The sequence below is a fragment of the Mycobacterium sp. NGS40 genome (assembly GCF_059812735.1).
The window spans coordinates 111592-224147 of the sequence record NZ_JCALDG010000011.1; the positions used below are offsets into that span (position 1 = coordinate 111592).

The 112556-nt window shown below is 67.4% G+C and carries 111 protein-coding genes, 1 tRNA gene and 2 pseudogenes (2 of these 114 only partly in view); 51 read left to right on the plus strand and 63 right to left on the minus strand.

What is annotated here, in order from left to right; genetic code table 11:
• On the plus strand, positions 1-274 hold the 3' end of the coding sequence (ipdC, locus tag AC5Y5O_RS18165; protein ID WP_096290300.1) for a (3aS,4S,5R,7aS)-5-hydroxy-7a-methyl-1-oxo-octahydro-1H-indene-4-carboxyl-CoA dehydrogenase. The gene continues 797 nt to the left of window position 1, outside the view; 274 of the gene's 1071 nt are visible here — the last part of the coding sequence; the start codon falls outside the window, past its left edge; it ends in the stop codon at positions 272-274.
• Positions 275-296: 22 nt separating this feature from the next.
• On the opposite strand, the gene AC5Y5O_RS18170 is transcribed toward ipdC, so the two are convergent.
• From AC5Y5O_RS18170 to ipdE1, 5 genes are all read right to left on the minus strand, one after another.
• Positions 297-1214 (minus strand): type IV toxin-antitoxin system AbiEi family antitoxin, encoded by a 918-nt coding sequence (locus AC5Y5O_RS18170; protein WP_500026384.1) that lies wholly within the window; start codon positions 1212-1214, stop codon positions 297-299.
• Between the two features lie 113 nt (positions 1215-1327).
• On the minus strand, positions 1328-2488 hold the full coding sequence (gene fadA6 / locus AC5Y5O_RS18175; protein ID WP_500026386.1) for a steroid 3-ketoacyl-CoA thiolase FadA6: 1161 nt from the start codon (positions 2486-2488) through the stop codon (positions 1328-1330).
• Between the two features lie 51 nt (positions 2489-2539).
• Entirely contained in the window at positions 2540-3142 is a 603-nt protein-coding gene (gene kstR2 / locus AC5Y5O_RS18180; protein WP_096290302.1) for a TetR family transcriptional regulator KstR2, read from the minus strand.
• Positions 3143-3184: 42 nt separating this feature from the next.
• Entirely contained in the window at positions 3185-3973 is a 789-nt protein-coding gene (ipdF, locus tag AC5Y5O_RS18185) for a (5R,7aS)-5-hydroxy-7a-methyl-1-oxo-2,3,5,6,7,7a-hexahydro-1H-indene-carboxyl-CoA reductase (protein WP_096290303.1), read from the minus strand.
• A gap of 28 nt (positions 3974-4001) precedes the next feature.
• A complete protein-coding gene (ipdE1, locus tag AC5Y5O_RS18190; protein WP_096290304.1) occupies positions 4002-5159 on the minus strand; it encodes an acyl-CoA dehydrogenase IpdE1 in 1158 nt (385 codons plus the stop codon).
• Positions 5160-5207: 48 nt separating this feature from the next.
• On the opposite strand from ipdE1, the gene fadD3 reads away from it, so the two are divergent.
• Genes fadD3 through AC5Y5O_RS18215 form a run of 5 tightly spaced genes read left to right on the plus strand, consistent with a single transcriptional unit; the run spans position 5208 to position 10998 of the window.
• Complete coding sequence (gene fadD3, locus AC5Y5O_RS18195) at positions 5208-6743, plus strand: 3-((3aS,4S,7aS)-7a-methyl-1,5-dioxo-octahydro-1H-inden-4-yl)propanoate--CoA ligase FadD3 (RefSeq protein ID WP_096290305.1); 1536 nt, start codon at positions 5208-5210, stop codon at positions 6741-6743.
• 12 nt (positions 6744-6755) lie between these two features.
• A complete protein-coding gene (locus tag AC5Y5O_RS18200) occupies positions 6756-7901 on the plus strand; it encodes an acyl-CoA dehydrogenase family protein (RefSeq protein ID WP_096290306.1) in 1146 nt (381 codons plus the stop codon).
• Positions 7898-8833 (plus strand): acyl-CoA dehydrogenase family protein, encoded by a 936-nt coding sequence (locus AC5Y5O_RS18205; protein ID WP_096290307.1) that lies wholly within the window; start codon positions 7898-7900, stop codon positions 8831-8833. The genes AC5Y5O_RS18200 and AC5Y5O_RS18205 overlap by 4 nt, the downstream gene beginning before the upstream one ends.
• 48 nt (positions 8834-8881) lie before the next feature.
• Positions 8882-9832, plus strand: a complete 951-nt coding sequence (gene ipdE2 / locus AC5Y5O_RS18210) for an acyl-CoA dehydrogenase IpdE2 (protein ID WP_500026391.1) — start codon at positions 8882-8884, stop codon at positions 9830-9832.
• A 44-nt stretch (positions 9833-9876) separates the two neighbouring features.
• Positions 9877-10998 carry a pyridoxal phosphate-dependent aminotransferase gene (locus AC5Y5O_RS18215; protein WP_423790955.1) on the plus strand — a complete coding sequence of 374 codons (1122 nt, stop codon included), beginning with the start codon at positions 9877-9879 and terminating at the stop codon, positions 10996-10998.
• On the opposite strand, the gene AC5Y5O_RS18220 is transcribed toward AC5Y5O_RS18215, so the two are convergent.
• Both AC5Y5O_RS18220 and AC5Y5O_RS18225 read right to left on the minus strand, forming a co-directional pair.
• Positions 10988-12811: a fatty acyl-AMP ligase gene (locus AC5Y5O_RS18220; RefSeq protein WP_243394192.1), complete on the minus strand. Its 1824-nt coding sequence runs from the start codon at positions 12809-12811 to the stop codon at positions 10988-10990. The two genes, AC5Y5O_RS18215 and AC5Y5O_RS18220, sit on opposite strands and share 11 nt — an antisense overlap.
• A gap of 260 nt (positions 12812-13071) precedes the next feature.
• A complete protein-coding gene (locus AC5Y5O_RS18225; protein WP_096290311.1) occupies positions 13072-13902 on the minus strand; it encodes an arylamine N-acetyltransferase family protein in 831 nt (276 codons plus the stop codon).
• A gap of 163 nt (positions 13903-14065) precedes the next feature.
• Between AC5Y5O_RS18225 and AC5Y5O_RS18230 the strand changes: the two genes are divergently transcribed.
• The 3 genes from AC5Y5O_RS18230 to AC5Y5O_RS18240 all read left to right on the plus strand — a co-directional run bounded on the left by AC5Y5O_RS18230 (position 14066) and on the right by AC5Y5O_RS18240 (position 21320).
• Entirely contained in the window at positions 14066-17173 is a 3108-nt protein-coding gene (locus AC5Y5O_RS18230; protein ID WP_243394193.1) for a Kelch repeat-containing protein, read from the plus strand.
• Between the two features lie 175 nt (positions 17174-17348).
• A complete protein-coding gene (locus AC5Y5O_RS18235) occupies positions 17349-20534 on the plus strand; it encodes a Kelch repeat-containing protein (RefSeq protein ID WP_500026613.1) in 3186 nt (1061 codons plus the stop codon).
• A 306-nt stretch (positions 20535-20840) separates the two neighbouring features.
• Complete coding sequence (locus tag AC5Y5O_RS18240) at positions 20841-21320, plus strand: hypothetical protein (RefSeq protein WP_207768609.1); 480 nt, start codon at positions 20841-20843, stop codon at positions 21318-21320.
• 11 nt (positions 21321-21331) lie between these two features.
• Here AC5Y5O_RS18240 and hsaB read toward each other — a convergent pair whose 3' ends face one another.
• Genes hsaB through hsaA form a run of 4 tightly spaced genes read right to left on the minus strand, consistent with a single transcriptional unit; the run spans position 21332 to position 24862 of the window.
• Positions 21332-21895 (minus strand): 3-hydroxy-9,10-secoandrosta-1,3,5(10)-triene-9,17-dione monooxygenase reductase subunit, encoded by a 564-nt coding sequence (gene hsaB / locus AC5Y5O_RS18245; RefSeq protein WP_096290313.1) that lies wholly within the window; start codon positions 21893-21895, stop codon positions 21332-21334.
• Positions 21896-21897: 2 nt separating this feature from the next.
• Entirely contained in the window at positions 21898-22800 is a 903-nt protein-coding gene (gene hsaC, locus AC5Y5O_RS18250; RefSeq protein ID WP_096290314.1) for an iron-dependent extradiol dioxygenase HsaC, read from the minus strand.
• A complete protein-coding gene (gene hsaD, locus AC5Y5O_RS18255) occupies positions 22800-23675 on the minus strand; it encodes a 4,5:9,10-diseco-3-hydroxy-5,9,17-trioxoandrosta-1(10),2-diene-4-oate hydrolase (RefSeq protein WP_096290315.1) in 876 nt (291 codons plus the stop codon). Before hsaD ends, hsaC begins: the two co-directional genes overlap by 1 nt.
• 2 nt (positions 23676-23677) lie before the next feature.
• Positions 23678-24862, minus strand: coding sequence for a 3-hydroxy-9,10-secoandrosta-1,3,5(10)-triene-9,17-dione monooxygenase oxygenase subunit (hsaA, locus tag AC5Y5O_RS18260; protein WP_096290316.1), 1185 nt, complete (start codon positions 24860-24862; stop codon positions 23678-23680).
• A 156-nt stretch (positions 24863-25018) separates the two neighbouring features.
• Here hsaA and AC5Y5O_RS18265 point away from each other — a divergent pair, with 156 nt between their 5' ends.
• Positions 25019-26101, plus strand: a complete 1083-nt coding sequence (locus tag AC5Y5O_RS18265; RefSeq protein ID WP_096290317.1) for a ferredoxin--NADP reductase — start codon at positions 25019-25021, stop codon at positions 26099-26101.
• A 35-nt stretch (positions 26102-26136) separates the two neighbouring features.
• Complete coding sequence (locus AC5Y5O_RS18270; RefSeq protein ID WP_243394194.1) at positions 26137-26670, plus strand: hypothetical protein; 534 nt, start codon at positions 26137-26139, stop codon at positions 26668-26670.
• 26 nt (positions 26671-26696) lie between these two features.
• Here AC5Y5O_RS18270 and AC5Y5O_RS18275 read toward each other — a convergent pair whose 3' ends face one another.
• A complete protein-coding gene (locus tag AC5Y5O_RS18275; RefSeq protein WP_500026406.1) occupies positions 26697-28838 on the minus strand; it encodes an acyl-CoA dehydrogenase family protein in 2142 nt (713 codons plus the stop codon).
• Positions 28839-29060: 222 nt separating this feature from the next.
• On the opposite strand from AC5Y5O_RS18275, the gene AC5Y5O_RS18280 reads away from it, so the two are divergent.
• Positions 29061-30047, plus strand: coding sequence for a hypothetical protein (locus AC5Y5O_RS18280; protein ID WP_500026408.1), 987 nt, complete (start codon positions 29061-29063; stop codon positions 30045-30047).
• A gap of 310 nt (positions 30048-30357) precedes the next feature.
• Positions 30358-30960, plus strand: a complete 603-nt coding sequence (gene kstR / locus AC5Y5O_RS18285) for a cholesterol catabolism transcriptional regulator KstR (protein ID WP_165796489.1) — start codon at positions 30358-30360, stop codon at positions 30958-30960.
• On the opposite strand, the gene AC5Y5O_RS18290 is transcribed toward kstR, so the two are convergent.
• Positions 30957-32036, minus strand: coding sequence for an Rv3575c family transcriptional regulator (locus tag AC5Y5O_RS18290; protein WP_500026410.1), 1080 nt, complete (start codon positions 32034-32036; stop codon positions 30957-30959). The two genes, kstR and AC5Y5O_RS18290, sit on opposite strands and share 4 nt — an antisense overlap.
• A 149-nt stretch (positions 32037-32185) precedes the next feature.
• Between AC5Y5O_RS18290 and AC5Y5O_RS18295 the strand changes: the two genes are divergently transcribed.
• From AC5Y5O_RS18295 to AC5Y5O_RS18325, 7 genes are read left to right on the plus strand one after another with little or no spacing between them, the layout of a single operon-like run.
• Positions 32186-33115, plus strand: a complete 930-nt coding sequence (locus tag AC5Y5O_RS18295; protein ID WP_500026412.1) for a metal ABC transporter solute-binding protein, Zn/Mn family — start codon at positions 32186-32188, stop codon at positions 33113-33115.
• Positions 33102-33929, plus strand: a complete 828-nt coding sequence (locus tag AC5Y5O_RS18300) for a metal ABC transporter ATP-binding protein (RefSeq protein ID WP_500026415.1) — start codon at positions 33102-33104, stop codon at positions 33927-33929. The genes AC5Y5O_RS18295 and AC5Y5O_RS18300 overlap by 14 nt, the downstream gene beginning before the upstream one ends.
• Positions 33926-34786 (plus strand): metal ABC transporter permease, encoded by an 861-nt coding sequence (locus AC5Y5O_RS18305; RefSeq protein ID WP_500026419.1) that lies wholly within the window; start codon positions 33926-33928, stop codon positions 34784-34786. The genes AC5Y5O_RS18300 and AC5Y5O_RS18305 overlap by 4 nt, the downstream gene beginning before the upstream one ends.
• 47 nt (positions 34787-34833) lie before the next feature.
• Positions 34834-35559, plus strand: a complete 726-nt coding sequence (locus tag AC5Y5O_RS18310; protein WP_500026423.1) for a sensor domain-containing protein — start codon at positions 34834-34836, stop codon at positions 35557-35559.
• A gap of 9 nt (positions 35560-35568) precedes the next feature.
• Positions 35569-36327 (plus strand): LamB/YcsF family protein, encoded by a 759-nt coding sequence (locus tag AC5Y5O_RS18315; RefSeq protein ID WP_500026426.1) that lies wholly within the window; start codon positions 35569-35571, stop codon positions 36325-36327.
• The gene (locus tag AC5Y5O_RS18320; RefSeq protein WP_500026428.1) at positions 36327-37247 is read left to right on the plus strand and encodes an MBL fold metallo-hydrolase; all 921 of its coding nucleotides are present in this window, start codon (positions 36327-36329) and stop codon (positions 37245-37247) included. Before AC5Y5O_RS18315 ends, AC5Y5O_RS18320 begins: the two co-directional genes overlap by 1 nt.
• 3 nt (positions 37248-37250) lie before the next feature.
• Positions 37251-38492 carry an SLC13 family permease gene (locus tag AC5Y5O_RS18325; RefSeq protein WP_500026430.1) on the plus strand — a complete coding sequence of 414 codons (1242 nt, stop codon included), beginning with the start codon at positions 37251-37253 and terminating at the stop codon, positions 38490-38492.
• A 20-nt stretch (positions 38493-38512) separates the two neighbouring features.
• On the opposite strand, the gene AC5Y5O_RS18330 is transcribed toward AC5Y5O_RS18325, so the two are convergent.
• Positions 38513-41134 carry a LuxR C-terminal-related transcriptional regulator gene (locus AC5Y5O_RS18330; protein ID WP_500026434.1) on the minus strand — a complete coding sequence of 874 codons (2622 nt, stop codon included), beginning with the start codon at positions 41132-41134 and terminating at the stop codon, positions 38513-38515.
• 170 nt (positions 41135-41304) lie between these two features.
• On the opposite strand from AC5Y5O_RS18330, the gene AC5Y5O_RS18335 reads away from it, so the two are divergent.
• Positions 41305-42726, plus strand: a complete 1422-nt coding sequence (locus AC5Y5O_RS18335) for an FAD-dependent oxidoreductase (RefSeq protein WP_500026436.1) — start codon at positions 41305-41307, stop codon at positions 42724-42726.
• On the opposite strand, the gene AC5Y5O_RS18340 is transcribed toward AC5Y5O_RS18335, so the two are convergent.
• From AC5Y5O_RS18340 to carD, 6 genes are read right to left on the minus strand one after another with little or no spacing between them, the layout of a single operon-like run.
• Positions 42654-43604, minus strand: coding sequence for a glycerophosphodiester phosphodiesterase (locus AC5Y5O_RS18340; RefSeq protein WP_500026618.1), 951 nt, complete (start codon positions 43602-43604; stop codon positions 42654-42656). The genes AC5Y5O_RS18335 and AC5Y5O_RS18340 overlap by 73 nt on opposite strands.
• A gap of 35 nt (positions 43605-43639) precedes the next feature.
• On the minus strand, positions 43640-44572 hold the full coding sequence (gene rlmB / locus AC5Y5O_RS18345; protein ID WP_096290329.1) for a 23S rRNA (guanosine(2251)-2'-O)-methyltransferase RlmB: 933 nt from the start codon (positions 44570-44572) through the stop codon (positions 43640-43642).
• 11 nt (positions 44573-44583) lie between these two features.
• Positions 44584-45993: a cysteine--tRNA ligase gene (gene cysS, locus AC5Y5O_RS18350; RefSeq protein WP_096290330.1), complete on the minus strand. Its 1410-nt coding sequence runs from the start codon at positions 45991-45993 to the stop codon at positions 44584-44586.
• Positions 45994-46044: 51 nt separating this feature from the next.
• Positions 46045-46524 (minus strand): 2-C-methyl-D-erythritol 2,4-cyclodiphosphate synthase, encoded by a 480-nt coding sequence (gene ispF, locus AC5Y5O_RS18355; RefSeq protein WP_096290331.1) that lies wholly within the window; start codon positions 46522-46524, stop codon positions 46045-46047.
• Complete coding sequence (gene ispD / locus AC5Y5O_RS18360; RefSeq protein WP_500026440.1) at positions 46521-47192, minus strand: 2-C-methyl-D-erythritol 4-phosphate cytidylyltransferase; 672 nt, start codon at positions 47190-47192, stop codon at positions 46521-46523. Before ispD ends, ispF begins: the two co-directional genes overlap by 4 nt.
• A 15-nt stretch (positions 47193-47207) precedes the next feature.
• Positions 47208-47696: an RNA polymerase-binding transcription factor CarD gene (carD, locus tag AC5Y5O_RS18365; protein ID WP_007166539.1), complete on the minus strand. Its 489-nt coding sequence runs from the start codon at positions 47694-47696 to the stop codon at positions 47208-47210.
• A 313-nt stretch (positions 47697-48009) separates the two neighbouring features.
• Here carD and AC5Y5O_RS18370 point away from each other — a divergent pair, with 313 nt between their 5' ends.
• The 3 genes from AC5Y5O_RS18370 to disA are packed head-to-tail and all read left to right on the plus strand — an operon-like array spanning position 48010 to position 51124.
• Entirely contained in the window at positions 48010-48564 is a 555-nt protein-coding gene (locus AC5Y5O_RS18370) for a copper chaperone PCu(A)C domain-containing protein (protein WP_423790941.1), read from the plus strand.
• 50 nt (positions 48565-48614) lie between these two features.
• Positions 48615-50024: a DNA repair protein RadA gene (gene radA, locus AC5Y5O_RS18375; RefSeq protein ID WP_096290333.1), complete on the plus strand. Its 1410-nt coding sequence runs from the start codon at positions 48615-48617 to the stop codon at positions 50022-50024.
• A gap of 26 nt (positions 50025-50050) precedes the next feature.
• Entirely contained in the window at positions 50051-51124 is a 1074-nt protein-coding gene (gene disA / locus AC5Y5O_RS18380; RefSeq protein ID WP_096290334.1) for a DNA integrity scanning diadenylate cyclase DisA, read from the plus strand.
• Here the strand turns inward: disA and AC5Y5O_RS18385 are convergent, their stop codons facing one another.
• Positions 51125-51931 carry a hypothetical protein gene (locus AC5Y5O_RS18385; protein ID WP_096291401.1) on the minus strand — a complete coding sequence of 269 codons (807 nt, stop codon included), beginning with the start codon at positions 51929-51931 and terminating at the stop codon, positions 51125-51127.
• Positions 51932-52056: 125 nt separating this feature from the next.
• Positions 52057-52674 carry a carbonic anhydrase gene (locus AC5Y5O_RS18390; protein ID WP_096290335.1) on the minus strand — a complete coding sequence of 206 codons (618 nt, stop codon included), beginning with the start codon at positions 52672-52674 and terminating at the stop codon, positions 52057-52059.
• A gap of 30 nt (positions 52675-52704) precedes the next feature.
• Between AC5Y5O_RS18390 and AC5Y5O_RS18395 the strand changes: the two genes are divergently transcribed.
• On the plus strand, positions 52705-53589 hold the full coding sequence (locus AC5Y5O_RS18395; protein ID WP_096291402.1) for an HhH-GPD family protein: 885 nt from the start codon (positions 52705-52707) through the stop codon (positions 53587-53589).
• Here AC5Y5O_RS18395 and AC5Y5O_RS18400 read toward each other — a convergent pair.
• Positions 53572-54327 (minus strand): alpha/beta fold hydrolase, encoded by a 756-nt coding sequence (locus AC5Y5O_RS18400; protein ID WP_096290336.1) that lies wholly within the window; start codon positions 54325-54327, stop codon positions 53572-53574. The two genes, AC5Y5O_RS18395 and AC5Y5O_RS18400, sit on opposite strands and share 18 nt — an antisense overlap.
• A gap of 64 nt (positions 54328-54391) precedes the next feature.
• Between AC5Y5O_RS18400 and mhuD the strand changes: the two genes are divergently transcribed.
• Together mhuD and AC5Y5O_RS18410 are read left to right on the plus strand one after the other, a co-directional pair.
• On the plus strand, positions 54392-54712 hold the full coding sequence (mhuD, locus tag AC5Y5O_RS18405) for a mycobilin-forming heme oxygenase MhuD (protein WP_096290337.1): 321 nt from the start codon (positions 54392-54394) through the stop codon (positions 54710-54712).
• Entirely contained in the window at positions 54675-56051 is a 1377-nt protein-coding gene (locus AC5Y5O_RS18410; protein WP_500026456.1) for a serine hydrolase, read from the plus strand. Before mhuD ends, AC5Y5O_RS18410 begins: the two co-directional genes overlap by 38 nt.
• Here the strand turns inward: AC5Y5O_RS18410 and AC5Y5O_RS18415 are convergent, their stop codons facing one another.
• The 19 genes and pseudogenes from AC5Y5O_RS18415 to AC5Y5O_RS18505 all read right to left on the minus strand — a co-directional run bounded on the left by AC5Y5O_RS18415 (position 56052) and on the right by AC5Y5O_RS18505 (position 73715).
• Positions 56052-56603, minus strand: coding sequence for a histidine phosphatase family protein (locus AC5Y5O_RS18415; RefSeq protein WP_500026621.1), 552 nt, complete (start codon positions 56601-56603; stop codon positions 56052-56054). It abuts the gene before it with no gap.
• Positions 56600-57403 (minus strand): CbtA family protein, encoded by an 804-nt coding sequence (locus tag AC5Y5O_RS18420; protein ID WP_500026460.1) that lies wholly within the window; start codon positions 57401-57403, stop codon positions 56600-56602. The genes AC5Y5O_RS18415 and AC5Y5O_RS18420 overlap by 4 nt, the downstream gene beginning before the upstream one ends.
• 6 nt (positions 57404-57409) lie before the next feature.
• Complete coding sequence (locus AC5Y5O_RS18425) at positions 57410-57619, minus strand: CbtB domain-containing protein (protein ID WP_096290340.1); 210 nt, start codon at positions 57617-57619, stop codon at positions 57410-57412.
• 163 nt (positions 57620-57782) lie between these two features.
• Positions 57783-58069: pseudogene (locus AC5Y5O_RS18430) on the minus strand (YbjQ family protein); the annotation flags it as partial.
• A gap of 108 nt (positions 58070-58177) precedes the next feature.
• Positions 58178-60712 (minus strand): ATP-dependent protease ATP-binding subunit ClpC, encoded by a 2535-nt coding sequence (clpC1, locus tag AC5Y5O_RS18435; protein ID WP_096290341.1) that lies wholly within the window; start codon positions 60710-60712, stop codon positions 58178-58180.
• A gap of 295 nt (positions 60713-61007) precedes the next feature.
• Entirely contained in the window at positions 61008-61346 is a 339-nt protein-coding gene (gene lsr2 / locus AC5Y5O_RS18440; RefSeq protein WP_085223269.1) for a histone-like nucleoid-structuring protein Lsr2, read from the minus strand.
• A gap of 118 nt (positions 61347-61464) precedes the next feature.
• On the minus strand, positions 61465-62964 hold the full coding sequence (gene lysS, locus AC5Y5O_RS18445) for a lysine--tRNA ligase (protein WP_096290343.1): 1500 nt from the start codon (positions 62962-62964) through the stop codon (positions 61465-61467).
• A 115-nt stretch (positions 62965-63079) separates the two neighbouring features.
• Positions 63080-63895 carry a type III pantothenate kinase gene (locus AC5Y5O_RS18450; protein ID WP_096290344.1) on the minus strand — a complete coding sequence of 272 codons (816 nt, stop codon included), beginning with the start codon at positions 63893-63895 and terminating at the stop codon, positions 63080-63082.
• Between the two features lie 2 nt (positions 63896-63897).
• Positions 63898-64317 (minus strand): aspartate 1-decarboxylase, encoded by a 420-nt coding sequence (gene panD, locus AC5Y5O_RS18455; RefSeq protein WP_096290345.1) that lies wholly within the window; start codon positions 64315-64317, stop codon positions 63898-63900.
• Positions 64317-65246, minus strand: coding sequence for a pantoate--beta-alanine ligase (gene panC, locus AC5Y5O_RS18460; RefSeq protein WP_096291404.1), 930 nt, complete (start codon positions 65244-65246; stop codon positions 64317-64319). The genes panD and panC overlap by 1 nt, the downstream gene beginning before the upstream one ends.
• Before the next feature lie 5 nt (positions 65247-65251).
• Positions 65252-66163, minus strand: coding sequence for a Rossmann-like and DUF2520 domain-containing protein (locus tag AC5Y5O_RS18465; protein ID WP_096290346.1), 912 nt, complete (start codon positions 66161-66163; stop codon positions 65252-65254).
• Positions 66164-66279: 116 nt separating this feature from the next.
• Positions 66280-67680 carry a DUF6779 domain-containing protein gene (locus tag AC5Y5O_RS18470; RefSeq protein ID WP_500026487.1) on the minus strand — a complete coding sequence of 467 codons (1401 nt, stop codon included), beginning with the start codon at positions 67678-67680 and terminating at the stop codon, positions 66280-66282.
• 142 nt (positions 67681-67822) lie between these two features.
• A complete protein-coding gene (locus AC5Y5O_RS18475; protein ID WP_500026492.1) occupies positions 67823-68302 on the minus strand; it encodes a DUF3180 domain-containing protein in 480 nt (159 codons plus the stop codon).
• Positions 68302-68841 carry a 2-amino-4-hydroxy-6-hydroxymethyldihydropteridine diphosphokinase gene (gene folK, locus AC5Y5O_RS18480; protein WP_096290348.1) on the minus strand — a complete coding sequence of 180 codons (540 nt, stop codon included), beginning with the start codon at positions 68839-68841 and terminating at the stop codon, positions 68302-68304. Before folK ends, AC5Y5O_RS18475 begins: the two co-directional genes overlap by 1 nt.
• Positions 68842-68893: 52 nt before the next feature.
• Positions 68894-69292, minus strand: coding sequence for a dihydroneopterin aldolase (gene folB, locus AC5Y5O_RS18485; RefSeq protein WP_096290349.1), 399 nt, complete (start codon positions 69290-69292; stop codon positions 68894-68896).
• Positions 69285-70127 (minus strand): dihydropteroate synthase, encoded by an 843-nt coding sequence (gene folP, locus AC5Y5O_RS18490; protein WP_096290350.1) that lies wholly within the window; start codon positions 70125-70127, stop codon positions 69285-69287. The genes folB and folP overlap by 8 nt, the downstream gene beginning before the upstream one ends.
• Positions 70124-70732 (minus strand): GTP cyclohydrolase I FolE, encoded by a 609-nt coding sequence (gene folE, locus AC5Y5O_RS18495; RefSeq protein WP_096290351.1) that lies wholly within the window; start codon positions 70730-70732, stop codon positions 70124-70126. Before folE ends, folP begins: the two co-directional genes overlap by 4 nt.
• Positions 70733-70747: 15 nt before the next feature.
• Positions 70748-73114, minus strand: coding sequence for an ATP-dependent zinc metalloprotease FtsH (ftsH, locus tag AC5Y5O_RS18500; RefSeq protein WP_500026504.1), 2367 nt, complete (start codon positions 73112-73114; stop codon positions 70748-70750).
• 184 nt (positions 73115-73298) lie between these two features.
• On the minus strand, positions 73299-73715 hold the full coding sequence (locus AC5Y5O_RS18505; protein ID WP_279304559.1) for a VOC family protein: 417 nt from the start codon (positions 73713-73715) through the stop codon (positions 73299-73301).
• A 96-nt stretch (positions 73716-73811) separates the two neighbouring features.
• Between AC5Y5O_RS18505 and AC5Y5O_RS18510 the strand changes: the two genes are divergently transcribed.
• The 4 genes from AC5Y5O_RS18510 to AC5Y5O_RS18525 are packed head-to-tail and all read left to right on the plus strand — an operon-like array spanning position 73812 to position 78627.
• Entirely contained in the window at positions 73812-74780 is a 969-nt protein-coding gene (locus tag AC5Y5O_RS18510) for an alpha/beta fold hydrolase (RefSeq protein ID WP_500026506.1), read from the plus strand.
• Positions 74777-75964, plus strand: coding sequence for an LLM class flavin-dependent oxidoreductase (locus AC5Y5O_RS18515; protein WP_500026508.1), 1188 nt, complete (start codon positions 74777-74779; stop codon positions 75962-75964). The genes AC5Y5O_RS18510 and AC5Y5O_RS18515 overlap by 4 nt, the downstream gene beginning before the upstream one ends.
• Positions 75964-76977: a zinc-binding dehydrogenase gene (locus AC5Y5O_RS18520; protein ID WP_500026510.1), complete on the plus strand. Its 1014-nt coding sequence runs from the start codon at positions 75964-75966 to the stop codon at positions 76975-76977. The genes AC5Y5O_RS18515 and AC5Y5O_RS18520 overlap by 1 nt, the downstream gene beginning before the upstream one ends.
• Positions 76978-77037: 60 nt before the next feature.
• Positions 77038-78627 (plus strand): HNH endonuclease signature motif containing protein, encoded by a 1590-nt coding sequence (locus tag AC5Y5O_RS18525; protein ID WP_500026512.1) that lies wholly within the window; start codon positions 77038-77040, stop codon positions 78625-78627.
• 13 nt (positions 78628-78640) lie between these two features.
• Here the strand turns inward: AC5Y5O_RS18525 and AC5Y5O_RS18530 are convergent, their stop codons facing one another.
• Entirely contained in the window at positions 78641-79888 is a 1248-nt protein-coding gene (locus tag AC5Y5O_RS18530; protein ID WP_096290357.1) for a PPE family protein, read from the minus strand.
• A gap of 8 nt (positions 79889-79896) precedes the next feature.
• On the minus strand, positions 79897-80196 hold the full coding sequence (locus tag AC5Y5O_RS18535) for a PE family protein (RefSeq protein WP_096290358.1): 300 nt from the start codon (positions 80194-80196) through the stop codon (positions 79897-79899).
• A 405-nt stretch (positions 80197-80601) separates the two neighbouring features.
• Between AC5Y5O_RS18535 and AC5Y5O_RS18540 the strand changes: the two genes are divergently transcribed.
• Positions 80602-81300, plus strand: coding sequence for an SIMPL domain-containing protein (locus tag AC5Y5O_RS18540; protein ID WP_500026623.1), 699 nt, complete (start codon positions 80602-80604; stop codon positions 81298-81300).
• On the opposite strand, the gene hpt is transcribed toward AC5Y5O_RS18540, so the two are convergent.
• The 4 genes from hpt to dacB are packed head-to-tail and all read right to left on the minus strand — an operon-like array spanning position 81301 to position 85332.
• On the minus strand, positions 81301-81954 hold the full coding sequence (gene hpt, locus AC5Y5O_RS18545) for a hypoxanthine phosphoribosyltransferase (protein WP_096290360.1): 654 nt from the start codon (positions 81952-81954) through the stop codon (positions 81301-81303).
• 11 nt (positions 81955-81965) lie between these two features.
• Positions 81966-82925 (minus strand): tRNA lysidine(34) synthetase TilS, encoded by a 960-nt coding sequence (gene tilS, locus AC5Y5O_RS18550; RefSeq protein WP_096290361.1) that lies wholly within the window; start codon positions 82923-82925, stop codon positions 81966-81968.
• Positions 82904-83950 (minus strand): zinc-dependent metalloprotease, encoded by a 1047-nt coding sequence (locus AC5Y5O_RS18555; RefSeq protein ID WP_500026515.1) that lies wholly within the window; start codon positions 83948-83950, stop codon positions 82904-82906. The genes tilS and AC5Y5O_RS18555 overlap by 22 nt, the downstream gene beginning before the upstream one ends.
• Positions 83947-85332 carry a D-alanyl-D-alanine carboxypeptidase/D-alanyl-D-alanine endopeptidase gene (gene dacB / locus AC5Y5O_RS18560; RefSeq protein WP_500026518.1) on the minus strand — a complete coding sequence of 462 codons (1386 nt, stop codon included), beginning with the start codon at positions 85330-85332 and terminating at the stop codon, positions 83947-83949. Before dacB ends, AC5Y5O_RS18555 begins: the two co-directional genes overlap by 4 nt.
• 126 nt (positions 85333-85458) lie before the next feature.
• Here dacB and AC5Y5O_RS18565 point away from each other — a divergent pair, with 126 nt between their 5' ends.
• Both AC5Y5O_RS18565 and AC5Y5O_RS18570 read left to right on the plus strand, forming a co-directional pair.
• Positions 85459-85947, plus strand: a complete 489-nt coding sequence (locus tag AC5Y5O_RS18565; protein WP_096290363.1) for an inorganic diphosphatase — start codon at positions 85459-85461, stop codon at positions 85945-85947.
• A 58-nt stretch (positions 85948-86005) separates the two neighbouring features.
• Positions 86006-86698 carry a hypothetical protein gene (locus tag AC5Y5O_RS18570; protein ID WP_500026520.1) on the plus strand — a complete coding sequence of 231 codons (693 nt, stop codon included), beginning with the start codon at positions 86006-86008 and terminating at the stop codon, positions 86696-86698.
• A 5-nt stretch (positions 86699-86703) separates the two neighbouring features.
• On the opposite strand, the gene AC5Y5O_RS18575 is transcribed toward AC5Y5O_RS18570, so the two are convergent.
• Positions 86704-87777, minus strand: a complete 1074-nt coding sequence (locus AC5Y5O_RS18575; protein WP_500026522.1) for a DUF475 domain-containing protein — start codon at positions 87775-87777, stop codon at positions 86704-86706.
• Positions 87778-87914: 137 nt separating this feature from the next.
• Between AC5Y5O_RS18575 and AC5Y5O_RS18580 the strand changes: the two genes are divergently transcribed.
• Genes AC5Y5O_RS18580 through AC5Y5O_RS18590 form a run of 3 tightly spaced genes read left to right on the plus strand, consistent with a single transcriptional unit; the run spans position 87915 to position 90263 of the window.
• The gene (locus tag AC5Y5O_RS18580; RefSeq protein WP_096290366.1) at positions 87915-89210 is read left to right on the plus strand and encodes a hypothetical protein; all 1296 of its coding nucleotides are present in this window, start codon (positions 87915-87917) and stop codon (positions 89208-89210) included.
• A gap of 13 nt (positions 89211-89223) precedes the next feature.
• Positions 89224-89925, plus strand: coding sequence for a polyprenyl-phospho-N-acetylgalactosaminyl synthase PpgS (ppgS, locus tag AC5Y5O_RS18585; protein WP_096290367.1), 702 nt, complete (start codon positions 89224-89226; stop codon positions 89923-89925).
• Positions 89922-90263 carry a DUF2304 domain-containing protein gene (locus AC5Y5O_RS18590; RefSeq protein WP_096290368.1) on the plus strand — a complete coding sequence of 114 codons (342 nt, stop codon included), beginning with the start codon at positions 89922-89924 and terminating at the stop codon, positions 90261-90263. The genes ppgS and AC5Y5O_RS18590 overlap by 4 nt, the downstream gene beginning before the upstream one ends.
• On the opposite strand, the gene AC5Y5O_RS18595 is transcribed toward AC5Y5O_RS18590, so the two are convergent.
• Positions 90260-91204 (minus strand): GDP-mannose 4,6-dehydratase, encoded by a 945-nt coding sequence (locus AC5Y5O_RS18595; RefSeq protein WP_096290369.1) that lies wholly within the window; start codon positions 91202-91204, stop codon positions 90260-90262. The genes AC5Y5O_RS18590 and AC5Y5O_RS18595 overlap by 4 nt on opposite strands.
• Before the next feature lie 32 nt (positions 91205-91236).
• Here AC5Y5O_RS18595 and AC5Y5O_RS18600 point away from each other — a divergent pair, with 32 nt between their 5' ends.
• Positions 91237-93027: a hypothetical protein gene (locus AC5Y5O_RS18600; RefSeq protein ID WP_096290370.1), complete on the plus strand. Its 1791-nt coding sequence runs from the start codon at positions 91237-91239 to the stop codon at positions 93025-93027.
• Between the two features lies 1 nt (position 93028).
• On the opposite strand, the gene AC5Y5O_RS18605 is transcribed toward AC5Y5O_RS18600, so the two are convergent.
• From AC5Y5O_RS18605 to AC5Y5O_RS18620, 4 genes are all read right to left on the minus strand, one after another.
• Positions 93029-93403 carry a DUF3060 domain-containing protein gene (locus tag AC5Y5O_RS18605; RefSeq protein WP_096290371.1) on the minus strand — a complete coding sequence of 125 codons (375 nt, stop codon included), beginning with the start codon at positions 93401-93403 and terminating at the stop codon, positions 93029-93031.
• 67 nt (positions 93404-93470) lie between these two features.
• The gene (locus AC5Y5O_RS18610) at positions 93471-93734 is read right to left on the minus strand and encodes a hypothetical protein (RefSeq protein ID WP_096290372.1); all 264 of its coding nucleotides are present in this window, start codon (positions 93732-93734) and stop codon (positions 93471-93473) included.
• 117 nt (positions 93735-93851) lie between these two features.
• Positions 93852-93927, minus strand: a tRNA-Thr gene (locus tag AC5Y5O_RS18615).
• 65 nt (positions 93928-93992) lie between these two features.
• Entirely contained in the window at positions 93993-95210 is a 1218-nt protein-coding gene (locus AC5Y5O_RS18620) for a DNA polymerase III subunit delta' (protein ID WP_096291408.1), read from the minus strand.
• Between the two features lie 89 nt (positions 95211-95299).
• Between AC5Y5O_RS18620 and AC5Y5O_RS18625 the strand changes: the two genes are divergently transcribed.
• Complete coding sequence (locus tag AC5Y5O_RS18625; RefSeq protein ID WP_500026625.1) at positions 95300-96982, plus strand: adenylate/guanylate cyclase domain-containing protein; 1683 nt, start codon at positions 95300-95302, stop codon at positions 96980-96982.
• Between the two features lie 7 nt (positions 96983-96989).
• Here the strand turns inward: AC5Y5O_RS18625 and topA are convergent, their stop codons facing one another.
• From topA to cspA, 3 genes are all read right to left on the minus strand, one after another.
• On the minus strand, positions 96990-99812 hold the full coding sequence (gene topA / locus AC5Y5O_RS18630) for a type I DNA topoisomerase (protein WP_096290373.1): 2823 nt from the start codon (positions 99810-99812) through the stop codon (positions 96990-96992).
• A 215-nt stretch (positions 99813-100027) separates the two neighbouring features.
• Positions 100028-100627: a hypothetical protein gene (locus AC5Y5O_RS18635; protein WP_096291410.1), complete on the minus strand. Its 600-nt coding sequence runs from the start codon at positions 100625-100627 to the stop codon at positions 100028-100030.
• Positions 100628-100805: 178 nt separating this feature from the next.
• Positions 100806-101009: a cold shock protein CspA gene (gene cspA, locus AC5Y5O_RS18640; protein WP_007166602.1), complete on the minus strand. Its 204-nt coding sequence runs from the start codon at positions 101007-101009 to the stop codon at positions 100806-100808.
• Between the two features lie 248 nt (positions 101010-101257).
• Between cspA and AC5Y5O_RS18645 the strand changes: the two genes are divergently transcribed.
• A complete protein-coding gene (locus AC5Y5O_RS18645; RefSeq protein ID WP_096290374.1) occupies positions 101258-103573 on the plus strand; it encodes a DEAD/DEAH box helicase in 2316 nt (771 codons plus the stop codon).
• Positions 103574-103886: 313 nt separating this feature from the next.
• Positions 103887-104924, plus strand: a complete 1038-nt coding sequence (locus tag AC5Y5O_RS18650) for a PAS domain-containing protein (protein WP_096290375.1) — start codon at positions 103887-103889, stop codon at positions 104922-104924.
• Position 104925: 1 nt separating this feature from the next.
• On the opposite strand, the gene AC5Y5O_RS18655 is transcribed toward AC5Y5O_RS18650, so the two are convergent.
• The 6 genes and pseudogenes from AC5Y5O_RS18655 to AC5Y5O_RS18680 form a co-directional block, all read right to left on the minus strand.
• On the minus strand, positions 104926-105213 hold the full coding sequence (locus tag AC5Y5O_RS18655; protein ID WP_500026537.1) for an Rv3654c family TadE-like protein: 288 nt from the start codon (positions 105211-105213) through the stop codon (positions 104926-104928).
• A gap of 40 nt (positions 105214-105253) precedes the next feature.
• A complete protein-coding gene (locus tag AC5Y5O_RS18660) occupies positions 105254-105556 on the minus strand; it encodes a TadE family type IV pilus minor pilin (protein WP_243394199.1) in 303 nt (100 codons plus the stop codon).
• A gap of 23 nt (positions 105557-105579) precedes the next feature.
• Positions 105580-105771 (minus strand): DUF4244 domain-containing protein, encoded by a 192-nt coding sequence (locus AC5Y5O_RS18665; protein WP_096291412.1) that lies wholly within the window; start codon positions 105769-105771, stop codon positions 105580-105582.
• A gap of 36 nt (positions 105772-105807) precedes the next feature.
• On the minus strand, positions 105808-106401 hold the full coding sequence (locus AC5Y5O_RS18670; RefSeq protein ID WP_207768610.1) for a type II secretion system F family protein: 594 nt from the start codon (positions 106399-106401) through the stop codon (positions 105808-105810).
• Entirely contained in the window at positions 106398-107198 is an 801-nt protein-coding gene (locus tag AC5Y5O_RS18675; protein WP_096290377.1) for a type II secretion system F family protein, read from the minus strand. Before AC5Y5O_RS18675 ends, AC5Y5O_RS18670 begins: the two co-directional genes overlap by 4 nt.
• Positions 107195-107764, minus strand: a pseudogene (locus tag AC5Y5O_RS18680) (ATPase, T2SS/T4P/T4SS family); the annotation flags it as partial. The pseudogene AC5Y5O_RS18680 and the gene AC5Y5O_RS18675, both read right to left, overlap by 4 nt.
• A 25-nt stretch (positions 107765-107789) precedes the next feature.
• Between AC5Y5O_RS18680 and AC5Y5O_RS18685 the strand changes: the two are divergent.
• The 10 genes from AC5Y5O_RS18685 to AC5Y5O_RS18730 all read left to right on the plus strand — a co-directional run.
• Positions 107790-109226 (plus strand): recombinase family protein, encoded by a 1437-nt coding sequence (locus AC5Y5O_RS18685; protein ID WP_500026547.1) that lies wholly within the window; start codon positions 107790-107792, stop codon positions 109224-109226.
• A gap of 215 nt (positions 109227-109441) precedes the next feature.
• Positions 109442-109636: a hypothetical protein gene (locus AC5Y5O_RS18690; RefSeq protein ID WP_500026549.1), complete on the plus strand. Its 195-nt coding sequence runs from the start codon at positions 109442-109444 to the stop codon at positions 109634-109636.
• A gap of 151 nt (positions 109637-109787) precedes the next feature.
• Positions 109788-110450: a helix-turn-helix domain-containing protein gene (locus AC5Y5O_RS18695; RefSeq protein WP_500026553.1), complete on the plus strand. Its 663-nt coding sequence runs from the start codon at positions 109788-109790 to the stop codon at positions 110448-110450.
• Positions 110450-110689: a hypothetical protein gene (locus AC5Y5O_RS18700; RefSeq protein WP_500026555.1), complete on the plus strand. Its 240-nt coding sequence runs from the start codon at positions 110450-110452 to the stop codon at positions 110687-110689. The genes AC5Y5O_RS18695 and AC5Y5O_RS18700 overlap by 1 nt, the downstream gene beginning before the upstream one ends.
• Complete coding sequence (locus tag AC5Y5O_RS18705) at positions 110686-110943, plus strand: hypothetical protein (protein ID WP_500026559.1); 258 nt, start codon at positions 110686-110688, stop codon at positions 110941-110943. Before AC5Y5O_RS18700 ends, AC5Y5O_RS18705 begins: the two co-directional genes overlap by 4 nt.
• Entirely contained in the window at positions 110940-111131 is a 192-nt protein-coding gene (locus AC5Y5O_RS18710; RefSeq protein WP_500026563.1) for a hypothetical protein, read from the plus strand. The genes AC5Y5O_RS18705 and AC5Y5O_RS18710 overlap by 4 nt, the downstream gene beginning before the upstream one ends.
• The gene (locus AC5Y5O_RS18715; RefSeq protein WP_500026569.1) at positions 111128-111493 is read left to right on the plus strand and encodes a hypothetical protein; all 366 of its coding nucleotides are present in this window, start codon (positions 111128-111130) and stop codon (positions 111491-111493) included. The genes AC5Y5O_RS18710 and AC5Y5O_RS18715 overlap by 4 nt, the downstream gene beginning before the upstream one ends.
• Positions 111490-111888 (plus strand): helix-turn-helix domain-containing protein, encoded by a 399-nt coding sequence (locus AC5Y5O_RS18720; RefSeq protein ID WP_500026572.1) that lies wholly within the window; start codon positions 111490-111492, stop codon positions 111886-111888. Before AC5Y5O_RS18715 ends, AC5Y5O_RS18720 begins: the two co-directional genes overlap by 4 nt.
• An 11-nt stretch (positions 111889-111899) precedes the next feature.
• Complete coding sequence (locus AC5Y5O_RS18725; protein ID WP_500026574.1) at positions 111900-112472, plus strand: hypothetical protein; 573 nt, start codon at positions 111900-111902, stop codon at positions 112470-112472.
• Between the two features lie 3 nt (positions 112473-112475).
• Positions 112476-112556, plus strand: partial view of a DUF2190 domain-containing protein gene (locus AC5Y5O_RS18730; protein ID WP_500026577.1) — the beginning only. Its footprint extends 303 nt past the window's final position; only the first 81 of its 384 coding nucleotides appear in the window; its start codon is at positions 112476-112478; its stop codon lies off the right edge, out of view.

The following is a 112556-nucleotide window of genomic DNA, read 5'->3' on the forward strand; positions in this document are numbered from 1 at the left end:
CATGTCCGGAATGACCTGGAAGTCGATGATCCAAGACGGCATGGCGATGCGTCACGGCAAGGAAATGACCCTGGCGCAGGTGGTGATGGCGGCCAACACTCCAATGTTGTTGAAAGCCGGCCTCGTTGAGGGCAACACCGAAGCCGGAGTGCTGGCGTCCGGACAGGTCGCCGGCATTCTCGAAGACCTACCATCGTGCGCCGAGCTGATCGAGGCGATCGTGCGCGACGCGATCAAGCACCTGCAATCGGCGTCAGGGCTGATCTCGGAGTAGCCTCCGACGCCGAGTGTGAACCTCACGACGCAACACGCCGTCTTGGCGTCGTGCAGTTCACACTCGGGCCGGTGGAGCGCCACCCGGCGGCGTGCATCGCTGCCACGACGCGGGCGACGAAGGTGCCCTGGCGGTATCGAAGTAAATCGCTGCTCGCTCTAACGACCGTCCAACCCAGAGCGAGTAATGCGCTGTACCGGTCGATGTCCCGGTCGCGCTGCTGGCGGTCCGTCCAGTGTTGTGGACCGTCGTATTCGATGCCGAGGCGAAGCTCCTCGTAGCCCATGTCCAAGCGGGCGACGAAGTCGCCGAATTCGTCGAATACCCGGATCTGGGTTTGCGGTTTCGGCAAGCCGGCGTCGATCAGCGCCAGCCGAGTCCGCGTCTCCTGCGGGGATTCCGCGCCTGCGTCAAGCAGTGGCATTACTCGGCGCAATCGGGTCAGACCACGCGCTCCCGGGTGCCCGGCGATGACGGCCTCGATGTCAGTCTGTGCCACGCCCGTCGCATTCATCAGCGCATCGAGCCGTTGAACAGCGTGCAGTCGCGAGACGGTCCGTCGCCCGATATCGAAGGCGGTCCGCGCCGGTGAAGTGACCGGGACACCATCGACGATGAACACTTCGTGGGATTCCAGGAAATCCGTGTGGACGGTAATCCCGCTGGGAGGCCGCCGATTGTCATGCACCAGTTCGGCATTGAGTGCCGCGCTCACCCATTTCGTGCCGAGCAGCGCGGCTGCCGAGTGGCCCGCGACGACCGCCCTGCGTCGCGACCACAACCACGCTGCACAAGCACGCTGGGCCGCCGTCAGCTCGATATCGGCCGGAGCGTAGACCCCGGGGTAAACGGGTTCGTACAACGCACGCATGGCCCGCTCCGGCAATGCTTTGGCGGCCAGCGCTTCCGAGACCAGGAAGGGCCACGGATGTTCTTCCATGGCCGCATGCTGGCATCAGCCACCGACAACTTTCACCGAGTGTGCATCCTGCGACGCAACACGCCGACAACGCGTCGAGTGGTTCACACTCGGCGAAGAAGAGTGGACCGGTGTTACAGGCGCTCGATGATCGTGACGTTGGCGGTGCCGCCGCCCTCGCACATGGTCTGCAGGCCGTAACGGCCGCCGATGCGCTCGAGCTCGTTGAGCATGGTGGTGAAAAGCTTTGCGCCAGTGGCGCCCAGCGGGTGACCGAGGGCGATCGCGCCGCCGTTGGGGTTGACCTTTTCCGGATCGGCCTTGACTTCCTTGAGCCACGCCATCACCACCGGTGCGAATGCCTCGTTGATCTCGACCGTGTCGATGTCGCTGATCGAGAGCCCGGTCTTTTCCAGCGCGTAACGGGTCGCCGGGATGGGGCCGGTCAGCATGAACACCGGATCGGCCGCACGGGCGCTGATGTGGTGGATGCGGGCGCGGGGCTTGAGCTTGTGGTCCTTGACCGCCTGCTCGGAAGCCAGCAGCACCGCGCTCGCGCCGTCGGAGATCTGGCTGGCCATCGCCGCCGTCAGCCGGCCACCCTCGACCAGGGTCTTAAGGCCGGCCATCTTCTCCAGCGACGACTCGCGCGGGCCCTCGTCGACCCGGAACGGCCCGGATTCGGTTTCGACAGTGATGATCTCGTTGTCGAAGTGACCGCTGCGAATGGCCGCGAAGGCGCGCTCGTGGCTGGTCAGCGAGTACTGCTCCATTTCCTCGCGCGACAGGTTCCACTTCTCGGCGATCATCTCCGCGCCGCGGAACTGGGAGATCTCCTGGTCGCCGTAGCGATGCAGCCACTGCTTGGACTCGTTGGTCGGCGTGGTGAAGCCGAACTGCTCGCCGACCGTCATGGCCGACGAGATCGGGATCCAGCTCATGTTCTGCATGCCGCCGGCCACGATGAGATCGGCCGTACCCGCCATGATCGCCTGTGCGCCAAAGGAAACCGCCTGCTGGCTGGAGCCGCACTGCCGGTCCACGGTGACGCCGGGGACCTCTTCGGGATAGCCGGCGGCCAGCCACGAGAGCCGGGCGATGTTGCCGGCCTGCCCGCCGATGGCGTCAACACAGCCGGCGATCACGTCCTCGACGGCGGCGGGGTCGACATCCACCCGGTCGAGCAGTCCGCGCCACGCATGGGCGCCCAGGTCGACGGGATGGATCCCGGCCAGTGCACCGTTGCGCTTGCCGACCGCGGTACGCACAGCGTCGATGACGTACGCCTCAGCCATGGTGTCGCTCCTCATCACTTCGTTCCGCATCGTCGCCGACACGAGCCATGTTCAGACTCCTTCTCTGGTGATCCCGCCAAGCACGATGGCGAGATATTGCTGGCCCACCTGTTCCGCGGTGAGCGGGCCGCCGGGTTGATACCAGCGCACCGACACCCAGGTGGTGTCACGGATAAATCGGTAGACAAGGTCGACGTCGAGGTCGGGCTGGAAGTAGCCCTCGTCGACGCCCTGATTCAGCAACTCGACCCACATCTTGCGTTGTTGCCGATTCATGTCCTCGATGTAGGAGAAGCGGGGCTGCGACAGCAACCGCTGAGCTTCGTCCTGGTAGATGACGACCTGCGCGTGCCGATGCTCGATCGCCTCGAACGAGGCCATGAACAGGCCCTTAAGTCGCTCCAGCGGATTGGTTTCGCTGTCGACGATTTCTTGGTAGCGGGCGAACAACCAGTCCAGGAAGCTGCGCAACAGCTCGTCGACCATCTCCTCTTTGGAGGAGAAATGGTGGTAGAGGCTGCCGGACAAGATGCCGGCACCGTCGGCGATATCGCGCACGGTCGTGGCGCGCAGACCCCGCTCGGCGAACATGGTGGCGGCGAGCTCCAAGAGCTCGTCTCGCCGGCTGTTCGCCTGACCGGTCACTCGGTCCACCCGGTCAGGATATCAACCAAGCGCTTGCTTGGCTACCCGGGATCACGGGTGCTGACTGGAAACCGAGATGACCTCGCCGGTGAGGTAGCTCGAATAGTCGCTGGCTAAGAACGCGATGGTGGCCGCGACTTCCCACGGCTCGGCGGCCCGTCCGAACGCCTCGCCGGCCGACAGCCGGTCCAGCAGATCGGAGGAGGTCGTCTTGTCCAGGAACTTGTGCCGCGCGATGCTGGGCGACACCGCATTGATACGGACATCGTATTCGGCGGCTTCGATTGCGCTGCAACGGGTTAGCGCCATCACGCCCGCCTTCGCGGCCGCATAGTGTGACTGCGAGTGTTGCGCCCGCCAGCCCAGAACGCTGGCGTTGTTGACGATCACGCCGCCATGCGGCGCGTCGCGAAAGTAGCGCAACGCGGCCCGGGTGGCGCGGAACACCGAGGTCAGAGTGACGTCCAGGACACGGTCCCATTCGTCGTCGGTCATGTCGGCCACCGGCGTCTGCCCGCCCAGGCCGGCATTGTTGACCAGCACGTCAATGCGCCCCATCCGCGCGGTGGCCGAGTCGATCAGCGCATCGACCTGAGCAGTCGACGTCACGTCGCACACCACATGCTCGACCCGACCCTGGCCCAGCGCCGACAATTCCTCGGCGGCCTCGCCCAGCCGTCGTTCGTGGTGGTCGGAGATCACCACGTCGGCGCCCTCGGCCAAGGCCCGGCGGGCGGTCGCCGAGCCGATGCCGGTGCCCGCTGCCGCCGTCACGACGACGACCTTTCCGGTCAAGAGTCCATGTCCGGCAATCTCTTTCGGCGCTTCGGCCAGACTCATGCTTCCTCCTGTGTCTTCGCGCAAGCGCTCATCCACGAACTTCCCGGGGTAGGCCGAGCACCCGCTCGGCGATGATGTTGCGCTGAATCTCGTTGGATCCGCCGTAAATGGTGTCGGCGCGGCTGAACAGGAACAGCCGCTGCCACTCGTCGAACTCGCCGTCCGCCAGGGCGAGGCCCGGCTTGCCGACGACGTCCATCGCCAGCTCGCCCAGATCGCGATGCCAGTTGGCCCACAACAACTTCGACACGTTGTCCTGGCCGGGCTGCTCGACGTCCATCGTGGCAAGCGCGTAGCTGCGCATGGCCCGCAGGCCGGTCCAGGCCCGGGTCAGCCGCTGCCGGATGAACGGATCATCGGCGGCGCCGTTGCGTTGCGCGACCTCGGCCAGGTTGGAAAGCTCACGGGCGTAACGGATCTGCTGCCCCAGCGTCGACACCCCGCGCTCGAAGGTCAGCGTTCCCATCGCGACCCGCCAACCGTCACCCGGCTCGCCCACCACCAAGCCTGCCTCGGTGCGGGCATCGTCGAAGAAAACCTCGTTGAATTCCGAATCTCCGGTCAACTGGATGATCGGACGCACTTGCACGCCCGGCTGGTCCAGCGGCACCAGCAGATACGACAGCCCGGCATGCCGCTTGGAACCCTTCTCGGTGCGCGCGACCACGAAGCACCACTGCGCCCAGTGCGCCAGCGACGTCCACACCTTCTGGCCGTTGATCACCCACTCCCCACCTCCTGAGCCGTCGAGCTCGGCGGTGGTCGCGACGTTGGCCAGGTCGCTGCCGGCGCCCGGCTCCGAATACCCCTGGCACCACAGCTCGGTCACGTCGAGAATTCGCGGCAGGAAACGCTGCTGCTGCTCGGGCGTGCCAAACGCGATCAGCGTCGGACCGAGCAGCTCCTCGCCGAAGTGGTTGACCTTGTCCGGAGCATCGGCCTTGGCGTACTCCTCGTAGAAGGCCACCCGGTGCGCGGTCGAGAGCCCCCGGCCGCCGTGCTCTTCCGGCCACCCCAGACAGGTCAGTCCCGCCGCGGCGAGATGCTGATTCCATGCCCGGCGTTCTTCGAATGCTTCGTGCTCGCGCCCTGGACCGCCCAGGCCCTTGAGCGCTGCGAATTCACCGACCAGATTGTCGGCGAGCCAACCGCGGACCTCCGCCCGGAACTCCTCGACGTCCTGCATGCCCTGTAGGCTAACCTACCAAGCACTTGCTTTGTTAGGAGTATCCCCATGACTGGCGATCCGCGCACTGTGCCCGCGGCGTTGGATCGTTTCGTCGACCGATTCCCCGACCAGGTTGCACTGATCACCGAGGACAGGTCCTTCACGGCGACCGAACTCCGCGACGAGGTGCACCGCGCGGCCGCGGCGCTGATCGCGCTGGGTGTCGAGCACGGCGATCGGGTGGCGGTGTGGTCGCCGAACACTTGGCATTGGGTGGTCGCGTGTCTGGGGATTCACCACGCCGGCGCCGCGCTGGTGCCGTTGAACACCCGCTACACCGCCGCCGAGGCCAGCGACATCCTGGCGCGCACGGGTGCGCCGGTGCTGTTCGGGATGGGGCAATTCCTCGGCAACGATCGCGTTGCCGGCCTCGACCGTGCCGCACTGCCCGCGCTGCGCCACATCGTCCGGATTCCGATCGACGCCGACGATGGGAATTGGGACGAGTTCATCGAGGAGGGCACCGACACCGACGCCGTGATCGCCCGGGCCGCTGAGGTCGTGCCCGACGACCTCAGCGACATCCTGTTCACCTCCGGTACCACCGGCCGCAGCAAAGGTGTGTTGTGCGCACACCGGCAATCGCTGTCGGCGTCGGCGTCGTGGGCAGCCAACGGCAAGATCAGCAGCGACGACCGCTATCTGTGCATCAACCCGTTCTTCCACAACTTCGGCTACAAGGCCGGCATCCTGGCGTGCCTGCAAACCGGGGCGACGCTGATCCCGCATCTGACCTTCGATCCGCTGCGCGCACTGCAGGCGATCGAGCAGCACCGCATCACCGTATTACCCGGGCCGCCAACGATTTACCAAACTCTGCTCGATCACCCGGCCCGCGGCGACTACGACCTGAGTTCGCTGCGGTTCGCCGTCACCGGGGCCGCCACCGTTCCGGTTGTGTTGGTGGAACGCATGCAGTCCGAGCTCGACATCGACATCGTGCTGACCGCCTACGGCCTGACCGAGGCCAACGGCATGGGCACCAGTTGCCGTGCCGACGACGATGCGGTGACGGTCGCGACCACCTGTGGCCGCCCATTCGCCGGCTTCGAACTACGCATCGACGCAGCGACTCCCGGTGAATCCGGCGAGGTGTTACTGCGGGGGCCGAACGTGATGCTGGGCTACCTCGACGACCCGGAGGCCACCGCCGCGGCCATCGACACCGACGGCTGGCTGCACACCGGCGACATCGGCGTCCTCGACACGAACGGCAACCTGCGCATCACCGACCGCCTCAAGGACATGTACATCTGCGGCGGATTCAACGTCTATCCCGCCGAGATCGAACAGGTGCTGGCCCGCATGGACGGGGTGGCCGACGTCGCGGTGATCGGGGTTCCCGACGAGCGCCTTGGCGAGGTCGGCCGGGCATTCCTGGTGACCCGGCCCGGCGCGAACCTCGACGAGCAGTCAGTAATCGCTTACGCCCGAGAACATTTGGCGAACTTCAAGGCACCACGGTCCGTGCGGTTCGTCGACGAATTGCCGCGCAACGCCGGCGGCAAGGTGCTCAAACCACAACTGCGAGAATGGACCTGAAATGGACTCCAAATGGACTTAGCACTGGACGAAGAGACCCTGGCCTTTGCGGCCGAGGTGCGGGACTTCCTGTCGGCCAACGCCGAGTCGATCCCGACAGAGTCGTATGACAACGCGGAAGGCTTTGCCCAGCATCGTCATTGGGACAAGGTGCTGTACGACGCAGGCCTGTCGGTCATCAACTGGCCGGAGAAGTACGGCGGCCGCGACGCGTCGCTGTTGCATTGGGTGGTCTACGAGGAAGAGTACTTCCGTGCCGGAGCACCGGGTCGCGCCAGCGCCAACGGCATCTCAATGTTGGCACCGACGTTGTTCGCACATGGCACCGAAGAGCAGTTGGACCGCATCCTGCCGAAAATGGCCAGCGGCGAACAGATCTGGGCGCAGGCGTGGTCGGAGCCCGAATCCGGCAGCGACCTGGCGTCGTTGCGGTCCACCGCCACCAAGACCGAAGGCGGCTGGCTGCTGAACGGCCAGAAGATCTGGAGCTCGCGGGCGCCGTTCGCCGAGATGGGCTTCGGACTGTTCCGTTCCGATCCCTCGGCGCAGCGACACAACGGGTTGACCTACTTCATGTTCGACCTGAAGGCCAAGGGCGTGACCGTGCGGCCCATCGTCCAGCTGGGCGGGGACACCGGATTCGGTGAGATCTTCCTCGACGACGTCTTCGTGCCCGACGAGGATGTCATCGGCACCCCGAACGAGGGCTGGAGCGCGGCCATGAGCACGTCCAGCAACGAACGCGGCATGTCGCTGCGCAGCCCGGCCCGCTTTCTGGCGGCCGCGCAACGGCTGGTGCAGCTGTGGAAAGACAACGGCTCCCCCACCGAATTCGCCGATCGAGTCGCCGACGCCTGGATCAAGGCGCAGGCCTACCGGCTGCAGACGTTCGGCACGGTGACCCGGCTGGCCGCCGGCGGGGAGCTGGGTGCCGAATCCTCGGTGACGAAAGTGTTCTGGTCCGACCTCGACGTGGCGATTCACCAGACGGCGCTGGACATCCGGGGCGCCGACGGGGAGCTGGCCGGGCCGTGGACCGATGGTTTGCTGTTCGCGCTGGGCGGCCCAATCTATGCCGGTACCAACGAAATTCAGCGCAATATCATCTCCGAGCGGCTGCTGGGCCTGCCGCGCGAAAAGTCCGGAGGCAAGAAGTGAAATTTGCGCTCGACGAACAGCAGCGCGACTTCGCGGCCAGCATCGACGCGGCGCTGGGTGCGGCGGACCTGCCCGGCGCGCTACGCGCGTGGTCCGACGGCGACGTCGCACCCGGCCGCAAGGTATGGGAGCAGCTGGCCGACCTCGGCGTCACCGCACTGATAGTGCCGGAGAAATACGACGGCCTCGACGCCCACCCGGTGGATCTGGTGGTCGCGCTCGAACGCCTCGGCCGCTGGTGTGTGCCGGGTCCGGTCACCGAATCCATCGCCGTGGCACCGATTTTGCTCGCCGACGACCAGCGCAGCGCCGAGTTGTCCAGCGGTGAACTGATCGCCACGGTCGCGCTGCCGCCGCACACCCCGCGCGCGGTGGACGCTCAAGCCGCCGGGCTGGTGCTGCTGGCCACCGGCGACGGCGTCAGCGAAGCGGACGCGGGGGGATGCCACCGGTCCGTGGACCCCAGCCGGCGCTTGTATGACGTGGCGGCAACCGGTGCGACTTGGCAGGCAGACATCCAGCGCGCCTTTGAATTCGGCGCACTGGCAACTGCGGCGCAGTTGGTCGGGGCTGCCGAGGCCCTGCTGGATGCCACCGTCGAGTACGCCAAGCAGCGCGCGCAGTTCGGCCGGGTGATCGGCTCCTATCAGGCGATCAAGCACAAGCTGGCCGACGTACACATCGCGATCGAACTGGCGCGCCCACTCGTCTACGGCGCGGCCTTGTCGTTGGAGCCCCGTGAGGTGAGCGCGGCGAAAGCCGCGGCGTCCGATGCCGGCCTGCTGGCCGCGCGGTCGGCGTTGCAGACGCACGGCGCGATCGGCTTCACCCAGGAGTACGACCTGTCACTGTGGCTGCTGCGGGTGCAGGCGCTGCGGTCGGCCTGGGGCACGCCGGAGGCGCACCGGTGCCGAGTGTTGGAGGCATTGTGAGTTGCGCCGGCGACGATGCAGCGCGCAGCAATGAAGAGGAGCGGCGCCATGACTGAAGAACGGGAACTGCTGCGTGAGACCGTCGCTGCGCTGGTCACCAAGCACGCCAATCCCGCGGCGGTGCGGACCGCGATCGCAGCCGAGCACGGCTATGACGAATCGCTGTGGCAGCTGCTGTGCGAGCAGGTGGGTGCCGCCGCGCTGGTGATACCCGAGGAGCTGGGCGGGGCCGGCGGCGAATTGGCCGACGCCGCAACGGTTCTGCAGGAGCTTGGCCGCGCCTTGGTACCCTCCCCGTTGCTGGGCACCACGCTGGCCGAGCTCGCGCTGCTGGCCGCACCCGAGCCGGACGCCCAGACACTGGAAGCGCTGGCCGCGGGCGACTCGATTGGAGCGCTGGTGTTCGACGCGGACTACGTCGTCAACGGCGACGTCGCCGACGTCGTGGTCGCAGCGGCCGACGGAGAACTGAGCCGGTGGACCCGGTTCAGCGTGCAGCCCGTTACCGCGATGGACCCCACCCGGCGGCTGGCCCGAATCCAGCCCGAAGACACCGTAGCGCTAGGCCCCGACCCGGGCCTGGCCGACACCGCGGCCATCCTGCTGGCGGCCGAGCAGATCGGCGCCGCCGAACGCTGCCTGGAACTGACCGTCGAATACGCCAAGAACCGGGTGCAATTCGGCAGGCCGATCGGCAGCTTCCAGGCCCTCAAGCATCGGATGGCCGATCTGTATGTCGCGATCGCCGCGGCCAAGGCCGTGGTGAACGAAGCCTGTGACGACCCCACCCCCACCAACGCCGCAACGGCTCGGCTGGCCGCCACCGAGGCGCTGTGTACTGTGACGAGCGAGGGCGTCCAGCTGCACGGGGGCATCGCGATCACCTGGGAGCACGACATGCACTTGTATTTCAAACGCGCACACGGCAGCGCCCAGCTGCTCGACTCGCCACGAGAGGTGCTGCGCCAACTCGAATCCGAGGTGCTCGAAACGTCGTGAACGCCTCCGTCGCGCTGCGCGCCGGCATCCCGCCCTTCCATGTGATGGATGTCTGGCTGGCGGCCGCGGAGCGCCAGCGCAGCCACGGCGATCTGGTCAATCTGTCGGCGGGGCAACCCAGCGTGGGCGCTCCGGAGCCGGTCCGCGCCGCGGCGGCAGCGGCCGTGCAGGCCAACCAGCTGGGCTACACCGTCGCCCTGGGCATTCCCGAGCTGCGCGCTGCTATCGCGGCGAATTACCAACGCCTGCATGGTATCTCGGTTGAACCCGACGCCGTGGTAGTCACCACGGGATCCTCAGGCGGGTTCCTGCTGGCATTTCTGGCCTGCTTCGATGTCGGGGATCGGGTCGCGCTGGCCAGCCCCGGCTACCCGTGTTACCGGAACATCCTGTCCGCGTTGGGATGTGAGGTGGTGGAAATCCCGTGCGGTCCCCAGACCCGATTCCAGCCCACCGCACAGATGCTGTCCGAACTCGACCCTCCGGTGCGCGGTGTCATCGTGGCCAGTCCGGCCAATCCCACCGGCACCGTCATACCGCCCGAAGAGCTGGCGGCAATCGCATCGTGGTGCGACTCCTCCGGCGTCCGGCTGATCAGCGACGAGGTCTATCACGGGCTGGTCTACGAGGGTGCCCCGCAAACCAGCAGCGCCTGGCAGACCTCACGAAATGCCGTGGTGGTCAATAGCTTTTCCAAGTACTACGCGATGACCGGCTGGCGGCTGGGCTGGTTGCTGGTGCCGCCCGAGCTGCTTCGTGCGGTGGACTGCCTGACCGGCAACTTCACCATCTGCCCGCCGGTGCTGCCGCAACTCGCCGCGGTCGCCGCGTTCACGCCGCAGGCAACCGCCGAAGCCGAAGGCAACCTCCACCACTACGCGGTCAACCGCTCACTGCTGCTGGACGGGCTGCGCGGAATCGGTATCGACCGGCTGGCTCCGACCGACGGTGCGTTCTATGTCTACGCCGACGTCTCGGACTACACCGACGACTCGCTGGCATTCTGTTCAAAACTGTTGGCCGACACCGGCGTTGCGATTGCTCCCGGTATCGACTTCGATACCGCGCGTGGCAACAGGTTCGTCCGGCTGTCGTTCGCCGGACCGACCGGCGACATCGAGGAAGCCCTGCGCCGAATCGGGCCGTGGCTGTCGGTCAGCGGTTGAACTTACCGGCGAGGTACTCGGCCCGGGCGGCACTACGGGCCAGTTTGCCACTGGTAGTGCGGGGAATGGTGCCGGCGGCCACGAGCCGCACGTCGGCGATCCGAACCTGGTGGTTGCGCGAAATCGCCGCCCGCACAACGTCTGCGATCTGACCGAGGTCGGTACGTCCGGCGCCCGCGGCCCGCTCGGCCACGATCACCAGCTGCTCGCCGGAGCCACCCTCGGTGGATCCGAGCGCCTCGGCGGGAACGGAGAAGGCGGCGACATAGCCGGTACGAATGGCCGGCGACGACTCGCTGACCGTGGTCTCGATGTCGAACGGGTAATGGTTGCGGCCGTCGATGATGATCAAGTCCTTGATCCGGCCGGTCAGGTACAGCTCGCCGTCCAGGTAGACCCCGAGATCACCGGTCGCCAGCCAGCAGCCGTTGTCGGCGGCACCCTCGGCATGGCTGCCCCTGCTGAGCCGGGACTGCAGCTTGTTGCCGAACACCCGTCGGGTTTCATCCTCGCGTCCGAAGTAGCCGCGGCCGATGTTGACGCCTTGCAACCAGATTTCGCCCACGGTGCCGTCGGGCACCTCGGCGCCGTCGGGGTCGGCGATCACCGCCCACTGGTCGGGGATCGGCTGCCCGCAGGACACCTGGGCGACCGCGTTGGGATCGTCGGGTTCCACGACCACCGCGCGCCCGTCGCCGAGCTGTTCGCGGTCGAGGTAGATCACGCTCGCCGCGGCCTCCTGCGAGATGCTGGCCACCGAGAGCGTCGCCTCCGCCATCCCGTAGGACGGCTTGACCGCGTTCGCGGGCAGCCCGTAGGGAGCAAACGCGTTGGTGAACTTTTCAATGGCCGACATCGTGACGGGCTCGGATCCGTTGAGGATGCACACGACGTTGCTGAGGTCGAGAGTTTCGCCCGCCGGCGGCAATCCACGCTCGGACGTCAGTTCGAAGGCAAAGTTCGGCGCCGCCGCGAAGGTGCGGCCGTAGGCCGACTCGATGCCCAACTGCTTGATCCAGCGGTAGGGCCGGCGAAGAAACGCCATCGGATCCATGATCGTGACGTGCGCCCCGAAGAACGCCGTGAACATGATCATCATCAGCCCCATGTCGTGAAACAGGGGTAACCAACTCACCGTGCGCACATCCACGTCGAGCCCGCCGGACATGACCATCTGCATCGCATTGGTGTAAACGGAGCGGTGGGTGATCTCCACCCCGGCCGGTGACCGGGTCGAACCCGAGGTGTACTGCAAGTAGGCGACGTCGTCGGTGTGCAGGTCTGCGCCGGTGAACATCGCACCAAGGGTCTCCGGCAGCGCGTCGACCGCGATCATCCGCGGGCGCTCGTTCGGCGCCAGCGTCCGGATGAACGTGCGAACAGACTCGGCGGCGGCGGTCGTGGTCAATACCGCGGCGGGGCGGGCGTCTTCCAGCACCGCGGCCAGCCGCTCGGCATGCCCGGACATGGTCGGCGCGAACAGCGGCACGGCGATATTGCCTGCATAGACGCTGCCGAAGAACGCCGCGACGTAGTCGAGGCCCTGCGGCGCGAGGATCGCCACCCGGTCCCCCGGCTTGGTGACCTGCTGCAGCCGGGCGCCGATCGAGCACACCCGGACCCACAGCTGGTTCCAGCTGAGCACCACGGGCCGCCCGTCTGGTTCGTGGGAGTAGTCAAGGAAACGGTAGGCCGGGCTGTCCCCGTGCTCGGCGCGGTTCTTGTCGAAGTACGACGTCAGCGTCAGGCCTTCGGGTACGACGATTGCGACCTCGGGGGACGCGAATCGTTCCGCGTCGTCCGAGGTGGCCACAACATCATCCAAACAAAGATCCCGACTCACGGTAGGACAGATTAATAGGCGCGTGTGCTATTCGCCGCACCGGTTCGATATGGCGGAGATCACGATCGGGCTACTATCGGCGCTTTTGTCACTGCTCGGGGCCTGGTGGCACGGCCCAGGGCGTCGGGATCCATTTGCCGGGCGACCATTTTGGGCGGACGCTTTTCGGTCGCCGCGACGACCGGCGAAACGTTTCTTGCAAACCCGGCACGCGTCGGGGATTTTGTCGCTCAATTGCCGACGATATTGGCGATGCGCGCTTCGAGCCGGCCGCGCTCGCCGACGTCGTCGATATTGATGCCGAACCGGTCACTCAGCGCGTCGACCACCGCGGCGGCATCGTCGAGAACGATCTTCTCGGTCCCGCCGTCGCGGTGGATGGCCAGGTTACGTCCGGACAGATTGATCCGGGCGTCGCCGCTGACCCGGGCGACCATCAGGCCGGTCACGAAGTGCGAGGCCGGGTTTGTCGAGACGTACCAGCTGCCCATCCGCAGATCGATCTGCGGCCGGGTCTGGGTGGTGAATTCGTACAGCGATTGCCATTCGCCGCGCAGTTCCGCCTGCAGCACCAGGCCGTCGCCGCGGTCCTCCAGCCGGTAGGGCTCGTGCGCGGTTTGTTGCACGTTGCCGATTTCGAAGCGAATCGGAGACGTCAGGGTCTGGCCGCCGAAGCCGACGTCCACGAGATAGGACCCCTGCGAACCGGGGAACGTTACGGCTAACACGGTGTGGGTCTGCGCAGGCGTCGCAGCGTCGGGCGCCAGCATCCAGATCACCCGCCCGGTCAACCGCCGTACCCGAAAGCCGACTTCGGCCAGCACGTAACCCAACAGCCCGTTGTGCTCGTAGCAGTAACCGCCGCGGCGCCGGTGCACCAACTTGTCGATCAGGGCGTCTGGACCCAGATCGTCGACCGGCACGCCCATCATCGGATCGAGATTCTCGAACGGGATGGACTGGGTGTGAGCGGTCACTAGACCCTGCAGCACCTCGAGGGTCGGTTCGACCGCACCGCCGTAATTGATCCGGTCGAAGTACGCAGTCAGATCCACTGTCATGGCTCCATTCTGACCGAGGGTTAACCCGCAGGAAACCCAAGGCGACAGAGGGTGTTTGAACAAGTTCATACCTCGCCGAGTCCGTCCCGCTCGAAGCGCGGGCGAGGTCCCTTTTAGTTACGCTTGAGCACGCGAGTCACACTTACGCAGGAGGTTGGCGCCCGTGGCTGATGCACCCAAGACCGAAGGCCCGGCATCGGCCGTCAAGGGCATCCCGGAGGAGTTGGCCGCCGCCGGATTCGACAACGCCCGCCAGGTCGGCAAGGGCGGCGCCGGGGTGGTCTACCGCTGTCACGAGACGGCGTTGGGCCGCAAGGTCGCAATCAAAGTGATGCCGGCGAGTTTCGACGAGGAGAGCCGCGAGCGCTTTCTGCGCGAGGGATATGCGATGGGTGGGCTCTCGGGGCACCCGAACATCCTGAACATCTTGCGCGTCGGCATCACCTCGAGTGGCCAGCCCTACATCGTGATGCCTTACTGCGCTGAGGATTCCCTGGCGGTACGGCTGCGGCGTGAGGGTCGAATCCCATGGCCGGAGGCCATGCGAATCGGGGTGAAGTTGAGTGGCGCATTGGAAACCGCCCACAAGACCGGCATTTTGCACCGTGACATCAAGCCCGCGAACGTGCTCGTCAACGATTACGGCGAACCGCAATTGGCCGACTTCGGGATCGCTCACATCCAGGGCGGCTATGAAACCACGAGCGGGTTCTTCTCCGGCACAATCGACTACACACCGCCGGAGTCGTTGGCAGGCAATCCCGCGACGGTGGTCTCCGACGTATATTCGCTCGGCGCCACGATTTACACACTGATCGCCGGAACTGCCCCCTATGAGCGCCTGGCGAGCGAAGACCTCGTCGCTCAATACCTGCGTATCAGCACCACCTCCGTCCCCGATTTGCGCGCCAACGGAGTGCCCGACGCGGTCTGCGCTGCAATCGAAGCGGCGATGGAGGTGGACCCCGCGGACCGTCCCTCGTCCGCAGCGGAATTGGGCCGCGAGTTCCAGGCGGCCCAGCGCAGCAACGGCTTGCCCGCCGACGCGATGGCGATCACCGATTCCGGTCGCCACTCGATACGTGCGGCGGCCGTTGAGATCTCCCAATTGGAGGGGCCCGCTTCCGGCGACGACGGCGCGCCGGCACCGTCCACGGCCCCGGCCACCCGGGTCCGGGAATCGGTGATCCAGCGCGAGTTTTCGGATGCGGCACCGGTCTTGCGCGCCGTCTACGACGCCGAGGTGCAGCCAGAGATTGCGCAGACGCACCAGGACGGCGACGACGGGGCACCTCCGGAAGGCGATTCGTCCGGCCCCGCCGGACCGCCCGGTGGAAAGCCTCCGCTGCGGTCGCGGGCGGCGGGGTGGTTCTCGGAGCCGGGAAAGAAGCGCAGCCGCATCGGATTAGCCGCCGGCGCGGCCGTCATGGTCGCTGTGCTGGTCGCCGGCACCGTCTATGCCACACTGCCGTCCGGCGGGGACAACCACACGACCGCCTCGAATGCGCAACAGCCCCCGGCACACCCCGCACAACCGGCTGTGCAGTGGACACCGATCTCGGATGCGCGGGTGGCCCGCTATGCGGTGGCGACGACACAAGTCGACGGCACCATCTGGGTTTTCGGCGGAATTCGAAGCGACGGCACCGTCACCGCGCGGCACGAGGGCTACGACCCGGCCATCGACGAATGGAAACGCGGCGACGATCTGCCCGTCGCGGTTTCGCACGCGATGGCGGTCAACTGGCAGGGCAACCCGGTGGTGCTCGGCGGCTGGACGACGGCTGAGGGTAAAAACGTTGCAGCAGACCAAGTTTGGCGGTTGGTCAACGGTCACTGGGTCGAGCTGCCGCACCTGCTGCAGCCCAGGGCCGCCGCCGCGGCAGCGGTGGTGGGCGACCGCATCGTCGTCACAGGCGGCGTCGATGCGAACGGCGCCCTGCTGAACACCACCGAAGTGTTCGACGGCAATGCGTGGACGCTGGGCGCGCCACTGCCCACGCCCCGGCAGCTGCTGGCCGCGGCCTCGGACGGAAAGCTGGTGTATGCGCTTGGCGGAACGAACGGCGCCGACTTGGCCACGGTCGAGGCATACGACATCGGCATGAAAGCGTGGACGTCGTTGCCCGCGTTGCCAAAAGCCCGCAGCGAGCTCGGCGCGACGGTCGCGGACGGAAGCCTGGTGGCGCTTGGCGGCGTTTCGTCGGGCCAGGTCCTCAAGAGCGTCTCCATCTACGATCTGACGACCAGAACCTGGTCCGGTCTGCCGGATATGGCGACCGCACGGCACGGCATGGCGGTCGCCTCGGTGGAGCGGTCGGTCTATGCAATCGGCGGATCGACGGCGATCGGGGACCAGCAGGCGATCACCTCGGCCGAGATGATCAAACTGCCGCCCCGCAAGACCCAGCCGGCACCGCCGTGGCGTTCGCTACCGGACGCTCCGACTCCCCGGCTGATGATGGCCTCGGCCGTGCTCAACGACAAGGTCTGGATCCTCGGCGGGCTGCGCAACGGCGTTGCGCTGCAAACGGTTGAGAGCTACGAGCCACGCACCGGAATCTGGGAACCCGGGCCTGCGTTGCCGATCGCGCTGCACCACGCGGCGGCGGCGGCCTACCGCGGCGAGGTCGTTGTCCTCGGCGGTACAGGCGACAACATCGCCGACGGCTCGAACAAGGTATTCGCGCTGCACGGCGGCAACTGGGTCGAGCTACCGTCGATGCGGCACGGCAGGGCGGCGCCGGCCGCGGCGGTCGTCGGAGACAAACTGGTGGTGGTCGGCGGGCAGAACGGCAAGCAGCTCGTCCCGCAAACCGAGATCTTCGACGGCACTTCGTGGCAGGACGCCGCCGACCTGCCGACCCCGCGCGAACACCTGGCCGCGGTTTCGGACGGCGCGTACGTCTACGCGCTCGGCGGCAGGTCGCTTTCGCCCGACCAGAACTCCGGGGCACTGGAGCGGTTCGACCTCGGGTCGGGTACGTGGGCGAAGTTGGTGGGTATGCCGACACCGCGCGGCAGCTACGGTGCCACCTACATCGACGGGCGCATCGTCGCGCTCGGCGGCGAAGAGCCGTCGAGGGTGCTGAATGTCGGCGAGATGTACGACATCGCCACCGGGAAGTGGACGACGCTGCCGCCGATGCCGACCCCGCGCCACGCCGAGGTGGTGGCCACGGTCGGCAACACCGTCTACGTCATCGGGGGTGCGAACCGCCCCTCACACGAGGGTCCCGTCGCGACCGTCGAGGCCCTTGATTTCAACTAGTACGGCTGTTCAGGACGCCTTTGCTCGTTGTCTCACGCGTTCGGCCACGCCACGTCGCCGGTCCCGACGGATTTCCGCCGATTGATCATGGTCGAATCATGTCCCCGAACAGGCCCCTAGGGATACTCTTGAGCTCGCGAATTCGACAATCGCGGGGAAGTTGAGCGCCAAGGATATGGGTGATGGGTCCCCCAAAGACGCAGCGCCGCCCAGCGGCATCATCGCGGAACTGTCCGACGCCGGATTCGAGGACGCACGCCAAGTCGCCAGGGGCGGCGCAGGAGTCATCTACTGCGCCTACGAGACAGCGCTCGGTCGCAACGTCGCGATCAAGGTGTTGCCTTCGCATATCGACGAGGAAAGCCGCGAGCGCTTTCTGCGTGAAGGCTATGCGATGGGCGGACTCTCGGGGCATCCGAACATCGTCAACATTCTGCGCGTCGGGGTGACCGACAGCGGCCGGCCCTACATCGTGATGCCGTACATGTCCGCGGATTCCCTGGCGGTCCGGTTGCGCCGCGAAGGGCCGACCGCCTGGCCCGAGGCATTGCGAATTGCCGTAAAGCTTTGCGGCGCACTGGAAACCGCACACCGAAGCGGCACCTTACACCGGGACATCAAGCCCGCTAACGTGCTTGTCAGCGACTACGGCGAGCCCCTGCTGAGCGACTTCGGGATCGCCCACATCGAGGGTGGTTACGAAACCGCGACCGGGTTCTTCTCGGGCACAATCGACTACACCGCGCCGGAAGTCATGACCGGTAAGCCGGCCACCGTGGCCTCCGACCTCTACTCGCTGGGCGCCACGATCTATGCGCTAATCGCCGGCGCGGCCGCCCATGAACGCAAGAACGACGAGGACCTCGTCGCACAGTATCTGCGCATCAGTACGACACGGATTCCCGACATGCGCCCGGAAGGAATCCCGGAAGCCGTCTGCGCGGCGATCGAGCATGCGATGGCGATCGATCCGGCGGAACGGCCCGCGTCCGCAGCGGAGTTCGGCCGCGAATTGCAGGCCGCACAGAAGCTCAGCGGATTGCGACCCGATTCGATGGCGATCACCAACACCGCAACCGAATCGGGACGGCAGCTGAACAAGCCGCCCGGCGGCGGCACGGAGACGTCGATCGCCTCCACCGACGCCCTCGCGTCGGCACCGGACGGTACGACGTCGACCGTTCCCGGCTCGGTCCCCCCTGCCGCGGACCCGGGCTCCACCCGGCAACCGGGTGACGTCATCGGGGGCGCGTCGCCGCGCCCGCAGCCCGCTGCTCCCAGTCAGTCCGAGTTCACCCAGGCGGCGAACATCCTCAGGGGCGCCTCCGCCGCGGAAACCCAAGCATTGCTTGGTGCTTCGGCGCCGGGCGGCGGCGGATCCGGCATGCCACCGAGTGGTCCGGGGCAACCGCCGTCGTCCGGTTCGGTCCCACCCTCCTGGCGCAAGCCGATCCTGGTCAAGGTGCGGGAGTGGTTCAGCGAGCCGGGCAAAAAGCGCAACCGCATTGGGCTGGTCGCCGGCGCGCTCGCCGTCGTCGTGTTGCTGGTCGTCGGCGGTCTGTTGTTCCTGACACCCGACAACAAGAACCAGCAACCGGTCGCGGGCAAGCCGACGACCCAGGCGCCGGTGGTGTGGAAGCCGATCACCAACGATCGCGTATCGCGCGTCGAGACGGCGACGACACAGGTCGACGGAACCATCTGGGTATTCGGCGGGATCCGGAGCGACGGCGCGGTCACCGCACTGCAAGAGGGCTACGACCCCGTCATCGACAGCTGGAAAGGCGGCGACGATCTCCCCGTCGCCGTGCAGGATGCGATGGCCGTCAACTGGCAGGGCAACCCGGTCGTACTCGGCGGCTTCAAAAGCGTCGGCGGGAAAAGCGTTGCGACGGATCAGGTTTGGCGAGTCGTCAACAGTCGTTGGGTGGAGCTGCCTCGGCTACTGCAGCCACGCGCGGGAGCAGCGGCCGCGGTCGTGGGCGACCGCCTCGTCGTCACGGGCGGTGTGGACGCCAACGGCGCACTGCTGAACACCACCGAAATCTTCGACGGCACGTCCTGGACCCTCGGCGCTCCGATACCGACCCCGCGCCAACAGCTTGCCGCGGCCTCGGACGGCAAGCTCGTCTACACGGTGGGTGGCACCACCGGGGACTCCGACCAGGTCAACGTCGAGGCGTACGACCCGGTCGCCAAAACCTGGACGACGTTGCCCCCACTGCCCCAGGCGCGTAGCGACCTCGGCGTCGTCATCACCGACGGACGGCTGGTTGCCGTCGGAGGCGTGTCCGGCGGGCAGGTTCTCAAAAGCGTTTCGGTGTTCGACCTGATGAGCAAAACGTGGTCGGGTCTGCCCGACATGTCGACCCCGCGACACGGCATGGCGGTCGCGGCGGTCGAAAAGTCCGTCTACGCGATCGGTGGATCGAGCGTCATCGGCAATGGCCAGCCGACGTCGACGGCCGAAGCACTGAAGCTGCCGGCCCGCAAGATTCAGCCGGCCGCACAATGGCGCTCGCTGCCGGACGCGCCGACCGCCCGGCTGATGATGGCGTGGGCGGTGCTCAACGGCAAGATCTGGATCATGGGCGGCCTGCGCAACGGCGTCGCCCTGCAGACGGTCGAGAGTTTCGACCCGAAGACCGGAGCCTGGGAAACGGGGCCGCCGTTGCCGATTCCGCTGCACCACGCGGCCGCCGCGACCTACCGCGGCGAGGTGGTCATCCTCGGTGGCGCCAGCGACAACATCGCCGACGGTTCCAACAAGGTGTTCGCCCTGCGCGGCGGCAATTGGGTGGAGTTAGCGCCGCTGACGCACGCTCGCGCGGCGCCGGCCGCGGCGGTGGTCGGCGACAAGCTCGTCGCCGTCGGCGGGCAGAACGCCAAGCAGCTGGTGCCGCAAACCGAGGTGTTCGACGGCAGTTCGTGGAAAGACGCCGCCGACATGCCCACCCCGCGCGAACACCTCGCCGCGGTCTCCGATGGCACCTATGTGTACACCGTCGGCGGCCGGTTCCTGTCCTCGGACAAGAACTCCGCGGCCTTGGAGCGGTTCGACCCGCAATCCGGACAGTGGACCAAGCTCGTCGGTATGCCGACACCACGCGGCAGCTACGGCGCCACCTATATCGACGGCCGGATTCTCGCGGTCGGCGGCGAAGAGCCGACCCGCGTGCTCAACGTCGTCGAGATGTACGACATCTCCGAGGACAAATGGAGCACGCTGCCCCCGATGCCGACGCCGCGGCATGCCGAGGTGGTCGCCACGGTGGGCAACACGGTTTATGTGATCGGTGGCGCGAACCGGCCGACGCATGAGGGCCCGATCGCGACCGTCGAGGCCTTGGACTTCATGTAGCCATAGACTGTCCGGCCGCAGCCGGCAGCAGAGATTCCTGCCGGAAGCAGCGCTTTCCGCCGTTGTTTGATATATGTCGAATATGGGGACCCGTTAATTCGGATCGGCCCGGTGGCCCGCCCCCTCAACGGGCCACCGGGAACCCATCACCGTGATGCTCTCTGAAATGCCCCGAGACGGCGGCATCGAAACCACTTACCGGCAAGGCGATCCGACACAGTTCGTAGTTTTATTTGTGTGCAATATGGGGACTCGTCCAAGGGGCCACAGCGCCAACAACACCCACCTTGGAAAACGGAGCCCAGGATGAGCACAAACACAATGTGGATTGTGATAGCCGTAGTAGCAGTCTTGCTGATTGCCGCTCTGGTCGTGGTGATCAGCAAGAGCCGGACACGCCACCGTCAGCGGCAGGCCGAGGCGATTCGCGAGCAGGCAAGAGTCGAGTCGGCCAAGGTCGAACGCCGAGAAGCACTCGCCCAGGAGACCGCCGCGAAGGCACGTGCGGCGCAGGCGGAGGCCGAAGTGAAGGCGGCCGAAGCCGCACGGCTGCAGGAGCGGGCCGCCCAGCATCAGAACGACGCGGCGACATCGCGCGAACAACTCCAGGAACAGTTCGACCGTGCCGACAGCATCGACCCGAAGACCGCGAAGCAGGACAAGCAAGCAGACGAGACCGACGAACTCACCTCAGACCGCAGCGCGGCCTGGTCGTCAGCGGGTGACGATCTGCGAACCGGCCCGGAGGCAGTCCGACAGGAAACCTACCGAGGCACAAACGGCTGAGCGCCGACAGGCTAGAGCCAGGTGTCCTGCGTCGTCGTGGTGAGGAAAGCTTCCAGGTCGTCGCGCCACTGAGCGGGCGTCGTCTTGTCCGGTTCGATCCCGGTGTATTCACCGCGATAGAACAGCAGCGGCCGCGGTTTGATCTTGGGCGCTTCCGACAAGGACCGCACGGCGCCGAACACCACGAAGTGATCGCCGCCGTCGTGCACGGAAGCCACCGTGCAGTCGATATGGGCAAGCGATCCGTCGATGATCGGCGAGCCGAGCTCTGATGCGTGCCAGTCGATTCCGGCGAACTTGTCGGGTTCCTTGGATCCGAACCGGGCCGAGACGTACTTCTGGCTCTCGGTCAGCATGTTGACGCAGAACCGCCCGCTTGCCTCGATGGCCTGCCACGACCGCGACACCTTGGTCGGGCAGAACAGCACCAGCGGCGGGTCCAGTGACAGCGCCGCGAAGGACTGGCATGCGAAGCCGATCGGAACGTCGTCGTGCACGGTGGTGATGATCGTGATCCCGGTGCAGAACTGACCCAGCACGTTGCGGAACGTACGCGGGTCGATCGGCGCGGCCATGGTCAACCCTTGAAGCCGACGCTGAAGTCGTGACCCCACAGGCTGATCGCGGTGCTCTCCCGGGCGATCCAATCGTTGTCTTCGACTTGTCTTCCCTCACAACCGAATTCGACATCGAATCCGCTGGGTGTCTTCATATAGAAGGACAGCATCAGGTCGTTGACGTGGCGGCCCAGCGTGGCCGACATCGGCACCTTCTTGCGCAGCGCCCGGTCCAGACAGAGCCCGACGTCGTCGGAGTTCTCCACCTCGACCATCAGGTGCACGATGCCGCTGGGAGTCTGCCCCGGCATGAAGGCCAGGCTGTGATGGCGGGGATTGCAGCCCAGGAAGCGCAGCCAGGCCGGCGGGCCGTCGGCGGGCCGTCCGACCACCTGCGGCGGCAGCCGCATCGAGTCACGCAGCTTGAAGTCCAGCACGTCGCGGTAGAAGTGCAGAGTCTCTTCGTCGTCCCGGGTGGTCAAGACCACGTGCCCCAGGCCCTGCTCCTCGGTGACGAACTTATGCCCGTACGGGCTGACCACGCGACGGTGTTCGAGGGCGGCGCCGTGGAAGACCTCCAGGCAGTTACCCGACGGGTCGGAGAACCGGATCATCTCGTCGACCCGGCGATCGGCCAGCTCGGCGGCGGTGGCCTCCTTGTAGGGCGTGCCCTCGACGTCGAGACGATTTCGGATCTCTTGCAGCCCTGCGGCATTCGCGCATTCCCAGCCGGCTTCGATCAGCCGGTCCTGCTCGCCCGGCACGATCACCAGCCGGGCCGGGAAATCGTCCATCCGCAGATACAGCGCGCCTTCGGTAGTCCCCTTACCCTCGACCATGCCGAGGACCTTCAGGCCGTATTCGCGCCAGGCCGCCATGTCGGTGGCCTCGATGCGCAGGTAGCCCAGCGAGCGGATGCTCATCACGCACCTCCCAGGAAATCGATGGTGAGCTTGTTGAACTCGTCGAACTTCTCCACCTGTGCCCAGTGCCCACATTGCCCGAAAACGTGTAGCTGTGCACGCGGGATGGTCTTGAGTGCGACCAGGGCGCCGTCCAGCGGGTTGACCCGATCCTCGCGGCCCCAGATCAGCAGCACCGGCTGGCGCAGCTTGTGCACTTCGCGCCACATCATGCCGAGCTCGAAATCGGCTCCGGCAAAAGACATTCCCATCGCCCGAGTCGCCGTCAGCGATTCGGGCGTACTGGCCAACTCGAAGCGCTGCTCGACCAATTCGGGGGTGATCAGTTTCTGGTCGTAGACCATCACCCGCAGAAAGGCCTCGAGGTTCTCCCGGGTGGGCTCGGCGGAGAACTTGCCCAGCCGCTTGACGCCCTCGGTCGGGTCGGGGGCGAACAGGTTCACGCTCACCCCGCCGGGGCCCATCAACACCAAACGTCCGGCCTTGTCCCGGTAGTCCAGCGCGAACCGGACCGCGGTCCCACCGCCCAGCGAATTGCCTACCAGCGGAACACGTCCCAGGCCCAACTGGTCGAAAAGACCCTTGAGCGCGCGGGCGGCGTAGTGGTTGAACTGCCCGTGTTCGGCGCGTTTGTCGGAGTGGCCGTACCCGGGCTGGTCGACGGCCAGCACATGAAACCGCTGCGCCAGCACCGGGATATTGCGCGAAAAGTTCGTCCAACTCGCCGCACCCGGACCGCCGCCGTGCAGCAGCACGATCGTCTGCTCGTTCCCTTCGCCCGCCTCGTGGTAATGCAGCTTCAGCGGCCCGTCGACGTCCACCTCCGCGAAGCGCGAGGTGGACTCGAACGTCAACTCCCCCGTAGTCGCCGTCACGGCTAGACCATGGTGTCGCCGGGCGGCAACCCGAACTCGTTGTTCCCGAAGATCTGGTAGGCCCGCTCGGGATCGTTGGCCGCGTGCACCCGGCCGGCGTGTGCGTCGCGCCAGAAGCGTTGCACCGGTTGGTCATTGCCCAGTGCGGTGGCGCCGGACGCCTCGAACAGCCGGTCGATCGAGGCGATCGCCCGGCCGGTGGCACGGACCTGGTCGCGGCGCGCGCGGGCGCGCAGCTCGAACGGGATCTCCTTGCCGGCCGACAACAGCGCGTACTCGTCGGCGACGTTTCCGCTGAGCTGACGCCACGCGGCGTCGATGTCGCTGGCCGCCTCGGCGATACGCACCTTGGCGAACGGGTCGTCCTTGGCCTTCTCGCCGGCGAACGCCGCGCGCACCCGCTTGCCCTGGTGCTCGACGTGGGCGTCGTACGCGCCGTAGGCCATCCCGACGATCGGCGCCGAAATGGTGGTGGGATGCATTGTGCCCCAAGGCATCTTGTAAACCGGTGCGGTGTTGGTCTGATACCCGCCCGCGGTGCCGTCGTTCATGGCCTTGTAGGACAGGAACCGGTGCCGCGGCACGAACACGTCCTTGACGACGACGGTGTTACTGCCGGTGCCCTTCAGCCCGACGACATGCCACACGTCGTCGATGCGGTACTCGCTGCGCGGGATCAGGAAGCTGCCGAAGTCGACGGGCCGGCCGTCCTTGATCACGGGTCCGCCCAGGAATGCCCAGGTGGCGTGATCGCAACCCGACGACCAGTTCCACGACCCGTTGACCAGGTAGCCGCCGTCGGTCACCACCCCGGCGCCCATCGGGGCATACGACGACGAGACCCGGGTCTTGGGGTCCTCGCCCCAGACCTCCTCCTGGGCCTGCTGGTCGAACAGCGCCAGGTGCCAGTTGTGCACGCCGATGATCGAGCTCACCCAGCCGGTGGACCCACAGGCGCTGGCCAGCCGCCGCACGGCCTCGTAGAACAGCGCGGGGTCGCATTGCAGACCGCCCCACTGTTCGGGCTGCAGCAGCGTGAAGAAGCCGACTTCGTCGAGCTCGGCAACGGTCTCCTCGGGCAGCCGGCGCAGGTCCTCTGTCGCCTGAGCGCGCTCCCGGATCCTGGGAAGCAGATCGTCGATCCCCGCTAAGACCGACTGCGCATCACGCTGTTGAATGGACGTCACTAGGTTTGCCTCCTGGGCCAGACTTACTCAGTGGACTTACACAGCAGACTAGAACATGTTCTGATTTGTGTCGAGCAGGGTATGCCTGCGCCTGGTAGCGATATGAATCGGGTTTTCTGTAACATGTTCTAGTTGTCATGAAAGGGAGGGCGGGTCTTGACGAAAGCAGACCTGGACGAGCCGCTCGGCGACCACGTCCTTGAACTGCAGATCGCCGAGGTCATCGACGAGACCGACGACGCGCGCTCGCTGGTTTTCGCGGTGCCGGACGCATCGGGCGACCCGGAGATCCCGCCCGAGCGGCTGCGTTACGCGCCCGGCCAGTTCCTGACACTGCGGGTGCCCAGCGACCGCACCGGCTCGGTGGCACGCTGCTACTCGTTGTGCAGCTCGCCGTTCACCGATGATGCGCTCGCGGTCACGGTGAAGCGCACCGCGGACGGATATGCGTCCAACTGGCTATGCGACAACGCACGCCAGGGCATGCGGATCCACGTGCTGGCCCCGTCGGGCAACTTCGTTCCCAAGACGCTCGACCAGGATTTCCTGCTGCTGGCCGCCGGCAGCGGGATCACCCCGATCATGTCGATCTGTAAGTCGGCGCTGTCCGAGGGCAGCGGACAGGTGACGCTGGTCTACGCCAACCGCGGCGAAGGCTCGGTGATCTTCGCCGATGGGCTGCGCGAACTGGCCGCCAAGTATCCCGACCGGCTCACGGTGCTGCACTGGCTGGAATCGCTGCAGGGTCTGCCCAGCGCCGCGGCGCTGGCGAAGCTGGCCACGCCGTTCACCGATCGGCACGCCTTCATCTGCGGGCCGGGCCCGTTCATGGACGCCGCCCGCCAGGCGCTGGAGACGCTAAAAGTGCCTGCGCCGCAAGTGCATATCGAGGTATTCAAGTCGCTGGAGTCTGATCCGTTCGCCGCGGTGACGATCGAGGACACCGACGAGGGCGACCAGCCGCCGGCCACCGCGGTGGTGGAACTGGACGGCGAGACCCACACCGTGTCGTGGCCGCGCAGCGCCAAACTGCTCGACGTACTGCTCGCCAAGGGTCTCGACGCGCCGTTCTCCTGCCGGGAAGGTCACTGCGGTGCCTGCGCCTGCACGTTGCGCAGCGGCAAAGTCAACATGGAGGTCAACGACGTGCTCGAGCAGCAGGACCTCGACGAGGGGCTAATTCTGGCCTGTCAATCTCACCCGGAATCTGATTCGGTAGAAGTCACTTACGACGAATAGTCGCTCGATGGGTTCGACGGAAGGAATCGCCGGTGATGCGATCGGTAACGGGTTTGGCAGCCGTCGGACTGATGTTGACTTTCGTGCCGGCTCCCGCGGCCGGCGCGGCGAGCAACACCGCGACCACGCTGTTTCCGCTGGACGGCCCGAACCAGCTGGAGACGCATATGTTCCTCAACTGCTTCAAGTCCGATGGCCATTGCGACTTCATCGCCGGGGCCGACACCCGCGCGCCCGACGGCGGGGTGATCGGATTCCCGCCGGGCCTGTGGGCACGCCAGACCACTGAGATCCGGTCGAACAACCGGATGGCCTACCTGGACGCGCACGCCACCGGGCAGTACGAGCGGGTGATGAAATCGATGGGGACCGACGAGATCACGACCGTCTACTTCGGTGAAGGACCGCCGGACAAGTACCAGACGACCGGGCGCATCGACTCCACCGACTGGGGTACCGGCCAGCCCAAGACCGACGAAACCGTCTACACCTGCACTCACATCCAGGTGGTCTACAGCGGGGTCAACATCACCTCGCCGAGCACCTGCGCGGTCACGACGTTTTCCTAGGCCTATTACGTCAGCCGCTCGCGGCTTCAGCGCGGCAGGCCCAGGAGCCGCTCGGCCGCGACGGTCAGCAGGATCTGCTCGGTGCCGCCCGCGATCGTCAGGCAGCGGGTGTTGAGGAAGTCGAACACCGCTCGGTCGCCATCCGCCCGGCGGTCGACGAGCCCCCCGCCCTCGGCGACGTCCATCGTGAATTCGGCCAGCGTCTGCCGGTAGCGCACGCCGATCAGCTTGCGCACGCTGGATTGCGCGCCGGGGTCCTGGCCGCCGACCGCGAGCTGGGCGATGCGCTGGTCCAGCAGCGCACCCGTCTGGGCCAGGATGATCAGCCGCCCCAGCCGGTCCTGCTCGGCGACGTCGAGATCCCGCTTCGCCAGCAGCTCGAGCAGCTCTTCCATCGGGTTGCCCAGCGCCGTCCCGCTGGCCATCGCGACCCGCTCGTTGGCCAGCGTGGTGCGGGCCAGCCGCCAGCCGTCGTTCACCGTGCCGACGACCATCTCGTCGGGCACGAAGACGTTGTCCAGGAACACCTCGTTGAACAGCGAGTCGCCGGTGATCTCGCGCAGCGGCCGGATGTCGATGCCGGGCGATTTCATGTCGATCAGGAAGTAGGTGATGCCCTTGTGCTTCGGGGCATCGGGATCGGTGCGCGCCAGGCACACGCCCCAGGCCGCCTTGTGCGCGGCCGACGTCCACACCTTCTGCCCGGTCAGCAACCACCCGCCTTCCCCGCGCACCGCTTTAGTGCGCAGCGACGCCAGGTCCGAGCCCGCTCCCGGCTCGGAAAACAGCTGACACCAAAGGAATTCGCCGCGCGTGGTGGCGGGCACGAAGCGCTCGATCTGCTCTGGCGTGCCGTGCTCCAGGATCGTCGGCGCCGCCCACCAGCCGATCACCAGGTCGGGTCGGTCAACCCCGGCCGCGGCCAGCTCCTGGTCGATCAGCAGCTGCTCGGCCGGCGACGCGGCGCGCCCGTACGGCTTGGGCCAGTGCGGCGCCTGCAGGCCCGCGTCGGCCAGAGCTACCTGCCGCTTCTCGGCCGGCAGCGCGGCGATCTCGGCGATGGTCGCGGCAAGCTCGCCGCGCTGGTCCTCGACCTCCGTCAGGTCGATGCTCAGCCGTCGGCGCACCCCGTCCTGGGTGAGCTCGGTAATGCGGCGCAGCCAGCGCTGCGCCCCGCCCAGATACCGGCCGATCGCGTGCGCGCGGCGCAGGTACAGGTGCGCGTCGTGTTCCCAGGTGCAGCCGATACCCCCGAGCACCTGAATGCAGTCCTTGACGTTCGCCTTCACCGCCGGGATCGCGACGCCGGCGGCCAGCGCGGCGGCAATCGAGAACTGTCTCTCGTCGGCAGCGCCGGCGCCACGGGCTGCGCGTGCTGCGTCGGAGGCGGCCACCTCGGCCTGCTCCGCGCGGCACAGCATCTCCGCGCACAGGTGCTTGATGGCCTGGAAGCTTCCGATCGGCTTACCGAACTGCTCGCGCACCTTGGCGTAATCGACGGCAGTCTCGAGCGACCAGCGGGTGACGCCGGCGGCCTCGGCCGCCAGCACGGTCGCGGCCAGCTCCTCGACCCGCTGACGTGACGCGTCGATCGGGGTCGCCGGTGCCGACGTCAGCACCACGCGCGCCAGCGGGCGGGAAAAATCGGTGGCCTGCAACGGCTCCAGCCGCACACCGTCGCTGGCAGTGTCGACGAGGACCCACTCCTCGCCGGCGGGCAGCAACAGCAGACCACCGTCGGCGCCACCCAGCACGAAGTCGACGGTGCCCGACACCTTCGCGCCGTCGAACTGGACGTCACCCTCGAGCGCCAAGCCCGCGAACCGCTCCCCCGACGCGAGCGCGGACAGCACCTCAAGATCGGTGACGACCAAGGTTGCCAGCGCGGTGGTGGCGATCGGCCCGGGCACCAGCGCCTTGGCCGCCTCTTCGACCATCGCGCACAGATCCTCGATGCTGCCGCCGGCCCCGCCGGCGTCCTCTGAGACGGCCACCCCGAACAGGCCAAGGTCGGCCAGCCGGGCGAACACGGCACGCCAGGCATCCGGATTGCCCTGCTCGACCTCACGGATCGCGACGGTCCCGCCGGGACCGGAGGTGGCATTGCGGGCCCAATCCCGCACCAATTCGCGCGCCGCGAACTGTTCGTCAGTGACGGTCGCTACCACCTGGGGCCCTCCGTGTGCTTGATTCATCGTGACCGTTAGGGACGCTACAGCCCACTAGAACGTGTTCTAATAGTGCCAGCGATCGACCGTCAAGTCGAATGCCACCGCGCTCACCGTCCGTGCGTCCGGACATTGATTGCTCGGCTTAATTCATAAGGCGCCCGGCGGCGCATTCGCGCCTGATCACGCCCGACTCGAGGGGTCAAGTGTTTCAATTTCTTAATGACCTTGGGTTCGCTGGCCACGCGCGTCGGCTGCTCCATCGCGGCCGTGCTGAGCGCGGTCGCGATCGCCGCAATGGTCGCCGTCCCGCGCCCAGCCCGGGCCGATTCGATCGCGGCCGACAGCACCACTGACGTTGCGTGCGCGACCTCGACCCGCCAGGTACCGACGACCTGGTATGTCCCGAGCACGCCGCCGCTCGGATTGGTGTGGTTGCAGCACGGTTTCGTCGAGGGCAAATTCGTATGGTCTGCGTTTGCCACCGAGCTCGCCAACAGCGGCTACCTCGTGATGGCCACCACGCTGCCCACCGTCCATCCCCTCGGCTGCACCTTGGAGCACCTGATCGACAACACCGGCTTCCTCGACAACATCGCCGATGTGTTTGCCCACAAAGATGATCCGAACGGCGCCTTGGCATCGTCGTTGGGGGCCGCGACGTCAGATCTGGGCCGAACCGTGACGCCGATGCCCGAGAAGTTGGTGTTCGTGGGGCATTCGGCCGGGGTGGAGGCCGTCGAATACGTCGCCGAGCGCCTGCATAGCGCCTACCCCGCCACCTTCAGTCAGCTGCGCGGCATCATCAGCGAAGACGGCGTGAAGTCGTTTATCGGCTCTAATACCGACAAAGCGTTGGCCGGGCTGGCCAGCACCACCCTGCCGATCTACGCCACGGCGTCACCGCACCTGCTCTGCAACGCCTTCCGAAGCGGCACCAGGGCACTCGAACGGTATCTGCCGGATCGACCGTTTCTCGGGGTGAAGGTGACCACCGGCGCCCACGGCGACGCGCTCGGCATGTCGTCGCCGGGCTACGAAAACCTGGTATGCGGTCGTCCGAAGCCCGCGAATGTGGCGGCGGTATGGGGTCTGACGCGAGGCTGGATCACCGACATGTTCGCGGGAACAATCACGCCCGATTTCTATCCGGGTGGCAGCTACTACACCGACCTACTGGACTCAGGCACCATCACCACGCTGCCGTGAGGAGCCCCGAAGGCACCGTGGGGAGGTCAGCGCCGGAACAGACTTCGGCCCAGACGCCTCACACCTCGCGGGCTGTCCTCGTTCTTCGCCACTAGAACGTGTTCTAATAGTGCCAGCGGTCGACCGTTACGTCGAACGCCATTGCAGCAGGACAGCTCGCTGCCCCGGCGGGATGGAGGTGGGAAATTCACGCACGACTTGGTTATCGTTTGCGAACGAACCACCCGAAAGAGGAGCAACCCGTCAGATGTCGTCCGCGAACGCTAACTCTGGCCACGTCCCCGAGTCGCAGCCACGCGAGGTCATGAACGTGGCAGTACTGGCCGAATCCGAGCTTGGCTCGGAGGCACAACGCGAGCGTCGCAAGCGCATCCTGGACGCCACCATGGCCATCGCGTCCAAGGGCGGGTACGAAGCAGTTCAGATGCGCGCGGTGGCGGATCGCGCGGACGTGGCCGTCGGGACGCTGTACCGCTATTTCCCCTCGAAAGTGCACTTGCTGGTGTCGGCCCTGGGCCGGGAGTTCGGACGCATCGACGCGAAAACGGACCGCTCCGCGATGGCGGGCGGCACGCCGTTTCAGCGGCTGAATTTCATGGTCGGCAAGCTCAACCGCGCGATGCAGCGCAACCCGCTGCTCACCGAGGCCATGACGCGGGCCTACGTCTTCGCCGACGCGTCGGCGGCCAGCGAGGTCGACCAGGTGGAGAAGCTGATCGACAGCATGTTCGCCCGCGCGATGAGCGACGGCGAACCGACCGAGGACCAGTACCACATCGCCCGGGTGATCTCCGACGTGTGGTTGTCGAACCTGCTGGCCTGGCTTACCCGCCGCGCGTCGGCGACCGATGTCAGCAAGCGGCTCGACCTGGCCGTGCGGTTGCTGATCGGCGACTCGGAGTCGTCGGCCTAAACCGGCGGACCGGAGGTCCGGCCGCGAATCAGCTCGGTATCCAGCAGCTCGACGACCGGCAGGCCGGACCTCGGCGGCTTGAGCAGCAGCTCCCCGGCCCGATGGCCCTTGCGCAGGCTCGGCTGCGACACCGTCGTCAGGCCGCGGCTGATCGCCTCGGGCACCCCGTCGAATCCAGTGACGCTGATCTGACCGGGCACGTAAATGCCATGTGCGCGAAGGTAATCCATCGCCGACAGCGCCAAGATGTCTGCGGTGCACATCAACGCGGTGATTCGCGGATTGGCCTCCAGCGCCACCCGTGCCGCTTCCCCGCCCGATTCCGGCAGGTGTTCGTAGCTCTCCACCACGGTCAGCGAATCGGGGTCCACGCCGGCGGCCTGCATGGCGTCCCACACGCCGGTGATGCGTTCGCGCTGCACGTCGAAAGTCAACGAGCGCAGCCGGTCCGCGTCGGCCACCTCTTGGCGCCGGTCCTGGCCCAATCGCATTGTCAGCAGCCCGATCTCGCGATGCCCCAAACCGAGCACATATGCCGCGAGCTCGCGCATCGCCGCCCTGTCGTCGATGCCCACTCGCGAAACCCCGGCCAGACCCTTGGGCTGGTCGACCACCACCACCGGCACCCGCCGCTGCAACACCACTTGCAGGTAGGGGTCGTCGTCGCGGACCGAATACACCACGAAGCCGTCCACCCCGGCGGCCAGCACCGCGGCCTCGCCGTCCTCGCGGCTGCGGCTCGGCCCGACGGCCACCAGCAGCAGGCCCTGCCCCTGTTCTTCGCACGACTGCGCCACGCCCGTGACGAAATCGCGCGCCGCCGGGTCGCTGAAGAAATACGTCAGCGGCTCGGCCATCAACAAGCCGACCGCACCGGCCTTGCGGGTGCGCAACGACCGCGCCACCGGGTCGGGTCCCGCGTAGCCCAGCCGCTTGGCCGTCGCGAGCACCCGCTCGCGAAGGTCGGGCGAGAGCTGATCGGGCCGATTGAAGGCGTTCGAGATGGTGGTTCGAGAAACTTTCAGTTCGGCCGCCAACGACGCCAGAGTCGCACGCCGGCGCGGTGTGGGACTCACGCTCGCCGACGCTACCGCGCGACCTCGCCCGCGCCTACGCCGCCGCGATCTGCTATTTTCTAATGGAAACGATTTTCATTAGTATTATGGCTCGGCGGGCCGGACAGCCACCGGAATTTCACGCCCGCGGTCAGCGCTGATGGGACGAAATGGGACAAGTAAACGGGCGCACGCGCATCCTGACGGCGTTGGCCGCTTGCGTGCTGGCAGCGACGGCGATCACCGGCTGCGGTGTCGCCGGTCCCGCGCACTCGCAGGGGGCCACCGTGGTGGCCTCCACCGATGTGTGGGGCAGTGTCGTCCATGCCGTCGCCGGACGCCATGTCAACGTCAAGTCGATCCTGTCCGGTGCCACGATCGATCCACACACGTATCAGGCCAGCGCCTCGGACGCCGCCGTCATCCTGGACGCCGGATTGATGGTTTACAACGGCGGTGGCTACGACCCCTGGGCGACGCAGGTGCTGAGCGACCATCCGGACATCAAGACCGTGGACGCCTACTCGTTCGCGCCGAAGGCGGACAACGGAAATCCGCCCAACGAGCATGTTTTCTACGACCTCGGCGTGGCCAAGGCTGTCGCCAACACCATCGCCGACCGCCTCGCGGTCATCGACGCGGACAACGCCGCCGACTACAAGGCCAACGCCGCCGCGTTCGGCCGCGACGCCGACAACATCGCCGCCTCGGAACGCACCATCGCCAACACGTTCCCCGACACCTCCGTGGTCGCGACCGAACCGGTGGCGTACTACCTGCTGAAGGCCACCGGCCTGGCAGATCGCACCCCCGAAAGTTTCATGTCCGCCAACGAGAACGGGACCGATCCGTCGCCGGCCGACATGGCATTCGTTCTCGACCTGGTCAACCGCCACCAAGTCGCGGCCGTGCTGGTCAACCCGCAGACCGCCACGCCCGCGATCAACGGCCTGCAGGATGCTGCCCGACGAGCGGGCGTTCCGGTCACGCTGGTGACCGAGACGCTGCCCGACGGCGCCGACTACCTGACCTGGCAGCGCCAGACCGTCGACCAATTGCAGACCGCGCTGCGATCGGGCCGGGCCAATGCCCGTCATTGACCAAGCGCTGGGGACGGCCGGCCAGCGACCACCCGCCGTCTCGCTGACCGGTGCCCGACTGGCGTTCGGTGACCGCGTGCTGTGGGACGGCCTCGACCTGTCGGTGTCTCCGGGTGAGTTCATCGCGGTGCTGGGACCCAACGGCACCGGCAAGACCTCGCTGCTCAAGGTATTGCTCGGACAACTGCTGCTGAGCGCCGGCGCCGCGCACGTCAACGGCAAAGAGGTCACCTCGGGCAGCGGGGCCATCGGCTATGTGCCCCAACACCGCCCGATCGACCGGGACGTGATGCTGGTCGGGCGCGACCTGGTCCGGCTGGGCATCGACGGGAACCGCTGGGGCGTGCTGCCGCTGCGTTCGGCCGAGCGCAGCCTCCGCAAGCTGGCCGTGCGGCAAGCCCTGGCACAGGTCAACGGCGAGTCGCTGGCCGACGTCCGGGTCGGCCTGATGTCGGGCGGGGAGTTGCAGCGCATGCGCATCGCCCAGGCGCTGGCCAGCGATCCGATGCTGTTGCTGTGCGACGAGCCGCTATTGGCTCTGGACCCGGCCAACGCCAAGCTGGTCGCGGCGCTGATCGACCGGCGCCGCCGGGAAGCCGACACCACGGTCATGGTCGTGACCCACGAGATCAACACGATCCTGCCGTACGTCGACCGGGTGCTGTACCTGGTCGACGGCCGCTTCCGGATCGGCACCGTCGAGCAGGTGATGAACACCGAAACGCTCTCGACGTTGTACCGGGCGGACATCCAGGTGGTGACGGTCAACGGCCGCTACGTGGTGATCGGCGACGACAGCGGGCACGCGTTATGAACAACCAGCTCTCCGGTGTGCTGGATCATCTGTTCTCGTTTGACATCACCGCTGCACTGCTCAACCACGACTTCGTCCAGCAGGCGCTGCTGGCGGCCGCACTGCTGGGACTGGCGGCCGGGCTGATCGGCCCGTTCATCGTGATGCGGCAGATGTCGTTCGCCGTGCACGGGTCAAGCGAATTGTCGCTGACCGGAGCCGCTTTCGCGTTGCTGGTCGGATTTCAGGTGGGCCTGGGTGCGCTGATCGGCAGCGCGGTGGCGGCCGCGCTGTTCGGCGTTCTCGGGCAGCGGGACCGGGAACGCGATTCGGTGACCGGGGTGGTGCTGGCGTTCGGGCTGGGCCTGGCGGTGCTGTTCATCTACCTCTATCCCGGCCGCACGACGACGAGCTTCGCGTTGCTCACCGGCCAGATCGTCGGGGTGGGCTACACCGGACTGGCGACGCTGGCACTCGTCTGCCTGCTGGTCATCGGCGTTCTGGCGGCCTGCTACCGGCCGCTATTGTTCGCCACGGTCGATCCCGACGTCGCGGCGGCCCGCGGGGTGCCGGTGCGGACGCTGGGCATCGTGTTCGCCGCGCTGGTCGGGGTGGTCGCCGCGCAGGCCGTTCAGATCGTCGGTGCGTTGCTGGTGATGTCGTTGCTGATCACGCCCGCGGCCGCGGCGGCCCGGGTGGTCGCCTCGCCGGCGGTGGCGATCCTGGCGTCGGTGGTTTTAGCCGAGGTCGCCGCGGTGGGGGGCATCGTGCTGTCGCTGGCGCCGGGCGTCCCGGTGTCGGTGTTCGTTGCAACGATCTCGTTTCTGATTTATCTATTTTGCTGGCTGCTGGGCCGACGGCGGGAGGCCAGCACTTAAGCTTGCGCGCGTCCCAGCCCGACGCGAAGGTGGCGAAGCAGCAGGCGATGTACCCCGTACTCCGATGGCCCATCGCCCTGCTTGCCGCTGGTGTGCTGACGGCCGGCTGCACCCGGGCGGTCGACGGAAAGGCGCTGGCCGCCGCGCCCGTGACCCACCTCCCCGCCGGCAGGGCGGCCGGCCCAACGCCACGCGCGATGCCGACGACCGTCCTGGACGGCCTGCTGCTGGGTCAGGACCAGGTCGTCGCCCTGGTGGGCGGCGCGACCATGGCGCTGATCGGCACCGCCACCGCCACCACGGACTCGTCGACGATCATCGACGATCGCAGCTGCCTGGGAGTCGGTTCGGTGGGCGACGTGACGACCTATGCCCATAGCGGATATGTCGCGATGCGCGGCAACCAGTTCAGCACGCCCAACGCCGTGCAGGCCGATGCCACGCAGCTCGTCACGTCGTTCACCACGGCCGGCGCTGCCCAGGCGTTGCTGCAGCGTGCCCAACAGGATTGGCGAGGATGCGCCCAGCGCCGGTACGGGTTTCACTCGTCGAACGGCAATCACAGCTACTTCCTCACCCAGGACTTGCGAGTCAGCGGCTCGCGCATCGCCTTGGCGATGCGCCAGGAGGAAGACCCGCGGTGGGGCTGCTCGCACGCGATGGCCGCGCAGGATTCCGTCGTCGTCGAGGTCCGGGTCTGCCTGCTCGGCAAGGACACCGATGCCGCGGCCGACAACCTCCTCGATCAGATCATTGCCAGGATCCCGCAATAAGCTAGGCAGGTGGCCGCTATCGACCTGAACGCCGACTTGGGTGAGGGCTTTGGCGTCTGGAGCCTGGGCGACGACGACGCGATGCTCGGAATCGTCACCAGCGCCAACGTCGCGTGCGGCTTCCACGCCGGCGATCCCGCCAACCTGATGCGGGTGTGCCGGTTGGCCGCCGAGCGTGGCGTGCGCATCGGTGCCCAGGTCAGCTATCGCGACCTGGCCGGGTTCGGCCGGCGCTTCATCGATGTCGCCGTCGAGGATCTCGTCGCCGACGTGGTGTATCAGATCGGCGCTTTGCAGGCGATCGCGCGCGCGGCCGGCTCGACGGTCTCCTACATCAAACCCCATGGTGCGCTGTACAACACCATCGTGACCCATCACGAGCAGGCGGCCGCCGTCGCAGCGGCGGTATATCTGGCCGACGCCACGCTGCCGGTGCTGGGCATGGCGGGGTCGGCGTTCTTCGAGGAGGCCGCCCGCGTCGGATTGCACACCATCGCAGAGGCTTTCGCCGATCGCACCTACCAGCCGGACGGTCAACTGGTCTCGCGCCGAGAAGACGGCGCGGTGCTGGACGACCCGGCGGCGATCGCGCAGCGCGTGGTGTCGATGGTGTCCTCCGGGCAGATCACCGCAGTCGACGGCTCCCAGGTTGCCGTGAGCGTGGAATCGGTTTGCGTGCACGGTGATTCACCTGGCGCGGTACAGATCGCCACCGCGGTGCGCGAACAGCTCGAGGCCGCGGGCATCGACATCAGGCCGTTCTGCTGATGCGCCTGCGGCTCGGTCGCCCCGATATCGCGCGCTATGCGGATCGATTCGACGCGCCCGCTGCCGACGCCGAGGGCCTCTCGGCGACCTGGATGGGTGTGGCAACACTGCTGATTGACGACGGCTCGTCGGCACTGATGACCGACGGCTATTTCTCGCGCCCGAGCCTGGCGCGGGTGGCGGCCGGCCGGTTGTCGCCGTCGACGGTGCGGGTGGACGGCTGCCTGGCCCGGGCGAAGGTGTCGCGGCTGTCGGCCGTGATCCCGGTGCACACCCACGTCGACCACGTGATGGATTCCGCGCTGGTCGCCGACCGGACCGGAGCGCAGCTGGTCGGCGGTGAGTCCGCGGCCAACGTCGGGCGTGGCTACGGCCTGCCGGAGAACCGCCTGATCGTCGCGGTGCCAGGTGAACCAATCCGGTTGGGCGCCTTCGACGTAACGCTCGTCGAGTCGCACCATTGTCCGCCCGACCGGTTCCCCGGCGTGATCGAGGAGCCCCTGGTGCCGCCGGTGAAGGCGTCGGCCTATCGTTGCGGCGAGTCGTGGTCGACGCTGATCCACCATCGGCCGTCGGACCAGCGACTGCTGATTCAGGGCAGCGCCGGCTTCATCAAGGGCGCGCTGGCCGGGCAGCGCGCCGAGGCCGTGTACCTATCGGTCGGCCAGCTGGGTCTGCAGCCCCGGTCCTACCTGCTCGACTACTGGGCCGAGACCGTGCAGGCGGTGGGCGCGCGCCGAGTGATCCTGATCCATTGGGATGACTTCTTCCGTCCGCTGTCAAAGCCGTTGCGGGCCTTGCCATACGCGGGTGACGATCTTGACTTCTCCATCCAGGTGCTCGATGAGCTGGCCACCCGCGACGGTGTCGCATTGCACATGCCAACGGTGTGGCGACGCGAAAACCCCTGGATGGTCTAGGCCTTGTATTTAACCGTCGCACTGCTGCTGCTTGCCGTGGTCCTGGGGTTCGCCGTTACGCGTCCGCGGGGCTGGCCCGAGGCGCTGGCCGCGGTTCCGGCTGCGCTCATCGTGGTTGCGATCGGCGCGATCTCAGTCCACCAGGCGGCCCGCCAAGTCGCCGACTTGTCGGGAGTGGTCGCTTTCCTGGGCGCCGTGCTGGTGCTGGCCAAGCTTTGCGACGACGAAGGCCTGTTCGAGGCCGCGGGGGCGGTGATCGCCCGAACGCCGCGCGGCTCGCACGGACTGCTGCGCCACGTGTTCGTCATCGCCGCCGCCATCACCGCCGTCCTGAGCCTGGACGCCACCGTGGTATTGCTGACCCCGGTGGTGCTGGCCGCCGTGCGCCGGCTGCGAACTCCGTTGCGCCCGTACGCCTATGCCACGGCCCACCTCGCCAACGGCGCCTCACTGCTGCTACCGGTGTCCAACCTGACCAACCTGCTGGCGTTTCATGTCGCCAACATCTCCTTCACCAAGTTCACTCTGGTGATGGCGTTGCCGTGGCTGGCCACGGTCGCCACGCTGTACCTGGTCTTCCGCGGCTTCTTCGCGCGCGATCTGCGCGTCGCGCCCGACCCGGACCAACTCGAGCCGGCGTCACGGCCGCCGGTGTTCGTGTTGGTGGTGGTAGGGCTGACCCTGGCCGGGTTCGCCTTCTCCGAGCCGCTGGGCGTGGCCCCCGCGTGGGTGGCGCTGGCCGGCGCCGCGGCGCTCGCGGTGCGCAGTCTGCGCCACCGGCACACCACCGTGATGGAAATCCTTCGCTCGGCCCAGGTTTCGTTTCTGGTGTTCGTGCTGGCGCTGGGCGTCGTGGTGCAAGCGGTCACGCTGAACGGGATGGACCGCGCGATGTCCGCCGTGCTGCCGCATGGGTCGGGTCTGCCCGCGCTGCTTGCCATCGCCACGGTGGCCGCCGTACTGGCCAACGTCGTCAACAACCTGCCGGCCACGCTGGTGCTGCTGCCGCTGGTGGCCCCCAGCGGCCCGGTCGCGGTCCTGGCGGTGCTGATCGGGGTCAACATCGGACCAAACCTGACCTACGTCGGTTCGCTGTCAAACCTGCTGTGGCGGCGCGTGCTTCGTCAGCACGACGTCGAAGCCGGCGTGGGCGAGTACACCCGCCTGGGCCTGTGCACCGTACCCCCGGCCTTGGTGGTATCGGTGCTGGCGCTGTGGTCCTCGGCCCGGCTGCTGGGCCTCTAGACCCTCGGTGGGCAGGCGACTCAGCCTCCGCCGCAGGGTCCCGCTCGAATGATCGACGCCAATTCCTCGCGCGACTGGGCCCCGACTCGCTGGCAGGCCCGGTACACGTGACCCTCGACCGTGCGCACGGACATCACCAGCTGCTCGGCGATGTCCCGGTTGGATAGCCCGGCCACCACGAGTTCGACGACATCACGCTGGCGACCCGAGAGTTTGATACCCGTCGGAGTCCGCAACGCCGGCGTGTGCAGCCCACCGCATTCATCGGCTAACTCCCTGGCCAGCGCGGCGGCATACATCGCGCGCCGATGGTGCTGGCCCTCGTCGAACGCGACGGACGCCTGCGCCGCCGCGTCGGCGGCAGTGGCCCGGTCACCGATCTCGCGGTAGGCCGCCGAGGCCGTGAGCAGGCCGTCGCCGTCCCCAGCGTGCAGGGCCGCCGCGTGTGCTGCGACGGCGGCGGCCAGCGGCAGCGACAACTCATCGGCGAGCTCGCGCGCCCGCGCGGCCTGCGAAGCGTCCCCCCATTGAGCCGCGGCCTGAATGCAGGCGAGCTCATGGGTGGGCTGGGCGCGGTCGCGGGCCAGCCGTGCCGCCGCCTGCGCGCTCGCCACAGCCTCGGTCAGGTGGCCGCTGGCCGCCTTCGCCCAGCCGTCGGCCAGCGCGAGTGCGGTGTGCATGAACAGAAAGTCCGGCGGCACGCACGAGCGCGCGGCCGCAACGGCATCATTGGCCTCGCCGGCCTGTCCGAGCTTGGCGTGTGCTTCGGCAAGTGCGAAATAGGTCGCCGGCCGTAATCCCGTCGTGACGGAGTGTATCTGGACTCCGGCGACCGCTTCATGCACCAATCGGGCCGACTCCGCGACGGCGCCGCGGGCCAGGTCCGCGTTGCCCAACAGGAACGAAAAGTTCGCATAGGCCAGGCCGGGAAGCTCGCGGGCCGATTCGGCCAGTTGCCTTGCCGTGCTGACGAATTCGTCGATCCGACCGACCAGCCGACAAGCGCGGCCATAGACGGCACCGAACCAATATCGCATATGGGATGCCTGAAAAGACGTCGTCGCGCGCCGCAGCGCCTGCTGCGCGATATCCGAGAGATCGTCGACCTGACCGAGCGCCCCCATCGCCATGATCAACGCAAGCGAAGCCATCATCGCGTGAAACCCCGCGAGCTCCGGGAAATCCAATGCGGCCCGGGCATTTACGACCGCGATCTCGCAGCGCGCCGACACCGCGTCCAGGCACGCCTGCACCGCCAACCGCTCGGCCCGCTGCGCCGGTGTCTCGGGGCTCGCGGCCAGGCCGGCGAGAATCGGGGCCGCGTCGTGCGGTCTGGCGAGCCACCAGATCAGATTGGCGGCCCGCACGGTCGCCCAGTGGTGGCAGCCGGGCTGACCGTCGCAGGCCATCTCGCGCAACGCCGCCTCGGCCGGCTCACCGCGCCCAAGGAGCACCAGATTCATCGCCCGCACCTCGGCCGCTCCGGGCGCGCCGGCTTTCGCGGCGGCAGTGGCGAACCGGTCGGCCAGATCCAGATCAAGCAGCGTCATGGCGTGCCGCGCCGATTCCAGGTACAGCCCGGGGTCAGCAGCGAGATCCGACTCGAGCCGCAACAGCGCGCGGCGCACGGTGGCCTGCATGTCGGCGTCGCCGTCGTCGGCCAACCGCGTCGCGAGCCGGCCCCGGATTTCCGAGAGATACAGCTCGCCGGCGCTCGCGCGGCGCAGCTCGCCGAACAGCGGGTGGGCCAGGCGCGCCGTCAATCCGGTGGCGGTGCGCTCGATGCTCACCAGCCCCATCCGCTCGGCGGCAGCCACGTCGCCGCGGTCCACCAGATCGCAGAGCACGCCGATGGCCAGCGGCTCGCATTGCGACAACGTGTCGACGACCATCGCCATACCCGGGCTCAGCCGGCCCATCTGGCGGCCCAGCGTGTCGGACAGGCTCGCCGAGACCGCCACATCGCCGTCCCACATCCACACCCCGGCGGTTTTGCGCATCCGCCCGGCGGCCACCTGGTCGGCCACCAGCTGCCGCAGGAACAGGGCGTTGCCGCCGGTCAGCTTTTGGAACCGGGCCGCGCTGCGCGCATCGACGGGACCGTCCAGCCTGCTCTCGATGACCTCGCGGGTGGCCGCCGCCGAAAGCGGTTCAAGATCAAGCCGTTCCAGCAGACCGTCCTTCCACAACGCCGTCACCGCATCGGGTTCGTCGCTGCCGGTGCGGATTGTGACCACCAGTCGCACCCCGCCCGACTGCGCCAGCTGATGGACCACGAGGGCAGACAGTCCGTCCAGCAAGTGCGCGTCGTCGACCCCTACTACGACCATGCCTCGACGCTGTTGCGCGACAAACGAATTGATGACCCGTTGAACATCGGTCAACGGGTTCGACATCGCCTCACCCAGTGAGCCGATGAACGCTCCCAACGGCAGCGCGTGCGCCGAGTCGGTGCCGACGATCCATTTCGTCCGCTCCCCCGCCGCCGCGGCCCGCCGCAGCGCCTCGTGGGCCAGCCAAGTCTTGCCCACGCCAGCGGCTCCGGCGACTACCACGCCCGAGTGATTGCCTACCGCGCTGAGGGCGCGGCGAATGATCCCCAATTCACTGTCGCGCCCGGTCAGCGGCTCAGCGCCGATCACTCGGCGACTATAACGGTGCGGGAGCACCGAATGGGCGGCTTTGCCGACGTTTCGATGAGCCGATGCGTAGCGGCCACATAACAGTCGCGTAGTCGACTACGCTGCCGCCCGCGGTCAGCCGTCAGCAACATGGCCTTTGTCAGATAGACGCTCAGCACAGGCGGTGGGCTATGGCGAAGATCGGTATGCACGCGGTGGTACTGGGAGCGAGCATGGCCGGTCTGTTGGCCGCTCGGTCGCTCAGTGAGTTCTATGACGTGGTGACGGTGGTGGAGCGCGACCCGCTGCCCGACATCGGCGTACCCCGCCGGGGTGTGCCGCAGGGCAAGCACCTGCACGGCCTGCTGCCCCGCGGTGCACAGGTTCTCGAGGACTTCTTCCCCGGAATCCTCGACGAGCTGGTCGTCGACGGCGCGCATTACATCGACGGCCGGGATCTGTCGCAGCTGTACTACAACGTGGGCGGGCACCTGATGGTGCGCCGCGGCAGCGCCCCCTCGTTCACCGCCTACCTCGCCACCCGGCCGTTCCTCGAGGATCACGTCCGCACGCGCCTGCGCACCATCCCTAATGTCACGCTGCTCGACGAGCACGACATCGTAAGCTTGACCGCGACGGCGGACCACCATCGCGTGAACGGGGCCCGGGTGGTCGACCGTCGCACCCGCGAAGAGCGCACGCTCAAAGCCGATTTGGTGGTCGACGCAACGGGGCGGGGCGCCCGCACGCCGGCGTGGCTGGAATCCCTGGGCTACAACGGCCCGCGCGAGGACGAGGTCACGGTGGAGCTGACCTACGTGAGCCAGCTGCTGCGCATGGCACCGGATGCGCTGAACGAACTCGGCTTCGTCGTCGGCCCCGTGCCGGGGCGGCCGCGCGGGTTGGGCATTCTGCACTCGGAGAACGAGACCTGGATGTTCACCGTCTTCGGCCTGGCGAGCCATGGGCCACACCCCGACCTGATTTCGATGTATGAGTTCGTCGAAGACTTCGCACCGCCGCACCTGCTGGCCGCGATTCACGCCGCCGAACCGGTCGGAGAACCCGCGCGGCACCGTACGCCGTCCAGCCGCTGGCGCCGCTACGACAAGATGCGGCGATTCCCCCACGGCCTGCTGGTCATCGGCGACGCGATCTGCAGCTTCAACCCGATCTACGGCCAGGGCATGACGGTAGCCGCACTCGAGGCGCTGACACTGGGCGATTGCTTACTCAGCGGCACAAGGGATTTGGCGCCGCGATTCTTCCGGGCCGCGGCGGTGCCGATTCGCCAGGCGTGGGAGCTGTCGGCCAGCCCCGACCTCTGCCTACCCGAAATCGAGGGTACCCCGTCGCTGCTCACCCGACTGCTCAACGCACACGTCGATCGCGTGCTCACCGCCGCCGAATACGACACCGCCGCCGTCGATCGGTTCGTCAGAGTGACCGCGCTCGTCGACCCCGCCACCGCGCTACTGCGCCCAGGCATGCTGTGGCGCGCCGCCCTGGCCAACCGCCGCCGCCGGCATCACGGCAACGGTCAGATCGCCGACGCGGCAGCGGGCAATGGCATGCCTAGATCGGCCAGCGCACCACGCAGCAGCGTCGGGTAATCGGTGATGAGTCCGTCGACGCCATAGCCGATTTGCTCGCGCATCGCCGTGGCGTCGTTGACGGTCCATGGAATAACCTTGAGCCCCAGCGCATGTGCGTGATCGACATACGGCCTGCCGGTGACCAACTGATACCGGGGTGAGACGATGGTCGCCCCCACCATCAGCGCCCCGATCACCGCGTCGCCGACGGCTGTGGCATCGATGCCGGCCAGCCACGGCGAATCCGGCGCCCAGGTCTGGTCGTTGTACAAGGCCACCAACGGGATCGACGGTTCGGCCCGGTGCACCATCGGCAGGGTTCGCCAGTCGAAGCTCTGAATCTCGACCGAGGAGACCTTGCCCGCCGACCTGACCGCGCCCAGGATGACGTCGACGAACTCCCGAGGCTCGGCCGATCTGCCGGGACGGTCGGCCTCGACTTTGGTTTCGATGTTGTAGCGCACCGCGGCTCGATACGAGTCGGCGAGCGCGAAAACTTCCGGCAGGGTCGCGATCTTGTTGCCCCGCACCACTTCGGCGCCGGGAAACTCGGCGAGCAGCCGACCGCAGTCCAAGGTGCGTAGCTGCGCCAAAGTGAGTTCGTGCACCAGCTTTCCGACGTACGGGTACTGCGGATCGCCGGCGACCGCGGGCCCGGTGTCGACACATTTTTCGGCCTCGATCGTCGGATCGTGCCACACCAGTGGCTGGCCGTCCTTGGTGACGACGATGTCGAGTTCGAGTGTGCTGACGCCTAGTTCGAGCGCTTTGGCGAAAGCACGCAGCGATTCCTCGGTGGTCTCACCACGACCACCGCGATGTGCCTGCAGATCGAAGTCGGGTGCTTGGGCGCCGGACACCGGCAGCCGCACCAGCAGTGCGACCACGGCCAGCATCCCGCCCAGGCGTGCGAGCCGGCCGGCCAACCCGCTTAACTCCTGCGCTGACGGGCGATTTCGGCGAGCACCACCCCGGCGGCCACCGAGGCATTCAACGATTCGGCATGCCCGGCCATCGGTATCGACACCACCTGGTCGCAATTCTGCCGCACCAACCGGGAGAGGCCCTTGCCTTCGGATCCGACCACCACCACGATCGGGTCGGTGCCGTCCAGGTCGTCGACCACGGTGTCACCGCCGGCGTCCAATCCGATCACCCGCACCCCACGGTCGGCCCAATTCTTCAGTGTTCTGTTGAGGTTGGTGGCGCGCGCCACCGGCAGCCGGGCCGCCGCGCCGGCGCTGGTGCGCCAGGCCACCGCCGTCACCGAAGCCGAGCGGCGTTGCGGGATAACCACTCCGTGGCCGCCGAATGCCGCTACCGAGCGGACGATCGCCCCGAGGTTGCGGGGATCGGAGATGTTGTCCAGCGCGACCAGCAGCGCCGGCGGCGACTGCAGCGCGGTCGTGAGCAGGTCGTCGGGGTGGGCGTAGTTGTACGGCGGCACCTGCAGCGCGATGCCCTGGTGCAGATGATTAGCGGTCATCTTGTCCAGGTCGGTGCGGGGCACTTCCAAGATCGCGACGCCCAAATCGGCTGCCCGGGCAACGGATTCGGTGACGCGCTCGTCGGCTTCGGTGCCGAGCGCGATGTACAGCGCCGTCGCGGGCACCCCGGCGCGCAGGCATTCCACCACCGGATTGCGGCCGAGCACGGTTTCGGTCTCGTCGGTGCGTTTGGCCGTCCGGCGTTGCTGCGGCTGGGCGGCGCGCTTGGCAGCGGGATGGTTCGGGCGCATGTGAGCGGGCGGCGTGGGTCCACGGCCCTCCAGGCCACGACGCCGTTGGCCGCCCGAGCCTACCGTCGGGGCCTTCTTGCTGCCGGACTTACGTATCGCCCCCTGGCGCCGCGAGTTGCCGGCCATCTACCCGCCCGTCACTTGTCTGTACCCGCTTGCAGCTCCCACTGCGGCCCGTCGGCGGTGTCGGTGACCTCGATGCCGGCCGCCTTGAGCCGGTCCCGGATCTCGTCTGCCAGAGCCCAATTGCGCTCCTCGCGGGCTCGCTTGCGGCTCTCCAGCTCCGACTGAACCAGCACGTCGACGGCCGCGAGCGCGGCCGACGTCTCGTCGCGCGTTTCCCAGCGTTCGTCCAGCGGGTCGCAGCCCAGGATGCCCATCATCGCGCGGATCGAGCCGGCGTGCCGCAGCGCACCTTCATGGTCGCCGGCGTCGAGCGCCCGATTGCCCTCGGCACGGGCGTGGTGGATCTCGGCCAGCGCGATCGGCACCGCGAGGTCGTCGTCGAGTGCGTCGGCGAATCGCGGCGTCCACTCGCCGGGGACCACGCCGCCGATCCGAACCCGCACCCGGTGCAGGAATTCCTCAACTCCCACATAGGCTTTCACCGCATCCTGCAGGGCGGTATCGGAGAATTCGAGCATCGAGCGATAGTGGGCGCTACCCAGGTAGTAGCGCAGTTCCGGCGGCCGCACCCGCTGCAACATCGCCGGAATGGACAACACGTTGCCCAGCGACTTGCTCATCTTCTCGCCGCCCATCGTCACCCAGCCGTTGTGCAGCCAGTAGCGGGCGAACCCATCCCCGGCCGCGCGGCTCTGCGCGATTTCGTTCTCATGATGAGGGAAAACCAAATCCATTCCACCACAATGGATGTCGAATTCTGGCCCCAGATAGGTGCGTGCCATCGCCGAGCATTCCAGGTGCCAGCCCGGGCGGCCACGCCCCCATGGCGAGGGCCAGGAGGGCTCACCCGGCTTCTCGCCCTTCCACAAGGTGAAGTCGCGCTGGTCGCGCTTGCCGGTCCCAGCTCCCTCGCCCTGGTGGACGTCATCGATCTTGTGGCCGGACAACTGGCCGTACTCGGGGTAGCTGAGCACATCGAAGTAGACGTCACCGGCGGCGGCATACGCGTGACCATTTGCGATCAGGCGTTCCATTAATTCGACCATCTGGGTGATGTGGCCGGTGGCGCGCGGCTCCGCCGACGGCGGCAACACGTCCAGGGCGTCGTAGGCCGCGGTGAACGCGCGCTCGTAGGTCGCCGCCCACTCCCACCATGGCCGGCATGCCGCGGCGGCCTTGGCGAGGATCTTGTCTTCGATATCGGTCACGTTGCGGATGAAGGCGACGTCGTAACCGCGCGCCATCAGCCAGCGCCGCAGGATGTCGAAGGCCACGCCGCTGCGGACATGGCCGATGTGCGGCTGGCCCTGAACCGTGGCGCCGCAGAGGTAGATGGACACGTGCCCCTCGCGCAGCGGAACGAAATCACGCACAGCACCGGCTGCGGTGTCGTGTAGCCGCATGGGGGGGCGATCGGTCACGACGTGCCAGCTTACCTGCTACTTCAGATCGGCCGACCGCCGCTCGCAGGGCTATCCGTGCGCGACAACGAGGGCCGTCGCGATCGCGGCCAAACCCTCACCTCGCCCGGTCAGGCCCAGCCCGTCGGTGGTGGTCGCCGAGACCGATACCGGCGCGCCCAGCAGACCCGACAGCAGTTGCTGGGCCTCGGCGCGACGCGGGCCGATCTTCGGCCGATTGCCGATCACTTGCACGGCTGCGTTTCCGACCCGAAACCCGGCATCCGATACCAGCTCGACGACGTGGCGCAGCATGTCGGCGCCGCTGACGCCCTTCCACCGCGGATCGTCGACCCCGAACACGCCCCCGATATCGCCCAACCCGACGGCCGACAACAGCGCATCGCACAGCGCGTGCGCCGCGACGTCGCCGTCGGAATGGCCGGCGCAGCCGTCGGTGTCGGGAAACAGCAGACCCAACAACCAGCAGGGCCGTCCGGGCTCAATCGGGTGTACGTCGGTACCGAGGCCGACCCGAGGCAACTCGGTCACCGGCGCACAATCGCTTGGGCCAGCAGTAGATCCAGCGGTGTGGTGATTTTGAATGCCAGCGGGTCGCCGTCGACCACCTGTACCTGGCCACCGACGTACTCGACCATCGATGCGTCGTCGGTGAAAACCGCGTCCGCCGCTAGCTGGTAGGCGCGCAACAACAGGTCGGTGGCGAACCCCTGCGGCGTCTGCACCGCCCGCAGCCCGGCCCGTTCCGGCGTGCCCAGCACCACGCCGTTGGCATCCACGGCCTTGATGGTGTCATGCAGCGGCAGCGCGGGCACCACCGCGCCGTGACCGGCCCGCAGCGCGTCCACCACCCGCACGACCAGCTCCGGTGGCGTCAACGCCCGGGCGGCATCTTGAACAAGCACGTAATCCGGTTCGCCGGGCAGGGCGGACAACGCCAGATTGACCGACTCGGTGCGCCCGGCTCCACCGGCCACGACGGTGGCCCGGCTGCCCAGGACGTGCTGGGCTTGATCGACGCGATCCGCAGGCACCGCCGCCACGACATGACTAACGACGCCGGAATTCAGCAGGCCCGTGACGGCCCATTCCAGCAGAGTGCGCCCAGCGAGTTCGCAAAATGCTTTCGGGATACCGGCGCGCAGCCGTTCCCCCAACCCCGCGGCCGGAACCACTGCGACAACTGTGCCCCCGACCACCTGAGCTCAGGGCCTTCAGGAAGCTGCGGCCAAAACCTCGTCGAGAATGGTCTCCGCCTTGGCGTCGTCGGTGCTCTCAGCGAGCGCCAACTCACCGACCAGAATCTGGCGGGCCTTGGCCAGCATGCGCTTTTCACCCGCGGACAGGCCGCGTTCCTGGTCGCGACGCCACAGGTCGCGGACAACTTCGGCGACCTTGTTGACGTCGCCGGAAGCAAGCTTTTCGAGGTTGGCCTTGTAACGCCGTGACCAGTTGGTGGGCTCTTCCGTGTGGGGAGCGCGCAACACCTGGAAGACCTTGTCCAGGCCTTCTTGTCCGACCACATCGCGCACGCCGACGTACTCGGCGTTGTCGGCGGGAACTCGAACGGTCAGGTCACCCTGCGCAACTTTCAAGACGAGATACTCTTTTTGCTCCCCTTTGATGGTGCGGGTTTCGATCGCCTCGACTAACGCAGCACCGTGGTGTGGATATACAACGGTGTCGCCGACCTTGAAGATCATCAGATTCGAGCCCCTTTCGTTACTTCAGTCTAACACGGTGGTCCAACACACGCGTAGCAACGGTGCAGGTCAGGGGCACAACGCGCGCGGAATAGGGGTTGACAGACGGACGAAGACGTGCAATAGAACACACTAGCAACGCCTGGTCCTGGCCTCGGCAGTGCCCTGCCAGTGCCCGGGCTGCGGTCGCTGCGGTGCTGGTCTTGCTACCTGCGCTACCGCTTAAACGTCGTTCCTACTACTGTGCATAGTTGCACGCGTCATCGTGCCGCGACTTGCTCTGAACAGCCAGACCGAGCCCAGGAGGCATCGAGTGAACCGCTTCAAGACCAGCCTCGCGGTCGGCCTTCGCACCCGAGTCGTCCTCGCCGGCCTGGCCGCTCTGGTAGCCACCGCGCTCACCGGCTGTGGCGCCGGACAGATCTCGCAGATGGCCACCCAGGAGCCCGCAATCAACGGCAACAAGGTCACATTCAACAACGTGGCACTGCGCGATATCCGCATCCAGGCCGTGCAGACCGGCGACTACCTGCGCCCGGGTAAGAACGTGGATTTGGTGCTGGTAGCGGTGAATCAGTCTCCTGATGTCGAGGACCGGCTGCTGGGCATCACCAGTGACATCGGCACCGTGACCGTGACCGGCGACGCTCGCCTGCCCGCCAGCGGCATGCTGTTCATCGGCACGCCGGAAGGCCAGCGGGTCGCGCCGGGCCCGCTCAACCCCAACAGCGCGGCCAAGGCCACCGTCAACCTGGCCAAGCCCATCACCAACGGCCTGGCCTATAACTTCACCTTCACCTTCGAAAAGGCGGGCCAAGCCAGCGTGCAGGTGCCGATTTCGGCCGGGATGGCTCCGCCGGAGGTCTGAACGGCCGTGTCACGCCGGGACTTGTCGGCGCGGGCGGATACCGTCATGACGTGGCTAATGCGCGCTCGCAATACCGTTGCTCGGAGTGCCAACACGTCACCGCCAAATGGTTTGGCCGCTGCGGAGAATGCGGCACCTGGGGCACCGTCGATGAGGTGACCGTGCTCAGCGCGGTGGGCGGGCGTCGCTCGCAAAACCGGACGTCGCAGGCCGTTCCGATCAGTTCTGTCGAAGCGGGCACCAGCCACCACCGTGCGACGGGCATCGACGAACTCGACCGCGTACTCGGTGGTGGCGTGGTGCCCGGCTCGGTCACGCTGCTGGCCGGCGATCCGGGCGTCGGCAAATCGACGTTGCTGCTCAAGGTCGCCCACCTGTGGGCGCAGTCCGGGCGGCGGGCGCTGTACATCTCCGGCGAGGAGTCGGCGGGCCAGATCAGGCTGCGCGCGGACCGCATCGATTGCGGCAGCGACGAGCTCTACCTGGCCGCCGAATCCGACGTGCACACGGTGCTCGAGCACATGGCGACGGTCAAGCCCGCGCTGGTGATCGTCGACTCGGTGCAGACCATGTCCACCGCCGAGTCCGACGGCGTCGCCGGCGGAGTCACGCAGGTGCGCGCCGTGACGGCGGCGCTGACCGCCGCGGCCAAGTCCAACGGCGTGGCACTGATCCTCGTCGGCCACGTCACCAAGGACGGCGCGATCGCCGGCCCGCGCTCGCTGGAACACCTCGTCGACGTCGTCCTGCATTTCGAGGGCGACCGCAACGGCTCGCTGCGGATGGTTCGCGGCATCAAGAACCGATTCGGCGGCGCCGACGAAGTCGGGTGTTTCCTGTTGCACGACAACGGAATCGAGGGTGTTGCGGACCCGTCCAACCTGTTCTTGGATCAACGGCCCGCCCCGGTGCCCGGCACCGCGATCACGGTCGCCCTCGACGGCAAACGGCCGCTGATCGGCGAAGTCCAGGCGCTGCTGGCCACGCCGAACGCCGGCTCACCGCGCCGCGCGGTCAGCGGGATCGACCACTCCCGCGCCGCGATGATCACCGCCGTGCTGGAAAAGCACGCCAAGCTGCCGCTGGCCGCCAACGACATCTACCTGTCCACGGTGGGCGGCATGCGGCTGACCGATCCGTCCTCAGACCTCGCCGTCGCGATCGCGCTGGCGTCAGCCCTGGCCGACCTGCCGCTGCCCACCACCGCGGTGATGATCGGCGAGGTCGGCCTGGCGGGTGATCTGCGCCGGGTCAGCGGCATGGACCGGCGCCTGGGCGAGGCCGCTCGGCAGGGGTTCAGCATCGCGCTGATTCCGCCGGGATGTGACGCCGTTCCGCGGGGCATGCGAGCACTGACCGCACCCAACATCGGGGCGGCGCTGCAGCACATGATCGACGTCGCCCACGACCGCGCCGCCGAGCCCGCGGGACCCAAACGGCTATACATTGCGACGCCATAAGCCCTGGCGTAGCAGAATGACAGGCTGTGACGCGTCCGACGCTGCGTGAAACAGTCGCCCGCCTGGCACCGGGCACCGGGCTCCGGGACGGCCTGGAGCGCATTCTGCGCGGCCGTACCGGTGCGCTGATTGTGCTCGGCAACGACGAGAACGTCGAGGCCATCTGCGACGGCGGCTTCGCCCTGGATGTCCGATACGCCCCGACGCGACTGCGCGAGCTGGCCAAGATGGACGGCGCCGTCGTGTTGTCCACCGACGGCAGCCGCATCGTGCGGGCCAACGTGCAGCTGGTTCCCGATCCGTCGATACCCACCGACGAGTCGGGCACCCGGCACCGCTCGGCGGAACGCGCGGCGATCCAGACCGGGCACCCGGTGATCTCGGTCAGCCATTCGATGAACATCGTCACCGTCTATGTCGGCGGGGAGCGTCACGTGCTGGCCGATTCCGCGACCATCCTGTCGCGGGCCAACCAGGCCATCGCAACCCTGGAGCGCTACAAGACCCGCCTCGACGAGGTCAGCCGGTTGCTCTCACGGGCCGAGATCGAAGACTTCGTCACGCTGCGCGACGTGATGACGGTGGTGCAGCGGCTCGAGCTGGTCCGCCGCATCGGGCTGGTGATCGACTACGACGTCGTCGAACTGGGCACCGACGGACGGCAGCTGCGGCTACAGCTCGAAGAGCTGCTGGGCGGCAACGACACCGACCGGGAATTGATCGTGCGCGATTACCACGCCAGCCCCGAGCCGCTGTCCGATGCGCAGATGATCGCGACACTGGACGAGCTGGACGCGTTGTCGGACACCGAGCTGCTCGAAATTACCTCGCTGGCAAAGGTTTTCGGTTATCCGACGACGACGGAGGCGCAGGATTCGGCGCTGAGCCCCCGTGGCTACCGCGCGATGGCCGGTATCCCCCGGCTGCAGTTCGCCCACGTCGACCTGTTGGTCCGCAACTTCGGGACGCTGCAGGGTCTGCTGGCGGCCAGCGCCAACGACCTGCAATCGGTCGACGGCATCGGCTCGATGTGGGCCCGCCATGTGCGGGAAGGGCTGTCGCAGTTGGCGGAGTCGACGATCGCCGACCCGCTCAACTGACTAGCCGGCGGGCGACGGACCGGGAGCAGCCCCGGGCGGAGCCTCGGGCTGGGGCACCGCCGGCTGACCCGGCACCGGCCCCGGCGGGGGCGGCGGCTGGTTCAGAATGAACGGCACCGCGATCGAGCGCAGGTTGCCCAGTTGCACGACGAGGTTGTAGGTGCCCGGGCCGATCGCCGGCCGCGGCAGCGGGCAGTGCGGCGAGGAACCCATCCCCGTCCAGGTCACCGCCGTCGTCACCTGCTCGCCCGGCGTGAAGGTCTTGACCAGGGTCTCGTTGGACGGCGCGCAGTCCAGGTTGGACCACAGCCGCTTGTTGTCCAGCGAGTAGACGTAGGCGGCCAGGACAGCGGCGCCGACGTCGCGCTTGCAGGCCACCAGGCCGATGTTGGTGACGACCATTGTGAACTTCGGCTGGTCACCGATGAAGTACTGGGGGGCGTTCGTCAGCCCCTTGACGGCAAGCGTCGAGTCCGGGCAGTCGTCGCCCTCCTTGAGCACCGGCGGCGGCTGCACCGCGGCGGTCGGCGTCGGGGCCTCGGGGTTTTGCCCCTGCGCGGGCGGGACCGGGGTGACGCCCTCCTGCCCCGGCGGGGGCGGCGCTTGCGGCGGTGGTGCTGCCGGGGTGCTTTGGCCCGGCCCGGCCTTGTTCACGCTGGCGGGCTTGGCGCCCGCGCTGTTGCCCATAAAGGCGATGACAATGGCGACAGCGATGCCGATCACGACGACCGCGATCCCCAGGGCCAGCCCCCTGCGCCGCCAATAGATCTCCGTGGGTAGCGGGCCACGCGGTTCCAGATCCAGCACGGTCACACCATAAGTCCAGGTCACACCGATTTGCCCGACCCGGCCCGGCGTGTCGCGATGTTAGCTGGCCTTGGATCGTGTTAGGCCCCTGTTCGCGGCCTTGTGATGAGGGCGTCAGCGGCCCGTTATTCGCCGATGTCGCCGATGTGGTCGACCAACGCCGCGCGCCCGTCGGCGAGGTGGTAGGTAACCCCGGCCAGCGCCAGGGTGCCCGCCGACACCCGCTCCGCGATGGCCGCGGAACGCGAGGTGAGCTGGGCCAACGTCTCGCTGACGTGCCGCGCCTCGAATTCGTCGACGCGGCTCAGGCCGTCGCGCCGGCCGATCAGGATCGACGGCGCGACCCGCTCCACCACGTCGCGCACGAAGCCGGCCGGGATCGCCCCGTCATCGACCGCGCCGATCGCGGCCTTGACGGCGCCGCAGCTGTCGTGGCCGAGGACGACGATCAACGGGACGTCGAGCACCGACACCGCGAACTCGATGGACCCGAGCACCGCCGAGTCGATGGCCTGTCCGGCGGTGCGAACCACGAACATATCGCCCAGGCCCTGGTCGAAGATGAGCTCGGCGGCCACCCGACTGTCGGAACAACCGAACACAACCGCCGTGGGTTTTTGACCCGCGGCCAGGCTGGCGCGATGCTCGACGCTCTGGCTGGGGTGCGCGGGCTGACCGGCAACGAATCGCTCGTTACCCTCTTTGAGTGCTTTCCATGCGGATACCGGATTCGAGTTGGGCATGGGAGACATTCTGGCGTGCCGCGGGCGCCGATGACTAGCCAGGGGCAAATCCCGGCGGATGAACTTCTGGGGTGGTACGAGCGCTCGCGCCGCGATCTGCCCTGGCGGGAACCGGGTGTGGACGCGTGGCAGATCCTGGTCAGCGAGTTCATGCTGCAACAGACTCCGGTGGCCCGGGTGCTGCCGATCTGGACGGACTGGGTGCGCCGCTGGCCCACTCCGTCGGCGACCGCCGCGGCCAGCGCGGCCGACGTGCTGCGGGCCTGGGGCAAGCTGGGCTACCCGCGGCGGGCCAAGCGGCTGCACGAATGTGCGATCGTCATCGCGCGCGATCACGGCGACGTCGTCCCCGATGACGTCGAAACCCTGTTGGAACTACCGGGTATCGGCACCTACACGGCGCGAGCCGTGGCGTGCTTCGCCTACCGCAAGCGGGTGCCGGTGGTTGACACCAATGTGCGACGGGTGGTCGCCCGAGCCGTGCACGGCCTGGCCGACGCCGGTCCGGCGTCGACCACCCGCGATCTTGCCGACGTCGCGGCGCTGTTGCCGGATGACGCTACGGCCCCGCAGTTTTCGGTAGCACTGATGGAACTGGGTGCAACGGTGTGCATTGCGCGCACGCCGCGCTGCGGGTTGTGTCCGCTCGAGCACTGCGCGTGGCGGCAAGCCGGCTTTCCTCCCGCACAGGGGCCGGCCCGCCGCATCCAGACGTATGCCGGAACGGATCGTCAAGTTCGCGGCCGGTTGTTGGATATCTTGCGCGCCAACGACTCTCCGGTCACTCGAGCAGAGCTGGATGTGGCGTGGCTCACCGATACCGCCCAACGCGACCGGGCGTTGTATTCGCTGCTTGCCGACGGCCTGGTCACACAGACGCGCGACGGCCGGTTCGGATTAGCCGGCGAGGAATGACTCGACCGCGTGACGGTAGACATCGGGCGCTTCGTCGTGAATCAGATGGCCTGCTTCGGGAACCGCTAAATACGTCGCGGCCAAATGCTTTTCGCACATATCGCGCATCTGGCCGGGCGGCGTGACGGAGTTGCCGGCCTCGAGCAGCAACGCCGGCGCCCGGACCGCCAGCCAATGCTCCCAGTAGTCCCGGGTGCCCCATTCGGCGGCGATCTCGATCCATCTCGAGGTGTGACCGTGCAGCCGCCAACCGGTGTCGGTGCGGTCGAAGGCCTCCAGAAAATACCGGCCGGCAACCGGCCCGAATTCGTTGTAAACCTGTTCGGCGGTGCCGAATTCGACGGGGAGCGCATGCAGCCACGGCTCCCACGGACCCGTGGTGCGGCCGCGAAAGTCAGGCGCCATGTCCTCGAGCACCAGCGCCGAAACCAGTTCGGGGCGTTGGGCGGCCAGACACCAGGAGTGCAGTGCCCCCATCGAATGTCCCACCAGCCGCACCGGCGTCGCCAATGTGGTGATCGCGTCGCCGAGGTCGGCCACGAAGCGTTCGGTGCTGATCGGGTGCGGGTCCGCCACGTCGCGGCCGCGATGCCACGGCGCATCGTAGGTGTAGACGGTGCCCAACCGGGTCATCCATGGCAGCTGGCGCGACCAGGTGGTGCCGCGACCCATCAGGCCGTGCACCAGTATCAACGGCTCGCCTCGCCCGCCCTGGCAGGTCAACAGATCGGTGGGCATAGCACCATCTTGCGTGGCCCGCCCAGGAGCAGGACAGGGCAGGGGGCGGGGTAGCCTGGCGAACATGCCGCCAGTGGTGAAGATCAACGCAATTGAAGTGCCCGCCGACGCTGGCCCTGAGCTGGAAAAGCGCTTCGCCCACCGCGCCCACGCGGTGGACAACCAGCCCGGCTTCCTCGGCTTTCAGCTACTGCGCCCGGTAAAGGGCGAGAACCGCTACTTCGTCGTGACACACTGGGAGTCCGATGAAGCATTCCAGGCGTGGGCAAATGGGCCCGCCGTCGAAGCCCATGCTGGTCAGCGCGCCAACCCGGTGGCGACCGGTGCGTCGCTGCTGGAATTCGAGGTTGTCATGGACGTTGCGGGGAGCAAGACGACTGAATAGGCGACACCCCGCACACCGACGCGCGCTGGCCGTGACGGCGGCCGCCGCGCTGGTCGCCACCCTGGCTCCGGGTTGCTCGCCTTCGCCGTCACCGCAGGCGAACGCGGCCAATCCGGGACGGGCGATCGACACCCGGACACCCCCGGGACTACGGGCCCAGCAGACCGTCGACATGCTCAACTCCGACTGGCCGATCGGACCGATCGGAGTGCGCACGCTTGCCGCGCCCGACGAGGTGGACTCGGTCGAAAAGACCATGGAAGAACTCTGGTGGGATCGCCCGTTCACCTTGGATGGGGTAGACATCAGCGCCAGCGTTGCCACGCTGCACCTCACCTCGTCTTACGGAGCGCGGCAAGACATCCGGATCCACACCGACGACATCGGCCGGGTTGATCGATTCGAGCTCGACACGTTGTCCCCGACGATCACCTCATGGCATGACATCGATGCGACGCTGAGCAAGACAGGTGCGCGGTACTCCTACCAGGTCGCCAAGGTCGATGACGGCCACTGCGATCCCGTGATGGGAACCAATACCGTTGAATCTCTGCCGCTGGCATCGATTTTCAAGTTGTACGTGCTGCACGCCCTGGCCGGCGCGGTGCGCAACCACACGGTGTCCTGGGACGATCAGCTGACCGTTACCGACAAGAGCAAGGCGGTGGGCTCTTCGGGCCTGGGACTTGCTCCCAGCGACCATGTTTCGGTGCGCACCGCGGCCGAGAAGATGATCGCCAACAGCGACAACATGGCCACCGACCTGCTGATCGAACGATTAGGCAAGCACGCCATCGAATCCGCGCTCGCCACGGCAGGCCATCACGATCCGGCCAGCATGACGCCGTTCCCCACGATGTACGAGCTGTTCTCAATCGGTTGGGGCGAGCCGGATCTGCGCAGCCAGTGGCAGAACGCGACCCCGCAGGTCCGCGCCCAGCTGCTGGCACAGGCGAATTCTGCTCCCTACCAACCTGATCCGGCTCGCGCCCACACCCCGGCCTCGGCCTCGGGAGCGGAGTGGTACGGCAGCGCCGAGGACATCTGCCGGGTGCACGCCGCGCTGCAGGCCGACGCCGTCGGCGAGGCCGCACCCGTCAAGCAGATCCTGTCGGCCGTGTCGGGTATCCAGCTGGACCGAAATGTGTGGCCGTACATCGGCGCGAAAGCCGGTGGGCTGCCGGGCGATCTGACCTTCAGCTGGTACGCCGTCGACAAGACGCAGCAGCCGTGGGTGGTCAGTTTCCAGCTGAACTGGCCCCGCGACCACGGCCCGAAGGTGACCGGCTGGATGCTGGGAGTGGCCAAGAAGACTTTCGCTCTGGTCGCGCCGCAGTAGTCACTGCAGCCGCAACGTCCACCGGCTGTTTCGATAGTGCATCGTCGTACGGCTCAGCGGGGCAATGTCAAAGCGCCAGAACGACTTCGGTGATATCTCGAGAGCCGTCAGGATCGCCGCGCGGATGACCCCGGGATGGGTGACCGCAACGGTCCGCGACGGGCCTTCGGTCAACGACACCAGCCAGCAGGCGACCCGCTGGGTGAACTCGACGATGGACTCGCCACCGTGCGGCGCCTGAGCCGGATCGTTGCGCCACGCTTCCAGGTCGGCCGCGGGGACGGCTTCGAGGGTCTGTCCACGCCAACGCCCGCAATCGAGGTCGGCCAGCCGCGGCTCGGTCACCGCGTCCAGACCCAGCAGCTGCGCGGTCTGGCGCGCGCGCAGCTCGGGGCCGGCAATTTGCCGGGCGCCGCGAATGTCAAGGCCCGCAACGGCTTCGGCCTGTCGACGGCCGGCGTCGTTGAGCGGCTCGTCGGCTGCAAAGCGCACGGCCGCCATCGCATCGGTCATAGCGTGCGACACCATTACCAGCCGCACGACCTGCGTCAGACCGCGGCGCTCGATACCCGTCCGCTTTCTGCGCGCTCTGGAAGCAACCGCCCTGCCAGGGTCGCGAAGACCACGCCGATGCTCACCCAGAGCAACAGCTGCGTGCCCAGCGACAGCAACCTGAATTCGTAGAGGACATCAGCGGGAAAGCCGGGATAGACGATCGCGCCCGAGGCGTCGCGCAACGGTTCGGGCGTCTCGTCGACGGTGGGCAGCAGCACCATCACCACCGCGACGGCCACCAGGTATGCCCCGGCGGCGAGCAGCCGTCCGTTCCAGGCACCGAACCGGTCGGTCAACCGCCCGGCCAGCCATACCGCCGCGATCGCCAGCACCACCGACACCACCACCATCGCCAGGTACCAACCGGTGCGGGCCCCGATCGTGTCGGACTGGCCGACGGCCGGCGGATTCGGCGGATATTTCACGAACGGAACCAGGTACACCGCCACGAACGCGCCGGCCGACAGAAGCAGCGAAAGCTGGCGTGGCGCAGGGCTTCCCGCACGACCTGTCAGGCGGGCATACACGACGCAGAACACCACCGCGAGCAATGCGCCCATCGCGAGACCGAAGATCAGCACCCCGAAACCGAGGCCGGGGTTGGCCTGCACGCCACGGGTGAACAGCTCGGCGCCATGTTCGTGCACGCCGTGGGCGTTCTCGGCGTCGGTTCGACCGTCCTCGAATTCGATCGCGCGGGCAATGACGGGTTCGGCACACACGCGGGCGAAGATGAAGGCCAGCACGGCGCCGATTGCGCCCGCCAGCAGCCCGCGTCCGATCAGACGCTTCTCCACGCCGGGTCAGTGGCAGGGGAAGCCGAGGAGATGACGCGCATCGTGCACGAATTCGTGCACATGCGTGTCGCTGCCGAACAGCGACACCGCGCCCTGATCGACACCGACGAAGTAAAGAGCCAATAACGCCAGGAAAGCGGTTGCCGCCAACCAGAGCGCGGCATGGGCCGCCGACAAATCAATCGAACGGGTGCCGGTCGTCTCGGAACTGGACACTGTTGACTCCTTCTGGGAATGACGCGTCCCACGTTGGTGACGGGTTCCGGGTCTGACTTTCTACAGTGGCGCGACCGTTCTGGAATTCCACCAGATTCCATAGCCCGTCGTAAAAACAGTTAACAGCCGTCAGTCTAAACGGACGGCACGATGGAACAAACAATCACTGCTGCGCGGGGCCGCCACCGTAGCCGAGCTGGCTGGCCGTGTATTTGGCCCCGTCGGTGACCGGCACCGCCTCGACAGCCGTGCCGTAGGCGCAGATCTCGGTCCAGATGTCGCCCGATTTCGGTGGCGTCGAAGCGCATCGCGACGATGGCGTTGCCGCCGCGGTTGCGTGCCTCGGAAATCAGCCGGCCCTTGCTTGGTTTGGGGCCTCGTTGCGGCTTTCGGCCAGATTCTTGGTCATCCCTGCAGCTCCGCGCCGAACATGGCCTTGAAGCCCGCGCCCTGGGAGATCATTGGTGGTGACGATCAGCACAGGTAAGCCCCTGAGCCCTCAGCACAGCAAACGGGTGGTTAGTCCGGTCAGAGACTAACCACCCGTTTGCGGTAGTGCTACTGGTTCTCGGGAGCGGCGTGCGCTCCGGCTTTCTGCAGCTCCGGCTCGGCCGGCGGCTTGCGGGTTCCGGTGAACGTGAACTTCGCGTCCTCGCCGGTACCTTCGCCGTCCCAGTTGTCCACATCGACGGTGACCACCTGGCCGGGGCCCACCTCGTCGAAGAGAATCTTCTCCGACAGCTGGTCCTCGATCTCGCGCTGGATGGTGCGCCGCAGCGGGCGAGCACCCAGCACCGGGTCGAAGCCGCGCTTGGCGAGCAACGACTTGGCCTTGTCGGTCAGCTCCAGAGCCATGTCCTTGGCCTTGAGCTGGGTTGCGACCCGGCCGATCATCAGGTCGACCATCTGGATGATCTCGTCGCGAGTCAGCTGGTGGAAGACGATGATGTCGTCGATGCGGTTGAGGAACTCCGGGCGGAAGTGCTTCTTCAGCTCGTCGTTGACCTTCTGCTTCATCCGCTCGTAGTCGTTCTCGCCGCCGCCCTGGGTGAAGCCCAGGCCGACGGGCTTGGAGATGTCCGACGTACCGAGGTTGGACGTGAAGATCAGCACGGTGTTCTTGAAGTCGACCGTGCGCCCCTGCCCGTCGGTCAGCCGGCCATCCTCGAGGACCTGCAACAGGCTGTTGTAGATCTCCTGGTGTGCCTTCTCGATCTCGTCGAACAGCACCACGGAGAACGGCTTGCGGCGCACCTTCTCGGTGAGCTGACCGCCCTCTTCGTAGCCGACGTATCCCGGCGGGGCACCGAACAACCGCGACGCGGTGAACCGGTCGTGGAACTCGCCCATGTCGATCTGGATGAGCGCGTCGTCGTCGCCGAACAGGAAGTTGGCCAGCGCCTTGGACAGCTCGGTCTTACCGACACCGGACGGGCCGGCGAAGATGAACGAACCGGACGGGCGCTTGGGGTCCTTCAACCCGGCGCGGGTGCGGCGGATCGCCTTGGAGACGGCCTTGACCGCATCCACCTGGCCGATGATCCGCTTGTGCAGCTCTTCCTCCATGCGCAGCAGGCGCGTGGTCTCGGCTTCGGTGAGCTTGAACACCGGGATGCCAGTCCAGTTACCCAGCACCTCGGCGATCTGCTCGTCGTCGACCTCGGCAACCACATCGAGATCACCTGAACGCCACTGCTTTTCGCGCTCGGTCCGCTGGGCGACCAGTTGCTTCTCCCGGTCGCGCAGGCTGGCGGCCTTCTCGAAGTCCTGGGCGTCGATCGCCGATTCCTTCTCCCGGCGCGCCTCGGCGATCTTCTCGTCGAACTCGCGCAGGTCTGGCGGCGCGGTCATCCGGCGGATGCGCATCCGGGCGCCCGCCTCGTCGATCAGGTCGATCGCCTTGTCCGGCAGGAACCGGTCGTTGATGTAGCGGTCGGCCAGTGTGGCGGCCGCGACCATCGCGGAATCGGTGATCGAAACCCGGTGGTGCGCCTCGTAGCGGTCGCGCAGCCCCTTCAGGATCTCGATGGTGTGCTCCACCGTCGGCTCGCCCACCTGCACGGGCTGGAAGCGGCGTTCCAGGGCGGCGTCCTTCTCGATGTACTTGCGGTACTCGTCGAGCGTGGTGGCGCCGATGGTCTGCAGCTCGCCGCGGGCCAGCTTCGGCTTGAGGATCGACGCCGCGTCGATCGCGCCCTCGGCGGCACCGGCACCCACCAGGGTGTGCAGCTCGTCGATGAACAGGATGATGTCGCCGCGGGTGTTGATCTCCTTGAGCACCTTCTTCAGGCGTTCCTCGAAGTCACCGCGGTAGCGGCTGCCGGCGACCAGCGACCCCAGGTCGAGGGTGTAGAGCTGCTTGTCCTTCAGCGTCTCGGGCACCTCGCCGTGCACGATGGCCTGCGCCAGGCCCTCGACGACGGCAGTCTTGCCGACGCCGGGCTCGCCGATTAGCACCGGGTTGTTCTTGGTGCGCCGGCTCAGCACCTGCATCACCCGCTCGATTTCCTTCTCGCGGCCGATGACGGGGTCCAGCTTGCCTTCCATCGCGGCAGCCGTCAGGTTGCGCCCGAACTGGTCGAGCACCAACGAGGTCGACGGGCTGCCGGACTCGCCACCGCGACCACCGGTCCCGGCCTCGGCGGCCTCCTTGCCCTGGTAGCCACTGAGCAGCTGAATCACCTGCTGGCGCACCCGGGTCAGCTCGGCACCCAGCTTGACCAGCACCTGCGCGGCCACGCCCTCGCCCTCACGGATCAGGCCCAGCAGGATGTGCTCGGTGCCGATGTAGTTGTGGCCCAGCTGCAGCGCCTCGCGCAGGCTGAGCTCGAGAACCTTCTTGGCACGCGGGGTGAACGGGATGTGCCCGGACGGAGCCTGCTGGCCCTGGCCGATGATCTCCTCGACCTGGCTGCGGACGCCCTCGAGCGAGATCCCAAGCGACTCCAGCGACTTCGCGGCGACGCCTTCACCTTCGTGAATCAGACCCAGCAGGATGTGCTCGGTGCCGATGTAGTTGTGGTTGAGCATCCGGGCCTCTTCTTGGGCCAGGACGACCACCCTGCGGGCACGGTCGGTAAATCTTTCGAACATCGGTGGTTACCTGCTCTCCCTCACCATCGGTACTTCATCGTTCTCGGCACAGGGGCCGCCACGCGTACCTGGTGTCCACTGTAATGGTCGGCCCGTCCGGGTTCTAACCTTGCGGTGCCTTGCCGTTCGGGCCTGGTCCGCTCCGTGGCGGGGAATCCCTGTCACGACGGAGCCATAGCTGGAGAAACGAGACTAACCATAAAATCGTTTCCCCCGAGCGCCGATGATCGTTTCGCCGCCAGCGAAAACAGAACCGGCGCCCAGGCCTTGCGACCGGGCGCCGGTTAACGCTTTGTTAGGTGGCCGCGTGGAATGCGTCGATCACGTCCGCCGGGATACGCCCGCGCGTCGACACGTTGTGTCCATTTCGGCGGGCCCATTCGCGGATCGCGGCGCTCTGCTCGCGGTCGATGGCCCCGCGCCCCCGCCCCGTTCCGGAACGCCCCCGACGACGACCCCCGACGCGGCGGCCGGCTGCCACCCACTGCTTCAGATCACCGCGGAGTTTCGCCGCATTCTTCGTTGAAAGATCAATCTCATAGGTCACCCCGTCAAGCCCGAATTCGACGGTTTCGTCGGCGGCACCCGCACCGTCGAAATCGTCAACCAAGGTGACGGTGACTTTTTTCGCCATTAGTTTACCCTCGCGTTCTTCCTGAGCAGTTGCTGGGCAGTTTGGACCCACTCCCCGGTCACTAATCTGCCATATGAACGCAGCATACTCAATCTGAGCGCAACGCAGCGTTGGGCTTTCAGCTGGAGTGCGGTCGAACAATCGGGAACAAAACTGTCTCTCTAATTGACAGGCCGGTCAAAGTCATCAACAACCGGTCGATACCCATTCCCGTTCCGGTGGTTGGCGGCATCCCATACTCGAGCGCCGCGAGAAAGTCTTCATCAAGCACCATGGCCTCGTCGTCACCGGCCGCGGCGGCGCGCGCCTGTTCGGCGAATCGTTCGCGCTGCACGACCGGATCATTTAATTCGGAGTACCCGGTGGCCAGTTCCACTCCGCGCACATACAGATCCCACTTCTCGGTCACACCCGAGATGCTGCGGTGCTGTCGAGTCAAAGGTGTTGTCTCGACAGGGAAATCCTTGACGAACGTCGGCGCGGTCAGCGTATTACCCACCGCGTGCTCCCATAATTCTTCGACGAGCTTGCCGTGTCCGTAGCCGCGATCCTCGGGTATCTCGACTCCCAGCCGGTCCGCGATGGTCCACAGCCGCTCGACCGTGGTCTGCGGTGTGATCTCTTCACCGAGTGCCGCTGACAGCGACGGATACATTTGTATCGACGCCCATTCTCCGTCTATGTCGTAGACACTGCCATCTGGCAACGAGAGTTGTCGGGTACCGATCGCCTCGTCGGCCACCTCTTGAATAAGCTCTCGCGTGACGAGTGCCGAATCGTCATAGGTTCCGTACGTCTGGTACGTCTCCAACATCGAGAATTCCGGAGAATGCGTCGAATCAGAACCTTCGTTTCTGAAGACGCGATTTAGCTCGAAGACCTTGTCGAATCCACCGACGATGCATCGCTTGAGGAACAGTTCCGGTGCGATCCTCAGGTAGAGATCGATGTCAAGCGCATTGGAATGTGTGATGAACGGCCGAGCAGCGGCGCCACCCGCCAACGTCTGCAAGATTGGTGTTTCGACTTCGAGAAACCCACGCCGTTCCAGCGCGTTGCGTATGGCGCGGACAACGGCGATTCGCTGCCTTGCCACCTCGCGCGCTTGGGGGCGCACGATCAGGTCGACATAACGCTGCCGCACCCGCGATTCCTCGCTCATATCCTTGTGCGCGACGGGCAGCGGCCGCAGCGACTTGGCTGCGATCCGCCAGGAATCGGCAAGCACGGACAATTCGCCGCGTCGTGAGCTGATCACGTTGCCGTGCACATAGACGATGTCGCCGAGGTCGACATCGGCTTTCCACGCGTCCAGCGAATCCTGGCCGACCTTGTCCAGGCTGATCATTACCTGCAGCGTGGCGCCGTCACCGTCTTGCAGCGTCGCAAAACACAATTTGCCGGAATTGCGGGCGAAGATGACCCGTCCCGCCACACCGACGATGTCGTCGGTCGCGGTGTCGACCGCCAGGTCGGGGTATGCGGCGCGGACCTGTGCCAGCGTGTGGGTGCGTTCGATGGCCACCGGGTAGGGGTCATGCCCCTCGGCCAACAGACGAGCGCGCTTATCCCGGCGAATCCGGAACTGCTCGGGGAGGTCTTGATCGGCGGCACTCACGACGTGCCAGCTTAAATGACATCGCGGCGGGCCCGCCGCAGGTGTCGGGAGTGCGCTGGTGGCTTCGAGTGTGCTGCCAGGGCGCCGTACGCGCACACTCGCGGCTAGAGAAAAGTCAGCGTGCGGTTTTCAGCCGGCCGCGCTGGGCGTCGCGGTTGCGCTCGAAGACCAGTCGCAGCCCGTGCAGCGTCAGATGCCGGTCGTATTGGGCGACGGTCTGCAGCTCGGACAGCAGCAGCGGCGCGGTGTGGCCGGTCGCCACGATCACCACGTCGTCGCCGGAAAAGCCGTCGACGTCTTCGCGAATGCGCCCCACCAGGCCGTCGACCAGTCCGGCGAAACCGAACACCGCGCCGGCCTGCATGCACTCGACGGTGTTCTTGCCGACCACCGATCGGGGCCGGGACAGCTCGACCCGGCGCAGCGCGGCAGAGCGGGCCGCGGCGGCATCCGAGGAGACCTGTATTCCGGGCGCGATGGCGCCGCCGAGGAACTCGCCCTTGGCCGACACCACGTCCACACAGATCGACGATCCGAAGTCGACGACGATGCAGGGTTTACCGAATTTCTGAAAGGCCGCCAGGCAATTGACGATCCGGTCGGCGCCCACTTCTTTCGGATTGTCGACCAGCAGCGGGATCCCGGTCCGCACGCCGGGCTCGATCAGCACGTGCGGCACCGACGGCCAGTACTGGTCGAGCATGACCCGCACCTCGTGCAGCACCGACGGCACGGTGGACAGCGCCGCGGCCCCGGTCAACTGCTCGGAGTCGTCGCCGATCAGGCCGTCGATGGTCAGGGCTAGTTCGTCCGCGGTGACCTCGGACTCGGTGCGGATCCGCCACTGCTGCACGACTTTTGCGTGCTCCTTGGCGCCGGACAGCAGCCCGACGACGGTGTGCGTGTTGCGGACGTCGATCGCCAGCAGCACGGCTATCGCGCGCCCATCCGGGGATTGAGTAGTTCAGCCGCATTATCGGGCACGAATGCCGGGTCGCTGCCCAGGTCGATCTGCTTGTTATCGGCGTCGACGAAGACGATGCGCGGCTGGTAGGCACGCGCCTGCGCATCCTCCATCGTGCCGTAGGCGATCAGGATCACCAGGTCGCCGGGGTGCACGAGATGTGCTGCCGCACCGTTGATTCCAATGATGCCGGTGCCACGCTCGCCGGTGATCGCGTAGGTGACGAGGCGGGCGCCGTTGTCGATGTCCACGATGGTCACCTGTTCACCCTCGAGCAGGTCGGCCGCGTCCATCAGGTCGGCGTCGATCGTCACCGAGCCGACGTAGTGCAGATCAGCCTGCGTGACAGTGGCGCGGTGGATCTTCGATTTCAGCATCGTGCGAAACATCAATTCCTCCAAGGTGATTCAACATGCCCGTCCGGCCCCCCAGGGGTGCCGGCGAGATTACCGATTTGGATTGCAACGTTGTCCAGCAGTCTCGTGGTGCCCAGCCGGGCGGCGACCAGCAGCCGGCCGGCACCCCCGAGAGGATCCGGCCCCAGCTCGGTGCCGCGCAACACCAGGTAGTCGAGCGCGACGGAGGGCGCGGCGTCGAGCACCGCGCGGGCCGCGTCCAGCGCGGCCTGGACACCATGTGCCGCCGCGTGCGCCCCGGCTGTCAGCGCCGCCGAGAGGACCACGGCCAGTTCACGCTGCTCGCTGTCGAGGTAGCGATTGCGCGACGACATCGCCAGCCCGTCGGGTTCCCGGACGATCGGCACACCGACGATTTGCACGTCGACGTTCAGATCGGCAACCATCTGCCGGATCAGCACCAGTTGCTGGTAATCCTTCTCGCCGAAGAAAGCGCGGTCCGGGCGCACGATCTGCAGCAGCTTGCACACCACCGTCAGCATTCCTGCGAAATGCGTTGGTCGCGAAGCACCTTCGAGTTCGCCGGCCAACGGCCCGGGCTGCACCGTGGTGCGCATGCCGTCCGGATACATCGCCGCGGCGGTGGGGGCGAACACGATCTCGACGCCTTCACCGCGTAGTAGCTCCAGGTCGGCGTCGAGCGTGCGCGGGTAGGCGTCGAGGTCTTCCCCGGCACCGAACTGCAACGGATTCACGAAGATCGAAACCACCACCACCGAACCGGGCACCCGCTTGGCGGCGCGCACCAGGGCCAGATGCCCGTCGTGCAGTGCGCCCATCGTCGGCACCAGCATCACCCGGCGGCCGGTGTGGCGCAGCGCGCGGCTGACGTCCGATACCTCGCGTGGTGCCGAGTAGACGTTGAGTTTGCCGGGTGTGAAGGCCGGTGGCCGGACCGTCATCGCGTTCATCGCGCCAGCACCTCGAGGACGGCCTCGGGAGCGTGGGCGCGCTGCGCGGTGCGCAGTGCGTTGACCCGGTAGGCCTGGGCCAGTTCCGGATCCACCAGCGTGAGCGCGCGCAGATGGTCGGCGACCGCGGCGGCGTCACCGCGGGCGACCGGACCGGTGAGCGCGGCCTGCCCGCGCTGCAGCGTGTTCTCCAGCGCCGCCCGGGCCAGTGGGCCGACGATGCGTTCGGCGAGGCCCCCGGGCTGCTCGTCGATGGTTTGTTGCCCGAGCAGCTCGCTGCCCCGCAGCGCGGCCCGCAACGCGTCGAGCGCGTCGGCGAGCACGGCGACGATGTGGTTGCCCGCGTGAGCCAGGGCGGCGTGGTACAGGACGCGCGCCTGCTCGGGGACGCAGAACGGCTCGCCGCCCATCTCCAGCACCAGCGACTGGCCGATCGCCTGGCCGACCTCGTCGGTCGCGGTGATGCCGAAGCAGGTGTCGGGCAGCCGGCTGATGTCCTCGTCGGAGCCGGTGAACGTCATCGCCGGGTGAATCGCCAGCGGTATGCAGCCGTGCTGCGTCAGCGGCGCCAGAATCCCGACGCCGTTGGCTCCCGACGTGTGCACGACGATCGTGCCGGGCCGCACCGCGGAGGTGGCGGCCAGTCCGGACACCAGGCCGGCGAGTTCGCTGTCGGGAACCGCCAACAGCAGCAGTTCGGCCGCCGCTGCCACGTCGGGCGGGGAGGCCACCGTGGTGTCCGGCAATCGGTGGGCCGCCCGCTGGCGCGACGCGTGGGAGATCGCACTGCACGCCACCACGACGTGCTCAGCGCGCTCCAGCGCCACACCCAGGGCGGTACCCACCCGGCCAGCCGAAATGATCCCCACCTTGAGCCTGGCCGGGCGTAAACCGTCGAACTGCTCCATCGCAGACGACCTCACAATGTTGATTCGTTCGTTCCAGTCCCAGCTACCGGGTACCGGACGGTCATCAAGACTCTAGTCGATTCAGGACACGGCCCCAATGTGAGGAATGTCCCAGCTCAGCCTTCCCGACGCCGGCGCCGGCCACCGCCGGAGGGCTGCACCTGTAGCCGAGCCAGCAGGTCGGCAACCGACTGACCGCCGGTTTGCGGCCCTTCACCACCGCCTTCCGGGGCCTCGTCCGCGCCCAGGTGGCGGGGGGCCGGCTCCAGGTGTGGCGCGGGAGCCAGTCGCGGCGGCGGTGGCGCGCCGTCGTTCTGGCCCTGCCGGGGGTGCGGCGGCGGGGGCGGTGCGGTCGCGGCGGCCGGGGGCGGCGGTGCGGCGGGCTCGTTTGTCGAGATGAAGTTCCGGACGCTGTAGTCGCGGTACTCCGCGGAGTGCCGCGAGCGGGCCCTACGACCGGATTCGCCACCCGGCGCCGGGGGTTCGTTCGACAACGGCGAACCGTCGGCCCGCTCGTCGGGGTCGGCATACCGGCGCCGGCGCCGGCCCGGCGGCGTGGCAGCGTCGGGTGCATCGGAGCCGGACCAGTTGGCGCCGACAGCGCCCGGGGGCAGCCAGAGCCCGTCGGCGTTGACCGGCTGCCAGTCCGGCACCAACCCGGGCGGCGGCTCGGGCGGCGGTACCGGCTGCCACTGCTGGGGCTCGAATCGCTGCTGCTCGGCCGAAGCCGCGGCGGGCATCGGCGGAGGCGCGAACGGGACCTCCTGCGGCGGCACATACCGCGGGGCCTCGGGATACTGGACCTGCTGCGGCGGCGGGTAGGACGCCTCTTGCTGGCCCTCGTAGGGGAACCGGGCCCGCTCCCGCGAGCGGGGCGGGAGCAGCGGTTCTTCGGGCACGTCGATGATCGCGGATTCGTCGGTGCGGGGTTCGGCCGAGCTGACCGAGTCGCCCTCCCGGACCGAGGTGACGCGATCGCTGGTCACCCAATCGACACCCGTACCTTCGCCATTGCGGTCCCAGTCGCTGTAGGCGCGGGCCGGCGGCGTGTCGGTTTCCAGGGTCTCCAGCGCGGGCCGCTGCTCGAGATCGGTGTCGAACAGGATTTCCAGGCTGGTCCGCAGCGCGGCCACTTCGGCACGCAGCGCGGCCAGATCGTCGGCGGCCTGGGCGCGTATCTCGGAGGCCAGCTCGCGCCGCAGCTGGGACTCGACGGTCAGCTCGTACTCCCGGCGGGCCGAGATCTCCCGATCCAGCTGCAGGTCATAGACCAGCTTCAGGTCGCGCACCCGCGACTGGTCGGCGTCGCTTTGCCGGCGGTACAGCACCGACACGAAGGCACCGGCGACGGCGGCCCACAGCGCCAGGATCACAGCGAGCTTGAGAAGTTCCACGCGATTGGTGAAAACCAGTGCGGAACTGGCGCCTATCGCGAGGACCAGCAACGTCGTCAAGAGCACCCACCCCGGCCTGCGGCCGCCGCGCCGTACCCGGGCGCCGCGGGACAGAACGGTCATGGCCTGACTGTACCTGTGCGACGTCATTGAGCGTGTCGCGCTACTCCGGCGATTCTCACCTGGGTTAATTCGTTGATTCATCGCCGTTAACGGCCCCGTGGTTCTGGGCCGGCCCCGGTGGTGGTCCGCAACCTCGGGCGCCCTAGCTTTCGGCCCCCTCGGCGTGGTCGGCCGGATCCGGTGGCGGGGACTTGCAGCAATGCTGCAGCCATAGCGCGGCGACCAACAGCGCCAGCGCGCTGACGGCCGCCACCACCGTTCCGGCGGTGTCCTCCGCGGCGACCCGCAACCACGATCGCCGCGGCAAGAAGAACACCAGGATCCCGATCCACCAACCCAGCACCAGGGCACCCACCCAGGCAGACGCCTTGGCGACCATCACGCTGCGGGCCACCGAAAGCGGGTGCAGCCAGCCGGGCCCGTCACCGATTTCCCTGTCGTTGACCTTGGCCCGCACGTAGCGCGCCCATAGCGCTTCGGCGATGGCGACGACCAGCAGTGACAGACCGGTCCACACGGTGATCGGCGGAAACCACCGAAACAGCACCTTGATCAGCAGATATCCCAGAAAAGCAGCGCCGACCACCGCGGCCGTCAGGTCACGTTTTCTGGTCGGGCCCATCAGCTCTTCGATTCTGGATCGGACGAGTGCTGGAGCGTGTGCCCCGACAACCGGACCGCCTGCTGATCGGCGGGGTCGAGTTCGGCCAGCAGCTCGGCGACGGGACGGAGCCCGCCGGCGACGGTGAGCACGGCATCCGGGTCGACGGCCAACCAGGGGACCAGCACGAAGGCCCGCAGATGGGCCAGCGGATGCGGCAGCGTCAGGTTGTTTTCGCGACTGAGCACTTCGCCGTCGGCCGTGTGACAGGCGATCAGGTCCACGTCCAGGGTGCGCGGACCCCAGCGCTCACCGCGGATCCGGCCCGCGGCCTGTTCGAACTCCTGGGCCCGGCGCAGCCAGCCCTGCCCGTCGAGGGCCGGGTCGTCGGCGATGAGCACCGCGTTGAGGAACGGGCCCTGCTCCGCCCGCCCCCACGGGGCGGTTTCGTACACCGGCGAGACAGCCAGCAGCGCGTCGCCGAGGCCGTCGACAACCGACTGCAGCCGTGCCAGCCGATCCCCGAGGTTGGAGCCGATGGACAGTACGACCGAGGTCATGAGCGCCGCCCCTTCTCATCGCTGCGCTCTGCATCGTCGCCGGCGCGCGTCATCACACACCGCCCGCCGGAACCACCGAACCACGCCCGCCGCGGCGCGATCGCCGAATTACCACCGCCACGTCGGCGAACTGCAGCTCGATCGGGGCATGCGGCTTGTGCACGGTGACCTCGACGGCGTGCACGCGTTCGTCGTCCATTACGAAGTCGGCGATCTCGGCGCCCACCGTCTCGATCAGGTTGCGCGACGGGCCCCCGACGATCGCGGCGGCCCGCTCGGCCAGGGCGACGTAGTCGTAGGTGTCGGCCAAGTCGTCGCTGGCGGCGGCGGCGGCCAGGTCGATCCACGCCACGATGTCGACGACGAACTCCTGCCCGCTTACCCGCTCGAATTCGTAAACTCCGTGCCGGCCATGAACTGTCAAGCCGCGCAACTCGATTCGGTCAGCCATCGCTCTGCGTCCGCTCCGTCCGGGTCCACGCGTCCACGACCTTGAGGGCGTCGACCGAGGCCCGTACGTCGTGCACTCGCACACCCCAGGCCCCGTGGAGGGCGGCCAGCGCGGAAATCACCGCGGTCGCCGTTTCGCGCCCGTCGGGCGGTCGCGGCACCCCATCCGATCCGGCCAACAGCGTACCGAGGAAGCGTTTGCGCGAGGCACCCAGGAGTACCGGCACCCCGGTGGCGACCAACTCGGGCAAAGCCCGCAGCAAGGCCCAATTGTGTTGTCCCGTCTTGGCGAATCCGAGCCCCGGGTCGATGACCAGCTTGGCCGGGTCGACGCCGGCGGCCACCGCGTCCTCGACGCCGGCCAGCAATTCCGAACGCACCTCGGCCACCACGTCGCGATACCGCGGGGCCTCGTGCGGACGGTCCGACGAGACCGATCGCCAGTGCATCAACACCCACCGCACCCCGGCTTCGGCCACCAGCGGTGCCATCGCGGGATCGGCGCGTCCACCGGAGACGTCGTTGACGATCCGCGCACCGTTCTCCAACGCCGCGCGCGCAACATCGGCGTGCATAGTGTCGATGCTAACTGTAATGCCTTGTGCTGCAAGCTCTTTGACGACCGGAACGACGCGGGAGCTCTCGATGCGGGGATCGATCCGGGTGGCACCGGGCCGGGTCGACTCCCCACCGACGTCGACGATGCCCGCGCCTTCGGCCGCCAACGCCAGGCCGTGGGCGACGGCGTTGTCAACGCAGAGGTAGCGCCCGCCGTCGGAGAAGGAGTCGTCAGTGACGTTCACAACCCCGACTACCTGCACAGGCGGCGAACTCACTTACGCAGGATGAGGTCGAGCGCTTCGGCCCGTGAGGCGGCATCTGTCTTGAATTGCCCGCGCACCGCCGAAGTGGTGGTGATGGCGCCGGGCTTGCGCACACCTCGCATTGCCATACACAGATGCTCGGCCTCCACCACGACGATCACCCCGCGCGGGTCGAGCCGATTCACCAGAGCGTCGGCGATCTGGCTGGTGAGCCGCTCTTGCACCTGCGGCCGCTTTGCGTAAAGGTCAACCAGCCGCGCGATTTTCGACAACCCGGTCACCCTGCCGTCCTGGCCGGGGATGTAGCCGACGTGGGCCACCCCGTGGAACGAGACCAGGTGATGCTCGCACGTGGAGTACAGCGGGATTTCCTTCACGATCACCAACTCGTCGTGATCTTCGTCGAACATGGTGTTCAGCACATCGGAGGGGTCGGTGTACAGACCGGAGAAGATCTCCCGGTATGCGCGCGCCACGCGGGCCGGAGTGTCCCGCAGCCCATCTCGATCGGGATCTTCGCCGATCGCGTACAGCAGCTCGCGGACTGCCGCCTCCGCACGTGCCTGGTCGAACGCCCGGACGCGATCCAACGCGGCGCGGGTATCCGGCAGCACCATCGAAATCTCCGTTCGTCAGCCTCGGGCCGGCGGATGAGGCCGGCTCACGTCCTCATCCGGTTGGTCAGGCGATCTTGCCGGATCCGGACTGGGCTGCGCCGGCGGGGGGTAGGGGGGATAGGGCGGGTAGGACGGCTGACCCTGGCCCTGGCCACGACTCGGCTGGCCCGGATAACTCGGGGCCGGCTGGGGCCAATACGGCTGCGGCGGAGGCGGATACCAGTGGCCTTGGGGTTGTTGCTGCTGCGGTGGCGGTGGCCATCCGGGCGCATGCCAGCCGGCCGGCGCGCCGTAGTCCGGCTGGGTGGGCCGGCGCTCGCGATCGCCCGTGCCTTGACCACCGTGAGAACCATTGGGGCCGTGAGCTTTTCGGTCGGCCTCGGCGCGTGCGGCTTCGGCCGCCTGACTGGCCGCGGCGATCGCCGCTTTGAAAGCCGGCTCGGGAACGGGTTGCGGCCACGGTTCCCCGCGCTCGATCGCCAGCTCGCCGGGCGTCTTGATGGGCGGCTTGTCCGACGGGATGCGGCCGCCGAAATCGTCGAACATCGTGAGCCGGGGCCGCTTTTCGACGCCGGAGAAGATCTGTTCCAGCTCGGGCCGGTGCAGGGTTTCCTTCTCCAGCAGCTCGCCGGCGAGCGTGTCGAGGACGTCGCGGTATTCGGTGAGGATTTCCCAGGCCTCGGTGTGCGCGGCCTCGATGAGCTTGCGGATCTCGTCGTCGATGTCGCGCGCGACCTCGTGCGAATAATCCGCTTGGTTGCCCATCGTCCGGCCCAGGAACGGGTCGCCGTGCTCGGAACCGTATTTGACGGCACCGAGTTTGGAGCTCATACCGAATTCGGTGACCATCGCGCGCGCGGTTTTGGTCGCCTGCTCGATGTCGGACACCGCGCCCGTGGTGGGTTCACGGAAGACCAGTTCCTCGGCGGCGCGCCCACCCATCGCGAACACCAGCTGCGCGACCATCTCCGAGCGGGTGCGCAAGCCTTTGTCCTCTTCGGGCACCGCGACGGCGTGGCCGCCGGTGCGCCCGCGCGCCAGAATCGTCACCTTGTAGACCGGGTCGATGTCGGGCATCGCCCAGGCGGCCAAGGTGTGCCCACCCTCGTGGTAGGCGGTGATCTTCTTCTCGTGCTCGCTGATGATCCGGCCCTTGCGGCGCGGTCCGCCGATCACGCGGTCGACGGCCTCCTCGAGGGCGGGCCCGGTGATGACGGTGCCGTTCTCCCGCGCGGTCAGCAGCGCGGCCTCGTTGATGACGTTGGCCAGGTCGGCGCCGGTCATGCCGACGGTCCGCTTGGCCAGCCCGTCGAGGTCGGCGTCCGGAGCGATCGGCTTGCCCTTCGAGTGCACGGCAAGTACCGCGCGCCGGCCCGCCAGGTCGGGGTTGGACACCGGGATCTGCCGGTCGAAGCGGCCAGGGCGCAACAGCGCCGGGTCGAGGATGTCGGGCCGGTTGGTCGCCGCGATCAGGATCACCCCGGCGCGATCGCCGAAGCCGTCCATCTCGACCAGCAACTGGTTCAGCGTCTGCTCACGCTCGTCGTGGCCACCGCCGAGCCCGGCGCCGCGCTGGCGGCCCACCGCGTCGATCTCGTCGACGAAGATGATGCACGGGCTGTTCTGCTTGGCCTGTTCGAACAGGTCGCGCACCCGGGAGGCGCCCACGCCGACGAACATCTCGACGAAATCGGAACCCGAGATCGTGAAGAACGGCACGCCGGCCTCACCGGCCACGGCGCGGGCCAGCAACGTCTTACCGGTTCCCGGCGGCCCGTAGAGCAGCACGCCCTTGGGGATCTTGGCGCCCAGCGCCTGATACCGCGACGGGTTCTGCAGGAAGTCCTTGATCTCGTATAGCTCCTCGACCGCCTCGTCGACACCGGCTACGTCGGCGAACGTGGTCTTGGGCATGTCCTTGGAGAGCTGTTTGGCGCGCGACTTGCCGAAGCCGAAGCCCATCCGGGCGCCGCCCTGCATGCGCGAGAACATCACGAACAGCCCGACCAGCAGCAGCAGCGGCAGCACGTAAACCAGCAGCTCACCCAGGATGCTGCCTTCGTTGACGACGGTGCTGACCTTGGCGTTCTTCGCGTTCAGCGCGTTGAGCAGGTCGACGGCGTAGCCGTTGGGGTACTTGGTGATGACCTTGTCGGAGTTGTCGGTGTCGTTGTTGCCCTTCTTCAGGGTCAACCGCAGTTGCTGCTCACGGTCGTCGATCTGCCCGCTCTTGACGTTGTCCCCACTGATCTGGGACATCGCCACCGAGGTGTCGACGGGCTTGTATCCGCGGGTGTCATCGCTGAAATAGAAGAACGACCAGCCGAGCAGCACTACTACAGCGATCGCCGTGACTATGCGAATCACGTTTTTCCGGTTCATCAATCATCGGCCGTTTCGGCCAGGTCCTTCCCCGATACACGCAGCTGGAAAAGTTCAGGCTACCGCTATACCAACGCGCGGCGGTTCCCGATAGGGAGCAGAGCACCGCAAATTGAGTTCGGGGACGCCTCGCATTGGGAGAAGCCCCCCTGGCATGACACCGCTCGTGCGCCCGGTCCAGCGACTAGTCGTAATAGCGGGCCTCGATCACATTGCCGTCGGGATCGGAGAAGTAGTAGATGTGCGGCGCCCATCCCCGGGCTCCGTAGCTGCGCTCGAGGCGGGCGCTGGTGTCCACTCCGGCGGCCTGCAGCCGCCGATCCAGTGCCTCGTATTCCGGCAGCGACATCGACAGGCAGACGTGGTTGACCGGATGGCCGGCGCTGCCGGCGACCTTGGTCAGGACGTCGGTGGCGCCGATGCCGGCCACCGGCATCAGGTCGATGATCGAGTCCTCGCACACCCGCACGCTCGGAAACGGTGCTTCGCCGGCAGCGAACTCGTCGAACCGCACCGGCGTCAGCCCTATCACGTTCGTATAGAAGTCCATCGATGCCTGAACATTGTTCGTCCACAACACGATGTGGTCCAGCCGTCTCACGCCTATCAGGCAACCAGAACCGGCCGCGAAATGAACGGGCATTTTCAACCCCGCTGAATACTTCTCAGGCCAGAGGGGTTGTGATTTGGTGTGTTGGTGCCCACATCAACCGAACGGTTAGTAGAGACCAACGGGGTGCAGCTGCGAGTCGTCGAAGCCGGCGACCGCGGTGCGCCGGTGGTGGTCTTGGCTCACGGCTTCCCTGAATTGGCGTACTCCTGGCGACACCAGATTCCGGTGCTCGCCGAAGCCGGCTATCACGTGCTGGCACCCGACCAGCGCGGGTATGGCGGGTCTTCGCGCCCCGATGCGATCGAGGCCTACAACATCCGCGAGCTGACGACCGACATCGTCGGCCTGCTCGACGACGTCGGTGCCGAGCGGGCCGTCTGGATCGGCCACGACTGGGGCGCCCCCGTGGTGTGGCATGCGCCGCTGCTGCACCCCGACCGGGTCGCGGCCGTCGCCGCGCTGAGCGTGCCGGCCACGCCGCGGTCGCAGGTGGCGCCGACGCAGGCCTGGCGCAAGACATTCGGCGAGAACTTCTTCTACATCCTGTATTTCCAGGAGCCAGGCGTCGCCGACGCCGAACTCAACAGCGATCCCGCCCGCGCGATTCGCCGGTTGATGGGCGGTCTGCGGACCGACGGTGACAAGGCCGCGGGAATGCGGATGGTGGCACCGGGCCCGGAGGGCTTCATCGACCGCCTTCCCGAGCCCGATGAGCTGCCCGATTGGATCAGCCAGGACGAACTCGATCACTACATCGCCGAGTTTTCCCGCACTGGATTCACCGGCGGCCTGAACTGGTACCGCAACTTCGACCGCAACTGGGAGCTCACCGCCGACCTCGCCGACGCGAAGATCTCGGTGCCGTGCCTGTTCATCGGCGGCACAGCCGATCCCGTGCTCGCTTTCACCCGCGCCGACCGCGCGGCCGAGCTCGTCTCCGGGCCCTACCGACAGCTGATGATCGAGGGCGCCGGCCACTGGCTGCAACAGGAGCGGCCCGACGAGGTCAACACCGCATTGCTGGAATTTCTCGACGGATTGGAGCTGCGGTGAACGCACCCCTTCGTTTCGGCGTCTTCATCACGCCGTTTCACCCGACCGGCCAATCACCCACGGTCGCACTGGAATACGACATGGAACGTGTTGTTACCCTGGACCGCTTGGGCTTCGACGAGGCCTGGTTCGGCGAACACCACTCGGGCGGCTACGAGTTGATCGCCTGCCCAGAGGTGTTCATCGCGGCCGCCGCGGAGCGGACCAAGCACATCCGGCTGGGCACCGGTGTGGTCTCGCTGCCCTACCACCATCCACTGATGGTGGCCGACCGCTGGGTGCTGCTGGATCACCTGACCCGAGGCCGGGTGATGTTCGGCACCGGCCCCGGGGCACTGCCGTCGGATGCCCACATGATGGGCATCGATCCGGTCGATCAGCGGCACATGATGCAGGAGTCGCTCGAGGCGATCCTGGCACTGTTCCGTGCGGGGCCTACCGAGCGCATCGACCGTCACACCGACTGGTTCACGTTGCGCGACGCACAGCTGCACATTCGCCCGTACACCTGGCCCTATCCCGAAATCTCGACAGCGGCAATGATTTCGCCGTCCGGTCCGCGCCTGGCCGGCGCGCTCGGCACATCACTGTTGTCGCTCTCGATGTCGGTGCCCGGCGGTTTCGCCGCGCTGGAGACCACCTGGGACGTGGTGCGCGAGCAGGCCGCCAAAGTCGGGCGGGACGAACCGAATCGGACCGATTGGCGGGTGCTGTCCATCATGCACATCGCCGACACCCGCGAACAGGCGATCAACGACTGTACTTATGGGCTGCAGGATTTCGCGAACTACTTCGGCGCCGCGGGATTCGTCCCGCTGGCCAACACCGTGGAAGGTTCGCAAACTCCTTACGAGTTCGTCGAAGACTATGCGGCCAAAGGGAATTGCTGTATCGGCACACCCGATGACGCAATCGCACACATCGAGGACCTGCTGGATCGATCGGGCGGCTTCGGGACGCTGCTGATGCTCGGTCATGACTGGGCCTCGCCCGAGGCGACCTACCACTGCTATGACCTGATGGCCCGCAAGGTTATTCCGCACTTCAAGGGGCAACTGGCGGCATCGCGGGCCTCGCACGACTGGGCCAAAGACCATCGCGACCAATTGATCGGCCGTGCCGGTGAGGCCGTCGTGAAAGCCATCACCGAGCACGTCGGCGAGCACGAAGGCGCGGCGAACTGATGCGCGCCTCGGTGCTGCGCGACGGCCGGATGATCTATCGAGACGACGTCGCAGACCCGGTACCCGAAACCGGTCAGGTGCTGGTGGCGGTCAAGGCCTGCGGAATCTGCGGCTCCGACCTGCATTTCGCCAAACACGGCGAGAAGGTGCTGGAAATGACCGAGCGGGTGGCGGGCGCCACCGGCGGCATGAACGTCGACCTCAAGCACGACATCTTCATGGGCCACGAATTCAGCGCCGAGGTGCTCGAGGCCGGACCCGACACCGACACGTATCCGCTTGGCTCGATCGTCACGTCGATTCCGGTGTTGTTGTCCGCCAAGGGCGTAGAACCCATCGTCTACAGCAATCACACCATCGGCGCTTACGCCGAGCGGATGCTGCTCTCGGCACCGCTGTTGCTGCCCGTGCCCAACGGCCTGGACCCCCAACACGCCGCCCTGACCGAGCCGATAGCGGTGGGACTGCACGCCGTCAACAAGTCGAACATCGAGCCGGGCGAGACCGCGCTGGTGCTGGGCTGCGGCCCGATCGGCATCGCGATCATCGCATCCTTGCGGGCGCGCGGCGTGGAAAATATTGTGGCATCTGACTTTTCGGTGAAGCGGCGGGAACTTGCTGCCGCGATGGGCGCACATCAGACCCTGGATGCCGCCGACGGTTCGCCATTCGACACGGTCAAGGCAGCGGTGGTGTTCGAGGCGATCGGCGTGCCCGGGATCATCGACGACGTCGTGTTGCGCTCGCGCCCGGGCACCCGTCTGGTCGTGGCCGGGGTGTGCATGGAGGCCGACACTTTTCATCCTTTCTTCGCTATCGCCAAAGAGATCAACGTGCAATTCTGTTTGGCCTATGGCCCCGAGGAGTTCGCCGAGTCGCTGCGCTCGCTGGCCGAGGGCGAGATCGATGTCAGCCCATTGATCACCGGCGAGGTGGGCCTGGACGGGGTCGGCGCCGCCTTCGACGACCTCGCCGACCCCGAGCGGCACTGCAAGATTCTCGTCACGCCTTAGGCGGCCGGGTGACGCGCCGACCCGGCTGACTCGTCGGACGCCGCGGCTATAATCGAACCTATGTTCGATACGATGATCGATCCGGTCGCTTTGATCGAGGTCGTCGAATCCACACACCGACAGGAGTCGATGTTGGTGGCCCGCCGGCTGGCCGCCGTCGCGGCCTTGCTGCGGCATCGGGTGGCCGCCACCGAACAAAGCGAGCCGCGCCCGGGTTACGCCGTGATCGACGGGTTCGAGCACACCGCGGCCGAGGTGGCGGCCGCCATGAATCTGTCGCCCATGGCGGCCAGTTACTTGGTGTCGGATGCCGACGCCCTGCACACCAGACTGCCCCAGATCGCAGCTCTTCTGGCCGAAGGGCAAACCGATTGGCGCACTGTGCAATTGATCATCAGACGCACCGATCTGGTCACCGACGCTGAGCTGGCCGCCCGACTTGACCAGTCGCTGGCCACCCGTATCCGCAACTGGCACAGCTGGTCGAGGCAGCGCATCGTCAACGCGGTCGACGCCACGGTGCGCGGCATCGACCCGGATGCCGCCCGTGAGCGACGCGAGAGCGCCGACGGCGAGCGACACATCGGCATCAATGCCCTCGACAATGGGATGGCCGAGGTCTACGGCACGGTCGCAGCCGCAGCTGCGGCCACCTTTGATCGCCGACTCTCCGAACTTGCCAAGCAAGTGTGCCCGGGGGACCCTCGGACATTCGATCAACGCCGTGCTGATGCGCTCGCCGCGCTGGCCCAGGGCCACCGGCTCCGGTGCGCTTGCGGGCAATCGGGTTGCCCCGTCAGTGCACCCGCAGAAGCCTCCGCATGCGATCAAGGCAGCGCACGGGTGGTGATCAACGTTGTGGCCAGCGAGCAAACCGTCCTGGCCAAGGGCACGCAGCCCGGCTACCTGGAGGGGTACGGAGTCATCGACGCGGAGCAGGTTCGTGAGTTGGCGACGTTCGCCTCACTGCTCGTCGCCGATCCGGTGACCAGCGCGCAAGAAGTGCTGCGTTATCAACCATCGGCAGCGCTCGAACGGGCGATCCGCTGCCGGGATCTGACCTGCCGCTTTCCCGGATGTGGTCGACCCGCTGGTGTTTGCGACATCGACCACACCATTGCGTTCAATCACGAGAATCCCGCGGCCGGCGGACTGACCACACCGGCTAACCTGAAATGCCTTTGTCGCCAACATCATCGACTCAAGACTTTCGGTGCATGGCGCGACACTCAACTGGCCGACGGGACTGTCATCTGGACATCGCCTACCGGTCGCACATATAAAACCAGCCCGGCCGGCGATGACCTTCTTCCACAACCGCGCCAGGCCGCGTGTGCCGCACCGGCGCCCCGCGGGCGGAGCGCGTCCAAGCGGCGAAAGTCACGAATCACCCAGGCGCGCAGCCACAATCGAAAGCAACGTCAAGAAAACGATGCACGGCGAGAACTTGCGCAAGCCAGAAAGCAGGAGATCGCAGCTCGACAGTTCCGAAATCATGCGCGCAACATGCTGTTTGCCTTCAAGGGCGCGGCGAGCACCAGCCCCTTCTGCACATGGATCAATGATCCGCGTGAGCCAGAGGAATTACCCGCGAACTGGACTCCAGACATCCCGGCCCCGCCGCCTCTGCCCGACGACCCACCCTTCTAGCAACCCCATCGCATCACCCTCCCGCCGGGGGGTGAGCGATGACCATGGGCTTGAAACCGTATCGGGGAGGCGCAAAGTGGGCCGCTGCGGCCCGCCCGGCGCCGGTCCCCATCAGCGGCATCCCCCCGACGGCATTGGTCCCGGGTTGCACCGCCGCCGCGGCAGCACCAGCGCCGTTCACCGTCACGACGGCGGGGTTGACCCCTGGCGTAGCTCCCGCCCAAGAGGCTGGAACCGACATGCCTCCCACCGATGCCGCCCGACCCACCGATCCCGCGGCATTGCCCAAGGCCCCCGAAAGTGCTTGCGGCGCAGCCTCAACAGCCCTCGCCGCACCCTCCGCCGCGTGGGCGGCCCCCTCGCTGGCAGCCTTGGCGGCCTGGGGCGCAAAGCCCTGAGCGAGACCCTGGATGTCCTTGAACGAGGTGGTGAAGAGCCGCGTCGGCGAGATCAACCGGATGAACGCGTCGAACGGCGAGCTGGCATCCAGAACCTGCGACCCGGTCAGGCCCTCGAAAAGATCGCCCAGCGGACCGCTTAGCTGAAGCCCATCTCCTTCGGCGTTCATGCCGATCCCTCCGAAATTGAATCCCGGAGCCGCCTGGGCATTACTCGGCGATCCGGCCAGCGACGACAACGTTTGGGGCACCGCGTTTAGCCCCTGAGTGCTACTGCCCGCGCTGTTGCCCGCCGCGTGGGCCACCGCCGCGGACTGGCCGGCTTGCCCGGCAGGGTTGGTCGCGGGCGCTGCCGGCCGGGGCGGCGGCAGGGTCGACGCCGCGGCTGATGCCCCCGCATAGCCGTACATCGCGGCCGCGTCCTGCGCCCACATCTCGCCGTACTGCGTCTCGGTGGCCGCAATCGCCGCAGTGTTCTGGCCGAGAAAGTTCGTCGCCAGCAACTCCATCAGCAACGTACGGTTTGCCGCGACCACCGGTGGCGGCACCGTTTCGGCGAACGCCGCCTCAAAGGCCGTGGCGGCTGCCGCGGCCTGGCTGCCGGCCAGTTCGGCCTGTCCGGCCGTGTTCAGCAACCACTCGACTTGTGGCACGGCCGCGGTCAGCATCGACGCGGCGGACGGCCCCTCCCACGGTCCGTCGGTGAGGCTGGTGATCAGCGACCCGTAGTTGGCCGCCGCGGCATAAAGCTCGGCGGCCAACCCCTCCCAGGCCGCCGCGGCGGCCAGCAGGGGGCCCGAACCGGGCCCCGCATACATCAGCGTGGAGTTGATCTCCGGCGGCAGCTGCGCGAAATCCAACATCTGCTCGCCTAACCGACCACGGTGGCGTTGGCGATTTCGGTGGCGGCATACGAACCGGCACTGATGCCGAGCGTTGCCGCCAACTGCTCCCGGACCACCGCAGCTTGCGCGCTGACGACCTGGAAGAGCTCCGCGTGCGAAGCAAACTGGGCCGCAGTCAATATCGACACCACATCGGCCGCCGCCGGGACCACGCCCGTCGTCGTTGTTGCCGCGGCCGAACTTCTTTCTCGCACCGCCGCATTGACGCCGTGCAGCTCACCGGCAACCGCATTCAGGACGTCCGGCTGTGCCCTCAGATAAAACACATCTCCCCCTCAAAACCTGTTGATTTGCACGAACTTTCAGCAACCGAAGGCCGGTCCCTGAATCGGACGCCTGGAAACGCTAGACGCGACACCTCCGCCAATGACAGCCCCGGACTGGCCAATTCATTACCGAGTCGAAGATTGTTCACAGGGCCAGTCTCATACGCTGCGACTCTTTGTCTTAGGCATGAAAGAGTTTGCAAACCAATATGATTGGAGAGTTGTGTGAATTTTTCCATGCCCGCCCGGGCCGGGGTTATCCTTGCGCGAAAACGATCCGAGGCCCGCAATTTCGCGAGGGCAGAAGCCCCGCGAGCCGGATAATCACCCGCGGCAAGCCGACAAACGGCTAGGGTGCCAGGCATGGCGACCGAACACCGCGCTGAGAGTTTCGTCCGCTACCCGATGGCCGTGGCCACCGCCGCGTTGGCCATTGTGACGGTGTCGGCGTGTGATTCCCACAATGCGGCACCCGCACCGGGAGCGAATCCTCGTCAGGTCACGGTGGTGGGCTCCGGGCAAGTGCAGGGCGTCCCGGACACGCTGACCGCCGACGTCGGCATCGAATTCAGCGCACCCGACGTCACCACGGCGATGAACCAGACCAACGACCGCCAGCAAGCCGTCATCAATGCGCTGGTCGGTGCCGGTCTCGACCGCAAGGACATCAGCACCACCCAGGTGACGCTGCAGCCGCAATACGGCAGTCCCGAGCCCACAATCACCGGCTACCGCGCCACCAACGCCATCCAGGTCAAGATCCACCCGACCGATGCCGCGTCACGAATGCTCGCGCTGATCGTCAGCACGGGCGGTGACGCCACCCGAATCAGTTCGGTCAGTTACTCGATCGCCGACGACTCACAGCTCGTCAAGGACGCCCGGGCGCGAGCCTTCAACGACGCCAAGAACCGGGCCGACCAGTACGCCCAGTTGTCCGGGCTGCGGCTGGGCAAGGTGCTGTCCATCTCGGAGTCGACCGGGGGTTCGCCGGTAGCCGGGGCACCACCGGCGCCGCCCAAAGCCATGGCCACCGCGGTGCCACTGGAGCCGGGTCAGCAGACGGTGAGCTTCTCGGTGACCGCGGCGTGGGAACTGGATTAGCTACTGCTCGTAGACCCTGGGGTCCAGGGTTCCGATATACGACAGGTCGCGGTAGCGCTCGTCGTAGTCCAGGCCGTAGCCGACAACGAAGTCGTTGGGAATGTCGAAGCCCACGTAGGCGATCTCGGCGTTGGCCCGGACCGCGTCGGGCTTGCGCAGCAGCGTGCACACCCGCAGCGAGCGGGGATGGCGGGTCTTGAGGTTGCGCAGTAACCAGGACAGGGTCAGGCCGGAATCGACGATGTCCTCGACGATCAGCACGTCGCGATCGTTGATATCGCGGTCCAGGTCCTTGAGGATGCGCACCACACCCGACGATGACGTCGAGGACCCGTAGGAGCTGACGGCCATGAACTCGAATTGCGTAGGCACCGGGATCGCGCGAGCCAGGTCGGTGACAAAGATCACGGCGCCCTTGAGGACCGTGATCAACAGCAGGTCCTCACCCGTCTCGGCGACGGACTGGCGATAGTCGGTGCCGATCTGCCCGCCGAGCTCGCCGATGCGGGCCTGGATCTGCTCGGTCGTGAGCAGCACAGACTTGATATCCCCCGGGTACAGGTCCACGGGCTGCTCGGGCGTTATCGCCGAGGAGGTCTGGGCCACGCCCACAGCGTGCCATGCCAGCGGCCGAACAACCAACGGCGACGACAATTTGCGGTCATTTACACAGGCTCACGCCGCAACGTGAGCACGCCGTCGCGGCGTCCCGCGATTAACCGCTGGCCGCGCAAATCCGAGCCGACCGCCACCCCGCCCTGTCCGCGCCACGCGGTAACCAGTGCGTCCACCCCGCGGATCTGCTTGTCGGTCAGCCCGGACGCCCCGCCGGCCAGCAGCCAGCCCCGGATCACCCGGCGCCGCACCGGGTCGGCCAGCGTGGCCAGCGCCTCGGCCCGCAGGCCGGGATCGGCCTGCACGCCGGGCAGCGCCTGGGCGGCCAGCGTGTCGATGAACTCGGTGTCCTCCCGCAGCGCCGTCGCGGTGCGGGCCAGCGCCTCGGCCACCCCGCCACCCAGCACGTCCTCGAGCAGCGGCATCACCTCGTGCCGCAGCCGGGACCGGGTGAAGCGGCGGTCGCTGTTGTGCGGGTCCTGCCACGCGGTCAGGCCGAGTTCGAGGCACGCGGCATGCGTGACGGCGCGCCGGACGCCCAGCAGCGGCCGGCACCACGGCGGGTCATACGGTCGCATCCCGGCGATCGAGCGCGCCCCGGAGCCGCGGCCCAGCCCGAGCAACACCGTCTCGGCCTGATCGTCGAGGGTATGCGCCAGCAGCACCGGGCCGAGCTGGTAAGCGCTCAGCGCGGCGTAGCGGGCCGCGCGGGCCGCGGCCTCCGGGCCTCCGTCATTGCCCACCCGTACCCGGATGACTTGGGCGTCAACACATCCCAACGCGATCGCCTGCTCGCGCGCGGTGTCGGCGACGTCGGCCGACTCGGGCTGCAGACCGTGGTCGACGATCAGCGCCGTGGTGGGCCGCAGCGGGGCCGCGACCGCGGTGAGGGCCAGCGAGTCCGGCCCGCCCGAGAGCGCCACACCCCATTGGTCCCCGGTGGCCAGATAGGCCTTCGCGAACGCCTCGACAGCCGCGCGCAGCCGCCCTACAGGACCCTGTCGATCCATCGCTGGGGGTTTTCGATCTCGGCGGGCAGCGGCAGCGTTTCGGGGCCGGACCACACGGTGTTGAACCGCTGCATCCCGACCCGGTCCACCACGTGGTCGACGAACGCCTTGCCGCGGGTGTACTGGCTGAGCTTGGCGTCCAGGCCGAGCAGGGCGCGCATCAGGCGCTGCAGCGGCGGCGGCTTGCGGTGACGGCGATCGTCGAAGCGGCCGCGGATGGTCGCCACCGACGGCACTGCCTTGGGGCCGACCGCATCCATCACATGGTCGGCGTGGCCCTCCAGCAGGGTGCCCAGCACCAGGAGCTGATCCAGCGCCTGGCGCTGGGGCTCGGACTGGACGGCGCGCACCAGGCCGACGATCCCCGACGCGGAAGCGTCCGGGGCGCCGAGACCGCGGTTGCGCACGTACTCGGCCAGCCGGCCCGCCACCTGGCCGAAATCGTCACCGGTGTCGCGGGTCAACAACGCCAGCGCGTCCGACATGTAGTGGGGCAGCCAGCGGTTGGCGGTGAACTGCACCCGGTGCGTCACTTCGTGCAGGCACACCCACAGCCGGAAATCGGCCGGATCGACCCGCAGCTGGCGCTCGACGGCGATCACGTTCGGATACACCAGCAGCAGGCAGCCCTCTTTGTCGGCAAAGAAGGGGTCGTACTGGCCGAGAATCCCCGACGCCACAAACGCCAGCACGGCACCGGTCTGCGCACCGGTGAGCCGGCCGGTGACAAGCCCACGCGGCTTGTCGGCTCCGTTCGTCATCACCCGCATCGAGTCCGCCGCGGCGCGGACCCACTCACCGCGGTCGACGATGCGGGCCGCCGGCACCGCGCCCTCGGTGGCCAGGCCGGTCACGTCGCGCACGAGTGGTTCGGCTTTCGTCGCCGAATTCGCCAGCTCGTCGATCGCCTGACGGCGGGTGTACTCGCTGGCGGGCGGACCGGGCCGGGCCAACCGGGCGCCGACCGTCGCCGCGAACCGCCAGTCGACGGCGGTACCGAGAGTCAGGTCGGGTTGGGGAGTCATGCGCACCCGCAGGTCCACAGCCGGGTGGCCAGGGCGTCCATCGCATTGCGTCCGTTGGGGCCGGCGGCGTTGGAGATGAAGGCGAACGTCAGCACCCGTCCGGTGCGATCGGTGACGACTCCGACCAGCGAATTGATCGCCGTCAACGAGCCGGTCTTGGCGCGCAGCCAGCCGGCCGGTCCCTGATTCGTGGCCTGGTCGAGAAAGCGGTCGGCCAGTGTCCCGCTGCCGCCGGCGATCGGCAGCAGATCCAGCAGCGCGCGCAACGACGGCTGGTCCGGCCCCGCCGCGGCCTGCACCGTGCCGTCGAGGGTCTTGGCGGTCAGCCGGTCGTCGACCGACAGGCCGCTCGAGTCCACCAGCATGGCGCCGGTGGTGTCGACGTGCGCGGTGCTCAATCGGTTGGTCACCGCGTCGACCGCGCCGGCGAAGCTGCGCGGCCGGTTGATCGCCGCGGCCACCTCACGGGCGATGCATTCGGCCAGCACGTTGTCGGAGTGATCCATCATCTCGCCGAGCCGCTGGACCAGCGGCGCCGATTGCACGACCGCCAGCTGCCGCGCCCCGGAGGGGGCCGACGCGATCGTCACCGCGGCGGGATCCAGGCCCAGGGCCTTAGCCAGCTCGCGCCCGGCGTCCAGCGCCGGGGTCTTGGACCGCCGGGAGTTGACGGTGCTGGGCTGGATGCGTCCGGCGTCGATCATCACCGACTCGATCGGCGCGATGTCGCCGTTGTCGATATCGGCGGGATCCCAGCCCTGCGCCATCGTCGGGCCGGTGAACGCCGAGGTGTCCACCTGCACGGTCGTCGGCGTCATGCCGCTGCGGTGAATCTGCTCCACCAGGTCGCTGATGCGTGGCGCGCCGCGGTACCAGGTCGGCACGTCGGGCGGTGCCGCCGACAGCGTCGGATCCCCGGCACCCACCAGCACGATCGGCCCCTGGGCGTTCTGGCTGCCGGCCACCACCCGGGTGCTGATGCGGGCCTGACGATCCAGTGTCAGCAACGCCGCGGCCGCCGTCAGGGCCTTGTTGGTCGACGCCGGCACCAGGGGCACGTCGTCGGCGACCTGCCAAAGTTCCTTGCCGGTGAGGGCATCGGTGATCCGGCCGCCGAGCCGGCCGAGGTTGGGGTCGGCGGCCACCGGGGCCAGCACGGCCGCCAGCGCACCGGCCGAGGGCGTCTCGGCGGTGTCGGCGACGGGCACCATTCCCGGCTTCACGATCGGTGCCCGCGGCGGCGGTACCGCAACATGTGCGCCGCCGCTGCCGTGTCCACCCGAGGTGAAGAAGGTTGCCGCGGCCACCACGGCGGCGACGAACGCCAGCACGGCCAATCCGATGAACACCTGGGTGGATTTCCGCCAGCGAGTACGACCCATCACTCTCCTGACTGTTTGGTCCTATTCTGCCGAATCTGGGAAAACTCGCTCGACTAGGGTGATCCGCGACGAACCGATCTACTCGGGTCCACCCAGAATTACTTCTCTTCAAAGGAGCGTCCGACAGTGCAATTCGACGTGGTCATCGAGATCCCGAAAGGCCAGCGGAACAAGTACGAGGTCGATCACGAGACGGGGCGGGTGAAGCTGGACCGCTACCTCTACACGTCGATGGTCTACCCGACCGACTACGGCTTCATCGAGAACACCCTCGGCGAGGACGGCGACCCGCTGGACGTGCTGCTGTTGCTTCCCGAGTCGGTGTTCCCCGGCGTGCTGGTCGAGGCGCGGCCGGTGGGGATGTTCAAGATGGTCGACGAGGCCGGCGGTGACGACAAGGTGCTGTGTGTTCCGGCCGGCGACCACCGCTGGGATCACATCCAAGACATCGGCGATGTGCCGTCCTACCAGCTGGACGTCATCAAGCACTTCTTCTCGCAGTACAAGGCTCTGGAGCCGGGCAAGTACGTCAAGGCGGCGGACTGGGTCGGTCGCGCCGAAGCCGAGGCAGAGGTCGAGCGCTCCATTGCCCGGTTCAAAGAAGGCGGGCACTAACGCTGCTGGCGTAATTGCGCCCGCCCCGCGCGCCGATTCTCGGTGGCATCCTGGCGAGGTGACTCCGGTGCTGCATTTCGCCGCGAACTTCTGGTGGCTGATCTTCCCGTTCGCGGGTGCGATCGGGACTGGCGTGCGGGCGGTGGTGGCCGCCAACGAGCGCCGGGCGGAGCGACGGCAGGAACGGTACCGGCTCAAACAGCAGGCCAAGATCGCCGTCGCCCAGGCTTCCGGCCGGGCGCACGGCGACGAGGAGAACTATCGCCGGGACCTCACGAAACTGCTTGCCGCACATGACCGTACGGATGCGCGGTGGCTGGAGTACGAGGTCGACGTCGCCAAGCTGCTGGATTTCCCGCTGATGACCAACATGCGCGATCCGCTGACCATCGCGTTCCACAAGGCCAAGCGGCATGCGGACCTGCTGCGGCCGGAGCGGCCGGAGGACTTCGCCGGCGACCGGTCGGCGTACCTGGACTACCGCGACGGGGTCCACGAGTACATCAGCGCATTCGAGATCGCCGAAACCGAGGCGATTCGCCGCCGCCGCAGCGATTTCTCCGTAGACGAACAACAGCGACTGGCCCGCGCCCAGAACCTGCTGCACCTGGCGCAGGACGAGGGTGCCACGCGTGAGGAGCGCCAGATCGCCTACGCGCGAGCCGGCAAGGAACTCGACGGGCTGATGGTGCTGCCGGCGCCCGCGCGGGCCAGCATCGAACGCCGCATCGCCGGACAAATCGAGGCGTAACCGCCCTAGGCGGCGTCGCGCCTGTTGCGCAGCACGCTCCATCCGAACGCCGCCCCGATGAAGACCACGCCGACCGAGGCGGTGGCGGCCTCGGGGATCTCATAGCGCGGCTCGATCGACAGCAGCATGATCACCGACAGCGCGCCGATCGCCCAGTGCGCTCCGTGTTCCAGGTACACGTAGCGGTCCAGCGTCTGCTGCTGGACCAGGTAGACCGTGATCGACCGGACGAACATCGAGCCGATCAACCCCAGACCGAGCGCGATGACGATGGGGTCCGACGTGATGGCAAACGCGCCGGTGACGCCGTCGAACGAGAAGGCGGCGTCGAGCACCTCGAGGTACACGAACAGCGTCAGGCCGGCCTTGCCCACCGCCGCCGGCGGCGCGGTGGCGGCGGCGTCCTCGACATCGGACGGCTGGAACGCCGTGCTCACACCGTTGACGATCAGATACGTCACCAGGCCCAGCAGCCCGGCGGTCAGCACCGTCGCGCACTCGTCGCCGGAGTGAGTCAATTGCGTGCCGACCAGCACCAGCACGATGACGGTGGCCACCACCGAGACCTGGCCGAGCCGGCCGATTCTCGCGAATGGGACTTCAATCCACTTGAGCCACTTGATGTCTCGGTCGTAAACGATGAAATCCAGGAACAGCATCAGCAGAAATATGCCGCCGAAAGCCGCGATCTGGGGGTGGGCCGACAGCACCAGCTTTTCGTAACCGGGCGCGCCGTCCGGGAATTCCAGTGCGCCGTGCGGCGGCGGGTTGAGCGCCAGGTGCAGCGCGCGAACCGGGTCGAGGCCCGCGGTCGCCCACACGATGAGCAGCGGGAACACCAGCCGCATACCGAACACGGCGACCAGAATCCCGATCGTCAGGAACATCTGCTGCCAGAACGGGCTCATTCGCTTGAGCACCGCGGCGTTGATGATCGCGTTGTCGAAGGACAGCGACACCTCGAGGATGCCCAGGGCTACCAGAAGAAACAGGGCATTAAGCCCGCCGTGGGCATAGCCGAGTGCGAGGGCCGCCAACGTGACCAACAGCGAAATCCCGAAGATGCGAGCGGCGGCCATGGGTCCTTCCTAGACAGCCGCTCACAATAGGGCGAAGGTGGTCGCCACCGCCAGCCATGGCAATCGCGCACTTACTATTTTCAAATTGTGGCGAAACTGGCGGTAGCTGGGGGCGGCCGGCCGAAAGCGCCGCCCCGATGACCGAAGTCGGCGGCGCGGCGTCCCCACTGGGCGCCGCCGGGTCCGCGGGAGCATCCGCGGGACCGGTCACACGTAGCAGCATGGCCCGGGTCGGCGCCGCGACAGCCCTGACCGCGGTGTGCGGCTACGCGGTGATCTATCTGGCGGCTCGCGACCTGGCGCCCAGCGGCTTCTCGGTGTTCGGGGTGTTCTGGGGAGCGTTCGGCCTGGTCACCGGCGCCGCCTTCGGGCTGCTGCAAGAAACCACCCGCGAGGTCCGCGCCACCCGCTACGTCGAGGCATTGCCGGGGCCCGAATTCCGCAACCACCCGCTGCGCGTTGCCGCGATGGTCGGCGTCGCGGCGGCCATTCTGATCGCGGGCAGCTCGCCGCTGTGGGGTGGGTGGGTGTTCGCCGAGCAACGCTGGTTGTCGGTGGCGCTGTTGTCCGTCGGCCTGGCCGGGTTCTGCCTGCACGCCACGCTGCTGGGCATGCTGGCCGGCACCGACCAGTGGACCCAGTACGGGGCACTGATGGTCACCGATGCGGTCATGCGGGTGACGATCGCGGTGGCCACGGTGCTGCTCGGGTGGGGGTTGACCGGCTTTCTGTGGGCGACAGTGGCCGGCGCGGTGGCCTGGCTGGTCATCCTGGTGACCTCACCCACCGCGCGCGCGGCGGCCCGGCTGCTGACACCCGGCAACACCGCGACGTTCCTGCGGGGCACCGCGCACTCGATCACCGCCGCCGGCGCCAGCGCGATCCTGGTGATGGGATTCCCGGTGCTGCTCAAGCTGACCTCGAATCACCTTGGGGCACAAGGCGGTGTAATCATCCTGGCCGTCACGCTGACCCGCGCGCCGCTGCTGGTGCCGTTGACGGCCATGCAGGGCAACCTGATCGCGCATTTCGTAGACGCGCGCAGCGACCGATTGCGGGCGCTGCTCGCACCGGCGGCGATCATCGGCGGAATCGGCGCCATCGGGGTGCTGGCGGCCGGCCTGGTGGGGCCATGGCTGTTGCGCGTCGCCTTCGGCGCCTCCTACGACGCCGGCAGCGCGCTGTTGGCGTGGCTGACCGGTGCGGCGTTGTCGATCGCGGTGCTGACGCTGACCGGCGCCGCGGCCGTGGCCGCCGCGCTGCACCGGGCCTACGCGCTGGGGTGGGTCGGGGCCACCGCGGCGTCGGGCCTGTTGTTGCTGCTGCCGCTGCCGCTGGAGACCCGGACCGTGGTCGCGCTGCTGTGCGGTCCGCTGGTGGGAATCGGCGTACACCTGGTGGCCCTGGCGCGCGCCGGGCGCCTAACCGGCTGATCCTGGCTACCCTGTGAACATCGAAACGGATTACCAGGGCGTCTGGATCGTGATTCCCGCCTTCAACGAAGCCACGGTCATCGGCGAGGTGGTCGCCGATGTCCGCTCCGTTTTCGAGAACGTCGTCTGCGTCGACGACGGCAGCGCCGACGGCACCGGCGAAATCGCCCGCAGGGCGGGGGCTCATCTGGTGCGCCATCCGGTGAACCTGGGGCAGGGTGCGGCCATCCAGACCGGCGTCGAGTACGCCCGCCGCCAGCCCGGTGCGCGGATCTTCGCGACGTTCGACGCCGACGGGCAGCATCGCGTCAAAGATGTGTGCGCGATGGTCGACCGGCTCGTCGCCGAAAACGTCGACATCGTCATCGGGACGCGGTTCGGCGGGCTGGAGAGCAGCCGGCCGCCGTTACTGAAACGGATCGTGCTGCAGACGGCCGCCCGGCTGAGCCCGCGCGGTCGCCGGCTTGGCCTGACCGACACCAACAACGGGTTGCGGGTGTTCAACAAGACGGTGGCCGACGGGCTGGACATCACGATGAGCGGAATGAGCCACGCCAACGAATTCATCATGCTGATCGCCGAAAACCATTGGCGGGTAGTCGAACAGCCGGTTGAGGTGCTCTACACCGACTACTCGAAGTCCAAGGGCCAGCCGCTACTCAACGGCGTCAACATCATTTTCGATGGGTTCCTGCGAGGAAGGATTCCGAGATGAACTGGATCCAGGTGCTGCTGATCGGGTCGATCATCGCGCTGTTGATCTACCTGCTGTGGTCGCGGCGCAGCTCGCGGTCGAAGGCCTGGGTCAAGGTCGGCTACATCTTGTTTGTGCTGGGCGGTATCTACGCCGTGTTGCGGCCCGACGACACCACGGTGGTCGCGCACTGGTTCGGGGTGCGCCGCGGCACCGACCTGATGCTCTACGCGCTGATCATGGCGTTCAGTTTTACCACCCTGAGCACGTATATGCGGTTCAAGGACCTGGAGTTGCGCTATGCGCGCCTGGCCCGGGCCGTCGCACTGGAGGGCGCCCAGGCACCGGAGCCGCGCTAGCCGGTGTGAACCTGCCGGAAGAACTCGACCGTGCGACGCACGCCTTCTTCGAGTTCAACCCGCGGGCGCCAGCCCAAAACCCTTGCCGCCGAACTGATATCGAGACAGGACCGCCGCAGATCGCCGAGGCGATCCGGATGGAAATCCGGATCGTCGGGTCCGCCAACGGCTTTGGCGACCGCCGTGTGCAGCTGGCGGTCGGAGGTCTCAATTCCGGTGCCGATGTTGAACCGCTGTCCGCTGCCGGCCGCACCGGAGGCCTTGACGAAGGCGTCCACCACGTCGTCGACGAACACGTAGTCGCGGGTCTTGCTGCCGTCGCCGAACACCTTGGTGGGCTTACCGGACAGCAGCGCCTGCGCGAAGATCGCCACCACGCCCGCCTCCCCGTGCGGGTCCTGGCGCGGGCCGTAGACGTTGGCCGGCGCGATGTGCGAGCAGTCCAGGCCGTACAGGTGCCGGAACGTGTTCAGGTAGATCTCGCCGGCCACCTTGCCCGCGGCGTACGGCGACGCCGGATCGGTGGGCGTGGTCTCGGGCGTCGGGTACTGCGGCGGGGTGCCGTAGATGGATCCCCCCGACGAGGTGTGCACGACTTTGCGGACGCCGGTGCGGCGCGCGGCCTCGGCCAGCCGCACCGTGCCGATCACATTGACCGAGGCGTCGAACTGCGGCTCGGCCACTGAGTGGCGCACGTCGATCTGGGCGGCCAGGTGGAACACCACCTCGGGCCGGTGCTCGTCGAGAATCGCCTCGAGGTCGGCGGTCACGATGTCCGCCTCGATGAAGAAGTGATCGGGATTGTCGGCCAGATGCTCGAGGTTGCGCGCCTTGCCCGACGCGAAATTGTCCAGGCTTACCACCGAATGGCCGTCCGCCAGCAAGCGGTCGACCAGCGTGGACCCGATGAATCCGGCTGCCCCGGTAACCAGTGCGCGCACCGGCCCACCATACCGACCGGTAAGAAATAACCATGCCCGCCGCCATCGCCCGGATGCCGCGGGTCGCCCTCGCGGCGGCCGCGCTGATCGTGGCCGCCCTGGTGATACGGGCGGTGCTGGCGTTCGGCGGCTACTTCTACTGGGACGATCTGATCCTGATCGGGAAGGCCGGAACCGAGGGCCTGCTGTCGCCGTCCTACCTGTTCGACGACCACGACGGCCACATGATGCCCGCGGCGTTTCTGATAGCGGGGGCGCTGATCCGGCTGGCCCCGCTGGATTGGACCGGGCCGGCGATCAGCCTGGTGGTGCTGCAGCTGCTGGCCTCGCTGGCACTGCTGCGCGCGCTGTACGTGATCCTGGGCTGGCGTCGCGTGCTGCTGATCCCGCTGACGTTCGCGCTGTTCACCCCGCTGGGAGTGCCGGGCTTCGCATGGTGGGCGGCGGCGCTGAATTCGCTGCCGATGCTGGCGGCGCTGGCCTGGGTGTGCGCCGACGCGGTGCTGTTGGTGCGCACCGGCAACCAGCGCTATGCGCTGACCGGCGTGCTGGTGTATCTGGGCGGGTTGCTGTTCTTCGAGAAGGCTGCGGTGATTCCGTTCGTCGCGTTCGCCGTGACGGCGCTGCTGTGCCATGTGCGTGGCGACCGAACGGCGCTGCTGACGGCCTGGCGTGGGGCCGCACGGCTGTGGATCGCGTCGCTGATCCTGACGGTGGCCTGGGTGGCGCTTTACCTCGCGGTGGTCAATCAGCAGCGCTGGAGCTCCGACCTCGCGATGACCGGGGACCTGCTGATGCGGTCCATCACCCACGGCATCGTGCCGGGCCTGGCCGGCGGGCCCTGGCACTGGGACCGCTGGGCGCCGGCCTCGCCGTGGGCCACTCCTCCGCCGCTGGCGATGGCGCTGGGCTGGCTGGTGCTGATCGCGGTGCTGGCGCTGTCGCTGGTCCGCAAGCAACGCCTCGGCCCGGTGTGGCTGACCGCGGTCGGTTACGCGGCGGCCTGTCAGGTGCCGATCTATTTGATGCGCTCGTCGCGGCTGACCGCGCTGGAACTCGCCCAAACCCTGCGCTATCTGCCGGATCTCGTCGTCGTGCTGGCACTGCTGGCGGCCGTCGGACTGTGTGCACCGAACCGATCACTGGGCGGGCGATGGCTGGACGCCTCGACGCGACGCGCGGTGGTGACGACGGGCCTGGCCGCACTGTTCGTGGCCAGCAGCCTGTACTCGACGGCGACGTTCCTGGCCAGTTGGCGCGACAACCCAACCCAGCGCTATCTGCGCAACGCGCAAGCCAGTTTGGCTGCGGCCCATGCTAATTCGACTGCTCAACTGCTGGATCAGGAGGTCGATCCGCTGATCCTGCAACGGGTCGCCTATCCGGAGAACCTGGCCAGCCACCTGTTCGCCCTACTGCGGGATAGACCTGAATTCGCCACGGCGACAACGCAATTGAGAATGTTCGACAGTGCGGGCCGGCTGATCCCGGCACGGGTCAGCTGGATTCGGACCATCAAACCCGGGCCGATGCCGCAGTGCGGGTACTTCGCCCAGCCGGACACCCCGGCGCGGATGATGCTCGACGGGCCGCTGCTGCCCGCCGACTGGACGGTCGAATTCAACTACCTGGCCAACAGCGACGGCTCGATGACCGTGTCGCTGCCGGAGGGGCCCGGCGTCAAGGTTCCGGTGCACCCCGGCCTCAACCGGGTCTACGCCCGGGTGCCGGGCGCCGGCGACGCGATCATGGTTCGCGCCAATACCACTGCGCTGGCGCTGTGCATCGCGTCGGGACCGGTGGGTTTTCTGGCGCCGGCCTGAATCACGCGCCGGCCACAAAGCCGCCTGGTCCCCGGATGTCGTTGCTGTGGCCCGGGTTGCTGATTCGCGGGACGCCACCTCCGGGCCCTTTCTCCCAGGTGATGTGGTTCCCGGTGCCGGTGGCCACGATCGCGGCCACGGTTTGCAGATTCACGGTGTTAGCGGTGCCGCTGACGTCGACCTCGCCGCACGACCCGGTCAACGTGACCGTCGAGTCCTCGCCCACGATCCTGATCGGCGATTGATTCCCGCAGTCATAGGTCGCGGCCGAAAAGCTGATGTCGATCTTGGCCGGTGACCCACACGTCAAGGCGATATCGCTTGGCGCCGAAGCAATCGCGGAAAACACCACACCCACGATCAGCACACGAAGCATGGTCAACACTGGCACCGCCCACCGGTGCGGCCGAGGATTTAAAGCGCCGGGGTTTTAATCGCTGCGACTACGCGGCGCTGGGCCCCTGGATCGGCGTGGCCACCGGGTGCCGATGAACCGCCGGCGCCGGGCGGAGCTCAGTCACCGGAGCCACGTCGCGGTCCTGCTGCTCGCGATGCACTTGGCGATAGCTCAAGATCGCGGCGATCACGCCCGCGATCACCAAGGCGAGAGCGAGTACGACCAGAACATCGCCGAAGGCCAGCAGCAGGATGATTCCCGCTACGCCCCACACCGCCTCGCCGAAGGAGTAGTGGACTTCGTTGTGCATCGCGGCCTCGCTTGAAGTAGTGCCGCTCTTTGATCGAGCGACTGCACTACGCAACGCCGCAGCGACCCGGAGGCTGCCCCATCAGGGGTGAAGGTGACCCAACTCACGGTGGGCTGATGGAGCCGCCTGGGGGAATCGAACCCCCGACCTATTCATTACGAGTGAATCGCTCTACCGACTGAGCTAAGGCGGCGCACCCTCAAGCTGGGCGGCACGAGTCTACGGCAGCCGGGCGCGCACGCCCAAAAACCGGCCCGTTCAGTCCCGCAGTTGCTGCCCGATGGTGGCCACCATCGCGTCGACGGCGAACTTGGGCTTGACGTTGACCGCCAGCGCCTCGCGGCACGCAAGCACGGCCTCGATGCAACGCAACAGCCGTTCGGGCGCGGCGTGCGCCGCCAGCGCCGCCACCCGCTCGGCCATGTCCGGATGGTTGGCCCGCACCCCACCCGCGCGGGCCGAGACCACCAGCGCGTCACGGAAGTAGGTGGCCAGGTCGATCAGCGCCCGGTCCAGCGCATCGCGCGAGGCCCGGGTCTGGCGGGACTTCTGCCGCCGCTCGAGATCCTTGATCGCGCCCGCGGCGCCGCGCATGGCCCCGGCGGTGCCCTTACCGGTGCCCCCGGCTCCCAGCGCGGTGCGCAGCTCCTCGGTCTCGGCCTCGGCGCGATCAGCGGTCAGTACGACGGCCTCGGTTTCGGCCGCGGCCACCAGCTCTTCGGCGGCGGCGTAGGCGCGCGCCGGGGTCGCCGCGTCGCGCACCAGTCCCAGCGCCCGCTCCCGCCGCTCCCGGGCCTGCGAGTCGGTCGCCAGCCGGCGCGCCCGCCCCACGTGGCCGCCGCTGACCGACGCCGCCCAGCTCGCCGTGTCTGCGCTCAGGCCGTCGCTGTCGATCAGCACCTGCGCGATCGACTCGGTGGAGGGCGTCACCAGAGCGACGTGCCGGCATCGCGACCGCAGCGTGACCGCGATGTCTTCGGGATCGACCGACGGCGCGCACAGCAGGAACACCGTCGACGGGGGTGGTTCCTCGACCACCTTCAGCAGCGCGTTGGCGGCGCCCTCGGTCAGCCGATCGGCGTCCTCGACGACCACGATCTGCCAGTGCCCGGTCGTCGGCCGCCGCGACGCGGTCTGCACAATCGCACGCATCTCGTCGACGCCGATGGAAAGACCTTCGGGGATCACCCGGCGAACGTCGGCGTGGGTGCCGGCCAGCGTCGTCGTGCAGGCCCGGCACTGCCCGCAGCCCGGGCCGCCGTCGTCCGAAGGGGCGGTGCATTGCAGCGCCGCCGCGAAGCACAACGCGGCCACCGAACGCCCCGAACCCGGCGGGCCGGTGATCAGCCAGGCATGTGTCATAGTCCCGTGGTCCCCATCGCTGTGATCGGGATCACTTCGGGCGGCCCTCGCAGCGCTCAGCAGCGCGGCCTCGACCGCGTCTTGGCCTACCAGCCGCGTAAACACTCCGGACATCACCGGCAACACTAGTGAGACAGACCGACGTCCACCCTCCGGCTACCGTATCGCGACAATTCCGTGATCTTTTCCGACATTTCGCCAGGATCGGGCGACTTGCCGAAGCGATTCAGGGTTACCGGCTAGTCCCTGCTGACCGATACGGTGGGTTGGTGGCAACACCGGGTGCACTGCCCGGGCGAATCAGCGCGTTCGTCCGGTGGGTAGTGCGCACTCCATGGCCACTGTTCTCGCTGAGCATGCTGCAGGCCGACATCATCGGCGCGCTGTTCGTGCTCGGCTTCCTGCGCTACGGACTCCCACCCCAGGACCGTATTCAACTGCAAGATCTGCCGACGCTCAACCTGGCGGTCTTCGCCAGCACGCTGGTCATCCTGGTTCTGGTCGGCGTGGTGGTCAACCTCAGACTGTTGATGCCGGTGTTCCGCTGGCAGCGTCGCGACAACATGCTCGCCGAGGCCGACCCGGCCGCCACCGAACTGGCCCGCAGCCGCGCCCTGCGGATGCCGTACTACCGCACCCTGAGCACGGTCGTCTACTGGTGCATCGGCGGTGTGGTGTTCGTCGTCGCCAGCTGGTCGGTGGCCCGGTTCGCCGCGCCCGTCGTCACGGTCGCGACCGCCCTGGGGGCGGCGGCCACCGCGATCATCGGCTATTTACAATCCGAACGAGTATTACGGCCGGTGGCCGTGGCCGCCCTGCGCAGCGGGGTGCCGGAGAACGTCAAGGCGCCGGGTGTCATCCTGCGCCAGATCCTGACCTGGATGCTGTCCACCGCGGTGCCGCTGCTGGCGATCGTGCTGGCCGTTGTGGCCGACAAGGTTTCGCTACTGCGCGCGGCGCCGGAGAGCCTGTTCAACCCCATCTTGTTGCTGGCCCTGACCGCGCTCGGCGTCGGGCTGATCAGCACGCTGCTGGTCGCCATGTCGATCGCCGACCCGCTGCGCCAGCTGCGCTGGGCCCTCTCGGAGGTACAGCGCGGTAACTACAACGCGCACATGCAGATTTACGACGCCAGCGAGCTGGGCCTGCTGCAGGCCGGCTTCAACGACATGGTCCGCGACCTGTCCGAGCGGCAGCGGCTGCGGGACCTGTTCGGCCGCTACGTCGGTGAGGACGTGGCGCGCCGGGCGCTGGAACGCGGCACCGAGTTGGGCGGCCAGGAACGCGACGTCGCGGTGCTGTTCGTCGACCTGGTCGGCTCGACGCAGCTCGCCGCGACCCGGCCGCCGGCCGAAGTGGTCCACCTGCTCAACGAGTTCTTCCGGGTGGTGGTCGACACCGTCGGGCGCCACGGCGGCTTCGTCAACAAGTTCCAGGGCGACGCCGCGCTGGCCATCTTCGGCGCACCCATCGAGCACCCGGACGCCCCCGGTGGCGCGCTGGCGGCCGCCCGGGAGCTGCACGACGAACTCCTGCCGGTGATCGGCGCGGCCGAGTTCGGTATCGGCGTGTCCTCCGGGCGGGCCATCGCCGGCCATATCGGCGCGCAGGCCCGCTTCGAGTACACCGTGATCGGCGACCCGGTGAACGAGGCGGCCCGGCTGACCGAGCTGGCCAAGCTCGAGCCCGGCCATGTGCTGGCGTCGGCGATCGCCGTCAGCGGCGCGCTGGACGCCGAAGCGTTGTGCTGGGATGTCGGCGAGGTGGTCGAATTGCGCGGGCGCGCGGCGCCCACTCAGCTGGCCCGGCCACTGAATCTTGCTGTCCCGCGCAATGTTTCGGTCCGGCGGCCAAGCATCGAAGAAGTCACCACCGAAATTATGTGATTCCGCGCTAACTGCGCTTGGCGGCCTTTTTCGCCGGGGCCTTGCGCGTGCTCTTCTTCGCGGGACGTTTCGCCGGGCCCCGGGCCCGCCGGTCGGCCAGCAACTCGGCGGCGCGCTCGTCGGTGATCGACAGCACGTCGTCGCCCTTGCGCAGGCTGGCGTTGGTCTCGCCGTCGGTGACGTACGGCCCAAATCGCCCGTCCTTCACCACCATTGGCTTGCCCGACGCCGGGTCGTTGCCCAACTCGCGCAGCGGCGGGGCCGAAGCAGCTTGCCGGCCGCGGCGTTTCGGCTCGGCGTAGATCTTCAGTGCCTCGTCCAGGGTGATCGTGAACATCTGCTCTTCGGTCGCCAGCGAACGAGAATCCGTGCCGCGCTTCAGGTATGGGCCATAGCGCCCGTTCTGCGCGGTGATCTCCTCGCCCGAGGCGGGGTCGACACCGACCACCCGGGGCAGCGACAGCAGTTTCAGCGCGTCCTCGAGCGTGACGGTTTGCAGATCCATGGTGCGCAACAGCGAGCCGGTGCGCGGCTTGGGGCCGGTGGGCTTCTTGCCCTTCTTCGCCGGGGCCGCGTCACCGTCCTCCGGCGGCGGCTCGGGCAGGACCTCGGTGACGTACGGCCCGTAACGGCCGTCCTTGGCCAGGATTTCGTGTCCGGTCTCCGGGTCCACACCCAGCGACCGACCCTCTTGCGGGGTGGCGAAGAGCTGTTCGGCCACCTCCAGCGTCAGCTCGTCGGGCGTCAGCGAGTCGTTGAGATTGGCGCGCTGCGGCTTCGTCTCACCGTCTTCACCGGCGACCGTGCGCTCCAGGTACGGCCCGTTCTTGCCGACCCGGACGTAGACCGGGCGGCCTTCAGAATCATCAAACAGCTTGATGGAGTTGACTTCTCGAGCGTCGATTCCCTCGAGGTTGACACCGACGAGCTTCTTGAGCCCGCCGGCGCGCGCCACCGAATCCTGCACGCCGTGGTCGCCGCCGAAGTAGAAGTTGTTGAGCCAGTTGGTGCGTTGCTCACTGCCCGAGGCGATCGCGTCGAGCTCGTCTTCCATCGCCGCGGTGAAGTCGTAGTCGACGAGACGGCCGAAATGCTGTTCCAGCAAACCGGTTACGGCGAACGCGACCCACGAGGGCACCAGCGCGCTGCCCTTCTTGTGCACGTAGCCGCGGTCCTGGATGGTCTTGATGATCGAGGTGTAGGTCGACGGCCGGCCGATGCCGAGTTCTTCGAGGGTCTTGATCAATGACGCCTCGGTGAAGCGCGCCGGCGGGCTGGTGGCGTGTCCGTCGGGGGTGAGCTCGAGCGCCGCCAGCCGCTGGCCCTCGGTGAGCTGGGGCAGCCGGCGCTCGGCGTCGTCGGCCTCGCCACCGGCCAATTCGTCCACGGTTTCCACGTAGGCCTTCAGGAAGCCGGCGAACGTGATGGTGCGACCGCTGGCCGAGAACACGACGGGCTGGTCGCCCTCCGGGCCCTGGTTTCGCGCGGTGCCGGCGATCCGCAAGCTCAGCGTGGTCCCGCGTGCGTCGGCCATCTGCGAGGCCACCGTGCGCTGCCAGATCAGCTCGTAGAGACGGAACTCGTCGCCGTCGAGCTCACGGCGCACCGCATCCGGAGTGGCGAACGTCTCGCCCGCCGGGCGGATCGCCTCGTGGGCTTCCTGGGCGTTCTTGACCTTGCGGGTGTACTGCCGCGGCGAAGGGGACACGTACTCGTCGCCGTAGAGCTGGCTGGCCTGGGTGCGCGCCGCGTTGATCGCCGACTGCGACAGCGTCGTCGAATCGGTACGCATATAGGTGATGTAGCCGTTTTCGTAGAGCCGCTGGGCGATGCTCATCGTCCGCTCGGACGAGAACCGCAGCTTGCGGCCGGCCTCCTGCTGCAGCGTCGACGTCATGAACGGCGCGTAGGGGCGGCGGGTGTAGGGCTTCTCCTCCACCGAGGCGACCGACAGCTGCGCTCCCCGCAATCCCGTGGCCAGCTGCGTGGCCTGCGCCTCGTTGAGCACTGTGACTTCCGGGGTGCCCCCGACGCCCCTATTGCGCAGCGCGCCCAGCGAGTCGAAGTCACGTCCGGTGGCGACCCGCAGTCCGTCTACCGAGGTCAGCCGGGCGGTGAAGGTAGGCGGCTGCGCGTTGGCGTCGGACACGCTGGCGTCCAGCTGGGCAACGATGTCCCAATACGCCGCGCTGCGAAACGCCATGCGGTCGCGTTCGCGCTGCACGATGATGCGGGTGGCCACGGACTGCACCCGGCCGGCCGACAGCCTGGGCGCAACCTTCTTCCACAGCACCGGGCTGACTTCGTAGCCGTACAACCGGTCCAGGATGCGACGGGTTTCCTGCGCGTCGACCAGGTCGATGTCGAGGTCGCGGGGGTTTTGTGCGGCCTCGAGGATGGCCGGCTCGGTGATCTCGTGGAACACCATCCGCTTGACCGGGATGCGCGGCTTCAGCGTTTCCATCAGGTGCCAGGCGATGGCCTCACCCTCGCGGTCACCATCCGTGGCCAGGTAGAGCTCGTCGACATCTTTCAAAAGGCCCTTGAGCTCGGTGACCGTGCTCTTCTTTTCCGGGCTGATGATGTAGAGCGGTTCGAAGTCGGCGTCGACGTTGACCCCGAGCCGGGCCCAGGGTTCCGACTTGAATTTGGCGGGCACGTCGGCGGCGGCTCGTGGCAGGTCGCGGATGTGTCCTCGGGACGACTCGACGATGTAAGTGGAGCCCAGGTAGCCCGCTAGTTTGCGCGCTTTAGTCGGCGACTCGACGATGACAAGTCGCCTCCGGCTGCCGTTGCCGCTGCTGTCGCGGCCTGTTGTGGGGTCAGCCACCTGCGCTTACGCTCCATCTCTTCTCCCGGCCTCCAATCGAGGCCGCCCTGCAGGAAGAATGACAGGCACACGTCTGAAATTCCGCTGAAATTCAGATACGCCGACGTTCCTTCCCTTCGGGCACCTGACAATTTCGCACCCTGAGGCGGGCCGACGCAAACCGACTCCCCGAAACCACAGGTCTCAGCGGCTGCCGGATATCCCGGGCCGCGCGGCTAGACCCGCGGCCACAGCGCCAACGCCTCGGCGCCGTCAGGATGTTCCCCTACGTTCTCTACCAGCCGCGATAGCCTGCGTCGGCCGCTGATCCGCAGTGCCGGGCGCCCGCCGCGGGTACCGATCAGGGTGGGCGCGATCCCGACCCGCATCAGCGCCGATGCGAGCGGCGAATGGGTGTCGGGGGCGTGGGGATCCAGACCGAGCTGGTAGTGCTCGCCCTCGGGCGTGCCCGCGGCGATGGTCCACGCCCGCAATTCGCGCGGACCGGGCAGCCACCGCGGCGGCACCGTTTTGACCGCGCCGCGGGTCCATTCCGCCGCGATCGCGCTCAGCGACGGATCGATCGCCGTTCGCACCAGAGGTGTGTCTTCGTCCGTGCGACCGATCTCGGGGACCAGGCCGGCCTCGGAGATCATCTCGGCCAGCGCTGTGGCGCGCCAGAGCTGATCCACAACGACCGACAGCCGGGCGCCACGGCCCTCGGAGCCGTCTGGGACGCCCACCGTCACGATTTGGCCAGAGGCCGCCAGCACCCCGCACAGATCGGCGACGGCGGGCGGCACCGCCTCCGCTGTGAAGAAGGAAAGCTGGCTCACCACACCGACAGTAAGCCAGGCCGCCCGTCCCCGCTTTGAGGCATTCGGCGCGGCGCGACACGCGGCGTGTCGCCCGCTTCCAGCCCAAGGTTGCGCAGGAGTGAATAGATAGTGAAAACCCCCCGGCGACACCCGCAAAGCGGGTTGCACGGGGGGTTTTCGTCAGAATCTGCTCGATTTAGACGGAGCGGACTCCGGTGGCCTGGGGGCCCTTAGGGCTGTGGCCGATCTCAAACTCGACCTTCTGATTTTCTTCGAGGGTGCGGAAGCCCGAACCCTGGATCTCCGTGTAGTGGACAAAAACATCCGCGGAACCATCCTCGGGGGCGATGAAACCGAACCCCTTCTCCGCGTTGAACCACTTCACAGTTCCCTGTGGCATTTCTCGATCTTTCCTTTTCTTCAAGGTTCGGAGCACCGCTTTTCGGTGCCCCGGGCCCGTTGTCACCGCCATACCTCGCGGAGTCGTCGGAACTTCACCCGACCGCTAACCTCGCAGGAACCGCGGGTCGCAACGTCGATCCTGCGAAGTTTTGACACGAACACAGAAGCTACGACCGCAAACAGTCAACCATGTTCATGGTCTCGGCGACAGACTTGTGTCCCTGACTGATTCTTGGAGGGTGTGACGTGGCGAGTTTCGGCAGCGACCTGCTGGCCGTCGCGCTCGCCGGAACCGCGCCGGACGAGCACCCGCTGCGCCATGTCGCGGAGCTGCCCGCCCGCAGCGGCCGGCCCCATCTTTGGCCGAAGTGGGCCGAATCCGACGTCATCGCGGCCTTTACCGACCGCGGCATCGCAGCCCCGTGGTCACACCAGGCGCGGGCGGCCGAATTGGCCCACGACGGTCGCCACGTCGTGGTCAGCACCGGTACCGCGTCGGGCAAGTCGCTGGCGTATCAACTGCCGGTACTCAATGCGCTGGCGACCGATCCGTTGGCCCGGGTGCTGTACCTGTCGCCGACAAAAGCGCTTGGTCACGACCAGTTGCGCGCCGCGCATGCACTGACCGCCGCGGTGCCGCGACTTTCCGATGTCGCGCCCACCGCCTACGACGGCGACAGCCCCGCCGAGGTTCGCCGGTTCGCGCGCGAGCGTTCCCGCTGGCTGTTCTCCAACCCGGACATGATCCATTTGTCCATCTTGCGAAATCATCCGCGCTGGGCCGTCTTGCTGCGCGGGTTGCGCTTCGTAATCGTCGACGAATGTCATTACTACCGAGGTGTTTTCGGCTCGAACGTAGCAATGGTGTTGCGCCGCCTGCTGCGGCTGTGTGCGCGCTACTCGGCTCGACCCGGTTGTCAGCCGACCTTCATTTTCGCCAGTGCGACGACGGATGCGCCCGGCGCGACGGCGGCCGAACTCATCGGTCTGCCGGTCGAAGAGGTCACCGAAGACGGCTCACCGCAGGGCGAGCGCACCGTCGCGTTGTGGGAACCCGCGCTGCGCACCGACGTCACCGGCGAGCACGGCGCCCCGGTGCGACGGTCGGCCGGTGTCGAGGCGGCACGGGTGATGGCCGACCTGATCGCCGAGGGCGCGCAGACCCTGACGTTCGTGCGTTCCCGGCGGGCCGCCGAACTGACCGCCCTGGGTGCCCGGGCGCGGCTGGACGACATTGCCGCGGGCCTGTCGCAGCAGGTGGCGTCGTACCGGGCCGGCTATCTCGCCGAGGACCGCAACGCGCTGGAGCGCGCGCTGGCGGAGGGCCGATTGCGGGGTTTAGCCACCACCAACGCGCTGGAATTGGGGGTAGACATCGCCGGGCTGGACGCGGTGGTGCTGGCCGGCTTCCCCGGGACGGTTGCCTCGTTCTGGCAACAGGCCGGCCGCTCGGGGCGCCGCGGGCAGGGGGCCCTGGTGGTGTTGATCGCCCGTGACGATCCGCTGGACACCTATCTGGTGCACAATCCCGCAGCGCTGCTGGACAAACCGGTCGAGCGGGTGGTGATCGACCCGGCGAACCCCTATCTCCTCGGGCCCCAACTGCTCTGCGCCGCAACCGAATTGCCACTCGAGGACGCCGAAGTCCGAGAACTCGGCGCCATGCGGGTGGCCGAGGGGCTGGTCGACGACGGGTTATTGCGCCGGCGCGGCGGCAAGTACTTCCCGGCACCCGGCCTAGAACCGCATGGCGCGGTCGACATCCGGGGCTCGGCGGGTGGCCAGATCGTCATCGTGGAGGCCGACACCGGGCGACTGCTGGGCAGCACCGGACTCGGTCAGGCTCCCGCGTCGGTGCACCCCGGCGCGGTGTACCTCCACCAGGGCGACACGTACGTCGTCGATTCGCTGGATCTCGAGGAGGCAATCGCGTTCGTGCACGCCGAGGATCCCGGTTATGCGACGTTCGCGCGCGAAATCACCGACATCAAGGTCACCGGCAGCGGCGAGCAGTCGACGTTCGGCCCGGTGACCCTGGGCGTGGTGCCGGTCCGGGTCACCCACCAGGTGGTGGGGTACCTACGTCGGCGCCTGTCCGGGGAGGTCATCGATTTCATCGAGCTGGACATGCCCGAACACATCCTGGACACCACCGCGGTCATGTACACGATCACGCCGGAAGCGTTGGCAAGCAAGGGAATTGACGCAACGCGGATTCCCGGCTCGTTGCACGCCGCCGAACACGCCGCAATTGGGCTGCTGCCACTGGTCGCCAGCTGCGATCGCGGGGATATCGGCGGAATGTCCACCGCCCTCGGTCCGCTGGGTGAGCCCAGCGTGTTCGTCTACGACGGGTATCCGGGCGGGGCGGGCTTCGCCGAACGTGGATTTCGGCAGGCGCGGACCTGGTTGAGTGCTACCGCCGCGGCCATCGAAGCGTGCGAATGCCCGATGGGTTGCCCGTCGTGCGTCCAGTCCCCCAAGTGCGGAAATGGGAATAACCCGCTCGATAAGGCGGGAGCTGTGCAAGTGCTCAGACTGGTGCTTGCGGAGTTGCCGTAGCGATCGCGCTGAGCGATCCACGGGACGGCGACCGACCCCTCGACGGTCGACCTCCACGGAATCTGCATATAACAACCGCCGAATGCGTTTCCTCTTTGCTAAAGAAACGCCGACATGCTGTCTCAAAGCGCGACCAACGGCCGGAGCAGAAAACCTACCAAGGCTGTGATGGCGTTTGCAAACTTACCAGTAACTTAGCGCCGGCGAAGTCGATTCGAAGTATCGCTGAACTGGTTCCGTGACGGATTTGCTGAGGCGATGTCGGCGCGCCTGGGGATCCTCAGATGCGCCCGCGCGCCCTAAAATCGAGCGCATGGCCCACGACTGGTTGCTCGTGGAGACACTGGGGGAAGAGCCTGCCGTGGTTGCACAGGGGCGGCAGCTCAAGAACCTTGTCCCTATCACGACCTTCCTCCGCCGCAGTCCCCATCTCGCCGCCGTCCGGACCGCGATCGCCGAGTCGATGCGCACCGGCCAGAGCCTGACCAGCATCACGCCCAAGCACGACCGCGTGATCCGCACCGAACCGGTGGTGATGTCCGACGGCTGCATCCACGGTGTGCATGTGTGGACCGGGCCCGCTGACATCGACCCGCCGGAGCGGCCCACCGCGGGTCCGCTGAAGTGGGACCTGACCCTCGGCGTGGCCACGGACACGCGGGAATCGCTGGTCATCAGCGGCAAGAACCCCGAGGTCGAAGTCACCTTCGGGCGGGCCTTTGCCGAAGACCTTCCTTCGCGCGAGCTCAACCCGAACGAAACCAAAGTTCTTGCCATGGCGGTCAAAGCCGAACCCGGCCAAACCATATGCAGCACATGGGATCTCACCGACTGGCAGGGCAATCCTATCCGGATAGGCTTCATCGGCCGCAGCGCGCTCGAGCCCGGACCCAGTGGCAAGGACCACCTCGTCGCACGTGCGATGAACTGGCGCGCCGAGCTCAAGGGGCCGAACGTTTCCACCGACGATCTGGCGTTGCGGATCCTCGACGGGCTGCGGCAGGCCGGCGTTCACCGGGCACTCGTCGACCTCAACACCTGGACCCTGCTGAAATGGCTCGACGAGCCGTGCACCTTCTACGACTGGCGAGGCTCCGACAAGGCCAGGCCGAAGGTCCATCCCGACGACGTGCCCCAAATGTCAGCCATGACACAGGAATTCGATAAGGGATCGACCAACCGGGTGCTGCGGATGCGCGGCTTCGACGGCGACTGGGTGCCGGTGCACGTGACCGCCAATCGTGTGGAACTGGAACCGGAGACCTTCGTCGGGCTGCTCTCGTTGCGCTTGCCCAGCGACGAAGAGCTGGCCAACGCCGGGCTGGCAAAAGCCACAGACGACAACGCCTGAGCTACGCCGCGTCGACCGGCCCTGCCCGAGCGGCGGCCTGAGCCACACCGCCGAACACCACCGCCACGCGCACGGTGACGACGACGTCGAGATCTTCCACCCGGCAGCCCACGTCGTCGACTCGCATCGTGCGGGCTATCGCACTCGCCCGGGCGCAGGCCGCCGCGGCTCCGGCAGGTAGCCGCGCCGCGGCGGCCAGCGCGGCCAGATCGGCAGCCGCCTGCGCACGATGGCGTGCCACCACCGCCGAGCCGATGTACGCGCCGGCGCCCGTGACGCACAGCAGCACCGCGACTATTGCCGCCGCGAGGACGGTCGCCGCCCCGCGCTCATCGCGACGGCTCCGCCGCCGCGACGGCCTTAGCACTGATATCCAAGGCGGGCAGCAACTTTGAGTGCACGATAACCGTGGCCACGACGAAATCGCCGTCGCGGCGCACCTGGATCCGCGATCCGCCCGGCGCAATGCTACGCGCGACGTCGACGGCTGAACGTTCGTCACCGCGCGCGGCCAGCCGGGCCGCCTCGCGGGCGGCATCAACACAGCGAACCTGCATTGCCACGGCCGCAACGCCGGCCAGGCAAAACGCCAGCACCACCACCAGTGTGGCGATCGCCAAAGCCGCTTCCACGGTGCTCGCACCGGCGCAGCCGATCAGACCTTGGTGTTGAGCGCGCGACCGATGATGTTGGTCAACGCCGACACGATCGAATCGCCGGTGACGACGGTGTAGAGAATCGCGCCGAAGGCGGCCGCCGCAATAGTGCCGATCGCGTATTCGACGGTGGACATTCCCGACTCGTCGGCGGCAAGGACCGCCATCCGCGCCATCATTACGCGAAACATGTTGATCACCAATGTATCTCCTCTGTTGTAATGCCTTCACAACAAGCCCGACTGCAGAACATCTCCGGCCAGCCCGGCGACCACCGGGACAATGCCCAGGCAGATGAACGCCGGCAGGAAGCACAGCCCGAGCGGGCCTGCGATCAGCACGCCCGCGCGCTCGGCGGCCGCAGCGGCGGTATGCGCGGCGTCGTGCCGAGACTGGTCGGCCAGCTCTGCGACGCCGCCGGCCAGTGCCGCACCCGAGGACGCCGAACGTCGGGCCAGTCGCAGGAGCGCATCGGTCTGCACGTCGACCGTCTTCTCGGGCGAGATTGACCATGCCACAGCGGGATCGGATCCCAGGGCCAGCAGATCGGCGGCGCGCCGCAATACCCGGGCCAGCCTCGGCGGGGCGGACGCTGCGGTCGCGGCGGCCGCGGTCGACACGGCCATCCCGGCCTCCAGACACACTGCCAGCACGTCGAAGCTGGATGCGACGGCCAGCGGGTCCGTTCCGCGGGCCTTCTCGTCGGCCCGCGCGATCCGAAACCGTTGCGCACGAGGCGTTGTGCCGGCGCGCGCCCGCACCACCGACGGCCCCGGCCCGATCAACAGCGCCACGGCGAGCAAGACCGCCGCGATGCTCACGGCCCGGCTCCCGCACGCGCGACGATGCGGTCGGACCACAGCAGCCCGGTGCACGTCAGCACCGAGCCGACAACGAGCAGCCATCCGCCGGCGTGTCCACTCAGCAGGAAGCTCAGCGGACGCGCCCCGATCAGTTGGCCCAGCAACACCCCCAGCACCGGCAGTCCCGCCAGTATCGCTGCGGTGGCCCGCGCCCCGGCCATGGCGGAATCAACCCGCGACGAGAATCGCTGCCGCTCAACGATATCGCGTTGGGCGGTACGCATCAGCGTGGCGATCGCGAGGCCATGCTCGGCGGCCAGCTGCCAGCACGCGGCCAGTCGATGCCAGTGCGTGGGCTGGCCCGAGGAGCACGCCGCGGCGCGCAAGCCGGCCACGACGTCGGCGCCCAGTCGCGCCCGCGCCGCGACGCCTCGCAGCGAGATCGACACCGCACCGGCGGTTTCGTCGGCAGCAACAGCAAACGCCTGCACCGGATGGACACCCACTCGCAGCTCGCCGACCAGCACATCCAGCGCGGCCTCCAATGTCCGGCCCTCCTCGGCGGCGCGTAGGCGCTGCCGACGCCGGCGGTAGCGCAGGCTCGTCGTGGCGGCCACGGCCGCGCCGGCCAGGACAGTCGTCATCGGCAGCAGCGCCGCGCCGGCAACACCGGCGCATGCCGCCAGACAACCCAGCCCACGGCCGCCGACAACCCGTCGGCGCGCTGGCGTCGGCCTGAGCCGCCGTCGCGGTGATGGCGGAAGAGCCAACAGCGCCAACGCCACCAGCAACGCACCGGCCGGGATACCGTTCATGCCGGCAACCGGCTTTGCAGCAAGGCATGCAGTTCGTCGGCAGCGTCGGTCATCCCCCGCTCGGCGTGCCACGCCGTTACCGCCTGAACTCGTTCCCCGACCTGGCACAGCACCGCGATCTCAGCGAGGCGGCGCCGGCCGCTGCGGTCCCGGGCGACGTGCAGCAGTACCTGAACCGCCGCCGCGAGCTGACTGTGCAACGCGGTCCGGTCCAAACCGCCGAGCGCGCCCAGCGCCTCCAGCCGGGCCGGAACCTCGCCCGGATTGTTGGCGTGCACCGTCCCGGCCCCGCCGTCGTGGCCGGTGTTCAGCGCTGCGAGCAGGTCGACCACTTCGGCGCCCCTGACTTCTCCGACGACAATGCGGTCCGGCCGCATCCGCAGCGCCTGCCGGACGAGTTGGCGCACCGAAACCTCGCCTACGCCTTCGACATTGGCGCACCGCGCGACCAGCTTGACCAGGTGCGGATGCCGGGGCGCCAATTCGGCCGCGTCCTCGACGCAGACGATCCGTTCGGCCGGCGATACCGCACCCAGCATGGCCGCCAGCAATGTCGTCTTACCGACTCTGTATCTATGGCACACTTAGCCAATGGGACATAGGGCGGCGATTTACGTGCGGATCAGCCAGGACCGAGAGGGGGCGCGCCTTGGCGTCAAGCGCCAAGAGCAGGACTGCCGAAAGCTCGCGAAGAGGCTCGGCTGGGAAATCCGACACGTCTACGTCGACAACGACGTCTCGGCCTATAGCGGCAAACGCCGGCCGGAGTATCAGGCGTTGCTCGCCGAGGTCGAGGCTGGTGGGCTCGACGGTGTCATCGCGTGGCACCCCGACCGGCTGCACCGCTCGCCTGTCGAACTCGAGACGTACATCGAGCTGTCGCGCAAGCACGGCGTCGAGACGCACACGGTGCAGGCCGGACATTGGGACTTGTCGACGCCTTCCGGTCGGGCCGTCGCGGTCACTTTGTCGGCTTGGGCGCGTTACGAATCCGAGCACAAGGGTGAGCGCATCCGGCGGGCGCGGCAGCAACAGGCGAAGGCCGGCGGTTGGCACGGTGGTATCCGGCCGTATGGCTTTGAGCCTGACGGCGTCACCATCCGGCCCGCCGAGGCGGCCGAAATCGCCAAGGCCGTCGAGGCGGTTGTGAGCGGTGTGTCGCTGCGGTCGCTCGTGCGGGACCTCAACGAGCGCGGCATTTCGACGACGACTGGCCGCGGGCCGTGGACGTCGGTGGCGCTGAAAGAGACCATCATGCGGCCTAGAACGGCTGGTTTGTCGTCCTACCGTGGTGAAATCGTCGGTGAGGCGGTGTGGCCGCCGATCGTCCCGGAGGACACCTGGCGGGCAGCGTGCGCGATCCTGTCCGACCCCGCGCGGCGCACCAACGGTGCCCGCGGCGGGACGATCCGCTGGCTCGGCTCAGGCCTCTACGTGTGCGGTGTATGCGGCGAGGCGAAACTCCGCGTAGGCACCGGCGGCAGCGTCAAGCGCCACACGTACCGATGCGGCAACCGAGAAATCCGCGACGGCGGCGGGCACGTCACCCGTGAGGCGGCCACGCTTGACTCCTACGTCGAGGAGGTGATCGTCGGCAGACTGTCCGAGCCCGGTCTCCTCGAGCAGCTCGTCGCCGCCGACCCCGACAAGGACACGGCGGCGCTGCGCGTCGAGCTAGTCGCCGTGCGCGAACGCCAGGACGAACTCGCCGGCCTATTCGCAGCCGGGCAGATCACAGCGCGCCAGCTCGCAATCGGCACCGAGAAACTGACCGCGAAAGAGAACGCAATCGCCAAGTCGCTCACATCGGCCGGTCGGCGCAACCCGATGCAAATGCTCGCCGGCGCGAAAGACTTGCGATCGCTGTGGTTTGGCAGCCGAGACGACCGCTCCGACGGCCTATCTCTTGGCCAGCGCCGCGCGATCCTCGAGGTGCTGATGACCGTTACCGTCCTGCCGGCACCCCGACGACGCCTCTACCACTTCGACCCCGATTACGTGCGGATCGACTGGAAAGCAGCAGGGTAAAGGCCGGCGCCGTACAACTTGTCGGCGTTAGTCATTAATCTTCACGTTGGACGGCCACACGTACACGCCGACCAACGTCAGAACGCACCTACTCAGAAGCGACCCACCCCGTCAGGTGTCCGGTGTTTCGGGCACCTCGAAGAGAGGTCGCTTTTGTCATGCCCAGAGGCTCGCTGTCAGACGCCGCTGCCCGCCGTCGCAGCCGAATTGGCGTAATGACTCGTGAAGTTCGTAAAGGCGAACGATCCGCCGACGACCCGGCGATCGACGAAGAGCGCGCCGCCCTGCGCGCCGAGGTCCTCGCTAGTCATGTCGAGAAGGTGCTGGCGCAAGCGCCGCCGCTCACCGCAGCGCAAAGAGACCGTATCGCGGCGATCCTGCGCGCCGGCGGGCGAGAGCTCGCATCGTGATAGGCGGCGTGGGGCCGCCTAGAAACGACGAGGGCCGGGCGGTGGTGGATCGCCCGGCTCTCAACGTCGAGGAGCCCAGGAAGCCGCCCAACACGTCTGGTCTTACGAGCGCCCGCCGACACAACCGCACCACCGGCCGGAGGCGGTGCGGATGACCCCAGAGGAGCGAAGGGCTTGGCGTAGAGCTGTTTTCGGCGCCAAACTCACGGCGGCCCACAGGCTCGTGCTGCTCGCACTGGAGACGTTCGCGAACTACCACGACGGCGCCAGTGCATATCCGGGCGAGGCACGTCTGGCGCAGCTGTGCAATCTCAAACCGCGTGCGGTCCGGTACGCGCTTGAGTGCGGCCAACAACTCAACTTCATTGAGCGCACAGCAAACTCGAAACGTGGATCGGCGACCGTCTATCGGCTGATTCCCGTCGCAATGACCGGCACAACCGTGCCTCCCAACGGGCCAACGACCGGCACAGTCATGCCGCCCAACAACGAAATGACCGGCACCACTGTGCCTCTCAACGGTTCAATGACCGGCACCGCTGTGCACAATGACCGGCACGCTCACAACAGAATGACCGGCACCGCCGTGCCGCCCACCTATACAGGACCTAATCATTACCAGGGAGGCGGCGAGCTCGTCCCGGAGCACACGGCTGACGAGACCCAGGATTCAACGGCTCGCCCGTTAGCAAACGGCAAACCGCCGTCGTTTGTCTGCGGGCCCTTCGGGCCGCGATGCCGACGGCACGCTCACCTCGAGCACCCACCGTCCGACTGCGCTCGCTGCCAACAGCTCGCCGAAGAGGTCGCGTGATGAGTCGCCCTGTGGCCGATGCCTACTACGAAGCGATCGACCGTCGATGCCCGACATGCCATGCCGCGCCGGGCGAGTACTGCATCCGCACCGACGACATCGGCGCGCGCCGCGTCCGACGCATCCCGTGCGTGCGCCGCTGCGCACCGGGCCCGCCGCCAATCGACGACACCGTCGCACCAACAAGGGCATTCAGCGAACCCCTACACGAACTCGACGAACCCGAGGAGCGCCGATGAGTAACCGCGCAGAGTTGAATCTCGACGCCGCCGTAGGCCGCCTACTGCTGGCAGCTCACACCGAGGACCTCAGTGCGACCGCGGCCATGCTCGATGAGCTCGACGTTGCCGATCTACGCGAGGTCGTCGCCATGCTCGCCGAAGGGCTTGCGCTCGCCGAAGCGGAATCGTTCGAGGACAAAGACCTCGCCATCTTCGACGCAATGCGGCGCATAGGTGAAGCCCTCGACGACGCGACCAAGGGGCCGCGGTGAGGTTCAACGGTGCGAGCGGCTGGCAAGCGTCGGTAAAGGCGTGCCATCACGATCCGCCGCGTGTCGCGGTCACCATCGGGCCGCTCATCTTCACCGCCGACCCTGACGAGGCCCTCGGTCTCGCTGATCGCCTTGTCGACGCCGTCGAAGCAATCCGCAGCCATGCCCAGGGAAGGACCACACGATGACCGACCAGACCGATAACCGGCTCGCGGAGGCGCGCCGGGACTACTGCGCGGCGATGTATGTCGTTGCGCAGATCACCGGTGACCGCGAGCTCGTCGACGAGGCGGTTCGTCGGCTGGCCGCCCAAGGTAGGCCCGCCTGCGTGACTGAAATGCTCACTCGCAGTCTGCACCTGGTCGTCGAGAAAACTGATCTGCTCGACCTTGAGCCGGTCGTCGTCGCGATGCGTGATTACATGGGCCGCTTGCTGTCCCAGGTTGGTGCAGAGCGGCTCAACCCTGTCATCGCCGACGAACTGGACCCCACCGAGTTCGACGCCGGCCTGCAGCGGCTCCTCGGTGATGGCGCGGACGGTGCGCCGTGATCGCGGCTCAGCACGGCGTGTATCTCACTGTCGACGACGCAGCGTATCTGGCCGAATTCCTTGACCACGTCTGCCGCGCTATGCAGCCGTCACCGAAGCTCGTCGACTTCGCCCGCCGGCTCAAGAAATCTTGCGTAGCGCTGACGCCTACGCAAGAAAGCAGCCGAAATCGCTTGCGTGGCGTGCATTCCGAGTCTGGTGTGAGTGACCATGCGGCTTATGACCTCGTCGACACCGACGAAGCCGCCCGGCTCCTCGAGTGCAGCGCCGCGAATGTTCGCGACCTTGTGCGTCGCGGGCGGCTTCCGGCGCAGCGTTCTGGCAACCGCTGGCTGCTTCCCGCGCGAGCGGTCGTCGAGCGCGCCGAACGCCAGGCCGCCCGTCGGGCCGGCTGACGGGAGCCGACGTGGCTGACGTACGGACATTGCGCGACATTGAGATTCTCAAGGTCGGTACCTGGGACGGCGCCAACGGCAAGTTCACGGTCACCCACGAGGACCTTGAGTCCGCGGTCGAATTCGCCCGCGCCGGGGTCCTGCGACCAGCCCCGTTGAAGATCGGCCACGATGACCCTCGGTTCGACGGCGGACCTGCGCTCGGTCATCTCGGCAATGTTCGACTCGTCGGCGACACGCTGCTCGCCGACTTCGTGAATGTTCCTGCCGGCCTGGCGAAGATGCTTTTGCACGCCTACCGGGACCGCAGCATCGAGGGTGTTTTCGACTACAGCGACGGCACCGGCCGCACGTGGCGGTTCATCGTGACGGCGTGCGCTCTGCTCGGTGAACGCGCACCGGCCGTTCATACCCTCAAGCAGCTCGGCGAGCTGTACAACGTCGACGTTGCCGCGGCCGCGCCGGGTAGGCGAGTCACCGTGGCGGCCAGTGCGTTTCATCCCGATCTCGAGGCTCGCCGTCGGCGTGCCGTGCAAGTAGCCGCCGCCCGCCGGCTGCGCACCAACAGAACGATTGGAGTCTGACGAATGTCGACAACGATTCCCCAGGTGTCGGTGTATGACCCCGGCGCCGATATCACCGCCGAAGCGACCGCAGCTGTGACGGCT

Bases quoted from the DNA above. Each gene is read 5' to 3' on its own strand.
- AC5Y5O_RS18170 (WP_500026384.1), bottom strand. From the start codon at position 1,214: ATGGAAGAACATCCGTGGCCCTTCCTGGTCTCGGAAGCGCTGGCCGCC.
- fadA6 (WP_500026386.1), bottom strand. From the start codon at position 2,488: ATGGCTGAGGCGTACGTCATCGACGCTGTGCGTACCGCGGTCGGCAAG.
- ipdF (WP_096290303.1), bottom strand. From the start codon at position 3,973: ATGAGTCTGGCCGAAGCGCCGAAAGAGATTGCCGGACATGGACTCTTG.
- ipdE1 (WP_096290304.1), bottom strand. From the start codon at position 5,159: ATGCAGGACGTCGAGGAGTTCCGGGCGGAGGTCCGCGGTTGGCTCGCC.
- fadD3 (WP_096290305.1), top strand. From the start codon at position 5,208: ATGACTGGCGATCCGCGCACTGTGCCCGCGGCGTTGGATCGTTTCGTC.
- AC5Y5O_RS18200 (WP_096290306.1), top strand. From the start codon at position 6,756: ATGGACTTAGCACTGGACGAAGAGACCCTGGCCTTTGCGGCCGAGGTG.
- ipdE2 (WP_500026391.1), top strand. From the start codon at position 8,882: ATGACTGAAGAACGGGAACTGCTGCGTGAGACCGTCGCTGCGCTGGTC.
- AC5Y5O_RS18215 (WP_423790955.1), top strand. From the start codon at position 9,877: ATGGATGTCTGGCTGGCGGCCGCGGAGCGCCAGCGCAGCCACGGCGAT.
- AC5Y5O_RS18225 (WP_096290311.1), bottom strand. From the start codon at position 13,902: ATGACAGTGGATCTGACTGCGTACTTCGACCGGATCAATTACGGCGGT.
- AC5Y5O_RS18235 (WP_500026613.1), top strand. From the start codon at position 17,349: ATGGGTGATGGGTCCCCCAAAGACGCAGCGCCGCCCAGCGGCATCATC.
- AC5Y5O_RS18240 (WP_207768609.1), top strand. From the start codon at position 20,841: ATGAGCACAAACACAATGTGGATTGTGATAGCCGTAGTAGCAGTCTTG.
- hsaB (WP_096290313.1), bottom strand. From the start codon at position 21,895: ATGGCCGCGCCGATCGACCCGCGTACGTTCCGCAACGTGCTGGGTCAG.
- hsaC (WP_096290314.1), bottom strand. From the start codon at position 22,800: ATGAGCATCCGCTCGCTGGGCTACCTGCGCATCGAGGCCACCGACATG.
- AC5Y5O_RS18270 (WP_243394194.1), top strand. From the start codon at position 26,137: ATGCGATCGGTAACGGGTTTGGCAGCCGTCGGACTGATGTTGACTTTC.
- AC5Y5O_RS18280 (WP_500026408.1), top strand. From the start codon at position 29,061: ATGACCTTGGGTTCGCTGGCCACGCGCGTCGGCTGCTCCATCGCGGCC.
- AC5Y5O_RS18295 (WP_500026412.1), top strand. From the start codon at position 32,186: ATGGGACAAGTAAACGGGCGCACGCGCATCCTGACGGCGTTGGCCGCT.
- AC5Y5O_RS18300 (WP_500026415.1), top strand. From the start codon at position 33,102: ATGCCCGTCATTGACCAAGCGCTGGGGACGGCCGGCCAGCGACCACCC.
- AC5Y5O_RS18305 (WP_500026419.1), top strand. From the start codon at position 33,926: ATGAACAACCAGCTCTCCGGTGTGCTGGATCATCTGTTCTCGTTTGAC.
- AC5Y5O_RS18310 (WP_500026423.1), top strand. From the start codon at position 34,834: ATGTACCCCGTACTCCGATGGCCCATCGCCCTGCTTGCCGCTGGTGTG.
- AC5Y5O_RS18320 (WP_500026428.1), top strand. From the start codon at position 36,327: ATGCGCCTGCGGCTCGGTCGCCCCGATATCGCGCGCTATGCGGATCGA.
- AC5Y5O_RS18335 (WP_500026436.1), top strand. From the start codon at position 41,305: ATGGCGAAGATCGGTATGCACGCGGTGGTACTGGGAGCGAGCATGGCC.
- AC5Y5O_RS18340 (WP_500026618.1), bottom strand. From the start codon at position 43,604: ATGCTGGCCGTGGTCGCACTGCTGGTGCGGCTGCCGGTGTCCGGCGCC.
- rlmB (WP_096290329.1), bottom strand. From the start codon at position 44,572: ATGGCCGGCAACTCGCGGCGCCAGGGGGCGATACGTAAGTCCGGCAGC.
- carD (WP_007166539.1), bottom strand. From the start codon at position 47,696: ATGATCTTCAAGGTCGGCGACACCGTTGTATATCCACACCACGGTGCT.
- AC5Y5O_RS18390 (WP_096290335.1), bottom strand. From the start codon at position 52,674: ATGCCCAACTCGAATCCGGTATCCGCATGGAAAGCACTCAAAGAGGGT.
- AC5Y5O_RS18395 (WP_096291402.1), top strand. From the start codon at position 52,705: ATGACTAGCCAGGGGCAAATCCCGGCGGATGAACTTCTGGGGTGGTAC.
- AC5Y5O_RS18400 (WP_096290336.1), bottom strand. From the start codon at position 54,327: ATGCCCACCGATCTGTTGACCTGCCAGGGCGGGCGAGGCGAGCCGTTG.
- mhuD (WP_096290337.1), top strand. From the start codon at position 54,392: ATGCCGCCAGTGGTGAAGATCAACGCAATTGAAGTGCCCGCCGACGCT.
- clpC1 (WP_096290341.1), bottom strand. From the start codon at position 60,712: ATGTTCGAAAGATTTACCGACCGTGCCCGCAGGGTGGTCGTCCTGGCC.
- lsr2 (WP_085223269.1), bottom strand. From the start codon at position 61,346: ATGGCGAAAAAAGTCACCGTCACCTTGGTTGACGATTTCGACGGTGCG.
- panD (WP_096290345.1), bottom strand. From the start codon at position 64,317: ATGTTTCGCACGATGCTGAAATCGAAGATCCACCGCGCCACTGTCACG.
- panC (WP_096291404.1), bottom strand. From the start codon at position 65,246: ATGACGGTCCGGCCACCGGCCTTCACACCCGGCAAACTCAACGTCTAC.
- AC5Y5O_RS18465 (WP_096290346.1), bottom strand. From the start codon at position 66,163: ATGGAGCAGTTCGACGGTTTACGCCCGGCCAGGCTCAAGGTGGGGATC.
- AC5Y5O_RS18470 (WP_500026487.1), bottom strand. From the start codon at position 67,680: ATGACCGTTCTGTCCCGCGGCGCCCGGGTACGGCGCGGCGGCCGCAGG.
- AC5Y5O_RS18475 (WP_500026492.1), bottom strand. From the start codon at position 68,302: ATGGGCCCGACCAGAAAACGTGACCTGACGGCCGCGGTGGTCGGCGCT.
- folK (WP_096290348.1), bottom strand. From the start codon at position 68,841: ATGACCTCGGTCGTACTGTCCATCGGCTCCAACCTCGGGGATCGGCTG.
- folB (WP_096290349.1), bottom strand. From the start codon at position 69,292: ATGGCTGACCGAATCGAGTTGCGCGGCTTGACAGTTCATGGCCGGCAC.
- folE (WP_096290351.1), bottom strand. From the start codon at position 70,732: ATGGTGCTGCCGGATACCCGCGCCGCGTTGGATCGCGTCCGGGCGTTC.
- ftsH (WP_500026504.1), bottom strand. From the start codon at position 73,114: ATGAACCGGAAAAACGTGATTCGCATAGTCACGGCGATCGCTGTAGTA.
- AC5Y5O_RS18520 (WP_500026510.1), top strand. From the start codon at position 75,964: ATGCGCGCCTCGGTGCTGCGCGACGGCCGGATGATCTATCGAGACGAC.
- AC5Y5O_RS18525 (WP_500026512.1), top strand. From the start codon at position 77,038: ATGTTCGATACGATGATCGATCCGGTCGCTTTGATCGAGGTCGTCGAA.
- AC5Y5O_RS18530 (WP_096290357.1), bottom strand. From the start codon at position 79,888: ATGTTGGATTTCGCGCAGCTGCCGCCGGAGATCAACTCCACGCTGATG.
- AC5Y5O_RS18540 (WP_500026623.1), top strand. From the start codon at position 80,602: ATGGCCGTGGCCACCGCCGCGTTGGCCATTGTGACGGTGTCGGCGTGT.
- tilS (WP_096290361.1), bottom strand. From the start codon at position 82,925: ATGGATCGACAGGGTCCTGTAGGGCGGCTGCGCGCGGCTGTCGAGGCG.
- AC5Y5O_RS18555 (WP_500026515.1), bottom strand. From the start codon at position 83,950: ATGACTCCCCAACCCGACCTGACTCTCGGTACCGCCGTCGACTGGCGG.
- dacB (WP_500026518.1), bottom strand. From the start codon at position 85,332: ATGGGTCGTACTCGCTGGCGGAAATCCACCCAGGTGTTCATCGGATTG.
- AC5Y5O_RS18575 (WP_500026522.1), bottom strand. From the start codon at position 87,777: ATGGCCGCCGCTCGCATCTTCGGGATTTCGCTGTTGGTCACGTTGGCG.
- AC5Y5O_RS18580 (WP_096290366.1), top strand. From the start codon at position 87,915: ATGACCGAAGTCGGCGGCGCGGCGTCCCCACTGGGCGCCGCCGGGTCC.
- AC5Y5O_RS18590 (WP_096290368.1), top strand. From the start codon at position 89,922: ATGAACTGGATCCAGGTGCTGCTGATCGGGTCGATCATCGCGCTGTTG.
- AC5Y5O_RS18600 (WP_096290370.1), top strand. From the start codon at position 91,237: ATGCCCGCCGCCATCGCCCGGATGCCGCGGGTCGCCCTCGCGGCGGCC.
- AC5Y5O_RS18605 (WP_096290371.1), bottom strand. From the start codon at position 93,403: ATGCTTCGTGTGCTGATCGTGGGTGTGGTGTTTTCCGCGATTGCTTCG.
- AC5Y5O_RS18610 (WP_096290372.1), bottom strand. From the start codon at position 93,734: ATGCACAACGAAGTCCACTACTCCTTCGGCGAGGCGGTGTGGGGCGTA.
- AC5Y5O_RS18620 (WP_096291408.1), bottom strand. From the start codon at position 95,210: ATGTCCGGAGTGTTTACGCGGCTGGTAGGCCAAGACGCGGTCGAGGCC.
- cspA (WP_007166602.1), bottom strand. From the start codon at position 101,009: ATGCCACAGGGAACTGTGAAGTGGTTCAACGCGGAGAAGGGGTTCGGT.
- AC5Y5O_RS18650 (WP_096290375.1), top strand. From the start codon at position 103,887: ATGGCCCACGACTGGTTGCTCGTGGAGACACTGGGGGAAGAGCCTGCC.
- AC5Y5O_RS18665 (WP_096291412.1), bottom strand. From the start codon at position 105,771: ATGTTTCGCGTAATGATGGCGCGGATGGCGGTCCTTGCCGCCGACGAG.
- AC5Y5O_RS18675 (WP_096290377.1), bottom strand. From the start codon at position 107,198: ATGAACGGTATCCCGGCCGGTGCGTTGCTGGTGGCGTTGGCGCTGTTG.
- AC5Y5O_RS18685 (WP_500026547.1), top strand. From the start codon at position 107,790: ATGGGACATAGGGCGGCGATTTACGTGCGGATCAGCCAGGACCGAGAG.
- AC5Y5O_RS18690 (WP_500026549.1), top strand. From the start codon at position 109,442: ATGACTCGTGAAGTTCGTAAAGGCGAACGATCCGCCGACGACCCGGCG.
- AC5Y5O_RS18695 (WP_500026553.1), top strand. From the start codon at position 109,788: ATGACCCCAGAGGAGCGAAGGGCTTGGCGTAGAGCTGTTTTCGGCGCC.
- AC5Y5O_RS18700 (WP_500026555.1), top strand. From the start codon at position 110,450: ATGAGTCGCCCTGTGGCCGATGCCTACTACGAAGCGATCGACCGTCGA.
- AC5Y5O_RS18705 (WP_500026559.1), top strand. From the start codon at position 110,686: ATGAGTAACCGCGCAGAGTTGAATCTCGACGCCGCCGTAGGCCGCCTA.
- AC5Y5O_RS18715 (WP_500026569.1), top strand. From the start codon at position 111,128: ATGACCGACCAGACCGATAACCGGCTCGCGGAGGCGCGCCGGGACTAC.